This window comes from Tunturibacter gelidoferens (assembly GCF_040358255.1).
In the GTDB taxonomy this organism is placed as follows: domain Bacteria; phylum Acidobacteriota; class Terriglobia; order Terriglobales; family Acidobacteriaceae; genus Edaphobacter; species Edaphobacter gelidiferens.
This window is the reverse complement of sequence record NZ_CP132938.1, coordinates 403,701-519,043: the sequence shown is the minus strand read 5'-3', so window position 1 is coordinate 519,043 and position 115,343 is coordinate 403,701. Positions and strand designations below refer to the sequence as shown.

The following is a 115,343-nucleotide window of genomic DNA, read 5'->3' as shown; positions in this document are numbered from 1 at the left end:
TGGAACAGACGCGCGCGAAGATCTATGTTCTGGTCAGGTCCTCCGACGAGGTTCAGGGCAGGCAACGTCTGCGTGCCGCGATGGAAACGATGGGGCCCTGCCCCGCCAGGCTGATGCAGACGTTTGAGGCTCGCGTCATTCCAATCTGCGGCGATCTCGGGCTGCCAATGCTCGGCCTGACGCAGGATGTCTGGGATTTCCTCGCCAGTGAAATCGACACGGTGTTCCACAACGGGGCGACCGTGAACTACTTGTTCAACTACGACCGCATGCGTGACGCGAACGTGATGGGAACCAACGAGGTCTTGAGACTTGCGTTTGAAGGACGGTCTAAAGAATTCAACTACGTCTCGACAACCTTCGTGTTTGGATGGGCTGTCAAATCGGTCCTGTATGAGACCGACTTCAACAAAAATATGGAGCTTCTCGACTTTGGATACAGCCAGTCCAAATGGGTAGCAGAGCAAGTTGTTGCGGACGCGCGCAGCCGCGGGCTCTCCACTCGCATCTTCCGGCCCGCTCTCGTCAGTCCCTCGGTTTCGGGCGGAGGCAACAACTTCGACATCGCCGTTCGCCTGGTAGCATTCATGGTCAATCACGGCATTGGAGTCGATGCTCTCAACCAGGTGAGTTTCGTTCCTGCGGATATTGTCGCGAACAATATCGTTGCGATCTCCACGACTCCCGGCACGGCGAATAAAACCTACCACGTGGTGCGGGACGACTATGCGAACATGCTCGACATTACCGGGCTCATTACCAAGTCGACCGGGCGGCAGTTCGAAATATTCAGCATCTCGGAGTTCGTTCCCGAGCTAATCCGGAGATGCCGGAAGGAAGATCTACTCTTTCCCTTGCTGGATTTTCTCGTTGGCTCTGTGGACAACATCTCCGCGATGGAGTTCAAGCGCTATGAGAGTTCCTCCTACCAGGAGGCGCGCGATGCCTCTACGTGGGGCATTGCGGATCCGTCGCTTGAGGACACGGTCGCTGGCATTCTGAAATTCATGCACCGCAAGGGGATCATTTCGGTTGCCGCTCGCGAACTCAGCACTGCCTCATCGCTCGCTGAACCCCTCGCCTTCACGGACGCATAACTCGCTATTGCTTTTTGAACACTAGCCTCTCGGTCAGCTGCTGGCCGGTCTCCAACGTGCCCGTGGTGGACAGCGTCATCTGCTGTCCATCCGCAGAGACCGCCCACCGATCCTTTTGCGTCACTTGATTGTCTCGCCGGTAAATCGAATCCACCGTGTGAGCATCGACAAGTCCAAGCGTCACGGTATCGTTGCGCGAGTTTTTCAGGTCGTACTGCTTCCCGTCAAAACGCGCCGTGTAGCTGAACTCACCCAGAAAACGAACCCCGCCACCTCCCTCCGGCTCAATCCTAAGCGCCAGACCTTGTCGCAAGCGAGTCTTGCCGAGATCCTGCGTCCACTCGCCCGCCAGTAAGTCGCGCCCGGTCTTCGCGCCTCCGGTCCGATTCCATACTGTGATCTGGTCAGCATGGCCCGGACTCGCGGTCGTGACTGTAAGCTCGTTCCCATCCTTCGAGAGCCTCTCGCGAACGGTCGCCACGAGGGCTCCGTCCTTCTTCTCCTTCACCTCGGCCTGCCTCTTATCGATCCTGCGCAGCTCGACCTGATTGAACCCCGGATTGCCTGGGACGGGCGCGCCGTGTCCACCTGCTTTCGCCGTGAAATCGAGATGGGTCTCGCCGGACATCACCACGTGCACTGCATCACGGACATCTGTCACAGAGAGCCTGTTGGGAGGATTCAGGCTGGACTGCGCGGAGATCAGCGTCCAGGAGCCAATGCGGGGATCGGCGGCTCCCGATGGAAAGGCGGCAAGCAGTACGAGCAATACGAATTTAAGGATTGATCCTCCTAGTCAGACGGAACCAATTTAGCAGATTGAGAAACCCGGGTTCGATTCAAATCCGGGCACTTCAATGAGAGCTCCGAAGTATTTTGATGCCATCGGAGTATCCCACATCATCTACCTGCCGGCTATTTTGTATGACATCATGGGTCTCATGCATGTGCGCCGTCTCTGGGTGGCCGGGGTAGTTCTTGTCACCGCCATTGCGCTTCTTCCATTCTCTTTTCACGCCGAGCGCCATCTGGAGACGGCAACCCGCGTCGAAGGCAGCGAGGCGGAGAGTGTCCGGCAGGAGTTGGCCAGTCGTTTTCGTTCGCCATTCGTTGACCGTGTGGTCCTTGTCATCCAAGGACTTCCACCCGCCGACTCCGACGAGGGCGCGCAAGCCTTAGCAACCATTGTGGCGGCATTGAGACAGGAACCAGGCGTTTCCGGAGTCGTCTCCCACCTCGAGCTGCGTGATCCCATCTTTCTCGGTCGGGGAGGCGGAACGTTTGTTCTAGTCGGACTCGCGTCAACCGAGGGGCCCGTCGAGTCGCTCGTTCCTAAGCTCCATGTCCTTGCAACCTCTCTTGAAGATCAGTTGCGGCCCCGTTATCCAGCCGTGAAGCTCGAACTGACCGGTGAGATCCCACTCAACTTCGACATTCGCAAAGCAAGCGCCGACGATGTGCGCCGCGGCGAGAGCCTCGTCATTCCCGCAACCCTCGCCCTTCTGCTGGTTGCATTCGGCAGCCTCGTCGCCGCCCTGATTCCCTTAGCCGTCGGCCAGCTTGCCATCGCGGTCACTCTGGCGATCACCGGTTTACTGGCCCACCGCTGGCACCTGTCCATTCTGGTTCAGAATCTGGCCACTATGCTCGGGCTTGGCTTGGGAATCGACTACGCACTCCTCATGGTCAGCCGCTTCCGGGAAGCCATCTCCGCCGGGCACGATGGACCCGCAGCCTCGGTCATCGCAGCGCGCCAGGCAGGTCGTACGCTTTTGATCTCGGCTTCGACCGTAGCCATCGGATTCCTGGCCCTCCTGACGGTCCCCATCAGCGAAATCCGTTCCATCGGTATCGCGGGATTCCTCGTAGCGGGGTTGAGTGTGTTGCTTACAAATACCCTCGTTCCGGCGGTGCTGGCATTGCTCGGTTCGCGAATTGACCTTGGACGGATGCCCTTTACTCCAAAGTTGGATTCGACTCGGGCCGCACGTACGGGAATTCGCTGGCGGAGATGGGGAAGGGTGATCGTCGCCCATCCCTGGCTTGCACTTGTCCTCGCAGGGACCCCCTTGCTTCTGCTCGCGTGGCAGGCTACACACCTCGATACCAGTGTTCCCAGGGGAGACTGGCTTCCGCCCGCGGCAGAGTCGGTCCACGCGCTCCACACCCTGGAACAAATGGATCGAGCCGGCGTTGTTCAATCCTTGCGCGTCGTTCTCGAACTCCCAACTGACTCCATTGCGCAGACCGACGCAGGGTGGAATGTGCTCGATCGTCTCACGAAGCAGCTCGCAAGCGACCCGCGTTGCGCCCGCGTTATCTCAATCACGTCCATTGCGGAGAGCAACCGGTCGTCCCTCAGTAGTCTTTCGCGAGAGACGCGTCGAACGTTTCTGAGTGCTGACGGACGTGCCGCGCTGCTTGAGGTTTTACCCGCGGCCTCGGTCTCCCTGCGCGATCAGGTCAACTGGGTGCGCGAGCTCCGCAAGACCGGTGCCGCAGCCCTTACCGGAGTGCCCGGTGCCTCGCTAACCATTGGTGGCATCCCGGCACTCAACGCCGACTATCAGACGATCGTCGGGGACCGCTTTTCGTCAGTAGCAGCTCTGGTAGTGGTGGGAACTCTCCTGGCGCTTCTGGGCGGGTTCCGGTCACTCTTCGCCGCCGTCAAGGCCATCGTACTCAACCTCCTCTCCGTTGCAGCCTCCTTCGGAGCATTGGTCTTAGTCTTCCAGGACGGACGCGGAAGTAGCTTGCTGGGAGTTCCTGGCGGAACCGGTAGTATCTTCCCCCTTGTGCCTATCGTCGCCTTTGCCATCGTTTTCGGACTAAGTATGGACTACGAAGTGTTTTTAGTCGCACGGGTTCTCGAAGCCAGGAGGAGCGGGCTGAGTGAAGCGGACGCAATTCCGGAAGGGATGGCTCGAACCGCTGGCCTGATTACGAGCGCTGCCGCAATCATGATCGTGGTATTCGCGGCATTCACCTTCGGAAACTTCCTGGTAGTCAAGATGATCGGATTTACCCTGGCGGTCGCCGTATTTATCGACGCGACACTGGTTCGTATCGTGATCGGTCCCGCGCTCCTTCGCGTTGCAGGCGATTGGAATTGGTGGCCCGGCGGACTCGACACGACCAGCAGGGAGCCCACCACCACGGCAGCGAGCCGCGAATAAAGCTACCTTATTCGCGGCTCAACTCCGTCGTCTCGATCCAGAGCCAACCTACAGCCTAGATATCCAGGTTCTTCACGTCCAGGGCATTCTCTTCGATGAACTTGCGCCTGCTCTCTACGTCCTCACCCATCAGGGTCGTAAAGATCTCTTCACAGGCCGCGATGTCTTCGAGCTTCACCTGCAGCAGCGTACGTCGCTCGGGATCCATCGTCGTCTCCCATAGCTGCGGAGCCGTCATCTCACCCAGTCCCTTATACCGCTGAACCTGATACTCCTTCTTGCCTTGTTCGATCACATACTCGAACACTTCGCGCGCCGTCTTCTTCTCGACCGGATCTTGAGACGCCTTGCTCGCTCTCTTGCTTGGCTTTACCTCTGCCACCGTTCCTGGAGCCGCGGCGAGCTCCGAGACACCTTCTTCCGAAGCAATCTCCTCAGCCTCTTCTGCAGCAGTCTCCGCTTTGGTCTTTGTCGCATACTCGATAAAGAACGGAGCCACTAACTGCTCCTTGATCTGTGCATGCTTGGCCAGCATCTGCCGGCTCTCCGGGGCTGAAGCCAGCGCCCAGTCAATCGTTCTCACTGCGCCCTGCGCATCGGTATAGCTAACCGAGTAGCTCCTGTGCTCCTCGTCCATCACGACGTCGCCAACATTCTTGAACTGGTAGGTCTTCTGCATTCCCACTAGCCGCTCGCGCATGGCTTCCACCTTGGCCGGTGTTTCGAAGTCCACGCGTCGCACAGAATCCTTACCCTCATGAGCAAACAACTCAGCGAACGCCTGCGTCACGTCATCATTCCGCAACCGCTTCTGCACCTTATCGAAGAAGCTAAGATAGTCGTTCAACTGGCCCATGTACTTCGTCAGTGCAGCGCCTTCGAGCCTGCCGCCGTCTTTGCCGTAACGAATCACCATGCCATCCGACGCACGCTTCACCATCACGCTCACATACTCGCGATCGTCTTTGATGTACTGCTCGAACTTGCCCTTTTTGATGCGATACAGCGGCGGCTGAGCGATATAAACATGTCCCCGCTTGATCAGCTCCGTCATATGGCGGAAGAAGAACGTCAACAACAGCGTGCGGATGTGCGATCCGTCGACGTCAGCATCGGTCATCAGAATCAACTTGCCATACCGCAGCTTGCTCGCATCGAAGTCGTCTTTGCCGATGCCGCAGCCCAGCGCAGTAATCATGGCGCGAATCTCTTCGTGCCCCAGCATCTTGTCGTAGCGGGCCTTCTCCACGTTGAGAATCTTTCCCTTCAACGGCAGAATCGCCTGGAACTTCCGGTCGCGCCCCTGCTTGGCCGTTCCACCCGCGCTCTCTCCCTCGACCAGATAAAGCTCACACCGATCCGGCTGCCGCTCCGAGCAGTCTGCCAGCTTCCCAGGCAGTCCGCCGCCATCAAGAGCACCCTTGCGCCGAGTCAAATCCCTTGCCTTACGAGCAGCCTCACGCGCTCGCGCTGCATCGATCGCCTTATTGATAATCTTCTTCGCAACCGAAGGGTTCTGCTCGAGAAACGCACCCAGCCGCTCATTCACAAACGCCTGCACCGTTCCTGCGATATCCGAGTTCAGCTTGCCCTTCGTCTGTCCTTCAAACTGCGGCTGGCTAAGCTTCACGCTGATCACAACAACCAGTCCTTCGCGCACATCGTCCCCGCTCAGGTTCTCCTTCACGTCCTTGAACAGACCCAGAGACTGCCCCGCCGCGTTGATCGTCCTGGTCAGCGCTGTCTTGAAGCCCGAGAGGTGCGTGCCCCCATCAACCGTGTTGATGTTGTTCGCGAAGGTAAACACGGTCTCGGAGTAGGCATCGTTATACTGCAGCGCAATCTCCATGGCCACGTTGTCCCGCTCGGCCTCCATGTAGATCGGCTTGTCATGCAGCACCGCCTTGCCCTTGTTCAGGTGCTTGATAAACTCCGCGATCCCGCCGATGTACTTGAACTCCTGGTGCTTGTACTCCCCGGTCTTCGAGTCCGTCGTGCGCTGGTCCGTCAGATGGATCTCCAGCCCCTTATTCAAAAAGGCGAGCTCCCTCAACCGTTGCGCCAGCGTGTCGTAGTTGAACTCCGTCACCGTAAAGATCGACTTGTCCGGCAGAAAATGCACCTTCGTGCCCTTGCGCGTCGACGAGCCCATCTTACGCAGCTTGCTGATCGGCGCACCCTTCGAGTAGTCCTGCTCCCACGCATGACCATCGCGCCAGATCTCGACGTCAAACTCTTCGCTCAACGCATTGACGCAGCTCACGCCGACGCCATGCAAACCACCCGAAACCTTGTAGTTCGACGCATCGAACTTACCGCCCGCATGCAGCATCGTGAGAACAACCTGCACCGCCGGCATCTTCTCGCCGTTGATCACCTTGTCGTCGACCGGAATTCCACGGCCATCATCGACCACCGTAATCGAATTATCGACATGGATCGTCACATCGATCTTCGTCGCATGCCCACCCAGTGCCTCGTCAACCGAGTTATCGACCACCTCATACACCAGGTGATGGAGCCCCTGCTCGCCGGTAGAGCCGATATACATCGCCGGTCTCAGACGAACCGCCGCCAGGCCTTCCAGAACGGTGATGTTCTCGGCCGAATAGCCGCCGCCTTCTTTTCCTTTTGCAGGAGCGTCCTTGATTTTGCCAGCTTCAAGCTCTAAAAGAGCACCTTCGGTGGGGATTGCAGTCGATGCCATGTATCTCCGTTCAGCGGTTGCTGAAGTTGCAGGATTTTCAGCCCGTCCCGTGTCCGCGCAATCCGCGAAAACCCGCGCCGTTACAGCGCTTTACACACGTTCTAGCCTGACTCTCAGTGTCTTAAGTATAGCACGCGGAAGGGGCCTTGTACCCCTCCCCGCACCTGCCCTGATCCGTCCCGCACTGCAATCCCTGGCCCATCGGTAACCAGCGCCGCTGCTCCGAAAGTTGTACTCCCCTAACCCATGCGGCTTGTTATGCTTCGGCTCGTAACTCCCCGAGGTGAACCAATGAAATTGAACCGTTTGATCGCTGTCTCGATCGTTGGATTCTCACTGCTCACAACCTCCAGCTCAGCCTTCGCCTGTGATCATGATCACGATAGCGGCAGCTCGTGGTCCTGGTTCGGCTGGTGCCATCATGATCACGACCATGACCACGACGGTGGTGGTAACGGCGGCAACGGCGGTAACTGCCCCGGCCACGGCGGCAGCAGCACTGGTGGTGGCGGCAGCAGCAGTGCTGGTGGCGGCGGCAGCACTGGTGGTGGCGGCAGCACTGGTGGTGGCGGCAGCACTGGTGGTGGTGGTTCCTCCGTTGGTCCAAAGGGATAACGGAACACGTAATCCTAACTACCCGACAAACGCTCGCGAGAGCCCAACGATGACCCTCTTCGGAGGGTCATTTTTATTGTTCGGGACGAGATAGGTTTTCAACCAGAGCTTTCTTTTCCAGCCAGAAAGGGAGAAGGCATAATTATTGAAGATGATCTTTGTTCCCGCTACTTATGCTGACGTCGACGAGCTCGCCACCTTTGTTAACAATGCCTACAGAGGCAAAAGCGCTGAAGCTGGATGGGCAAGCGAAGCGAAGGTGATAGGCGGGCAGAGAATCGACTCGGCCATCCTTGCCGACACCATCGCAAACGGTAAAGCCACCATTCTCTTGATGCGTGACGCCGACAACGCCCCTCTCGCGGGCTGTGTGTCGCTTGAGTCCACTGACGAGCCGGCGGTGTGGTATCTCTCGATGCTTGCGATAGACCCTCAGCGCCAGGCCGAGCGGCTTGGACGCACGCTCCTGTCTTATGCCGAAGATCACATGAAAGCCCGTGGAGCGCAGCGAGTCAGGATTACCGTGATCTGGCTTCGTCATACGCTCGTCGAGTGGTATGAGCGTCGCGGATATCGTCGCACGGGCAAGACAGAGCCATTCCCCTACGGCGATCAACGCTTTGGAATGCCGCTTCGTGACGACCTCTACTTTGAGGTCTTCGAGAAAGCCCTCAATTAGCATCTCCCCCTATGACCACTAACATCAAGTCTCTTATTTACATGGGTTTGCGGCGATGGTTCGAGCGCTTCCCAATGCCGCCTAAATAAGATCGGTCCGCAGTCACAACCCTCGTATATACTTAGAAAGTTGTCCAGAACACAGTTTTCGTCAGGAACACCATGCCAAAGTTGAAGACACACAGCGGCGCAGCCAAGCGCTTTCATAAGACCGGCACCGGCAAGTTCAAGCGCGGCCAGTCCAAGATGCGCCACATCCTCACATCGAAGGCCACCAAGACCAAGCGCAAGCTCGGCGGGTCGGCGCTTATCTCTGATGCGGATCATCACAAGGTTGCCCGGATGCTTCCTTACGCCTGATAGAAAGACCAAAGAGGGTCTTTCGTTTTTAGGAATAAGGAGCATAAGTTTTTCAAGTCGAGCCGCTCAAAAGCAAAGGGTCAGCAAAGCGTTACGGCCCCTGGAAGCGCGTCAGCGATTCCACCGAGACTTGAAGTTGCATAGCGAGTGAAGAGGCTACATCGTCGTTCTCACGAGGCTCTTTCAGAACACCAACCAGTTCTGATTGAGACGAGAATGCGACCCTTACCTCCAGCCGCTTAAACGAAGTACGCAAAAGGAGAAGCACGATGCCCCGTGTAAAACGGAGTACAAAACGCAACGATCGCCGCAAAAAGATCCTGAAGCGCGCGAGCGGTTACTTCCTCACCAAGTCCAAGCTCTATCAGGCTGCTCAGGAAGCCGTCGAGCGCGGACTCAAGTTCGCCTACACCGGCCGTAAGCAGAAGAAGCGCCAGTTCCGCGCCCTCTGGATCGTCCGCATCAATGCAGCCTGCCGCATCAACGGCATGAGCTACTCGACCTTCATCAACGGCCTCAAGCTCGCCGGCAATCAGCTCGACCGCAAGGTTCTCGCTGACATCGCCGCCAACGACGCAGCTGGTTTTGCCGCTCTTACCGAGCAGGCAAAGTCAGCCCTGAAGATTGCAGCAGACAAGCACGCCGCAAATCGCACCTCTGCTGCCGCCTAACCGCACAGCAGTTTCAGTAGGAGGCACGGCACACGCTGTGCCTCTTCGTTTTTAATCCCGCCGCCGCTCTGAACCAGTATCCTGTCCCTATGCCAGATCCAACCGCAACACAGGAAGCGACCTCTCTAGTGCAATCTCCCTTCGAATCCTGGGGCCGCTATCCTACCTACGGAGCAAAACTCCTCCCGCTCCACTGGCAGAGCGACTTTCCCGCACTCACCGCCAACCTCCACAACGGTGTGCTCCCTGTCGGCATGGGACGCAGCTATGGCGACGTCTGCCTCCTCAAAGACGGCAACCTCCTCGTCACCACCGCAATGAATCGCCTCATCGACTTCGAGCCCGAGACCGGCCTCCTCACTGCCGAAGCCGGTGTCACCCTCGCCCAGATCCTCGACTTCGCCGTTCCCCGTGGCTTCTTCCTTCCCGTCACGCCCGGCACAAAATATGTAACCCTCGGCGGAGCAATCGCCAACGACATCCACGGCAAGAACCACCACACCGCCGGAACCTTTGGCCGACACGTCACGCAGTTCGAGCTCGTCCGCTCCGACGGCTCCCGCATGATCTGCTCCCCGACGGAAAACACCGAGTTCTACGCCGCAACCATCGGCGGTCTCGGACTCACCGGCGTCATCACCTGGGCCATGCTCCGCCTCAAGCCCATCGTCTCCCGCAAGATCGACTACGAAGGCATCCAGTTCCACGGCATCGACGAGTTCCTCGACCTCACCAACCAGGCCAGCGACGTCGAGTACACCGTCAGCTGGGTCGACGTCACCTCGACCGGCCGCAACTTTGCCCGCGGCGTCTTCATGCAGGGCGATCACTCCGGCCGCAAAGACGACCTCAAACCCTCCCCCAAGCCAAAACTCATCTTCCCCTTCGAAGCCCCCGGCTTCGCCCTCAACGCTCTCTCCGTCAGCCTCTTCAACACAGCCTTCTTTCATAAGCAGATTCACAAACGCGTCGTCGCCCTCCAGGACTACGAGCCCTTCTTCTACCCGCTCGACAAGGTCCTCCGCTGGAACCGGATGTACGGCAAGCGCGGGCTCCTCCAGTTCCAGTACGTCATTCCATGGGAGCACGCCAAAGAGGGAACCGTCGCGATCCTCCGCGAAGTCGCCAAATCAGGCCTCGCCAGCTTTCTCGCCGTGCTCAAAGCCTTTGGTGACGTCCCCTCTCCCGGCATGATGAGCTTTCCCAAACCGGGCATCACCCTCGCCCTCGACTTTCCCATCAAGCCCGACAAGAGCTTCCCACTCTTTCAGCGCCTCGCCGACATGACACTCGAGTTCGGCGGCCGCCTCTATCCGGCCAAAGATGCCGCCATGACGGCCCCTCAGTTCCAGGCCTTCTACCCTCAGTGGCAGCACTTCGCTCAATACCGTGACCCCCTGCTCACCTCGAGCTTCTGGGAGCGCGTCACTCCAAATTCATAAGACCGGACACCGCAATCTATGAGTACGACCCCGCAATCGACCTCCACGACTCCCCGCAAGATTCTCGTCCTCGGCGCAACCTCTGGCATCGCCGAAGCTACCTGCCGCATCTGGGCGGCACAAGGAGCAAGCCTCTTCCTCGTCGCGCGCAACGCCGAAAAACTCGCCGCCGTCGCCGCCGACCTCAAGACTCGCGGTGCCAGCTACATCGACACTGCCGTCGCTGACCTCGACGACACCGACCAGCATCCCTCGCTCCTGGCCCACGCTATCAACTCCCTCACGGGCATGGACATCGCCTATCTCGCCCACGGCGTCCTCGGCGACCAGACCGACGCCGAGCGCGACTTCAACACCGCCGCTCAAATCCTCCACACCAACTTCATGGCTCCCGTCTCGCTCCTCACCTGGCTCGCCAACTTCTGCGTCCAGCGTCGCTCCGGCACCCTTGCCGTACTCTCTTCAGTAGCTGGCGACCGGGGCCGCAAGTCCAACTACGTCTACGGCTCCTCAAAGGCCGGACTCTCCGCATTCCTCGGCGGCCTCAGAAATCGCATCGACCGCGAGGGTGTCACTGTCCTGACCATCAAACCCGGCCCCATCAAGACCGCAATGACTGCTGGCATGCCCAAAAGCGAGAAGTTTGCGGACGTCGACTCAGTCGCGGAATCGATCGTCAGCGCTATCGACAAGCGCAGGGACATCCTCTATGTCCCCTTCCAGTGGCAGCCCATTATGTTCATCATCCGCAACATCCCTGAGATGATCTTCAAGAAGCTCAACCTCTGAAAGCGCTGTCCTGCCGGACGGGCCCACTGCGCGGAGGGCGGTCACTTCGTGACGCGTATACCTTGGTTTAGGCGCAACAGACAGCAGTGCTCCTCCCGTTGGTAGGAAGGGAAGATCCTGCCGACCAACGGGAGGCCCCAAGGATTCCATACCACCCAGACCGGTATACCCGTCACGAAGTGACCGCCCCACGCGCAGTGGGCCCCTCCGGCAGGACATCGCGTCTCCCAAAAACCTGTCAAGCCCCAAATTCACCAAACCCCGCGCCAATCCAGCGGATTCGCGTGGCGTATTAGTTACGCCCAAATCGCTATAATGGAGACAGGAAGAAAAAGGAGCCCCGGCAAATACCGGGGCTCCCTGCTTTAATCCCATAACCCTTTTGTTTGGAGGAATCTGCACGCAACCCATTTACTATGAATAATTTGACGGCCACCACCTCGCGTAAGTCTATGATAAAAAGCAGTTTACGCGCAGGTAATATGGGGGGGGGGTGCGGTACCCTCTAGGAGTTCTCCTGCTGCTGCTGCGCCATCTGCTGCTGGCGAGTCGGCGGCGGTGGCTGCTCCGGCAGCTGCGTCGCCTTCTCAACCAGAATCGACCAATCCTCTGGGACAGGGAGCTCCTGATCCAGAGACGGAGTCCCCAGACTAGGAGTCACCCGCACCGCCACGGTCAGCTCGCTCGCCGCCCGACCCCGAAAGATCCCATGCGTCGGCGGAACATCGGAATAATCCCTCCCGATCGCCGTACGAATATGACGGTCGCCAGCCACCAGCCAGTTCGTAGGGTCGAAACCCACCCATCCCAGGTGCGGAATCAACACTTCAATCCACGCATGCGTCGCCGAACTTACCGACCGGTCCATGTCACTCTCGCCGTGAAAGAGATACCCGCTCACATACCGGCAGGGAATCCGCAGCTTCGATCGCACCAGCGTAATCATGATGTGCGCAAAATCCTGGCAAACCCCGGCCCCCGTGCCTAGCGCAAGATCGATCGGCGAATCCACGTTGGTCGACTTCGGTTTGTAGTCGAAGTACTCATAAATCTGCTGGTTCAAATGATGCAGCACCATCAGCGGATCGTCTCTACGCCGCACATCGAGCTCCACAGCAAGAGCGTCCAGCGCTGGCGTCGGCACGGTGAACTCACTCGGCAGCAGCATCTCCCAGTAGTCTCCCTGCTCCACCATCGCGTCCAGGTCCGCCCACGCGTCCGGCGCCAGAAACGCCGGAACCTGAGCCGCCGGTTGCACCTCCACCAGCGACTCGGCAACAATCACCAACTGCCCATGCATCCCCGGAATATCGAAGTGATGAACGTGATTCGACAGATGATCGCGATAGCTGAACACTCTGCATCGAGGACTCACCGAAAGATGAAACGTCAGGCAGCGCTGGTTCTGATCGCTCCGCGGATGCATCCGCGTCTCCATCATGCTCTCGCTGACCTGATTGCTATACAGGAACTTCGTCAGATGGCGAATCGAATAATACATAGCCTGTCCCTTTCGGTCTCGCGGGATATGCTGCATCTGCTAAAACGGCCAGTGAAAGAGCCAGCCAAGCCGCCATTGGTCCTGCTGATACCAAACAATAGCAGGTAGAACTGCCGCGAACGCCGTCGGCAATAACAATTGAAGCCACAGATTGTTCGTATGGAACACGTTGGACAACACAACTCGCGTCGCTCCCTGCGCAAACGCGCTCAACAGAAAGGTCGCCAGCGACGCCCGTCCCAGCCACCCCAGCGCATCGCCCACCCTGTGCTTCTCAAGCAACCGCGCCAGCAGGAAGAGCGCGGCCGTTCCCGTCAGACCCATCAAGATATAGTTCCATCGCCCTGCGTAGCCATAGAAGTAAATCGTCACCACCTGAAACCCACCCAGTAGCACCAGTCCAAGCGCGGCCTTCGTCTTCTCAAGCCGTTCCAGCATAAAAATATGATTCCCAACCCACATCCCGGCAGCGACAAAACAAAACTCACGCAACACACGGTCAATGATGTACGAACCATAGACCGGCGATATTCCCGCCACCACCGCGAGCAAAAACCGCAGCCAGTTCGGAAGGCGAGCCGTCAGCAACGCCAGCAGCAGACAAAAAAACAACGTGAACAGAAACCAGCTAACGCTCCCGTCCGCGACGTTCAGCAGAAACGCCTTCCAGTGAAACGGCGAGTACGTCACTTGAAACCTTCGTGTCAAAGGGCCGAGCGCTGCCGTGATGACCGCGAATAGCAGATACGGATACAGGATGGTCTTAAATTTTTCGAGCGTGTAGTTGCTGGCCCCTCGCCGACGAATGCTGCCCAGCACAAACAGCCCGGAAACAAAGAAAAACGCGGGCATGTGGAAGCTGTAAATAAAGTCTTCAGAGAATGCCATCCCCGGTCCGGTCCACCAGCCCCGATGTGCTACCCCCTGGGCCGTATGGCCATAGACCACCAAAAGGATTGCAAGACCTTTCACAAGGTCCACAAGGTGTGACCGCTTTCCACTGGTAATAGGCTCCGCTGTGTCGGCTGCCGTCTGTCCCCGCTCGATCATCTACCCTGCCAGCGCCGCCTGAATGGAATAGTCGACGTACAACTCGTAGATCGTCTCATGAATCGCTCGGCATTGTGCCTGAATGCTGCTCAGATACGCCAGCACATCCAGGCTCAAAATCTCATCCACGCTGCTGTAGCTCAGAGAAGACTGCAGCCGCCCACTCAACCGCCGCAAGCCCTCGGCGCGACTCTTCCCGCTGTCTCCCTGTATCTTTTCGAGCGCGCACAGCAGGCTGTCGATCGAAAACCGCACCGAGTGCGGGAACTCCTCATCGAGCAGAAGAAACTCGAAGATTTGATCCGGTGTCAGATCCGCCGTATACACCTTGCAGTAAGCCTCAAACGCTGTCGCTGAGCGTAACAGTCCCATCCAGTCCAGGTACTCATTGCCATCGGCCATTCTCTCAGGGTGCCCCCAAAGGTCGATGTGGTACGCCTGGAGCAATAACGCCGTCGCGCATGCCCTTTCGATATACCGCCCGACCTGAATGAACTGCCAGCCTTCGCCGTGGTTCATCGTCGAGTCTGTCACCCCCTGGAACTGATGCACCGCCTCCATCACTGACTGCAGGAACTCACTAGGCTGCGTCATCCCCGCCCCCAAAGCCTCTGACTGAGTCCGATGCTGCATCTCTGGCCGGGTCACCTGTAAATAAAGGCTATTGAGCCGATGCCACTGCTCCGTAGAAATCTGCTCCCGCACATGCCGTGAGTTCTCACGCGCCGCAATGATGCACGACAGGATGGAAGCCTTGTTCTCCGTGTCGAAGGTTAACGCCTGTGTCAGCGCATACGGCTCACCTGTCCACTCGATATTCTTCGGTTTGCCCAGCGCTTGTAGCACCCGCTGCCATCTCCGCTCTGCGCTGATCGGGCTCTCATCGAGCATGAGATTCAGATTCACATCCAGCAGCCGCGTTGTATGCTCAGCGCGTTCGAGATACCGACTCATCCAGTACAAACTATCCGCAACACGTGACAGCATCCGCCACTCCCTTTACTGACTCAGCACCCACGTATCTTTACTCCCGCCACCCTGCGACGAGTTCACCACTAACGATCCTTGATTCAGCGCCACACGCGTCAATCCACCTGGCACAATCGTCACCTTATCCCCATACAACACATATGGCCGTAGATCCACATGCCGCGGCTGCAACTCGTCTCCGATTAGACAAGGTGCTCGCGAAAACGAGATCGTAGGCTGAGCAATATAGTTCCTTGGGTCAGCCTCGATCTTCCGCGCAAAATCCTCCTGCTCTGCCTTGGTCGACTGCGGCCCGATTAGCATCCCATACCCGCCGCTCTCGCCGACCGCTTTTACCACCAGCTTGTCAAGATTTTGCAACACATGTTGCCGCTCTTTAGGTCTGGTCAACAGATAGGTCTCGACATTCTTCAGCACCGGCTCTTCACTCAGGTAATACTTGATAATCTCCGGAACGTACGCATAGAGCGCCTTGTCATCGGCCACACCGGTACCAAACGCATTTGCCAGTGTCACATTCCCAGCACGGTAAGCATTGAACAGACCAGCCACTCCAAGAATTGAATCTCCGCGAAACGCCAGGGGGTCAATGAAGTCATCATCCACGCGCCGATAGATCACATCCACCCGCCGCAACCCGATCGTCGTCCGCATGTACACAACGTTGTCGTGCGTTACCAGATCGCGTCCTTCAACCAGTTCGATCCCCATCTGACGCGCAAGATACGCATGCTCAAAGTAAGCCGAGTTAAACACTCCTGGCGACAGCAGCACGATATTCGGCTCCGGTCGCCCCTCGGGCGCCAATGATCGCAACGTTCCCAACAGCAATTGTGTGTACTGTTCAATCGGTCGCACGTTGTAGCTTCGAAAGAGCTGCGGAAAGATCCGCTTCATCACCCTGCGATTGGTCAGCATATAGCTGACCCCGCTAGGTACGCGCAGATTATCCTCCAGCACCACAAACTCGCCGTTCTCCAATCGGATCAGGTCGGTCCCGCAGACAGCAATGTAGACATTCCGGGGAACCTGCAAACCCATCATCTGCCGCCTGTAGTGTTTGCAGCTATAAACCACCTCACGCGGCACGATTCCGTCATCCAGAATTCGTCCCTCGTTATAGATGTCCTTGAGAAAAAGATTCAGTGCCGTAATCCGTTGCGTCAGCCCGTGCTCCACCGTCGCCCACTCGGCTGCCGTAATAATCCGTGGAATCAGGTCATACGGAAAGATCTTCTCCGTTCCTTCTTCGCGGCCGTACACCGTAAACGTGATGCCTTGATTCAGGAAGCTAAGGTCCGCCGCCTGTTTTCTCCGTTGCAGCTCTTCCGAAGGCAGCAACGAAAAGTGTTCCAGCAGCGGTTCGCAGTGCTGGTGCAGGTCGCCGAGTCCAGTGAACATCTCGTCATAGGCATGGTCCAGCAGATAGTTTTTCAGGGCCGCATGCTCGAACTGGGATGACTGGGTTGGATGCATTAGGAGCCTTGAGTATAGCGGGACATTCCCAAGCATCCAAACCCAATCTGGCCGAGTCTTCGAAAATCAAAAAAGAGAGACCGTCACCACCAGCCATACTTTCCGTGAACCTGCAAACTTACATCCGTTTGCCCCCCGCCAACATCAGCGTCTGGCCCGTGACCCAGCCCGCATCGTCGGAAGCAAAGAACACAGCCGCCGTCGCGATGTCCTCGGGCTGCGCAATACGTCCAAGCGGTGTCGTTGCCTCCGTATGCTTCTGGAAGTCGCTACCTGCGAAACCAACAGCATGCAGTCCCTCCGTCTCCACCATGCCCGGATTCAGCGAGTTCACGCGAATCTTCTTCGGCCCCAGTTCCTGCGAAAGCGAAACAGCCAATGAGTCCACCGCAGCCTTCGTCGCGCTGTAGACAGACCAGGTAGGCGCGGGCATCTGACCGACAAGCGAGCTGATATTGATGATCGAACCGCCCTCCGGACCAATCAACTTCACCGCCTCCTGAGTCGTGAGCAACAGGCCGAGAACATTCAGGTTGAACTGCTTATGAAAATGCTCCTCCGTAATCTCGCCAAGCGGTTTGAAGTCATAGATTCCGGCGTTATTCACCAAAATATCCAGCTTTCCGTAAGCCTTCTTGGTCTCTGCGAACAGTTGCGCAATGTCTTCCGGCTTCGAGACATCGCCCTGCACAGCGATCGCCTTGCCGCCCTTTGCGGTAATCTTCGCAACCACAGCATCCGCGCCGGCCTTGCTACTGCTGTAGTTCACAATAACGGACGCCCCAGCTGCGCCAAAATGTTCCGCGATCGACGCTCCAATGCCCTTCGATGCACCTGTTACCACTGCCACTTTTCCTGTGAGCTTGCTCATGCCTGATGTTCTCCTGTGGTCCATCAATTCGATAGCCATCTAATGGATGAGGGCGAATCACAGAAGGGTCCACGTCTTCTCTAAACATTTACGAATCGTCGACGAGCTTCCTCCGCATTCGAGCTTCCTCGAATCAGCGTCTTACGCTCCACCATTCACCGTATCTTCTTGCCGTCCCGCATATTTTAGAGGCCAGCATGTGCCCAACTAGGCTAAACTAGTAAGGACGCGCACTTTCCCCAAAACACCACCCCTAAGCGCACAGACAGGACATAAACGCAGTGAGCAACTCAACCGCAGTAGCCGTTAAGCCTATCTTCAATATCGCGATCATCGCCCACGTTGACCATGGCAAGACCACGCTCGTCGACGCCATGCTTCGCCAGTCCGGGACTTTTCGGTCCAACGAAGCCGTCACCGACCGCGTCATGGACTCCAACGATCTTGAAAAAGAGCGCGGCATCACTATTCTTGCGAAGAACACCGCCCTCTACTATCACGACAATAAGATCAACATCGTCGACACTCCAGGCCACGCCGACTTCGGCGGCGAAGTAGAGCGCGCCCTCAAGATGGTTGACGGCGTAGTTCTTCTTGTCGATGCCTCGGAAGGCCCCCTGCCGCAGACTCGCTACGTTCTTTCGAAGGCCCTCGAAGCTGGCCTCACGCCCATGGTTGTCATCAACAAGATTGACCGCCCTGACGCGCGTCCCCAGGAGGTCCTGAACGAAGTCTACGACCTCTTCATCGACCTCGACGCAGACGAGTCCGTCCTCGACTTCCCAGTGCTCTACACCAACGGAAAGCTCGGCACCGCGACGAACGATCTCGCGACCCCCGGCACGGATCTCCAGCCCCTTTTCGAGCAGATCGTCCAGACCATTCCTGTCTCCAAGGGCGATCCCGAAGGCACCCTCCAGATCCTGGTCACCAACCTCGACTACTCCGACTACCTTGGTCGTCTCGCCATCGGCCGCGTCTTCAACGGCACTATGCGCACCGGCCAGGAGTACAACGTCGCCAAGATCGACGGCACCTTCACCAAGCACAAAATCACCAAGCTCTTCAGCTTCTCCGGGCTCAAGCGCACCGACATTGAAGAGACACAGGTAGGCGACATTGTCGCTATCGCCGGCATCCCTGGCATCTTTATCGGAGAGAGCTTCTGCGACATCGAGAATCCGCAGCCTCTTCCCCAGATCACCATCGATGAGCCTACGATTGCTATTCAGTTCAACGTCAACAACTCCCCATTCGCTGGCCGCGAAGGCAAGTTTGTTACCTCGCGAAACCTCCGCGATCGCCTGGACAAAGAGCTCCTTACCAATGTCTCGCTCAAGATGCAGGACACCGGTTCTCCGGACTCCTTCAAGGTGCTGGGCCGCGGCGAACTTCAGCTGGGCATCCTCATCGAGATGATGCGTCGCGAGGGCTTCGAGCTCATGGCGAGCCGTCCCGAAATCGTTACCAAGAAGATCGATGATGCTGTGATGGAGCCGGTTGAGCACCTGTCGATTGACGTTCCTGAAAACTTCGTTGGCACCGTTATTGAGCGCCTTGGGCCGAGAAAAGGCGAGATGGTCAAGATGATCAATCACGGCTCAGGCCGCGTCCGTATGGAGTTTCGTATCCCCTCGCGTGGTCTGATTGGCCTGCGTTCTGAGATGCTTACCGAGACGCGTGGAACGATCATCATGAATTCGATTCTTGATGGCTATATCGCTTATCAGGGTGAGATTCCGCAGCGTTTGTCGGGTGCTTTGATCTCTGACCGTCAGGGGACTACGACTGCTTATGCGCTGGAAGGTCTGCAGGACCGCGGCGTTCTGTTTGTTTCGGATGGCGTGGAAGTGTATGAAGGCATGGTGGTTGGCGAGCATTCGCGAGACAACGATCTCGATGTCAACTGCGTTCGCGAGAAGAAGCTCTCGAATATGCGTGCTTCAGGTTCGGATGATGCTGTGCGGCTGGTTCCCTACAAGCAGCTGACGCTGGAGCAGTGTATTGAGTTCATTGCGGATGATGAGCTGGTTGAGGTTACGCCTAAGTCGTTGCGTATGCGGAAGAAGGTGCTTCAGGCGAACCGTCGTCCCCGCAAGGGCGGCAGCGAATAACTACGGACAAAATATGGTTTCTTGACGGCCGGACCTTCTTAAGGTTCGGCCGTTATTTTTTGTCGAAGGAAGAAAAAAATATTCGTGGGTGAAGTGTGGTTTTTGCACGGGTTTTTGAGAAAAGTGGGTGTTTGAATGTGGTTTTTTGATGGTGATAACGTGGTGTTTTGCGTGGTGGACGTGGAGTTTAAACATCCACTCTTCGGGAGCCTAAAAAAGTGACACGGTTTTGAACTTTATTTTCTGGCTGGGCAATGTCGACCCTCAGAGCGCGTGACGGCTGGACAGGTGGGGCTGAAAAGAAGGTGAAGATCCTCGCGTTAGGGGGAGCAGGATGTCCTTCGATTGCGGCTCCCGCGATGAAACTGTGAGGGCGACAGACAACGACGTGAAGAGGGTGGGTGGAAAGGGACGAGCGGTTTGAGCAGGACGGAGTTCCTTGGGATCCTTCGCTGCGCTCAGGATGACAGCAAAAGCCTAATACGTTCAGGATGACAGCCAAGGCTTAATGCGCTCAGGATGACAGCAAAGGCCTAGTGTGCTCAGGATGACAGCAAAGCATAATGCGTTCAGCATGACAGCAAAGGCCTCGTGCGCTCAGGATGACGGCAAAGGCTTAGTGGCGCTGAGGATGACAGCAAAGGCTTAGTACATTCAGCATGACAGCAAAGGCCTAATGCGTCAGCCTAATACAAGCTTCGCCAACTCAAGGCTTTGCTGGTTCAAGGCTTCGCCAGCTATATGCAGAGCGAGAGGCAGAGCCGACAGAGGCGTATTTTGCGGCGTTCGGTAGCCGCTCAGTTGTGACCGTCCTGTTCGGGGGGAACGTAGCTGAAGAGCCGTAGGCGCTCGCTTTCACGTTCGAGCGATCGTTCTCTGCCGCGAAGCAGATCCCTGAGTGAAAGCTCGCCGCATATCTGCCCGTTGGAACGGTCTACGACCGCCAATGTTTCTAAACCTTCCATCGCCATCAGCTCTGCGGCTCCGCGGGTGGTCGAGTCGGAGTAAGAGTAAGCGGCCGGGAGTGGAGCGGTTGGGGTGTCCTTTGTGAGGGGCGACATGACCTCGCGAACAAGGACGAGCTCAAGCGGGTCGACGCCGTACTCGCGAGTCAGATGATAGCCTCGCCGGCTGAGCTTTTCGGTCAGAATCGATCGAGGCATGATGAGGGCGGTGATGAGGTAGGATGCGATGCAGGCCGTGGCAAGCGGGAGCAGGGCGGGGAGACAGTGAGTGACCTCGAGGCTGAACAGGATGGCGGTGAGAGGGACACCAAGCGATCCTGCGAGCATCGCTCCCATGCCGATCAGGGCCCAGAGCGCTTGAGTTTCGGCGGGAGCATGAGTAAGGTGCCCGGCCAGTGCGCCTACGGCTCCGCCGATCATGAGTAGGGGAGCGAGCACGCCGCCGGAGGTTCCCGATCCCAGGGAGAAGGCCCACATGAGCGACTTTGCGAGCAGAATTCCTACGATGAGGCCAATCGTGGGAGTCCCGTGAAGCAGTTCGGCGATGTTGTCGTACCCGACTCCAAGGCCCCGGGGGAAGAAGAGGCCACCGACTCCAATGCCAATGCCGCCGATTGCGGGCCACCACATCCAGTGGAGATGCAGGTGCTCGAATAGATCCTCGAAGGCATACATCATGCGGCTCATGCCGGCAGCGATGAGGCCGAGGAGAGCACCCAGGAAGAGAGCGCCGATCACGAAGGGAGCACCATGAGTTCCGGTTATGACCGGCATAGGAAAGATCGGCCCCGCGCCAAGCCAGTAGACCCGGAAGAGTGATGCTGTGACGCTGGCAATCGCTACCGGGACCAGGCTTCGCGGGCGCCATTCGAAGAGAAGGAGTTCGACGGCAAGAAGAATGGCAGCCACGGGCGTGGCAAAGGTTGCCGACATGCCCGCTGCCGCACCGGCGACGAGGAGCGTGGTTCTCTCTGCATCGGTGACGTGCATCCACTGACCAATGAGCGATCCCACGGCTCCGCCGGTCATGATGATGGGGCCTTCGGCGCCGAATGGGCCGCCTGAGCCGATCGCAATGGCGGCGGAGATGGGTTTCAGGAGGGCAATCTTCGGAGCAACTTTAGCGCGATGCAGGAGGATGGCTTCGATAGCTTCCGGGATACCGTGCCCGCGGATCTTATCCGAGCCGAAGCGCGCCATAAGGCCAACGAGCAGGCCTCCCAGGACTGGGACGACGACCATCCAATGTCCTAGGTGGCTTCCTGCGGGAGAGACCGGGGCGAGGCTGAAGCGGTGGTAGTAGAAGATGTTGGTTGAGAATGCGATAGCACGCAGGAGTAGAACGGCGAGCAGGGTGGCGCATAGACCGATGCCGATGGAGACGCCGGAGAGCAGCCAGACCCGTCGATCAACCGTGAAATCCTTGAGAATGGATGGTTCTGACTTCAAGTTTGTCCTTCCCTCTGCTGAGTTTGTGTTTCGGTTTTGTGATTCCGAGGTTGTGTTCTGAGGTTGTGTTTCATGCGGCGCAGCGATCATTTTGTGTTGCGGATGCGGGTGAGGGCCTGGATAAGGCTGGGGGCCAGTTCGCGTAGTTGTTGGGCATGGGCCTCAGAGAGCTGACGAAGCGCCTCCTGACCCTGCGCGGTGAGTTCGAGCACCACCCACCTGCGGTCGTTCTGATCGTGGGTTCGTCGCACCAGACCTGCCAGCTCGCACCGTTTGCTGAGCTCGACGACGGTGTGGTGTCGCAGGCCCATCACCTCGGCGATGTGGGAGATGGTGACGAGGGTGTCGTCGGGAGCTCCGGCGATCTGCAACATGAGCTGGTGCTGTTGCGGCTGGAGGCCGGCTGCGGTGGCGGCTTGTTCGCTGAACTGGAGGAAGTGTCGAATTTCGGATCGAAACTTGGCCAGCAGCTGAATCTCGTTGCGATCGGTTTTTCTGGACACGAACTTCCCTCTAAGAGTATCGTAACACGATATGATCTGCGGCAGAGTCCGGCAGTCTTGCTGAGCGGCTCCGCGGGCTCCGGCTGTTGGGTCGAAGAGGTGTCAAATGATGAACATCTATGTGTTTATCTTTCTCCTGCTGCCGTTTCTTGGAATGATCGGCGCTTTGGTGGTGCTGGCACGAGATAGAAGAGTTCACCCTGGCGAACGCCGCTCTGGATTGCGGTAGAGGCTGGTTTTCGGATTGGTCGGCAACCGTGGGGATACGGACGAAATGCGGGGGTCTCTCCACTGCGTCGCGCGATGGGACCGCGCGACTTCGGTCGAGATGACGCTTGCGGGGCGCCACTTGTCGGAGACGCCAACTTGAACCAGCAGTCCGCACGATGGGGAAAAAGGTCGGGGCGGTGGGGAACAGGTCGGGCGTTGAAGAAACAGGTCGGCCGATGAGAGCGCCGGCGATGGTTCCGGGCGGGTTGAAGGACTGGGCGAAGTTGAGTCTTCGCTCGGAGGTCTCGGGTTCGCCCAGCTGGGTGACGAATGAGGCTGCGCCGGTTTCGAGAAAAGCCAGACCGGCGGCGATGACGAAGAGAGCTAAGAGAAAAAAGCTGTAGCGGTTGATCTCGGCTGCGGGCCAGAACAAAAAGCAACCGAAGGAGTAGAGCATCAGGCCGGAGACGAGTCCGATGCGATAACCGAAGCGGCGGAGGACGAAGGCTGCAGGCATGGAGACGCAGAAGTAGCCGAAGTAGAAGGCCGATTGAATGAGGCCTGCCTGCAGGCGGGAGATCTGGAACGACTTCATGAACTGCCGGATCAGGACATCGTTGAGGTTGTTCGGCATCGCCCATAGGAAGAACAGAGCGGTGACCATGACGAACGGTGCACGCTAGCGCGCATCGAAGAGCGGCACGTCTGCGCGATGCGGAGATTGTGTGCCGGTGTCCTGCTTTGGGATCGAAGGCGGGACGTGCATGGGCGAATCCTGATTCGCGGGATTGACGGTTGTTGAGTGTCCGGAAGATGCGTGCACGAATGGTACAGGAAGAGGCGATTCGGTTATTTGAGGTCGAAGCGGTTTGATTAGAGCGGCTGAGGGTGAACCGATGCGCCGTTGGTATCTGGCTTCTCTACAGGGATTTTGTCCTCGTCGGATAATTATGACGGGTGGGTAGGGGAAGCAGCCTCACTGATTAGTAATCACCATAAAGTTGTAGTGCAGTTACTACTGGGTGACTGCATAGTTGGACGTGTCTTCTGTCGCATTGAAAAGTTTAGGACTTGAGAATAAGCCACGCTGTACCTGTTAAGAGGCTCTCGAGGCCAGCCTCCCTGAAGCGAAGTTCGTGAAGCCAGTCAAGAGAGGGCGTGATTATGTTTCAGAGATTTCGAACTGCATTCGGCACGACTTTGGGTCTCATTCTTTTATGTGCGACTCCCGTATTAGCGAATCACGTAGACACCGCCAACGTAACGGTCACCTGCAACGCCTTCAGCTTTTCGGTAGCGGCTTCGGAGTTGTCACCGGGAACGAAGTATCAGATCAGCTACACGATCGAAACGTCACCCTACTCCGGCGCTCCGATTACCGGCACTATTCCGTTGACTGCGTCTTCGACTACCACCTTCGAGGCGACTGTGTGGGGTTCGTTCCCGGCTTTGATCGGAACTTACAACTTCACCGGCACTGCGAGCCTGGTGGGGCATAATACGGTCCCGATTCTGTTTTCGCCGACGAGCATCTCCTGCGGAGCTCCGCCGCCGCCGCCCAACTCGGGCAAGGGGATCGACACGGCGAGCTTTAATGGAAACCGGCTCTTGCCGGGCGATTCGGTGTGGTTCAACGCGAACTTCACAGTCAAGAACATCCCCAGCACCGGGGGCGTCATTACCTTTACCAATTCCAGAATTGTCGATGTAGAGACTGGGGCGCTGTTTACGAGTTCGGCTCCAAATGCTCAGATAACCTTCTCGCCGACCGCGACCTGCAGTTCGACGACGTTCAGTACGATGACCAATACCTGGATTACTACGGTTCCCCTCACGGGAGACGATGAGATCTTTCTTACCGGTGTGGCGATTCCAGTGCCGTCGGCTGGGATACCTGCTGGGATTAATGTCACCTGGAGCGGAACGTTCAATACAACGGGTGCTCCGGGGATGTCGATCGAGTGGAAGTGGGGTGCTGCAGTCTACTCCAGTATTGCGACTGATTCGAATCTTCTAGAGGTCAAGGCTGGACACCACACGGCATGCCGGCAGAGCAACGGGGACCATGCGGCAACGCCTGAGGGCGTCAACAACAGGAATCAGCCGTGGAAGGGGTTTGTGATCAGCGGCGCGACGGGCGGCGGAGATGCGAACTGGACGGGGTCGTGGAGCGGCACCGAGACGGTCACTCCGACGGCCGTAACCGATCCTGGTCCTGGGCCGAAGGGGTAGCACGTCGTAGTTGAAGAAGGGCTTTTAGAGCTCCGGTGCAACGCGAAAACTGCGTTGCACCGGAGCTTTTGTGTGGGAGACGTCCTGCCGGACGGGCCCACTGCGCGTGGGGCGGTCACTTCGTGACTTGTATACCCTGTCTCGGCTCGACTGGCGTTAGCGGCCCTCCCGTTGGTCGGGAGGAGACTACTTGTGGGTCTTGGCGGTCGCGAAGCGCTTGTTGATCTCTTCCCAGTTGACGGTGTTCCACCAGGCGGCGAGATAGTCGGGGCGCTTGTTCTGATATTTGAGGTAGTAGGCGTGCTCCCAGACGTCGTTGCCTAGGATGGGGTAGTGGCCCTGGGAGAGGGGGTTGTCCTGGTTCGCAGTGGTGACAATGCTGAGCTTGCCGCCGATGATGATGATCCAACCCCAACCTGAGCCGAACTGCTTGGCGGTGGTCTCGTTGAACTGCTTCTTGAAGTCTTCGAACGATCCGAAGTCTTTCTTGATCTGGTCGGCGATCTCGCCGGTGGGTTCGCCGCCGCCCTTGGGCTTCATGATCTGCCAGAACATGGTGTGGTTGACGTGGCCGCCGCCGTTGTTCTGGACGACCTTGCGAACGTCTTCGGGGATGCTGGCGAGGTCCTTAAGGAGCTCCTCGGGAGACTTCTTGCCGATCTCTGGATGTTTCTCTACCGCGCCGTTCAGATTGGTGACGTAGGTCTGGTGGTGCTTGTCGTGGTGGAGCTTCATCGTAGCTTCGTCGATGAAGGGCTCAAGCGCCGCGTAATCGTAGGGCAAAGGTGGTAGTTCGTAGGCCACAGTAGTTCTCCTGTCGTCGTTCGTTTTGTCAGTCAGGAGGATCCTGACTGCCTGAGTGAGTTCGATGCTGTCCGGGCGGTGCGCGATGCACCTGGGCGAGTCGTCCCAACCTCAGGAATCATAACTTACCTGCGGATTCATCGCTCTTTGACGGAGGGATGTAACCGAGTGCGGAGTTTTGCGCTCTAATAAGAACCAATGAACGACCTCACTGCTTCTTACCGCTGGCTTGACGATGATGGAGCTGCCTTTGGCGCTCCTGGGCTGGAACCGCGCTGGACCTCGAGCGAAAAAGACGCTGTTTCGACAGCGTATGCGGCTTCGAGCCGAGTGTGGTTTACGGTCTCGCATGGGACGTTGAACGAGATTTACTACCCGACGATCGATCGCCCGCAGACCCGCGATATGGAGTTGCTGTTCAGCGATGGCGAGACGTTTGTGCATGAGGAGAAGCGTCACTTCGAGTACGACTTTCATTACATCGATGCGGCTGCTCCCGCGGTCCGGGTGGTGGCCAGCGATCTGGATGGACGTTATACGGTGACCAAGGAGTTCATCTGTGATCCGCATCATCCTGTGGTGTTGATGAACGTGAAGATAACCGGGGATGAGGACGTTCTGTCGCGGCTGAAGTGCTATGCGCTGCTGGCGCCGCATTTGAACGGCGGTGGAGCGGGGAACTCGGCGCGGTCGATCGATGTGGCGGGACAGCGGTGTCTGCTGGCTTGGAAGGGCGAGACTTCGCTGGCGTTTGGCGCGGACTGCGGGTTTGTACGGTCTTCGTGCGGCTATGTCGGGACCAGTGATGGGTACCAGAATCTGGTTCAGGATATGCGGATGAGCTGGCAGTTTGGGCAGGCTCTGGATGGCAATCTTGCGTTGATGGGAGAGATCGATATCTCGCAGAATCGTGAGTTCACGGTAGCGATTTCGTTTGGGGATGGGCATCATGCGGCGATCGCGCAGATGATGCAGACGCTGGCTTCGCCTTATGAGTTGCACCAGAAACGGTTCGTGGATCAGTGGCAGAGGGTGAACCCGCCGATTGGTTTGGCGGCGGTCTCGACGGACGGTGGGAGGCTGATGCGGATCAGCCAGAATGTGCTGTTGACGCATGAGGACAAGACATACTCGGGCGCGTTTATTGCGTCCGCTTCGGTGCCGTGGGGAGCGTCGAAGGGTGACTCGGATTTAGGTGGGTATCACCTGGTGTGGACTCGGGATATGGTGCAGACTGCGAGCGCGCTGTTGGCGTGTGGAAGGACAGATACGGCTCTCCGGGCGCTGGTTTATCTGGCTTGCACGCAGAAGCCGGATGGGAGCTTTGCGCAGAACTTCTGGATCGACGGGACGCCCTACTGGACGGGAATTCAGCTGGATGAGGTGGCGTTTCCGATCATTCTGGCTTGGCGGTTGTGGAAGCAGGATGGGCTGGGGAGCTTCGATGTGTTTCCGTTTGTGGAGCGGGCCGCGGCGTTTCTGGTGCGGTATGCGCCGGTGACGCAACAGGAGCGGTGGGAGGAGGCGGCCGGGTATTCGCCGTCGACGCTGGCGGCGGTGATCTCGGGGTTGATCTGTGCTGCGGATATTGCTCGTTCGCGGGAGTCAGTGGAACTGGCGAACTATCTGGAGACGTATGCGGACTGGATTGAGTCGCACCTGGATGAGTGGACGACTACGACTGAAGGCGTGTTGCACCCGGATGTGAAGTATCACTACATGCGGATTCGTCCGCCAGCCAAAGGTGAGCCGTTTCATGACGACAGTCTGCCACCCGGGATGATTCGAATTAATAATCGCGAGCCGGGGGAGAGGAATGTGTTCGAGGCTCGCGAGGTGATCGATGGAGGATTTCTGGAGCTGGTGCGCTATGGGATTCGACGGGCTGATGATCCTTTGATCGTCGATTCGTTGAAGGTGGTCGATCACTGCTTGAAGATTGAGACGCCGTTTGGGGATTCGTGGCGGCGATACAACCATGACGGGTATGGGCAGAAGAAGGATGGGGGGCCGTATGACGGGTCGGGGCAGGGTCGCGCATGGCCGATTCTGACGGGCGAAAGAGGCCACTACGAGCTCTGCGCTGGGAACGACTTCAGCAAGTACGTCAAGGCGATCGAACAGTTTAGTTCCGTTGGAGGGATGCTTCCGGAGCAGGTCTGGGACTATGACGATATTCCTTCGCGTGGGATGTATCGCGGGCGGTCGGCGGGCTCGGCGCAGCCGCTGGTTTGGGCGCATGCGGAGTACCTGAAGCTGCTGCGCTCGGCGGCTGATGGCCGGGTGTTTGACCGGATTCAGGCGGTAGAAGATCGTTATGCTGTCGTGAAGGAGAAGCGCTCGTTTACGAACCATATCGAGATCTTTGAGCCGGGGCGGCCGATTCGCTCGCTCTACTCGGGACATACGCTTCGCATTGTCGATCGGGAGCATTTTCGTGTCGTCTATACCTATGACAACTGGGCTACGACGCTTACTCTTGAGTCGCGGTCTGTTGGATATTCGGGATCGTTTGTGGATATTCCGACGGGCGCGGGTCAGGTAGGCAAAATTACGTTTACCCTCGCATGGCCGGTAGAGGGACAGCAGGATCGCTGGCTGGGGCGAAATATTGATGTCTCCATCGATCCGGTTCCGGCATCTACCAAGGTGTAAGGATGCGGCTAGTCCGGTCCCGCTAGTACACTGTTAGAGTTTGACCAAATCTTCCAGATTCAGCGTCGGCAAAGCGGCGCGCGAATCTCCAAAAGAGCAAAGGAACAGCATGAGCGAACAGCAGGATTCGAAGCAGCAAGAAATTGACCAGATCTCCATCAACGCCCTCCGCTTTCTCGCCGTCGATGCCGTGGAGAAGGCGAAGTCCGGACATCCCGGAGCTCCGCTGGGATGCGCTCCGATCGCTTATTTGCTCTATCACAAGCTGATGAAGCACGATCCTTCAGATCCGAAGTGGATTGATCGGGATCGTTTCGTACTTTCGAATGGGCACGCATCGGCGCTGCTGTATGGTGCGCTGCATCTGTCAGGGTACGACTTGCCGATTTCGCAGCTGGAGCAGTTCCGGCAGTGGGGCTCGCATACGCCCGGCCACCCCGAGTATGGCGAGGCTCCAGGTGTTGAGGTGACGACGGGTCCGCTGGGGCAGGGTCTTGCGATGGCTGTGGGTATGGCGACGGCGGAGCGGCACCAGGCTGCGGTCTACAACCGCGATACGTACAACATCGTCGACCACCACACCTATGTACTCTGCGGCGATGGCGACCTGATGGAAGGCATCTCGCATGAGGCATGCTCGCTGGCGGGAACGTTGGCGCTGGGCAAGCTGATCGTGCTTTATGACGACAACCTGATCTCGCTCGATGGGCCGACGGAGCTCTCTTTCACGGAAGATGTGACGAAGCGGTTCGAGGCTTACCACTGGCATGTGCAGCATGTAGCCGATGGCAACGACCTGGTGGCGATTGAGGCGGCGATTCTTGCAGCCAAGGCGGAGACGTCGAAGCCCTCGTTGATTCGCGTGCGCACCGTGATCGGTTATGGAAGCCCGAAGGCTGGCACGAATAAGGTGCATGGCGAGGCGCTTGGACCGGAGGCGACCAAGGAGACGAAGAAGAACCTGGGCTGGCCTGAGGATAAGAGCTTCTACGTTCCCGATGAGGCTCGCAAGAACTGGGACACGATCAAGCTGCGGGGCAAGGATCTGCATGCTTCGTGGACGGCGGAGTTTGAAGAGTACGCCAAGGCTTATCCCGAGCCGGCGGCACAGTTCGACCGTACGATCAAGGCAAAGCTCGCCGATGATTGGGAGAAAAAGATCCCAACCTTCCCGACTGAGAAGCCGATGGCAACTCGAAACGCCGGGCAGGCGGTGATGCAGGCGATTGAGAACGTGGTTCCGGAGTTGTTTGGCGGCGCGGCGGACCTGACTGCTTCGACCAAGACGATCTTCAAAGATTCACCGAGCTTTCACGTGGACCCGGCTGGACGCAATGTGTTCTTCGGCGTGCGCGAGTTTGGCATGTGCGCGATGGTGAATGGCATGGCGGCGCACGGCGGGCTGATTCCGTTTGGGTCGACGTTCTTTACGTTCTCGGACTACTGCCGTAATGCGCTGCGTCTGGCTGCCCTGATGGGCCTTCACTCGCTGTTCATCTTCACGCACGATTCGATTGGACTGGGCGAAGATGGACCGACGCACCAGCCGGTTGAGCAGCTGATGAGTCTTCGTGCTATCCCGCACCTCACCGACTTCCGGCCGGCGGATGCGAATGAGACGGCGGCGTGCTGGCAGCTTGCGCTGGAGCGAAAGAGTCCGTGCTTTATGGCGCTGTCGCGTCAGGATCTGCCGACGATCGATGCGACGATCGCTCGCGCGGGTGCGCGATTTGGGGCGTATGAGGTGGTTTCGCACGGCAAGGATTTGATTCTGATTGCGACCGGCTCAGAGGTTGGACTTATCACGAAGGCTGCTGAGGAACTGAAGGGGATTGGGATCAACGCGACCGTTGTTTCGATGCCAAGCTTCCACGTCTATGACGAGCAGAGCGACGAGTACAAAGCGAAGCTGATGCCGGAGAGCACGCCGAAGCTGGCGGTTGAAGCCGGTGCGACGCTGGGTTGGTACAAGTACGTCGGCCACAACGGAGGAGTGATTGGGTTGGACCGCTTCGGTGGTTCGGCTCCGGGAGCGGTCGCTTTCGAGAAGCTGGGCTTCACCGTTGCGAACGTTGTAGACCATGCCAAGAAGCTGGTAAAGAAGTAAATGGAGAGGCGGGGTCGATCACCCCGCCTTTTCATGGTCTGGCAATAAACTCTGTGTCTACTCAAGCCTGACTACTACTCATTTGCGCCTTGTGACACCGCCCGAGCATCTTAACCTGAACGCTATGAAGGGGGCAGAGTCTTGGGGTGGGTTGGTTGCAGGCGATTCGCGCATTATGTGTCGCCTGGGCGGCGTCGGGATGATCGGGGCTGCTGCAACGCTCGAACGGGCTCTTCCATTGATTCAGCACAAGAACGTAGCCTTTTGGAGTACTGGAGATCATGACTGAATCGATTCAACGTGTCTGGTTTATCACGGGAGCATCGACCGGTTTTGGCCGTCTGCTTGCGGAAGAGGTTCTGAGGTCAGGCGGCAAGGTGATTGCGACTGCTCGCAAGCTGGACAAGGTTGCAGATCTTGAAAGACAGTATCCGCGAAGTGCAAAGGCTTTGGCCTTGGATGTCACGGATGCCGGCCAAGTGGATTCGGCTGTGACGCAGGCCTTTGCGCAGTTCGGACAAGTGGATGTGCTGGTCAACAACGCAGGTTACGGAGTTGCTGGCGCGATTGAAGAGGTCTCGGAGGCGGAGTTTATGCCGATGTTCGAGACCAATGTCTTCGGCCTGTTGAAGGTGACGCGGGCGTTTCTGCCTCATCTGCGCAAGCAACGGAGCGGACATATTCTGAATCTTTCGTCGATCGGCGGCCTGATTGGCGGGGCGGGGATCGGGATGTATAACGCGACGAAGTTTGCTGTTGAAGGGCTGTCCGAGGCTTTAGCGGCAGAGCTTGCGCCGTTGGGTATTCGCGTTACCGTGATTGAACCTGGCCCGTTTCGTACCGACTTTCTAGGTCGCTCCGGCGTGATTGCGAAGACTAAAATTGCTGATTACGACCAGACGGCCGCGAATATGCGGAAGTATTTTGTGGAGAACGACGGCAAGCAGGCAGGTGATCCGCTGAAGGCTGTGCAGGCTATGATCCGGGTCGTCGAATCTCAGGATCCACCGCTTCATCTTTTGTTGGGCCGTAGCGCCCTGCAACGATTCAAGGGCAAGCTCGACGGCTGGCAGAGAGAGATTGCCGCCTGGGAGCAGGTGACTGTCGGAGCAGATTTTGCGGAGGGTGAGTGAGTTCTTCCTCGTACATCAAGACGATCTTCTGGGACATCGGCGGAGTCCTGCTCACGAATGGGTGGGACAAAGACGAACGTACGGAGGTTCTGTCTCGGCTCGGTGTTGATCTGGTCGATTACGAGTCGCGTCATGAAGAAGCGAACCAGTACTGGGAACGGGGACTGTCGACGGCAGAGCACTTCTTCAACGTAACGGTGCTGAATCAGAATCCGAATCTGACCTTTGCTGAGCTTTGGCCGCAGGTTTGTGCGGAGAGCAAGATTCTTCATCCGGGGAGCTTCGATATTCTTGGAGAGCTTGCTACGTCGGGAAGGTATGCGCTGGCCACGCTCAACAATGAGAGCAGTGAGTTGAACGAGCATCGTCTGGATGCGTTTCGGCTGCGGCCCTTTTTCGACTACTTTATCTGCTCCGGCTACGTGCATGAGATGAAGCCGCATCCCGGCATCTATCGGGCTGCGATCGAGATCTCGGGCCATCTTGCGGAGACCGCGTTATTTATCGACGACAAGCTTGAAAACTGCAATACCGCGGAAGCTCTCGGCATGCAGGCGATTTGTTTTGAGTCACCAGCTCAGCTGAGAGATGAGCTTGCACAACTTGGCTTACGAGCCGCATAAGGAAGGAAGATAGATGGAAGTGGGACCTTCGGTGGTCACGGCTTCAAGAAGTCGTAGTTTTGCCGGATGTGCGAGGCGGTGTAATCGACGCCCCGCATATACCTTGAATTTCATTAGCCAGACAGGGTTTTATCGTCGGCACAGCATGGAAGGTTTGTGAGGAGAGGATTATGAGCACGAGCACAGTACCAGTTGGCGTTTCGGCAGCGGCGGCGGATGCCACCAAGAAGGGCGAGCGCATTCCGGAGCCCTGCATTGTTGTTATTTTTGGAGCTTCGGGCGATCTCACCAAACGGAAGCTTCTGCCGGCGCTTTATCACCTGGACCAGTCGGGTCTTTTGCCGAAAGACTTCGCCGTGGTTGGAGTGGCGCGTCGCGATCTCAGCGCAACGTTTGGCCCGGACATGAAGGACGGGATCATGAAGGGCGGTGGTGTTGAGGAGAATGATCCAAAGCTGAAGCCGTTTATGGATCGTATCTCGTACTTTGCGACAGAGTTCGATGACGATGCGGGCTTCGATAAGTTGAAGGCGCATCTGGCGGAGTTGGATGACAAGTTTCACACCAGGGGCAATCGCCTGTTCTACCTCGCGGTCGCGCCGGAGTTTTTTGCGGACATCACGCGCCGGTTGGGCAAGCACGGCATGGCGAGACCCGAAGCTGGAGATAAGCACTGGGTACGGGTGATCATCGAGAAGCCTTTCGGCACTGATTTGGAGTCCGCGCGCCAGCTGAACGATGAGATCAACGACGTGCTGGCCGAAGATCAGATCTTCCGTATCGACCACTATCTCGGTAAGGAGACGGTTCAGAACATTCTTGTCTTCCGCTTTGGCAATGGGATCTTCGAGCCGGTTTGGAATCGCAACTTCATCGACCACGTCGAGATTACGGCTGCTGAGTCGATCGGTATTGAAGGTCGTGGGCCGTTTTATGAGAAGGCCGGCGCTGTTCGCGATGTGCTGCAGAACCATGTGATGGAGGTTCTCTCGTTTGTGGCGATGGAACCACCAGACTCGTTTGAGGCTGAGGCGGTGCGTACCGAGAAGCTTAAGGTCTGGCGCGCGATTGAGGGCATTCCTGTCAACAACACAGTGCGCGGGCAGTATGGTCCGGGCAAGGTAGATGGCAAGGAGGTTGTTGGCTATCGCCAGGAAGATCGTGTGTCGCCGACTTCGAGCACCGAAACCTTTGCTGCGATCCGCTTGGAGATTGAAAACTGGCGCTGGGCTGGCGTGCCGTTTTACCTGCGTGCTGGGAAGCGGCTGGCAAAGCGTGTGACAGAGGTGACGATCGTCTTCAAGCAGCCACCGCTGCACCTGTTCAAGTCCAACAGCAGTGAAGACAATATTGCTCCGAACATCATCAAGATGCGTATTCAGCCGGATGAGGGGATCTCGCTGCAGTTTGGCGCGAAGGTTCCTGGGCCGACTACCAATCTTGCGCAGGTGAACATGGCGTTCAGCTATGCGGATGCGTTCGGCAAGTCTTCGGCGAACGGGTATGAGCGGTTGTTGCTGGATGCGATGCTGGGCGATGCGACGTTGTTTGCGCACCGCGATGGCGTGGAGGCGACCTGGGCGCTGTTTACGCCGATCCTCGAGGCGTGGGCCAAGGTTGAGGGCAAGCACTTCCCCAACTACGCGGCTGGCTCCGAGGGGCCGGACTGCGCGGATGAGCTTCTGGCGAAGGATGGCCGGAAGTGGGTGGAGCTGTAGGGAACAGCAGGTTCATCGGTCATGCATCAAATGTTCGGCTGGACTCCGGAGCGTGTGAAACTTGTTCCGGAGTTCGTCCGTTTCAGGGTTGTTGGTACTTCCACTTCATCGTTGCGAGAGTCTTATGCCCCGTCCAGTTTCGGTTACGTATCGCGTATCGCCAACACCAGCAGCCACGGCTCGGGCCGGTGCGCAGCTCTTTACCGAGGCGGCGGGGAAGGCCGCTGCGTCGCGTGGAATGGCTCGCATCGCCATCTCCGGCGGCACGACGCCCAAAACCATGTTCGGTCTGCTGGCGGACCCGGCGGAGCCGTTTCTCAAGCAGGTTCCGTGGGACAAGCTCGATCTCTACTGGGTCGATGAGCGCTGCGTGCCACCTGACAATGCGGAGTCGAACTATCGCATGACCAAGGAAGCACTGCTCTCGAAGGTTCCACTGCCGGCGGAGCGCGTTCATCGGATGGAGGGGGAGCTTCCGCCCGATGTTGCTGCGGCCCGGTACGAGTCGACGATTCGAAATACGTTCAAGCTCGAGGGCGCAGAGACACCTACGTTCGACCTGGTGCTGCTGGGTATGGGCGACGACGGGCATACGGCCTCGCTGTTTCCACATACGGACGCGCTGAACGAGATGAGCCACATCGTGGTGCCAAACCACGTTCCACAGAAGGATACGTGGCGTATCACCTTGACCTGGCCTGTCATCAATCAGGGGCGGGAGGTGGCGTTTTTGATCGAGGGCATGGGTAAGGCGCAGGTTCTGCACGATGTTTTCCTTGGGCCATACCAGCCGGAGGTTCATCCCTCACAGCTGATTCGACCGGCCAGCGGACAACTGACCCTCTTGCTCGACTCAGCTGCAGCGGCTAAGCTGCCTGCACCGGCGAATTCGGATTCGACCGGAACTTTGGAGCTCAAATAGATGATTCTCGCTGGGGACGTTGGTGGAACAAAGGTTCATCTTGCACTGTACGACTTCGCCAATGGGCGTTTGCACCCGATCCGCGACCAGAAGTTCCCGGCGCATGAGTTCGCGAGCCTGGATGACGTGGTTCACAAGTTTCTGGCCGGAGACGGGACCAATGCGACGCAGGGAGAGGATATTTTTGGGGCTTGTTTCGGTTGTCCGGGGCCGGTCCGCGATGGGCGCCTGAAGCTGACGAACCTGCCGTGGACGCTGGATACGCGCGATCTGGTGAAGTCTCTTTCGATTCCTCATATCTCTCTGATCAATGACCTTGAAGCGAACGGTTATGGTATCCCGGAGCTTGCGCCCGAGAGCATCTTTACGCTGCACGAGGGCGACCCCGAGGCTACCGGACATGCGGGCCTGATGGCTGCGGGGACAGGGCTGGGCCAGGCGCTGCTGATCTGGGATGGTCAGAAGCACCGCCCGATCGCGTCTGAGGGTGGCCACGCCGACTTTGCGGCGCGGAGTAATCGCGAGATTGCGCTGCTGGAGTACTTGCGCTCTATGCTGAAGGGACGGGTGAGCTGGGAGCGGGTGGTTTCCGGCCTTGGCATCAAGAACATCTACTCTTTTCTGCGCGATGTTGAAAAGATCGCCGAGCCGGGGTGGCTGCACGACCGGATGCAGTGTGAGGACCCGAACGCGGTGATCGGGGAGTGTGCCGAGGACGGTTCGAGCTCGCTGTGCTTTGAGACGATGAAGATCTTCACTGGAGCGTATGGCGCTGAGGCGGGCAACATCGCGCTGCAGGTGCTTGCGACCGGCGGGATGTACCTTGGCGGGGGGATCGCTCCGAAGATTTTGAAGACGTTGAAGAACGGGACCTTTACCCAGGCGTTCATCGACAAGGGGCGGTTGTCGCCACTGGTTGAGTCGGTTCCGGTTCGCGTGATCCTAGATGATACCTGCGCCCTGCTGGGGGCGGCGGCTTATGCTGAGGCTCGCGCGTCGGAAAACTCGGGTTATTCCGAACGTGCTGCTTCTGTTAAGGCCCACTGAAGGCTCTCGTGAGGAACCACCGGAGGCCGCTCGAATTTGCTTTTATTTTAAGGAGGATCTTTCGCTTTCGGGGGCTTGACAGAATGTGCGCGGGATGAAATTTCTGAAATATGCTTTCTTTGCGAAGAAGATTGAGCCAGAGGAGAGGGCCTGATCCCGAAGATATTCGGGCTCTTCGACTTCTTTTTGTGGGGCAGATTTCCCTCAAGCCGTTTTCTCTCAAGCCGTTATACTGATCGCGGACCATCTTGCCCACCACTTCTATCACCTCCTCCGAAATCTCGTCGCAACAAATCCTCGATGCCCTATCTTCCGAAGACATTGCAGTAGCTTCGCTACCAGCGTTTCCCTCGCCGGCGTTTGCGGACGGGCTCGATTTTTCGCAGCGCGCCAATCTGATCGAATGGATGGATCTGCCGTGTCCTTATGAGGAGCTTCGCGCGTGCCTGCATGATATTGCCCGCGTCAATCGGCTCACGTTCGCGCAGCGGCCTACGCTTAGGTGGCTGGAGGGGTTGGTGGCTGCGTATCCTTCGGCGGCTCCGCTGCGCGTGGTGGATGTTGGGTGCGGCTATGGCGATACGCTGCGGATGATCGATCGATGGGCGGCCAGGCGTGGAGTTCGCGTAAGGCTGACGGGTATCGATCTCAATCCGGATGCGATTCGCGCCGCGCGGGAGGCGACTCCGTCGAGCCAGCAGATTGAGTGGCTGGTTGGGGATGCGCTGGCCGATCACACTCAAGGACCTATCGATGTCGTCCTCTGTTCCTTGTTAACGCACCACCTGACCAATTCGCAGATCGTGCTGTTTTTGCGTTGGATGGAGCAGACGGCGCGGCGCGGATGGTTCATCGACGATCTTCATCGCAAGCCGGTGCCGTATCACCTCTTTCGGCTGTGGGCGCGGTTTGCGAGCTGGCACCCGTTTGTGAAGAACGATGGGCCGGTGTCGATCCGGCGCAGCTTTGTCGTGGAGGACTGGCAGAGGCTGTGCGCTGCTGCAGAGGTTGCCGCGGAGACTGTCTCAATCACGGAGCACCGTCCGGCGCGGCTTTGCGTGGGACGTGTTAAGTAAGTTGCCAGCGAAGCCGCTCTTTATAAAAACACTTCCATCGTTTCGAGGCCCTCTTTGATGCTCGTTCGTGACTCTGCTTCTATTCTTTGTGCTTTTGCTCTCTTTGTTTTCACACCCGTTGGAGTGCAAGCGCAGCGGCTACCCGTCGACGTCCACCCGGAGCACTATGGGCTGATGGTAACGCCGGATTTGAAGTCGGCGACCTTTAGCGGCGAAGAGACGATCGATGTTGTGCTGGATGTTCCCAGCAAGCGAATCACGCTGAATGCGGCGGAGCTTAAGTTTGGCGTGGTGAAGTCCTATGTTCTGCCTGTGGCTGCGTACTCGTATGGCAAGCTGGGATCGCAGCCGAAGTCGCTGAACCCGGTTGAGGCGGATCGGCATCCGCAGAGCGCAACTGTGACTCTTGACGGCGAGAAGGAGCAGGCCACGTTTAGCTTTGCCGAGGAGCTGCCCGCGGGGAGAGTCACGCTGGCGATTCGCTATTCGGGGGTGCTGAACGATAAGCTGCGGGGGTTCTATCTTTCGAAGACTAAAGCGCGCAACTATGCGGTGACGCAGTTTGAGCCTACCGATGCGCGACGCGCGTTTCCAGGCTTCGACGAACCTGCGCTGAAGGCTACGTATGACATTGCGGTGGTCGTCGATAGCGGCGATACGGCGATCTCGAACTCGAACATGATCTCGGATAAAGCGGGGCCGGTGGCGGGTAAACATACGATTCGGTTTGCGACGACGCCGAAGATGTCGACCTATCTGGTTGCGTTTCTGGTGGGTGACTTCAAATGCACGGAGGGCAAGTCGGATGGAGTGCCGATTCGTGTCTGTTCGACGCCTGACAAGGTGGAGCTGACGAGGTTTGCGCTGGAGTCGGCGAAGTACGTTCTGCACTATTACGACACTTACTTTGGAATCAAGTATCCGATGTCGAAGCTGGATATGGTCGCGCTGCCAGACTTTGAAGCGGGCGCGATGGAGAACTTCGGGTGCATCACGTATCGCGAGACCGACCTGCTGGTGAATGCGAAGACCGGCGATATTCCCGAGAAGAAGCGGGTTGCGGCGGTGGTGGCGCATGAGATGGCGCATCAGTGGTTCGGCGATATGGTGACGATGCAGTGGTGGGACAATCTGTGGCTGAACGAAGGCTTCGCGAGCTGGATGGAGACCAAGCCGGTGGCCGTGTGGCACCCGGAGTGGAACTTTGACCAGGATGACGCGCAGGGGCTGAACGAGACGCTGAATCTCGATGCGCAGAGGACTACAAGAACGATTCGCGCGACGGCGAATACTCCGGATCAGATTAACGAGATGTTCGACGGGATTGCGTATGGCAAGGCCGGGGCCGTGATCGGCATGGTAGAGAACTATCTGGGGAAGGAGGTCTTTCGGCAGGGAGTGCATAACTATCTGCAGGCGCATCTCTATGCGAATGCGACCGCGGAAGACTTCTGGAGTGCACAGACGGCGAACTCGCACCTACCGGTGGATAAAATCATGTCGAGCTTTGTGACGCAGCCTGGGGTGCCGCTGCTGACGTTCTCGGAGCGGCAGGCTGGGAGCGTCCCGGTGAGAAAGAGCAGGTTTTTTCTGTCCGATGATGAGGCGAATCGGCCGGTGGACGGGCGAGTGCAGGAGTGGACGGTGCCGGTGTGTCTCAAGACGACTGGCGAGCCGATCTGCCGGGTGCTGACGCCAGGGGACTCCAGCCTCCCCCTGCCAGTGGATGCTGGGTTGCCGTTCTTCTATAGCAATGCTGCGGCAAAGGGGTACTACCGGACGGCGTACACACCGGCGCAGTTCAGCGCGATTGATGCGAAGGCGGAGAGTTCGATGACGCCGCCGGAGCGAATCGGTCTGCTTGGGGATCGCTGGGCTCTGGTGCAGTCAGGGCAGACAGATGTGGGGGATTTTCTAAATCTGGTAATGGCCCTGAAGGGAGACTCCAGTGCGGGTGTGCTCGATACAGCGCATCAGGCGATCGAGAAGATTGATTCGGATATAACGAGTGACGCGGATCGCGCTGAGCTGGCCGCAGTGCTGCAGCGGCAGTTTGGGCCGGTGTATTCGGCGCTTGGGAGTCCGGTGAAGAAAGAGTCGTTCGATCGGCAGCAGCTTCGTGGGACCCTGTTTGAAATGCTGGGGGAGGCTCATGACACCGCCGTTCTGGCCGAGGCGCAGCGACTGACTGCACGGGTCTTCGCGGTGAACAATGAAAAGGATAAGACGCTGGATCCGACACTAGCGGACGCGGCAGTGCAGGTGAGCGCAGCCAACGGCGACGCGGGGCTTTACGATAAGGTGCTTGCGGTGAGCAGAAACTTCAGCGATCCCGGACAACAGACCGATGCGCTGCGGCTGCTGGCGCGGTTTCGCGATCGTTCGCTGGTAAGACGCACGCTCGACCTGATCGCCTCGGGAGAGGTTCGAAATCAGGATAGCTGGACCATGTTGGCGGAGCTGCTGCGCGATCGCGAGACCCGAGATCAGGCCTGGGGATATATGCGGCAGAACTGGGAGAAGGTGAGCGCTCAGTTTACGGTGTCGTCGGGGGCTGAGGTGGTGGGAGCCACGGGGGCCTTCTGCACGGTCAAACAGAGGGACGAGGTGACCGATTTCTTTGCTATCCACAAGGTTGCGGCGGTCGAACGGACCCTTGCAAAGGCTGTTGATAGTATCAATGACTGCATTAAATTGCAGTCAGTTCAGGAGTCGAGGTTGCATGCCTGGCTTCAGCTTCAGCCAAAATGACGAAAGCGCGGTCTGTACAACTTAAGTCCAGGTATAACTGGGATATAGCGATTCAGCTGCCGCCTGTGGAGAAAGAATGGGCAAGTCCTTTGGAGCGTCTGTTTTGCGGCAGGACGTCGGCGAAGCCGCCATGGTGTCTGCGAGACTTTGTAGACAGGCGGTGAAAATGATCAGGGTACCCAAAAGTGTTATGAAGTGGAAGTCATTCTGCGTTGACTTTCAACTTTCGTAACGGTACCTTCCCAATTGAGGACACCAATGAAGAAAACCTGTTTCTTACTAGCCGGCATCGCCCTCCTCTCTTCCGTCGCCCTTCCGCTGCACGCTCAAGACGGTTGCGTGAACTCTCCGGAAAATCCGACAGCGATTCTTGCTGTCGTAGGCTCCGCAGGTGCATTTTTCGTTTCGGTACGTGCTCGCATCAAGGCTCGTCGTAACTCTTCCAAGTAATGCGTCACTGGGACTTGCCACCTAATACTCCCCTGGTGCGCTGCCTGGATCAATAAGACCTGTATGTCGACGTTACCTGCTACCGCTGAAGTCAGCCCACTCCGATCGGCTGGAGCGGAGGGGCTGGGCTTATCACGGGCTGCAGGGCTCGCGGCGATTGTCGCGGTGCTCGGTCTATCCACCATTTTTTCGACCGTGAGTGCTCTTTGGAACCTCTGGACCACGGACGCCCTTAAGTCGATCGGGATGTTCATCCCGCTGGTCAGCTTTGTGCTGGTTCTGCGGGCGTGGCGCTCACTTGGATGGGAGATGAAGGGCAGCTGGTGGGGCCTGGTTGTTCTGGTCGTCACGGCCGCGGTCGTGCATATCCGGGACCAAGCGGTGTTGGTGTTTGTTTTTTCGCCTAAATGGTCGGTTTACGTGCCGCCGCACTCGCTTGTTGCCTTCGCGTATGGCGCTGGGGTGGTCCTGCTGTTTGGTGGCACACGTCTGTTCCGGGCATCACTGTTTCCGCTCGTTCTTCTGTGGTTTGTCAATCCGATTCCTCACATCTTCAACGTGTTTGTCGATCTGCCGTTACAGCGCGCCTCGGCTCACGTCGCTCGCGCGTTCGCGATTGCGTTGGGCCAGCCGCTGAGCCCGGATCAACTGCGGCTGATGTTCACTCCGGAGTTTGGCATGTTCATCGCTCCAGGGTGCAATGGCATTCGTGGCGCCGTTACGATGGGGTTCATTGCGCTTATTGCCGGCTATGTCTATCGTTTCCGATGGTATGCGCATGCTGCGGTGGTGGCCGGTGCTGTTCTGCTGGGTTACGTCTTCAACTTCGCGCGCCTCTGCATTCTGGTTCTTTATTATCTGGTCGCGTTGCGCATTCCCTCCCTGCGAAGCAAAGCCGAGATGGGGGATTACGTCATCGGCGCGTGCCTCTTTCTTCTGGGGACCTTCCTGCTGTTCTACGTGGTGCGCCGTTTGAGCGAATCGCCGGGCCAGATCAAGCCCCCTGCGCTGACTTTGCTCCACTCGGACGGCGGAGTTGCAGGACGCTCCTTCTATCTTCGTTTTTTTGGAATGCTTGCGCTGGTATTGTTCAGTTGTTATGGAGTCGCGCGCGCTTATGTAAGCACACACATGGGTAGCGCGGCTGCTCAGAGAAGAGCCGATGAGAACGCGCCCGGACAGTTTCCCGAGCGTATCGGGAGCTATACTCTGGCGCGCACCTGGAATGAGAATTTATTCACGGGTCCCCTGATCTATCACTGGGCCGAGTATGCTCCGGCGGATGGCGGGGCTCACGTGTCGATCGGGGTTTCGCCGGTGATGGGGTCTCACGATACGCTCATCTGCCACTCTGCGCGGGGGGAGGATCCGATCTGGCGGGACCAGCTCTCGATGCCCACTGCGAACGGTGCGGTTGGTTTTTCGGGCTCCTTTTTCAACGATGGTGCGACCCAATCGCTTGAGGCGACTACCATCTGCAATAGCGGGTCGTGCGGAGAATATTCGAGCGACCGCACTCACTTCGGCTTTGTCTACAGCAAGCCGACCTCTCAGTCTCTGCTATCTCGGGAGACCCAGCGTCCCATCCCCATCCTGCTGAAGGTTGAGACGATAGACACGACGCTGCCGGTGGATGTGGCGCGTCAGCAGTTGACGACGGCTCTTCGCTCCTTTCTCGGCTCGGTGGATCTGGACGGACTCACGAAGCCTTACCGACAGTAACTGCATCCACCTTTGATATTCTTGGCCCTCCAGTGAGATTACTTTTGCGCAACTTTCAGGGATTTTTCAGCGCGGCGATGGCGGGGGTTCTGGCTTGCTCGCTTGCGGGATGCGGTGGCGGTTCGACCCCGACCACTCCTCCGCCGGTCACTCCACCTCCTGTGACTCCACCTCCGGTCACTCCGCCCCCAGTAGTCACCAATCCTGGTGTGAGTTTTTCAGGAAAGGCGATGGCGGGTTCTCAGCCGATCGTAGGAGGGACCGTCCAACTGTATGCTGCCGGAACCGGAGGGAATGGCTCCGCTTCGACCGCGATGCTTACGAGCACACTCACCACCGATGCCGCGGGAGCGTTCACTGTGCCCGCGGGTTATGCCTGTCCCCTCGCCGCGTCACAGATTTATGTTCTCGTGCGCGGTGGGCAGGTGGGAGGCGCTGTCGCTAATCCAGCCATTACACTCGCCAGCGCACTGGGCGCCTGCAACCAGATAGCCGCCGCGTCTCAGTTCGTGGTCAACGAGGTGACGACTGCCGTTACTGCGTGGGGACTGGCACAATTCTTTGGCACGGAAGGTAATCTTGGAGCGAGTTCGACTAACACACAGGGACTCGCCAATGCGGTGGCTACGGTTGCGAATCTCGCGAACCTTACAACCGGAACCTCGCCGGGCGCGGCCTTTCCGATGACAGGTGTCTCTCCGGCAGCGAAGATCAACGCCGTTGCCGATCTGCTCAATAACTGTACGGCCACGGCGTCAGGGTGCGGCGCACTCTTCTCTGCGACTACACCCAATGGAGGAACGGCTCCAGACAATACGCTGGATGCGGTTCTGAATCTGGTGCGTAATCCGGGGAGCAATGTTGCCATGTTGTTTGGGCAGCTTCCCTCGAGCGGCATGCCTTTTACACCAGTGCCCACTGCGGTTCCGGCGGACTGGACGCTGCACATCAGTTTCCATGGCGGGGGTATCGGCGATGGTGTGCCGCTGGACAGTAAGGCGCCGTCCGGCCTCGGCGTAGACGCTGCCGGCAATCTTTGGGTTGCGACCTACTCGGGCATCGCGGCTGAGTTTTCGACGACGGGCACTCCTTTGTTTCCGACCGGCATTACCGGTGGCGGTCTGAGCCACTCGGATGCGCTTGCTGTGGACCCGCAAGGGAACATCTGGATACCGGATGGGGCAAGTGCTGCGGTCAATGGCGGTTTTGGCAGCGTGACTGAGCTTAGTTCAAGCGGCCAGATACTCTCAGGCGCCACCGGATATAGCGCTGGAGGGATCAGTTATCCGACGGCGATCGCAATTGATGGAAACGGCACCGTGTGGATCCCCGACTATGGAAACTCGCGAGTCACCCTGCTCTCGAGCACCGGTCAACCGCTCTCGGGTACAAACGGATATGAGTCGCTGCAGTTCAGCTTTCCGCTTGCGGTTGCACTCGATTCTAATCATTACGGGTGGGTGGCGAATTCTGGCAACGATACCGTGAGCAAGGTCTCTGCTGATGGGAGTCAGATTGCGAGCTTCCCGAGTGGCAGCGGGCCGGACGGCATTGCGGTCGATCAACGCGGTTATGTATGGGTTGCGAATCAAATTGGTAACAGCATTACTGAGCTTGCGAATGATGGAACCGTGGTTTCAAGCGGCTATAGCGATAACAAAGCAAGCATCCTCGCGCCGCAGGGTCTTGCGATTGATGGATCGGGTCATGTATGGGTTGCAAACCTGCATAGTCACACGATTACCGAGCTGGCAGGTTCGGTTGCGGCTTCGCCCGGAGCGATTTTGTCTCCGACTGCAGGCTATGCGTCGGACGCTGGATTCACAGAGGCGTATGCGATTGTGGTTGATGCCAGCGGCAATCTCTGGGTGACGGACTTCAATAACGGCACTCTTACTGAGATCGTTGGACTGGCGACGCCAGTGAAGACTCCTGTTCTGGGACCGCCTCAGATACCTTAGCGCGGCAGGTCGATTACGAAAAATTGAGGCTACCGCTTGCGACGATGCGGGGCGGTAGCCTCTTCTACGATTGATTCGAAGCTATGGTTTGATCGTCAGCATCACCACGCCATGGCTGGGTACGTCGGCGGAGTAGCCACCGCTTTGTTTGCCGAGGTCGTTAGCACTCCACAGATTCCTTACGGAGACAGAGAGAGCATCGGGATAGCCGATGTCGGTCCATGCTACGGCGATCTTCGCGGCGGCCGGGCTGCGGTTGAGAAGTACGACGGCGCGGCCGCCATCCTGCAGCTGCTTTGACCAGATCTCAAGGTCGCCGGTCTTCTTTACTCTGTGTGCCTGGCGTCCGAGCGGATCCTGATCGATTCCGATGACCTCTTTGTTCAGCAGGATCTCTTTGGTGTCAGGCGACATGCTTGAGATGTCGTTGCCCGCCAGCAGAGGTGCCGAGAACATAGCCCACATGCTGAAGTGGGCGCGATACTCCTCCTTTGTCATGCCGCCGTTGCCCACCTCGAGCATGTCGGGGTCGTTCCAGTGTCCGGGACCGGCGTAGGTCTCCAATCCATTCATCTGGTCAATGATCTGGGTCACGCCGTTGCCGCCCCAGTCTTTCTTGCAGTCCCAGCAGTCCTGAATGTCGCCCGTGGCGCGCCACAGGTTTCCGATCGATTCCGCCCACAGCCATGGCTTGGTCGACCCCCACTCACAGATGCTGAAGACGATCGGTCGTCCGGAGTCGGCGAGCGCGTTGCGCATAAGGGTGTAGGAGGACTCGCTGTTCTGTCCGGGGAGCGTGTTGCACCAGTCTTCTTTGAGGTAGTCGATGCCCCAGTTCGCATATTGCTTTGCGTCCTGGTATTCGTGGCCGATGCTACCGGGACGCTTGGCGCAGGTCATTGTGCCGACGTCGGTGTAGATGCCGAACTTCAGGCCCTTCGAGTGAACGTAGTCGGCCAGCGCCTTGATGCCTGAGGGGAAGCGCTCTGCGTCGGCGACGATATTGCCCGAGGCGTCGCGGCCAGTCTGCCAGCAGTCGTCGAGGATGACGAACTGATAGCCGGCATCCTTCATGCCGCTGCTCACCATAGTGTCCGCGGTCTCGCGTACGACTTTTTCGTTGAGATCTTTGCAGCCGAACTTGTTCCAGCTGTTCCATCCCATCGGCGGGGTCTTCGCAAGGCCGTTGTCGAGAGCCCGCCCAAGGGCTGGCATCATGACGACTGCCATCATCACCAAACACATTTTCACAACAAAACGATTTCGACCCATTGCAAAGCACTCCTCTTCGGAACATGCGCGATTGATTCTGCGAGTTCCACGAAATTCTAACCTTTGTATGGAAGCAATCACATGACTTGGAATTGCGGGAGTTCGATGTTACCGGAGGATTAGCCCACGGGTAGCTTCTTTTCGTAGCAGAGAAAACGGAGGCCTGGCCTGAACTCGAGGGTGATCTCTCCGGCGAGCAGGTAGCCCAGCTTCGGAAAGAGCCGCTGTGTCGCTTCGTTCTGGGTGTTGGTGTCGACGCGGAGGGCGGTGATGCCGCGTTCGACTGCGACCTCTTCAGCTTTTTGCATGAGCGCGCCAGCCGCCCCCAGACCACGAAATGCCGGATCGACCGCGAGTCGGTGCACTACGACTGCGGGTTCGTTGATGTCCCACCCAACCTGGGTATAGTCAGGCTCCTGGTCCATCGTGATTGCAGCGACGCCGGCGATGCTACCGTTCACCTCTGAGATCCAGAGTTGGTTCAGGTCGATGTCGCGCTGAAAGACAGCGTCGTTTGGGTAGGTCTCGTCCCACTGCAGATTTCCTGTCGCGCGCATCAGGGGAACGACGCGCCGGACGAGACTCATCAGCGCTGGTAGATCATGTTGTGTTGCCAGCCGGATCTCCATCGTCTTCCCAGCGTAACAGGAGCGGCGAAGCGGAGTTTTGTGGTGGTGAATAGCGTTGGGTTGAAGCTACATTATTCGAAAGCGTTCGCGCATGAGGCGTTGGAAGCGAGGACGCCAGATGAGGTCATAGGCCAACTCTTTGCCTGGGAACATGGCTAAGGCAGCCTTTCTGCTGTCCGCGATCATCTGGGCTGCCTCGTCCACCGTCAGCGACCCGTCCTGTGCGATGACCTGCATCACCATGTTCATCATCATCTGCATTCTGCGGATCAGCTTCTGTTCTTCTGCCCGCTCTTCCGCACTGATCACGACAGCCTCAGCATTTGGCCCATTCAACTCCATCGAAACCTCCCGATCAAGTCAGCTACTCATGGATTAGACGCATCGACAAGCTCACGGATTTTTCCATCCCTTCCGAGCAGGAATGTGGTTAAGCCAAACTCATCCGTTCGATACAGCTTAGTCCGAGCCTCCGAAATTCGTTCGATCACTTCGTAGCGGGGGTGACCAAATGTATTCCCCCTGCCGACCGACACAACCGCGTCTTTTGGAGCGGCAGCATCGAGGAATTCCTGGGTCGTCGAGGTACGGCTGCCGTGGTGGCCGACCTTCAAGAGTGTGACGGGTGCGATTCTCTTAAGTGCGAGCATCTCGCGTTCACTCGGGGCTTCGGCATCGCCCTCCAACAGCACGGACGAGTCGCCGTATTGCATCCGCATCACCAGCGAATCGTTGTTTACGGGCTCTCTAGGGTTGGCGTAATCGGCCTCGGGCGCGAGCATCGTTATTTGCGTTCCTCCCCAGGCAAGCTGGGTGCCTGCGTAAAAGTGGCGCACAGTGACTCCAAGATCTTTTGCTTCGGCGAGCAGCGAGCGGTAAGCATCCGAGTTGGGATCGATGCTGACCCATAGTTCGCGGGGGCGAAAGTTGCGAAGGATTGCGGGCATTCCGCCCATGTGGTCGCTGTGGGCATGGCTCAGAGCGACCACATCGAGCCGACGAAATCTGCGCGACCAGAGATATGGCGACACAACCTCTTCGCCAACGTCGAAACGGCTTGTTGCCTCTGCGGCCTCGGTGACTCCGCCGACGGGGCCGCCTGCATCGATCAGCATCGTCGCTCCGTCCGGGGCCACGATAAAGATAGAATCGCCCTGACCGACATCGATCGCCGTCACCTCCATCATGCCTGGTGAGACAATCGAGTGCTCCGGCCACAGTACGATTAAGGCCACGAGCGGCAGCGTGACGACCGCAGCCCACGCCCAGTTGCGGGATCGTCGCACGGCCCAGCAACAGAAGGCCCATGCAACTACTGCCAGGAGAGCGACCCACCAGGCGGGAGCGGGGACGCGCAGATCGGCTGCATGAAATGCGCTGACGCGTCCTATTACTCCCTTGACGCCGTGGAGCAGTAAAGACGTCATCGCCCCAGGCAGCAAAGCGAACCATGGGCTGACGAGGGAGGCGCAAAAGGTGACGACCGCGGTTGGAGCGAGAACAGCAACAAGTGGCACGCTCAACATGTTGGTGGGGACTGCGAACATCGTTGCGCGGTGAAAGTAGACCGCCATCGGCAAGACCATCACCAACTCAGCGACTACGCCTATCAGCGACAGCTCCAACGCCCAAAGGAACCAACGGACAGTCAACGGTAAGAGTCGCCTGGACCAGTGACCCAGCAGGTTGGCAATCGCCTCGCTACCCATTCGCAGCATCAGCCGAAACTGCGCTACCCGAGGGGGAAGGCCAGAATCGAGCCACTTATCCCACAGGTGCTCCGCAGCTCGGGCGTAGGGGAGGAAACTGCGCTCGCCTAGCGGAATCGCGATGCCGCCGATCGCGACGATCGCAAGAAACGTCATCTGAAAGCTGGCTTCGAATAAGGCGTTTGGAGACAACACCAGTACTGCCATCGCTGCCGCGCCCAAAGCATTAAGTACGTTGCGGTCTCGGCTCAGCAGACGAGCCAGAAGAAAGACGGTAGTCATAAAGAGAGCTCGCTGTACCGGAGCGGCAAAGCCGGTCAATAGCGCGTAGCCAAACGTCAAAACAATGGTGAGCAGTGTTGCGAGCAGGTCGCTCAACTTGAGCCGGCGAGCCAGCCAAAAGACAAGGCCTGCAAGCAAACCGACGTGCATTCCGGAGACGACAAAGAGATGAAACGATCCTGTGCGCTCGAAGCCTACACGCTGCGTTTTATTGAGGCCTGCCCGGTCGCCAAACAACATCGCGTTGAGCATCCCGGCATCGTCCTGGTTGAGCCGTAGGATCTCCGGAAGTCCACGGTTCGCCTTCGAATGAACATAGCCAAGCACGCGCCCAGAGGCCCAATTCTGTGCAGTGAAGATCTTGCACTGCCATTGTGCCGCGTAATCGGACTTGGCAGCCGCAAGCTCTGAACTGGCTTGGGAGAGGATGGAGACCTTCGAGACGCGCACGCTGGCATGAGCGCCAATCCCTTGCGCAAGCAGATAGTCAGAGTACTGCCATGCTGCCGGGTCGCGGTAGTACTCGGCCACCTTCATTCTCATGGGAGCCTGCACCAAATCGCCACACTTCAGTGTTGGAAGAGGTCGAACAGCGGGTGCAAGAGAACCTGTCGGGGCAGCGTTTTGCACTGCAGGCTTGTCAGGGAGGACATTCATTCGCGCACCACCTGTGACAGGCGCCATCCACGCGACGTCCGGCGTTACCTCCTCCACTGCATCGACTTGAAGATCGACCGAAAGCGCGCCGATTGCCGCTGCCTCCTCGTTCTCCTCTTTTTCTGCCCACCAACCTGTTTCCTTATCCTGATCCGAGTTTCCCTGTTGGGGGACCAGCTCGCGGACCCGTACGACGCGTCCTCTGACTTGCCGGCTCAACCCATCTGCATACGTTTTCAGAGCGTGTTGAGTAGGCGGAGCGGGCTGCACCTCTGCGCAGAAAAGACCAAGCGCCATCCAGACGGCTGCCAGAGGGACGATTGCGATCCGGAGAGACCATCGCAGGCTCGCCAGCGTCAGGGCGCACAACAAGGACATGGCAAGGAACAGCATGACCATCGGCGCGTGATTCCGTGCTATCACTTCGCCCAGCGCGAACCAGCAGACCGCCGTCAAAAGAGGAGCGCGACGGAATGCGAGCGTGGGAAGGCGTGCGACCGCCTTCGGCCAGAGATCAGGGTTCGGCTCGTTCGTTCTTCCGGTCTTCAATGCTCTGCCTGCTGACCGCACTTACCAACCATTTCATCACAATTGTGGCTAAGTTTGTCTGCGCAAAACCACGATCGTCTCCAGATGAAACGTCTGAGGAAACAGGTCAACCAAGTGCAATTCTTCGAGCTTGTAGCCCGCGTCGACCAGCATCTTCAGGTCGCGAGCCAGAGTCACAGGATCGCAGGAGACGTAGACGATCTCGGGGGACAAAATCCGCGCCAGGAGCGAGCAAACCTCAGCCCCAACGCCGGCCCGTGGAGGGTCCATGACGATCAATTGAGGGCGTTCCCGCTGCACCACTGCGTTCCGGAGAAATTCAACTGTGGTTGACTCGATGGCGCGTCTGCCTGTTCCTTTGAAGGAGTTGATCAGATCGGCACCGGCTGCCTCGACTGCTACGACTTGCTGGAATGTTTTCGTCAGTGCTCGAGAAAACAATCCCACTCCGGCATACAGATCCCACGCCAGTAACCCTTGGCGATTCGTTGCGACAATTCTAATAAGTTCATCGATGAGAAAGCGGTTGATCTGGAAGAAACTGCCGCGGCTCACCCAGTAGTCTTCGTTTTCTACCTGATAACTCAGGCCCTGTGTTCCCCAACTCTCCAGGGGACGCGGCTTCTGTATTTGTCGCTGTGGGCCAGAGGGTTTGAGAAGAGCGCTGCCAGCCCCGACCAGTTCTGGCACGAACTGTCTCATGCGCTCGCATAAGGAGGTCAGGCCGAGCTGATCCTTCCGAACCAGGATGGTCATCTGCATCTTGGCTTCGTCGGCGGTCGTAAAGAACTCTACCTCTGCGGCACTGCTAAGCCATCTTCTATCAGCAGGATTCTCGGTCGCTAATTGCAAAAGGCTCTGGGTCGCGCGCCATAGCAACGGCGCGGTGATGGGACACTCTTGAATTGCAAGAAACTCATTGGTGCCGCGCCGGTTATAGCCAGCTCTCAAGGTGGGGCCCACCTCTTCGAGCCGTAAGCGCATACGATTTCTGTACGCCCAGGGAGGCGCGGCATGGCTCTGGATCTCAGGCAGCGTCTTCAACCCGGCACGTTCCATTGCCTCCTGCATGATGGATACCTTCATCTCTACTTGTGCGGGATATTGGGCGTGCTGGTAGTGACATCCGCCGCATTCTCCGAAGTGTATGCATGTTGGTTGGACACGGTTTTCCGAATCCTTCAGGACCCGCAGTAGGGAAGCTTCCTCAAAGTTCTTTTTTTGCTGACGAATCTCAACCTCGACCAGTTCGCCCGGTAGCACGAAGGGTACAAAGATCGATTCGCCATCGGCCTGATGGGCAAGGGCGGCTCCGCCGTAGATCGCCTTTTCGATTTGTAACTTCATCCGTGACTCATATAAAAGAGACTGAGGCGAGGTAGTTTGCGTGCTTCCAGCAATCGCTTCTGGAGAAACTGTTGCTGCACCTGTTTAATTTGAACGGCCTTCATCTTGCTGCGGTAGGGTGCAAGTTCGCGAGTCGCTTGTTCGCGCAGGGAGACCAGCTCGTCCTCCGGTGCGGCCGTCAGTAGAGCTGCGAACATCTTCTCTTCGAGAACGCTAAGGGTTCGGTCGAGCTCTTCAAGCGAATGCGCCGGTTCAACCCGCAGACCCGCGGCCAAGGCTCGGAGTCTGCCTGCAACTTCTGCTGCTGTTGAATCAGCGGGGGGAGACAGCTTCGCCGACTCGATAGAAACAGCATTATCTTCAAGGTAACGTCCGACTCGTGCTGCTTCGAAGCCGGTGTCTGCGGCTTGGGCCGCAGTGGTGGGGGCAGCACCGATAGAGGCTTCCATCACCTGCTCCACGGCCTCCAGCACACTCTGTGCGCACCATGCAAGGCCATTCACCCTGCGGATCCTTCCGGAGGCGCGCAGAGCCTTCGCATCATGTCTGTCGAAGGCGTTGTCGATTCCGCGTAGCACGGCATCCAGAGGCACGCCGGCCTCCCGCCAAGTCTCGATCAGCGCCCAGTCTAGGGTCGACAGCATCAGGAGCGAGCCCCGACGCTGCTGAAACCGCTCCTCGATTTCAGTAAAGTAGTTGAAGTAGTTCTGCATTCGCTCTTCTACAGCTTAAGCCAGCGCAGACGAGTGTGCCTAAATGTACTTCCTGGTTAGGTCCCACGCTTTTTATGTCGGTCGAGATTGCGCTCGTAGATCAGGCGCAGGCCGGTAAGGGTCAGCATCTCGTCTACTGCTCCGATGTACTTCGATCCGCTGGCTATGAGCTTCGCGAGGCCGCCGGTGGCAACGGTTTTAGTCTCGGGTCCCATCTCGGCGATCATGCGTTCGAGGATGCCGTCCACAAGTCCGATGTAGCCGTAGTAGAGGCCGATCTGAATGTTGTCGACAGTGCCTGTTCCGATGACCTTCGCGGGTTTCTTGATATCGATTCGCGGTAGGCGGGCGGCACGCGAGAATAGTGCGTCAGCGGAGATACCAAGTCCGGGTGCGATTGCGCCGCCGAGGAACTCTCCTTTTTTGGAGAGCACATCGAAGGTCGTTGCCGTACCCATATCCACTACGATGCTGGGCCCTCCGAAACGCTCGAAGGCCGCGATGCAGTTGACGATCCTGTCGGCTCCGAGCTCCGCGGGGTTATCAGTCAAGACAGGGATACCAGTCTTCACGCCAGGTTCGACGAAGATGGGCCTCACATGAAAGTAGAGCTCGCAGACCTGACGCAGGGTTGAGTCCAGGGGAGGCACCACCGAAGAGATGGCGATGCCGTCGACGACTCCGATCTCGAGTCCCTTCAAGCCGAAAAGATTGCGCAGGAGAATGCCGAACTCATCGCTGGTCTGTCTCGACGAGGGTGTTGTGATTCGCCAGTTCGCCACCAACTCTGGGCCCGTTGCCGGGGTCGTTGCTTCGTTCGCTAGCTGGTAGAGCCCGAGAACCGTGTTGGTATTGCCCACATCCATTGCAAGTAGCATGGTCCGAATCTCCCACCCTGTTCCGTCTAGAACGGACGAACTCCGCCGGAGAGTACGGTATGCAGCTCTCCATCATCTCCTGCAACACGCAAAAAACCTCGCGGGTCGAGCCCTGTCGTCACGCCAGTATAGCCGCCGTCCTCGTCAACTCGAACGTGTTTGCCTCGCACCCAGGTTGAGGCTCCCTCAAATCTCTCTAGTAGCCGGGGGTGACTGGAAGCTCCGCGTAGCTCGTCTTCGAGAAGGTGGATCTCTTGATCGAGAGCGCTTAGGAGCTCGATCAGTACGGGTTCGCGTGGATACGGATCTCCGCTTTCGCGGCGTAGAGAAGTGGCGAAGGGTTCAATTTCTTCTGGGAAGGTGCGGTGATTTACGTTGATGCCAATGCCGATGACGGCGTACCGCAGCATCGTCGGGGCGTTCGACTGCGACGGGACGGCGGAGGTTTCGACGAGGATGCCGCCGCATTTTTTCTCACGGAGGAGAAGATCGTTGGGCCAGCGAATGTCGGACCGAAGACCGGTGACGGCAGCGATGGCTGCTCGCGCCGCGAGGCCGGTTGCGAGGGACAGCCAGAGTGCGTCGACGAGTGCCATCGTTGGGCGCAGGAGGACGCTGAGGTAGAGACCATCGCCGGGTATGGAGTGCCAGATGTGGCCGCCACGGCCTCGTCCGGCGGTTTGCTCATCCGCGACCCACACGCTGCCATGCGATGCACCTGCTTGCGCGGCTTCAAGCGCCAGCAGATTCGTGGAACCGACCGTTGGAAGGTGCTGCAAATGGCCTGCGAAAGAGGTGCCGGCGAGAGCAGCTTCAACAGAGGTTAGATCGAACGAATCAGCCACTCAGTCCTCAGTAGATGTCTGCGGTAATGCGCATGCTCAGATCGACAGCGGCCGCTGAGTGCGTGAGTGCGCCAACGGAGACGAAGTCCACTCCCGCTAGAGCATAGGCGCGCACCGTCTTTAGATTCATGTTGCCGGAGGCTTCGACGGGGACGTTTGGCAGGGTGGCGCGGATCTGCTTGATCGCTTTCTTTACCTGCGAGGGCGTCATGTTGTCGAGCAGGATAGAATCCGCGCCGCCCGCGATGGCTTGGTCTAGTTCTGTCTGGCTGCGGACTTCGACCTGCACGACCTGGCCTGTCTTGCGGCGTTCGAGTGCGCGTTCTAGCACTGCTGGAAGGCCGCCGCCGAGTGAGATGTGATTGTTCTTAATGAGGATTCCGTCTTGCAGGTCGAGACGATGATTGACGCCTCCGCCGCAGCAGACCGCGTACTTATCGAGAACGCGCAGGCCAGGTATGGTTTTGCGTGTGTCCAGGACTTTTGTTTTGGTGCCGGCGACTGCTTTTACGAACTCGTTGGTGAGGGTTGCGATGCCGCTCATCCGCTGCATGAGGTTGAGGATGACGCGCTCGCAGGAGAGGATCGCTGCAGCGTTATGACGAATAACGGCGAGGGTTTGGCCCTTCTTCACGCTTACGCCGTCGAAGATTTCGGGGTGGCTGATCACTTCGAAACGGCCTACGGGAGCGGGGGACATCTTGGCGAAGATATCTAGAAATACGGGGATGCAACCTAGTCCGGAGACGACGCAGGCCTGCTTGGCGATGATGGTTCCGGAGGCGCGGAGATTGGGTGGGATGGTGAGAGCGGTGGTGACGTCGTTGGCGACTTTGTCTTCAGCCAGGGCAGCTTCAAGGATGGTGCGAATCCGTTTGCTCTTCCAGTCCATTCTCTAATCCTAAACCTCTTAATTTTGCAGAAAAAAATCCGGGCGTGGTGACGGGGAGGTTTTTCCTGTTTTTGGGCTATTTTCGAGAGGGTTTTGGGAAAGTGGGTGTTTTGGCGTGGTGTTTTGATGGTGAGATCGTGGTGGTTCGCTGGTGAAACGTGGTGTTTTGGATGCGTGCTTTTGGGGGACGGAAAATACGCCAAGTTTTTTAGAGATTTTTCAATGATTATCCCTTTGACTTAGGATCACAATAAGTGCATTATGTATTGCATGGAAACACAAGGGAATATTCTGACCGACCTGATCGCTGTCATTCATTCTCTGGCTTTAGAGAATCAGGCAGCAAAGCACATTCTGGAGAACTACACGCGGGACGGGGAGAACTGGAGACGGCTCGTGGGCGAATGTACCCAGATGAGGGAAATAAAACTCCCGCTTCGTCAGCAATTTGAACCAGCATATCAAGCCGCTCTTGCGGCGTCTGCCACTGGTAATGCGGATCAGACTCTTGCGTTGCTTCAAGAAATAGTCGCAGAAATTCGTTCTCGGGAGACGCCTCGAAACGGGCCTCAGAAACGGAATACATCACTATGAATCTCTACTCTCTAGCCAAGAAGTTCGGGACTGAAGAAGCCGCTCTACTGCACCTAATCAAGATGCGTTGGCCGAATGGTGTAAGGTGCTTGGCCTGCGACCATGACAAGGTGTATCTGATCGAAACCAAGGGTAAAACTGGTAAGGTGGCGCGGTTGTTTGAGTGTGCTGACTGCGGCTTGCACTTCTCTGCCACCACAAACACGCTGTTCCATGACTCTCATTTGCCTTTGACCAAGTGGTTTGCCGCTATCTCGCTTATGGTGGATGGCAAAAAGGGTATTTCAGCGAGTCAGTTGGGCCGCCACATTGGAATGACCTATAAAACCGCTTGGCATGTCTGTCACCGTATTCGTGAGGCGATGCAGGAACCAAAGTCTTTCAAGATCGGCGGCGAGTCAGTAACGGTTGAGATAGACGAGACATTCGTGGGCGGTCGTAAGCGTGGGGTTGGCGTAAAAGCTGGACGCGATGCCAAGACAATCGTTATTGGGATGGCTGAGCGAAGCGGACGCATTCATTTGAAAACTGTGAAGAGTCGGCTTGCCAAGGACATGAAGCCAGTGATTGATGACAAACTCAGATCAACCACCAAAGAAGTCGTAACGGATGCTTTGCGGACATATCAGTACGTCATACCAAAGGAAAAGCACAACCGAACGAGTCACAAAGAAGAATTGAACGATAAGAACTGGACTTCGACACAGACGGTAGAGAATGCCTTCTCTCTATTCAAACGGGGCATCATCGGAAACTATCACCAACTCAGCCGCGAACATTTGGACCGCTATCTTGGAGAGTTTTGCTGGCGATACAACCGTCGGAAGATGCAGCCTTGGTTGTTCGAGATGACCCTAACCAACATGCTCAATAAGAAACCGCTGCCGTACAAAGATCTGACTTTCTAATCACAATTTGGTTCGGCGTGCGGTAGGACCCCGCGCCATCCCATTGCAAACCCACGGAAGCGTTGCAAAGCGCAAGTGGACGTATAGGGGTGGAATAACGCGTCTCTTAGAGCTACAGCAATGTAGTAAGCCGCACGCCTACTTCTTTCTGTCCATTTTCTGGACGGTCTTCTTGGCTTTCGCCACCTTCTCCGATTTGATCTTCGCGCTAATCTCTGCCTTAGAGATAGGCTTCATTTCGAGCATTCGGCGCAATACCGCGTCAAATTTGTCTTTGTTTACGGTTATGTCCTTCATTCGATTATTCTAGGCGTGGTGGTGCCTTCGTGGTATTCGTGTTTCATATTCCACCCTTGGTCAAATATAGAGCGGGAGGTAGGCTGCTGTATGGATGAGCAACAAGGCCAGCCCAGCGAAAATGATAGTAGACGCTCCCAAGATCCAGTAGTCTCGGGCAGTGTTACTTCTGGGGTCGATAAAATTCGCCAAACTGAATACAGAAACACAAGTGCAAATGAACCCCAACATGTACAAGATGGCCTGATAAAAAGGTATTGGAATCGATTCGCCAACGGCGGCGGCGATAGGATAGTGGAGCTTATTTTGGCCGCTGCTATTACCTTTTTTGCGGCTGGTCAATGGTTCACTAGCTGCGAAAATAATGCCGCAACCACGGCACAAACCTCCCAACTCATCTCTGCGGCACAGATCAACGCTTATGCGTCTACTCAAAACATGCAAGCTTCCCGAGACTTCGCTAAAAGCGCCCAAAGTATCAACATTGGAATTGAAAAAGCTGTCGGAAATCTGAAACGGCAAGCTATCGACGCTGAAGAAGCTAGAGAGTCCTCGGAAAATGCTTCTAATAGGGCTTTGAATGCCTCCATAGAGTCTTCTCGGATAGACCAGCGGGCTTGGATATCCGTGAAAAGCGTGAAATTGACGACGGCATATTCCGAGAATGTTCCTGGGGAAGCTACTGTTGCGATAGCGAACACAGGAAAAACTCCCGCGCTGAATGTCGGGATATCCATAGGGAACGTTTCCGTGGGCGCTACCAGCCCGGATCTCAGGATAGTCAAAGGAAATAGGACTGTTCAGCCCCCGGGAGACAATGGGAACGCTCTTTTCCTTAGTATTCCCCCAACACCCAGCGGGAGGAAAATCTACCTCCGCTTCGCTATTGATTATTGGGATGTTTTCCAAAAGCCTACTGACCGACCACACACCACTAGTTTTTGTGGTTACTACCCGTCTACTCAGCCGCCCTTCTTCTTCAATTGCCCTGATGTAACTACGGAAATGGAATAACGTGGCAACATTCAGCGCTAACCCTGTCAGGGCAACGGCAAGAACAGAGACCACGAATTTAGCTAGATAAGACACGAAAACTTAGGGTGAACCTTTCATGTCAAGCAACTATTCGTAAATGAATTTGGTCCCTCCTAAGTCAAAGGGATAATCATTGATTTTTCTGTGGAAAATCTTGGTTGGGAGAGGAGAGGATTTGTGCGTGTGCTAATGCCTCCCCGCTCAAGATCGAAATCTGCCTTGGGTTGCCCTGCGCGGGCGGCGCCCACTTCGTGGGGTGTATACCGGCTTCGCCTCGGCCTCCCGATGGCCGACTGGTATTTCATCGCGACCATCGGGAGCGCCAACCGAAGGGGTATACACGTCACGAAGTGACCGCACCGCGCGTAGCGGGCCGCCTGCAAGGCCCATCCTTTTTCAACTAGGCGGTGGCGTAGAGGCGGCAGTGCTCGAGGTAGGCGGTTTCGTGGCTGGCGATGAGTTCGACTATGCTGGTCCACATCCAGCCTGGGGCGTTGAGGGTCTTTGACTGGTTTTTGGTTAGCTCGGCGGCCCAGTGTTTGCGGGTGGCGGCGTCCATCTGGCGGGCGTGGGCTTTGCCGACGATGCAGGCGAGGTAGCTAGCGGCGTTGACGGCCTCTTCGCGGGTGAGACGGTCGATCTCGAGCTTGAGGTCCTGGGGCATGAGTTCGCGCAGGACGACGGGGTGGCCGAGGAACTTTGCGGCCAGCATGCGTTCGCCGAGGTAGGGCGAGAGGTTGGTGGCTCCGGTGACGACTCGCTGGGCGAAGTCTTTTGGCATGTTGGCGTTCTTTGCGGCGGGTGCGGCGGCTCGCACGGCCTCCTTGATATCGACGAGGCAGTACTCCTTGTCTTTCTTCGGGCCTACGCCGAGCAGGACGGCGTAGCGGAGGCGGCCGAGGGAGCTGCAGCCCTTCATCCAGTAGGCGGCGTCGAGCACGCGGACCTTTGCGTCGTTGTCGCGATGCTTGAGCGAGGTGATGAGTTTTCGCGCGTCTTCGTTTTGGAAGAGCTTTTCGATCTCTTCCTTTTCTTCGTCGGAGAGTGTCCAGAAGCGGTCGCCAAGGGGGATGGTCGGTTTGACGTCCTCGATGCGCTCCTGCGCGAGGTGTCGCCACTCGCGGTTGACGGCCTGGCGAAGCACGGTCTCGACGGGGCGCAGGTTTTCGGGGGTTTTCTTGACCTTCGAGGCGATGTGTGGGATGAGGGCGCTGCGGTATCCCTGGACCATCTGCTCCATCATGAGGGCGGTGGTGACGCCGGGGAGGTCGGAGCCGCGGGCGGCCGTGGCAAGGGAGAGGCCGAGGCGGATGAGGTCGTGTGCGGGGTTGCCGATGACGGTCTGGTCGAGGTCGCGGATCTCGATCTCGACTTTGCCTTCGGAGTTGGCGACGGGGCCGAGGTTGCCTACGTGGCAGTCGCCGCAGATCCAAACGGGAGGGCCCTGGGGGAGCTTGCGGGCGGAGTCGGCTTTGAGCCACTGGTAGAACTGGAGGGTGTTTCCGCGGACATAGGCGTGGGCAGAGCGTGCCATCTTGAGGCGACGGCGTTCTTCGAGGATGGCTTGGCGATCGGCTGGTTTGATCTCAACTACTTTTTTCCGCATCTACCAGTATTAGCAGAAAATTAACATTCGTTGTATGTCATGCGGCCGACATATGTGCTGCGTGAAGGTTTTCGATAGTGGGTCAGCTTGACGGCAGCGGCTCAACTTGCCGAAAAGCCGACTTCTCGGCAACTGCTGATTAGCGATAACGCGTTAGGCTGAATTAATAAACGAAACGGCGTTTCTCAGGACTGATCCCTTTAACTATCGTGGCTCATCTGTCGCGGCAGGGGAAAAGCCTTCACGTAGACGGCTACGCGAAACGAGGACCGTTGCTGCTACGACGACGGTGACCGCTAACCCAACCCCGAATTCTGTGGTGATGTACTTTGCCCAACCGACAGGAGCCGTCAGCGGATCAAATAAGCTCTGAATAAACGTGTTGTGGGTGGCGTGTAGAAGAACACAGGGCCAGAGGCTGCCCGAGCGCAGTCTAAGGTAGCCCATGAGGTAGGCGTTCGCGGTCACCATGATTGTGAAGCAGGCGAGGAAGAAGATGGGCTTTGTGTCCGGCCTGAAGTCGGTCCAGAGGAGTTCCGGAAAGTGCCACACGGCCCAGATCAACCCTGAGATCAGGCAGGCGCCGTGGAAGCCGAACCGCTGCTGCAGCCGGGGAAACAGGAACCCGCGCCATCCGAGTTCCTCGCCGAGCGACCACACCGCTTCGAAGACAACGCCGACGGTAAACAACAGCGGCAGCGCCACGCCAAACGTCCCGAAGGCGGGCCAGCGGGCCAATCCATAAGGCTCTACCATCGAGGCTTCGAAGCTCTTGAGGGTGAAGGAGCCGCGAACGACCAGCCAGGTGAGCAGGTACACCGGCGTGGCGTAGAGCAGCGGCAGAAAATACGCGAGCCTGAGAAAGCGTCGTGCCGGCCAACTCCAGCCCAGGGTTCCGAGAGGGATGCGGAGCAGCAGGCAGGTGCACAGTGCAGCGGCGCCAGGACACCACACAATGAACTGCGCGAGTGTCGACGTTAAGCGATGGCTGTGAACGTCGAGGGCGTAGGTGCATCCGCTAAGGACACCAAGAAAAAACAGGAAGATCGATAACGGTCGCTGTTGCGGGACTCTCATAAACGCTCTCCTCGTAGATACGCTCACAAGTCAAGGCCGTTGTCGGAATTCTAGCTTACGACCTCTACGTCGCTATTTCGTGAAGTCAGGCCTCATAAGTCGGCTTGTCGGAAGTGACGACGTTATTCCCGCAAAACGCGGTTTTCGACAGCTTCTAGTGCCGGACTCGAATCGGACTCACCGCCGGTTTCCCCACCATTTTCGTCCCCGCGATAACTAGCGCGCCAGCGGAAGATTCGGAGCGAGATGGCGAAGGGATTACGAGCCACGCTAAGAGGATGGCTAGTGGGACGATGAGTTGTGGGAGGTTGATGCCTGGAGCATGTTGCCTCGCATGGCGTCGATTGCGGCGGTTAGCGCGTATGAGGGGTTCTCCGCTGAGGGGGTGGGCGTCCCTTCTCGTACTGCCAAGGCAGCCACCGTCTGGGGTGATGGGAGGACAGTTGAACAAGACCTCAGTAATGTGAAGGGTGGATTCCATCTCAATCAACGGTAGACTGTCCTTTGGTAGCACCTCATGAAAACCACTACTCATGATTCGTATCGCTCCCACAGAAGAAAGACATTGGCGAGACCCTCGGTCACGGTCCTGAGGTAACCGGCTATGGCTGCGAATCTGTCCACCTGGACCGCGCGCATCTGGCAGGACATCCAACCCACGCCGGGCCGCTGGAACGGTGCGCTGCGGATCGTACTCGCTTCGGTCATTGCGCTGATTCTGCTGATGACGCTGCGAATGCCTTTCGCCGGGCTTGCCATGTACTACATCTTCCTCGTCGGCCGCGACTCTCCAGCCGTCTCGCTTCGCTCCGCGATGCTCTCACTGCTCACCGTATCAATGACGATCGCGGCCGTGCTCGCTGTGGTTGTTGTCACTGACAACGATCCGATGTCGCGTGTGCTGAGTGTCGCCGCCGCGAGTTTCGTGAGCGGGATGCTCCTCGTGTCGAGTACCACGCCGGGGTTTGCCGTGATCTTCGGCTTCATCTTCACAGTGCTGATGTCACTCTGGGAGACCCATGCCCCTGCTGGCCCGTTGGTGAAGCAGATGCTCTACCTGCTCGGCGCTGTCTCGTTGTCTGTAGGCTCTGTGGTCTTCGTCGAATACGTCTTTGGCCGCCGCAATGCGGCCGAGGAACTGCAGAAGGAGCGCATCTTGCGCTACCAGGCGCTCGAAACGATGTTCTCGCTTTACGCCCAGGGAGCGGATGCCGCGCAGCTCTCCCCGGCTGTCATTCACGTCTCGCGTCTCGCCGTTGCGGGCCAGTACGCCATGCAGCGGCTCTATAACATCATCGTTGAGCGCAACCTCGACCCCAGCATGCTCCCCATCGGTGTGCGCGTCCGGATCACGATGCAGGCGCAGCTTCTGGATGTTGCGGCTGCCTTCGGTTTTCAGTACCCCACTCTCTCCGACCCCGCCCTTCGCCAGCGTTGCGCTCACATCGCGAACCTCTGCCACTATCTTGCACTCGACACGGTTCCACCGGACCTGCGGAAGCAGTTGGCGGAGGAACATGCTGTGGGGCCAGAGCCTACGCTCCTCGATCGCGTCGACCTTGTGCTGCACGACATCATCTCCATGCCAATGAAGGGCGACCTGGCCACCAGCAAGAAGCTCATCGCCCTACCTTCGCGCCAGGTTCCTTTCCTGATTCCGGGAGCCCTTTGGCAGCCTCAGACTATCGCTTTCGCTCTCAAGATCAGCTTCTGCGCCACGCTCTGCTACATCATCTATCTGGCCGTCGGGTGGCCCGGCATCTCGACATCCACCGCCACCGTGTTCATCGCCGGGCTCGGCACGAGCGGTGCTCTCAAGCAGCGTCTAGTCTTCCGCGTTACCGGTTCCTTAATCGGGGGGCTGATCTTTGCACTTGGGTCGACCGTCTTTCTTTTTCCCCACATGGACTCGATCACCTCGCTGGTGCTGCTGGTGATCGCGGTTGTCTTTTTCTCGGCCTGGCTCGTCGGCGGACGCCAGTTCAACTTTATCGGGCTGCAGACCGCTTTTTCCTTTCATCTGGTGGTCTTCGCCGGGTTCTCCGCTCCTACCGAACTTGCCCCTCCCCGCGACCGCCTCGTCGGCATTCTGCTGGCGCTGGTGATCATGGCCTTTGTCTTCGACCTGATCTGGCCGGTCCGTAACGTCACGGCCATGCGGAATTCCCTTGCTACCATCTTTCGCGGCGTCGGCGTGCTCCTCCGTGAGTCGGCGGCTGCACGTACCACCGCCGAATTCCTCGGCCCGGCAGACAGCTTCCGCGATCTGGTCGGCAAGACTGTCGCCAGCATCCGCACGATGAATGACACCATCGAGTACGAGTTCGGCGTCGACCGCATCCAACACCAACACGCAGGCGACATCATTCTCCGCGCCTCGCTGACCGCCGTTGCCTTCTTCTGGAACGGGTACGCCGTCCTGCACAGGGAGCAGGATCGCGACTTCCTCACCGAACCTGGGCTGATAAAAATGCGCGCCATCCTCGCCAATGGTATGGACGCGATGGCTCAGTCGGTGGTTCGTAAGACGGACTTAGCAATGATCGAGCCCGCGGCTCTGATCGACGGCTCCCTTCTCACCCATCCGCGCTACGGCGAGTACGTCCAGAACGCGATCGCGCGTTTCGAAGAACTTCAGAAGTTCGTCACCCAACTCCGAACCGAGCCCTGACTATCGAGCACCGACGTTGTACTTCTCTGTAAGGAAAATGGGCGGCCCTGGTAGACGATTTAGAAGCTTTTCGGGGTTCGGGTATCTCCGCCGACCTTTCGCGGAATCCACGGCATCCGAACTAGCGCCAGCGGAAGATGCGCAGGGAGATGGCGAAGGGGATTATGAGCCATGCCAACAGGATGGCTACCGGGGCGAGGAGCTGCTGGAGGCTTAGTCCCTGGAGCATGTTTCCGCGCATGGCGTCGATTGCTGCGGTGAGAGGGAGGGCTCGGATCAGGGGCTGGACTGCGGCCGGAAAACGGGTGGAGGAGAAGAAGACTCCGGAGAAGATCCACATGGGAAACATGACGAAGTTCATGAGGCCGGAGACGGCTTCGATGGTTTTGGCGCGGGAGGCGGTGAGCAGGCCCAGGGCGGAGAATGCCAGTGACGTGAGGATGCAGAGGAGGGAGAGTTGCGTGATCGATCCGCGAAAGGGAACTCCGAAGACGAGGCGGGCGAAGCCTAGAAAGGCGGCGACTTCGACCACGAGCATGACGAGACGCGAGAGGAGAAACGACGCGAGGTACTGCCAGCGAGGCATGGGCGAGGCGACGAGACGCTTGAGGAGTTTCTTTTGTCGCGCGTCTACGATGGCGAATCCCATGCCCCACATGGCGGAGCCCATGAGGTTCATTCCCAATAGGCCGGGCACTACGAAGTCGATGTAGCGGGCGCCGGTCTCGTGCACCAGTTCCTCTTTGCTGGGGAGGGCGTCGTGTCGGCCGGCTGCAGTTTGAATCGCACGGTCGGCGAGCAGCTTCGCGGTGCGCGCATCCGGGTTAGTGGAGTCGTACTGGTAGACGGTTGTGTCGGGTCGCTGAACGGCGAGGAGCAGGATGCGTCCTGTGGCTAAGGCTTGCGTGCCTGTGGCCTCGTCCATGGTTATGGAGGTGAGGCCCTTGTCGGCGTTGAGGGCCTGGGTGAGTTGCAACGTGGTGGCGCCAACCTGAAGGACCTCCGGCGGGCGGTTGCGAAAGGCGATGCCGAGGCCTGCGGCGAGCAGGATGGGAAAGATGAAGATCCAGAAGATGGCTTCGGGCTCGCGCAGGAAGAGGCGGAAGCGCATCATCGTGAGTTGATAGAGGCTGCTTAGCTCCAGCTTATTCATCGCGCAGGTTCCTTCCGGTGAGACCTACGAAGACATCTTCAAGCGTCGCGGAGTGGGTGCGAAACTCGTCCAGGTGAAGGCCTTGCGAGGCGAGCACGGAGAAGATCTTCGGCACGGCGGTGTGGAGCTCGCGTACGGAGAGCTGGTGGATGCCGGCGGTGAGGCGGTGAGACTCCACTCCTTCGATTGCGGTGAGGAGGGCTGGATCGACTGTGGCGGCTCCGTTGTCGCGGCTGGTGGCGGCGAACTCTACGATGTGCTCACCGCCGACGGAGGCGATGAGCTTCGGAGGCGTGTCGAGTGCGATGATGCGGCCGTGGTCCATGATGGCGACGCGGTCGCAGAGGCGCTCGGCTTCGTCCATGTAGTGCGTCGTGAGGATGATGGTGCGGCCCTCCTGCTTGAGGCGGTCGAGGAGGTCCCAGAGGTTGCGACGGGCCTGGGGATCGAGGCCTGTGGTGGGTTCGTCGAGGAAGAGAAGTTCGGGATCGCCGACGAGGGCGCAGGCCATGGCGAGGCGCTGCTTCTGGCCGCCGGAGAGTGTGCCTACGCGGGCGCTGCGCTTCTCTTCAAGCTGGGCGCTTCTGATGGAGTCTTCGACGGTGATGCCGCGGTGGAAGAAGCTGCGGAAGAGGCGCAGGGTCTCCTCGACGGTCATCTTCTCGGAGAACTGCGTCTCCTGCAACTGGAGGCCGATGCGCTGGCGAAGCTCGTCCGCGTTGGTGCGCCAGTTGAGGCCGAGGAGTTCGACGACGCCGCTGTCGGGTGTGGTGAGGCCTTCGCAGATCTCGATGGTGGTGGTCTTGCCGGCGCCGTTTGGCCCGAGCAGACCGAAGCACTCGCCGGGTGTGACCTCGAGATCGAGGCCGTTGACGGCGACGACATCAGCGAAGGCTTTGCGGACTCCGCGCAGAAGGAGTGAGGGGCGGTCGGTCTGCGGCTTTGCGGTCAGCATGGAGAGGTCGCCTGTGGCTTCGAGGGAGGCAGCTTGTCGACGAGGATCTGGACCAGCTGGTGCACGGAGTTTTGACCGACGTCCCGGAGAGCGGCATATTCGCTGATTTCGATGTGACGAATGCGGGGGTCCTGAAGCAGTATGCCGAGCAACTCCTTGCCCTCTTCGAGGCTGAGTCCTTCTTCGTGTGGGAAGTAGATGGGGGTGAGGTCGCTTGCGCGGAAGACGTCAATGTCCAGATGCAACAGGATTGCAGCGGAGGGTGGTATCGCTGCGAGGACCTGCTGCGCCGATTGTCGAATGCCGATGCGCCGGAGATCGGCCAGCGATGTGGATCGGATGCCTGTTTCCGGCGACTGCGAGGGGGTGGTCCATCCCACGAAGGAGACCTGCGAAGGTTTGAGCGGGGGGCCATTCCAAAACGGCGAGTCATGGGTGAGAAACCAGACCGCGCAGGAGGCGGCGCTCTGACTGCGGGAAGAGATGGGCGCGGCGTCGTCGCAGTCTCCGTCGATGTAGAGGACGTGAATATCGTTTGATGTGACTTTGCTCAAGGCTTGTGCGGTTCCTACGACGACGCTGCAGTCGCAACCAATCAAGAGCGGAGTCTGTCCGGGTTGTTTTAGTATCCCGGTGAGATGCTCGCTGAGCAGATCCCAGACGATTCGTGGAGCTGGCCAGCTTCTGATGGGAGGAACGGAGTGATGGGGAAGATAGCTGGGTATCGGGAGATTCCCGGCATCGACAGCGCTGCGACCGGCGTGGTTGAGCTGCTTTACCAGGTCGGCGTCACGGTAGGCCTGAGCGTCGTTCTCGTTTCCGGGATAGAGCGATCCTGCACGAAGGGGAACGCCGAGAATCACATATGTCGAAGTTGCTGACTCAGCGTTGATAGGCGGTTGGAGCGGGGAAGCTGAGGCAGGGACTGGTTGCCCATTGGCGTACGTGCTGTCCAGGGTGAGCGCAAGGGCTGCTGCGCCCGCGGTGGTCAGGAACTCTCGTCGCTTCATTCAGCACCTCGTTGCAGCAAAAGCGTCCTGAAGACAAGTTTTACGTGATAAGGTCGGGAACCGTTAGCTGTCTTTGCGGTAGAGGAGTTCGCGCATCGCCTGGCGACGGGCGGCGTTGGCTTCGGTCTGGATTTTGCGGTCGACGGCGTCCATGTGTGGTTTGGTGACGGGGTCGGAGGGCTCTTCGGCGCTGCACTCCGGGCAGCGGTTGGCGAAGCCGGGCTTATCGGGCTTCAGCTCGAACTCTTCGGAGCAGATGGCGCAGACTTTGATCGGAAACGGCATACCCTCCATGATAAATCGGTGGGGACGTTTCGTGCGCCCTGCGCGGGCGGCGCCCACTTCGTGGGGTGTGTACCGGCTTCGCCTTGCGGCCTCCCGTTGGTCGGCGAGGATTTCTTTGCTTTGGGATGAAAAAAAGCTTGACGGATTTTTAGGTAAGTATTAGCTTACGGTAAGTGATTACTTACGGACAGCAGCAACTGGATGCACTTGGGGATGTAACGCGGCGGATGCTGCTGGAGCGGCTTCGCCGGGGGCCGCTGCCGGTTGGAGAGCTGGCGCGAGGTCTTACGGTGAGCAGGCCGGCTGTCTCGCAGCATCTGCGGGTTCTGAAGGAGGCGAAGCTGGTGCGCGATGAGGCGGCAGGAACGCGGCGGTACTACAGTTTGGATCCGAAGGGATTTGCAGCGTTGCGATCGTATCTGGACAACTTCTGGGGCGAGGCTCTGGAAGCATTTCAAGCGAAGGTAGAGGAGAAATAATATGCCGGAGAGACAGCTGAATACGCAGGACACGATGACGATGGAGGGAGAGGCTCAGGTGGTCGAGCCGGTACGCAAGAGTATTCGCGTGCGAGCGGATGCGGCCCGTGCCTTCCGCATCTTTACCGAGGAGATGGATAGCTGGTGGCCGAGGACGCACCACATTGGCAGCTCGCCGATGAAGCGGGTTGTGGTGGAGGGCAGGCCGATGGGCGCGATCTTTACCGAGCAGGAGGATGGGACGAACTGTCCGTGGGGTTCGGTGCTGACGTGGGAGCCGCCCCACCTGTTTGTGATGGCGTGGCAGATAAAGCCGGACTGGCAGTTCGAACCGGATTTGAGCAAGTGCAGCGAGGTGGAGGTGCGATTTACTCCGGCAGATGATGGCACGACGCTGGTGGAACTGGAGCATCGCGGCCTGCAACGCCATGGCATGGGATGCGCGAAGATGCGCGAACAGGTGAACGCCGAGGGCGGATGGGGCGGTCTGCTGGGTATGTTTGCGGCGAAGGCGGACGAAGAGGTATGAGGGCGGCGGTGTGGTTTCGCGCTGCGGCTGTGCTGATGCTGCTGTTTGCAGTGGGCCATACGTACGGCTTTCTGGCCTTCCGTCCGGAGTCGGCGGAAGGCCGCGCCGTGTGGGAGGCGATGAACAGCGTGAGATTTTCTGCGGGCCGCGCGACGTTCAGCTATGGCGGGTTCTATACCGGCTTTGGGCTGTCGATCTCAGCGTTTGATGTTTTTAGCGCGTGGCTGGCCTGGACGCTGGGGTCGATGGCTCGAGCGGGTGAGAGGAGAGCGCGCCCGATTGGGTGGGCCATGTTTGCGCTGCAGTGCGTGGGGTTTGTGCTTTCGCTGCAGTATTTTTCGATTGTGCCTGCGGTGTTGTCCGCGGTGGCTGCGGTTTGCTTTCTGCTGGGGGTGATTTTTTGCGGGTCGCCAGCGAAGAGGAGTGCCGGCTGATTGTGGTTGAGTTCGTGATGGATTGCGTCCTTCGGTACAGTGCGCAAGGCTTATTTCTCTTTACATGTGTTTATGTCCTAAGTTTTTAGTTGACAGAATTCAGGCACACGGCCTATTGTCCTAATTACTTAGGAGAGGGGCAGATGGGGCGAGAAAAGAAGCGCACGCTGACGAAGCTGGAGCTGCAGATCATGCAGGCGATCTGGACGCTGGGAACAAGCAACGTCAGCGCGGTGCAGGAGAGTCTGAAGCAGCGGCTGGCCTACACCACGGTGCAGACGATGCTGAACATCCTTGAGAAGAAGGGCATGCTGAAGCGCACTCTGGTGGGGCGATCGTACGAGTACAGCGCGGCGGTGACCAAAGCTGCGGCCTCGGGCCATGCGGTGCGGGACCTGGTGGACCGGATGTTCGGCGGGTCGGGTGAGGAGCTGGTCATGAGCTTGATTGATAGCAAACAGATTGATGCGAAGCAGATCGCGCGGCTTAGCAGAATGTTGGAGAAGAGAGGAGGCGAGGGATGAGCGCTCCTGAGGGATGGGTGCTGGGGTATCTGTTGAACTCGTTGTGGCAGGTGCCGGTGATCTTCGTGGCTGGGCGGCTGGCGGCGCGGATGGCGCGACGGAGTGGGCCGGAGTTGGAGCATCGCGTGTGGGTGATCGCTCTGCTGCTGCAGGTGGCGTTGCCTGCGTGCCGGTTTCGTCCAGGCGGTTTGTTCAACGAGATAGTTGGGCTGATTCTGCGAGGATCGGGCGGGACTGGCGGAGAGGTACGGGTTGCCGTTGGTGCGGGCGTGACGAGCGGCCTGAGTATGGCGTGGCTTTCAAAAGAGGTGCTGGCCGCCGCGATGGTGGCCTATGGGTGCAGCGTGCTGTACTTTGCCGCCAGGCTGGGATGGAGGATGGTTAGGACCTGGCGGATGGAGCGGCAGGCGAAGGCTGTCATGCTGGCGGGGGATGCGATGCAGCGTTGGGAGCGATGCGGGAGGTTTTTTGGTTGCGCATCGGCACGAGTAGCAGAGTCGGAGGTGATCGGCGGGCCGGTGACGGTTGGCGTTCGGAGCGATGTGATGCTGGTGCCGCCTGGATTTCTCGAGAGCATTGCAGAGGAGGATCTGGATGTTGTGATGGCGCATGAGTTCGCGCATATGCGTCGGCGAGACTTTGTGAAGAACCTGACTTATGAGGTGCTGTCGTTGCCGGTGGCTTATCATCCGGCGCTTTGGTTGACGCGGGCGCGAGTTGCGGAGAGCCGTGAGATGGTTTGCGATGCGATGGCGGCAGAGGCTGTCGCAGGGAGTGAGAGATATGCACGATCGTTACTGCGGCTAGCGTCGCTGCTGGTGAAGGGCGCGCCGGATAAGACACTACACGCCATCGGAATCTTCGATGCCAACAGCTTTGAGAGGAGAGTTATGCGACTGAGCGAAGGAGGTGTGGAGATGCGGGGAGTGCGGAGGTTGGGTACGGCTGCGGCTTGCGGGATGGTGGGGCTGGTAACGTGCGCGTCGGCGCTGGGGTTGCGGATGGAGGTGCCCGCACCCGCGACTGCGGCGGTGGCCCAGGATGCGGGTTCGGCGAGGCTGACGATACCCGCGCAAAAGATGGACGCTGTCTACAAAAGGCCTCCGGTGTACCCGGCGCAGGCAAGGGAGAAGAAGGACACGCTCAACGGGCCGGTGGTGCTGGACGTGATTGTGGACGAGGAGGGAGTGCCGAGCGACGTGCGGGTGAGGAAGGGCCTGCGCTCCGACTACGATGAGAGTGCGCTCGCAGCGGTAAAGGAGTGGCGTTGGAGTCCATACCTCGTCAACGGAAGGCATGTGACGGTGAATACTACCGTGACAGTCAACTACTTTCTTGGCAAATAGGTGGAGTTGAGGGCGGGAGATTTGCACCCGCCCTTCTTCCAAGCTAGTTGGGTGGAAGGGCGTCGAGGGCGGCTTTGGTTTTGTCGTAGAGGATTGTGGTTTCGGCGTGTTGCTTGCGGAGGCCGTCGACGATGTGGGCGGGGGCCTTCGACATGAAGGTTTGTTGTTGAGTTGGTTGTCGGCGGCGGTGAGGCTCCTTTTCGTACCTTGCCAGATCTTTCGCGTGGCGCGCGCTCGGCGAGAACGTCGATGTTCCGTAGTAGAGGACTTGCATCTGGACTCGGGTGACCGGGCGCTTGCATCTTGTTGTCAACAGTCGGTTAGTCGAGGGGCATTTTCAAGCTTCGCGCGAGGGGGTCTATAATCCCCGTTCCATAAGGAGGATTTGACTATGGCTACAGATGACAAACAGACCATGGAGAACAAACAGATCGCGGAGAGGTTCATGGAGGAGTGCTGGAACCAAGGGAAGATGGACTCGATCCGCGAACTTGTCGCAAGCGGATGCAAGCTTCACGACCCGGTTTTTCCCGCTCTTACCTCGGGAGCGGACAACCTGAAGCGGCACATTGAGATGTGCAGGATCGGATTTCCCGATTTCAGATGTTCAATCGACGATACGATCGCTGAACGAAATGAGGTTGTGCACCACTGGACGACTCGAGGGACTCACAAGGGACAGTTCCTTGGTCTGGCTCCGACCAACCGCACGGCCACGGTCTCGGGCACCTCGATCCATCGGATAGAGGGCGGAAAGATCGTGGAGCAGTGGTCGGATTGGAATCTGATGACGTTGATGGAGCAACTCGGACTCTCCGCTATGCCCCAGCAAGCAGAATCCAAGACGCGCGCTTGAATGAGCACGAGTCTGCGGGCCTCGCGGGTTTGTCGCGACGAGAAGTTTTGAGATTTTTCAGTTATACGGAGGGCAGCGAATCCAGCGCTGCCCTTGTTTTGTCGTACAAGATCTTTGTCTCGGCGGATTGTTTTCGCAGGCCGTCGACGATGTGGGCGGGAGCCTTCGACATGAAGGTTTCGTTGTTGAGTTGTTTGTCGGCGGAGGCCAGGCCTTTTTCGTATTTGGCGAGGTCTTTGGTGAGGCGCTCGCGTTCGGCGGGGATGTCGATCTGGCGCTCGTAGATTACGGCTACGTCGAACTCTGCGGTGGAGCGTGCGTTTGAGCCGGTGAGCGACTCGCTGGCGAACTCGACGGCTTGGACGCGTGCCATTCTTGAGAGGACGTCGGCGTTGGCGTCGGCGAGTGCGAGGACGCGATTGCCTGCGTGGATGGTGATGGGTGTGGCTTCTTTCTCGGGGACGCCGAGTTCTTTGCGCAGGCCACGCACGGTGACGATGAGCTCCTGCAGGGTCTTCATGGCGCTCTCGGCTACCGGGTCGGCGGGGAAGTCGGTGGCCTGTGGGTAGCGAGTGAGCGCGATGGATTTCGCGGGAGGCTTGCCTTCGTAGAGCGCGTGCCAGATCTCTTCGGTGAGGAAGGGCATGAAGGGGCTAAGGAGACGCAGTGCACTCTCGAAGACGCCTACGAGCGAGGCGAGGGTGAGGGCGGTGGTCATGTCTGGTTCCGCGTCTTCGGTAGGGGCATTCTCTGGAAAGACGAGGCGCAGCTTGGCGAGCTCTAGATACCAGTCGCAGAACTCGCCCCAGAAGAACTGATAGATGGCGTTGGCGGCTTCGTCGAAGCGATAGTCGGCGAGTGCGCGGTCGACTTCGGCGGAGACGACGCTGAGACGAGAGAAGATCCAGCGGGTCTCGAGCGGGGTGTTGTCGGGCAAGGAGGCGACGACGCCGCTGTCGCGCATGGTCATGCTGTAGCCAGCCTCTTTGGCTCGGTCTACGTTCATAAAGAGGAAGCGGGCTGCGTTCCAGATCTTGTTGGCGAAGGCGCGGTAGCCTTCGGTGCGGGCTTCGCTGAAGGCAATGTCGGTGCCGGGCGAGGCCATGCTGGCGAGGGTGAAGCGGACTGCGTCGGTGCCGAAGCGCTCGATGATGTCGATGGGGTTGATGACGTTGCCCTTGGTCTTGGACATCTTCTCGCGGTTGGCGTCGCGGACGAGGCCGTGGATGTAGACCTCGCGGAAGGGGACAGCGTCTTTCAACTCGCGTTTGCTGCCGTCGGGCATGGGAACGTCGAGCATGAAGTGGGTGCCGAGCATGACCATGCGGGCGACCCAGAAGAAGAGGATGTCGAAGCCGGTGACGAGAAGCTGTGTGGGGTAGAAGGCAGCGAGGTCGGGCGTGAGGTCCGGCATGCCGGTGTCGGGGTTGGGGTTGGGCCAGCCGAAGACGGTGAAGGGAAGCAGGCCGGAGGAGAACCAGGTGTCGAGAACGTCGGTCTCCTGCGTGATGTCGGTGGAGTTGCAGGTGGCGCAGTGAGTGGGGGTTTCGCGCGAGACGGTGATGGCGGCGCAGGCTTTGCAGTGCCATGCGGGGATGCGATGGCCCCACCAGAGTTGGCGCGAGATGCACCAGTCGTGGATGTTGCGCATCCACTCGTCGTAGGTCTTGCGGTACTGGTCGGGCGTGAACTTGATGTAACCCTTGTCGACGGCTTCGATGGCTTTGTCGGCGAGGGGCTGGATCTTTATGAACCATTGCTGCGAGAGGCGCGGCTCGATCACGACGCCGGTGCGCTGCGAGAGGCCGATGGCGTTGGTGTGGTCCTTCACTTCGATAAGAAGATTCTGTGCGGTGAGATCGGCGATGATTCGTTCGCGCGCGGCGTAGCGGTCGAGGCCGTGATAGGGCGAACCGGGGAGGAGGACGTGCGCGGTCTCGTCGAGGATGGTGAGGTTGGGAAGGTTGTGGCGCTGGCCGATGGCGAAGTCGTTGGCGTCGTGCGCTGGTGTGACTTTGACGGCGCCGGTGCCGAACTCGGGCTTGGCCCAGTCGTCGGCGAGGATGGGGATCTCGCGGTCGGGCTGGGCTGTTCTACCTGCCGCAGCGCTGATGCCGCTCAGGGGCAGACGGACCAGTTTGCCCTGGAGAGCGAGGTAGCGCTCGTCGGTGGGATTCACGGCTACGGCTACGTCGCCGAGCATGGTTTCTGGACGCGTGGTTGCGATGACAATGGAACCAGTGCCGTCCGCGAGCGGATAGCGGATGTGGTAGAGCTTGCCGAGGCGCTCTTCGTGCTCCACTTCGAGGTCGGAGACGGCGGTCTGGGCGACGGGGTCCCAGTTGACGATGTAGGCTCCGCGATAGATGAGGCCCTGCTCGTAGAGGCGGACGAAGGCTTCTTTCACGGCGGGCGAGAGCTTGTCGTCCATGGTGAAGTATTCGCGGGACCAGTCGACGCTGGCTCCGAGGCGCTTCATCTGATCGAGGATGGCTCCGCCGTAGAGCTCGCGCCAGGCCCAGACCTTTTCGACGAAGGCGTTGCGGCCAAGTTCCTGACGGGTCTTGCCTTCTTCCTTGAGTTGGCGTTCGACCATCATCTGGGTGGCGATGCCTGCGTGGTCGGTGCCGGGCACCCAGAGGGAGGTTTCGCCGCGCATGCGGTGCCAGCGGGTGAGAATGTCCATCTCCGCCTGGTTGAGCATGTGGCCCATGTGAAGGCGGCCGGTGACGTTGGGCGGCGGTAGAAGTATGGTGAACTTCTTTTGCGCGTCGTGCGTAGTTTCGGGGGTCGGAACGTCAAACAGATGTTCTTTGACCCAGTACTCGGCCCAGCGTTGTTCGATAACGGACGGATCGTATGCTTTTGGAAGTTCCTGGCTCATCGGTGCTTTAAGGGTAGCATCGAGCGGCCTTCCTCGCTGATGCGGGGCGATTGGCAAGCGCTTCAGGAAAAACGGCACACCGAAGGCATCGATCACCGTACACTAGCCCACGAGGTTTTTCATGCGTAGACTGCTGTTCGCCGTTGCTCTGTTGACAGTTGCTTGTACACCCGCCTTTGCCCGCTCTTCGGAGGATCGCGCCAGTGTTGGAAACGATATTACGATTGCAGATGGAGAGACGGCGGGAGATATCGCCTGTGCGTTTTGCACGGTGCGCGTGCACGGTGAGGTGAAGGGGGATATCGCTACCTTTCTGGGATCGGTGATGGTGGATTCCGGGAGGAATATCTCGGGCGACGTGGCTTCGCTGGGTGGCGATCTCGAGATGGGCCAGGATGCGTCGGTTGGTGGCGATGTAGCGATTGCAGCGGGAGACCTGAAATTGGGTAATGGGGCTGCGATTCATGGGGAGCGGACGGTTCTGCCTGGACGCGTGTGGCTTCTGTTGCCGCTCGCTCCGTTCCTGATCCTTGCGGGACTGATCTGGTTGATCGTGTATATCGTTCGGCGCAACCGGTACCAGTTTCCCGTTTATCCGAGAGGGCGCGGATTCTAGTCGGGCTGTTGGGCCGGAGCTGGGGTACTGTAAGAAGATTAGGGAACCTGTCTCGTGGCGTCTGCGTACCACTTTCTGCACGCTGTCGTCTTTTGGGGGAATCTTGCTGAACTTTGCGCTCCGCAGCCTCGTCCTTACGCTTCTGTTTGCCTCGGCCGCGCTGGCACAGTCGCCGGGCAATCGAGCTTATGTCGGGGAGGACATTTATGTCGCATCCGGCCAGCAGGTGCACAATGCGATGTGTATCTTCTGCTCGGTGCAGGTGGAGGGCGACCTGACGGGACGCGTCATTGTGCTGTTCGGCAGCCTGAACGTGACCGGACATGTGGAGAAGGGCGCGACCGTGATCGGTGGTAACGCGGTGGTCGATTCGCAGGCGCGGATTGGCGGCGATACGACGGTATTGGGCGGCAACGCGGTGTATGAGAGTGACGAATCGTTCGGAGGAAGTGCGTATGTGCTGGGCGGACATCTCTCGCATGTGCCTCTGGCGCACGGACAAGTCAGCTCGCACCCACGAGTCTCGTTGAGCCCGTTGTTTTCGATTCTGATGGGGGTGCTGGTGTTGTTGCTGCTTTCGGCATTGTTTGTGCCGCAGGTGCGGCGGCGCATCGCCGTCAATCAGACCTCCTGAGCGGAGTGTTTTAAAACGGAAAAAAGGATGCAGCCCGGTGGCTGCATCCTTTTTTCGCTGTGATTGCTTGAAGCGGCTAGAACGGGTTCAGCTTGTTCAAGCCCTTCTTCTTCTTGTGCTTGCTGTCGGACTCGTCGCTCTTGTCGAACTCTGGCTTCTTGTTCTTTCCGTTGGCATTACCTGCCTGTGCGGCGGGCTGGGTTCCGGGCTTGATATCGTTGACTGCGTCGGGGGCGGCCGCGGCCTTTTCAGCCGCGGGAAGAGGGGTAGAGTTCGTCGGTCCAACTGCCTTCAGGCCGCCGTTGTCGGGGACGGTGGTTCCGGATGCGCCTGAGTTGAGAATCTCAACTCCGCCGATGCGGTTGCCAGAGGAAGCAGGCGGCGTTGGCGCAGCGCCCGAGATACTGGTCGTCGACGATGCTCCGCTCGCGGCACCGGCGTCGGCAGCAGGGACATCCGACAGGGCCAGCGGCGCGGCAGGTGCAGCCGGAGCCGTCGGAGCTGCACCATCTGCTGTGGGAGTGGCTGCATCAGCCGTCGTCGTCGCGGGCTTCGCAGCTGCAGGTCCGTTGGGACTCAGCGCGTCGTTGAAGTCGGTCTTGATCTGGTTCACGACGTGGGGCGCGATCGTGGGAGCTGGGTCGGCGAGGGTCGGCTCTCCATCACGAGCTGCCATGACGACGTCTGGCTGGTGAAGGACAAGGAGACGTGCTCGATCCTGCAGACGGTACTGCCTGCGGCTGTTTTCGAGCGCGACGCTGGCAGCAATCTGCTCGGGGGTGGGCTGCGGAATCTTGACGTTCATCGCATCGAGACGATCGCGCGCATCTTCGACGTGGGGTGAGGCGGAGTGCTCGAGAACCACTTTGCTGTAGGCGGCGATGGCCTCGTCGTCATAGATCTTTTCGAGCCTCGCCTTGCCTGCCTCGGGGAGCTTCATGGTGCGAACGAACCGCGCTTCAGCCTCATACGCATCGCCGAGGCCGACAAGAACGTCGTCCATGTGGCTGTACTGCGGATAGGTATCGACGACGGTCTGGAAGCGGGCGATCGTCGCGGGATAGTTGTTGTGGGTCTGGTAGAAGGCGGCGATGTTAGCTTCGCGGGTGGCCATGACCTCCTGCACCTCGCGCAGCCTCTGCTTGGCCTGAGGCACCAGAGTGGATTCGGGGAACTGCTGCAGCATCAGGCGGTACTCTTCCTCGGCGTGAGTGGCCTTGGCGTAGTCGCGGTCGGGCTTGTCCATCTGGCGAAAGTAGATGTCGCCGACGCGCATCTGGGCCTCGGCGGCCTCGGGCGCGTTGGGGAAGAAGGTGATGAAGTCTTTGTACTCCTGCTCGGCCTGGGTGAGGGCTGCGGTGCCGCCTTCCTTGTACCAGCTGTCGCCGATGGCGAGCTTGGCCTTCATCTGATATTGCGAGTCAGGATAAGTATTGAGCAGCGTTTGCAGGTCGAGACGGGCGACGTCGAAGTGTCCGCGCTTGGTCGCGTCGACGGCTTTATCGTAGAGGACCTTGTCGGGAAGCTTGGCGTCGGGTTTTTCGGCCGGCTTCATCGTCTTCTCTTTGCGGAGCTCTTTTTTGGTGTCTTTGGACTGTACGACTTTGTCCTTTTTGTTGTCTGGCGGTGTTGCGGAGAGGGTCACGCTCTCGTGTTGCTGACCGTTGGCGTCGGTGGTCGTCTGGGACGAGCCGTTTACCTGTGCCATGGCTCCGATCGAGCCGAACATCAGGCTGGCAATTGCGACTCCGGCCAGCGTGCCGGCCCTGAGAGTTGGAAAGAAAGAACGTTTGTTCATCCGCTATAGACCCCATCCGCCTCGCGCGACTGGGCGCTCAGGCTGTGTTCTATTCTAATCGTTCCTGTCTCAACCTTACTACTCGCGCGACTTCGGCCGCGCTTATGCCACTTGTACAGAGCCGGCTGCCCGGGCGATTTTGAGAAATTCGACGGCGTTCTGCTCGGTTTTGCCGGGGCTGAAGATGGCTGAGCCGGCGACGAGCATGTCGGCTCCTGCTTCGACGACCTGAGCGACGGTATCGTGAGCGACCCCGCCGTCAACTTCGATGCGAAAGTTGAGGCCCATCTCCTCGCGCAGTTCGGCGAGGTGGGCGATCTTGTCGAGCGCCAGGGGCAGGAACTTCTGGCCGCCGAAGCCTGGATTGACGCTCATGACCAGCACATGGTGCAGCATCGGAAGGACTTCTATCAGCGTATCGACCGGAGTTGCGGGGTTGAGGACGACGGCCGGGAGCATGCCGTGGAGGATGATCTGCTGGAGGGTGCGATGGAGGTGGCGGCAGACCTCCTGGTGAACGCTCATCATGTCTGCGCCTGCCTCGGCGAAGTCGTGGATGAAGTTGTCGGGATTATCGACCATCATGTGGCAGTCAAGGGGAAGACTGGTGATGGGGCGCAGCGCCTTGACGACGGGTGGGCCGAAGGTGATGTTGGGGACGAAGTGGCCGTCCATGATGTCGACGTGGAGGAGGGTGGCTCCGCCGAGCTCCACGAGGGCGACTTCGTCGGCGAGGTGGGCGAAGTCTGCGGCGAGGATGGATGCTGCCAGTTCGATCACGGGGTTCGCTCCTGAGGAGAGTTTAGCAGCGCTAGTCATGAATTTTCTTTGACTGAAGTGCAGGAGCGGAAGTAGCCCGTTATATGCTTGCCGAATTAGTGCCGGGGGAGGTTTTATGGCGAGGATGATTCGTTGGATTTGTTCCTTCCTTGTTGTTCTGACTGTTTTACCTGGCGCAGAGGTGCGCATCCTGGCGTGTACGCGGGCTGTTTACCTTGGGCCGGGCGGCGAAGTGATTACCTCTCGCTCGATGGATTGGAAGGTGGATGTAGGCACGAATCTGTGGATACTGCCTCGCGAGATGGAGCGGAACGGGGAGGTGGGAGCGCAGTCGTTGGAATGGAGATCGAAGTACGGAAGCGTGGTGGCTACTGGATATGACGTTTCAACGACGGATGGGATGAATGAGAAGGGGATGGTGGCGAATCTGCTCTGGCTGGTGGAGTCGGAGTATCCGAAGCCGGTCGCAGGGAAGCCCGGGCTGGCGATCTCACTATGGGCACAGTGGGTGCTGGACAAACTTCGCAACAGTGGCCGAGGCAGTGGACGCTCTGGAACACGAACCCTTTACATTGGTGACCGCGAATGTTCCGGGCGAAAAAAGGCTCGCTACATTGCATCTCTCGATGTCGGATGCGACCGGCGACAGCGCGATTGTGGAGTACATCGATGGCAAACAGACGATTCACCATGACCGCAAGTATCAGGTGATGACGAATTCCCCGGCGTTCGATCAGCAGCTGGCGCTGGATACGTATTGGAAGGGCATTGGCGGAACGGTTATGCTTCCAGGAACGAACCGCGCTGCGGACAGGTTTGCACGGGCTTCTTTCTACATCAACGCAATCCCACAGGGAGAGAGTCCGGATATTACGGTTGCCAGCGTCTTCAGCGTGATCCGGAATGTCTCGGTGCCTTACGGGCTTACGACGCCGGAGGAGCCGAACATCTCATCGACGCGATGGAGAACGGTGGCCGATCAGAAGAGAATGATTTTATTTCTTCGAGTCTGCGGTGACACCGAATACGTTCTGGATGAACTTCAAGGATATCGATTTCTCCGCTGAGACCGGGAAGGTGGAGAAGCTTGACCTGGGAAAGAACCAGAGTCATGTCTATGCCGGGAATGCTGTAAACGATTTTGTGGCGAGCAAGCCGTTCAAGTTTCTTGGGCTCCCGTAGGCCGTGCGTGAGTGGGTGATAGTCCCACGATTCACCGCTGTCGACCGGTCAGCTCGGGGGGCGCGAAGTCTCCGGGAGGCTGGATGCTAGCAGTTCGATGACGCACTTAGTCTTTTGTCGCTAGTGGGGCCTGTGAGCTATTGAGTGTTACAGGCTTTCGTTCCATAGCTTGAGCTCAGCGGCTTGCGGCGCCTGTTCCACGCGGCTTTCGGCGTTGGCATTCGCTCCGAAGACCATGGTCGACCGGCTTTGTTGGTCGTATAGCGGCCACGCGGGAAGTCCGGGTGCCGCTGGAGTTTCGCCGCAGATGAAGGCGGACCAGGCAGCGTGCATCTGTTTGCCCAGGCAGGCTTCTGATGCGGCATCGGCAACCTGCTTGTGCGGGTGATTCCAGACCATGCCGACATCGAGCGAGTGATAGGCGTTGCCTTTGAGCCTGCCGCTGGTCTCCTGGAACTCCAACTCGTAGACGTACGCGCTGCCGCCGCCTTTGAGATGCGCCTCTGCGACGCGGATGGAAGGGATCCAGTACTCCTCTGCCGTGACGGCGCGAATGCGGCGCTCCTCGACGCTGAGTTGCGGATAGATGTCCTTGTAGTGTTGATAGACAGCATCGAACTTCGCAACACTCATGTTGCCGAGCTGAATCGACGTTGCATCTTTGGCCGGATGTGGCCCGATGAAGATAGCGCTCTCTTCGCGGTTGGTACCGAGGAGCAGCCTCTTGCCACGGGCCGAACCGCTGGCGATGGTCTCCACGGGAAGTCGCGGAATCAGAGGTCCATCGAGCTCGGCGCGTAGCGGGAAGTGCTGCGGCCAGGTTTCGATGAATTGCTGCTGTGCCTGGATTAATGCGGTTCCTGCTGCCGTCTTCAGGTTCGCGATGGTTTCGCCGGATTGCTTCTGCCAGAGATCTCCGAAGCCTTTTGAGATCTCTGCGCTCGCCGCACGATCCCAGATGCGTTCGGCTCCGCCGCTCTCGGAGATCATCTGGTGGAACAGTGGCTGGGCCGAGGGAATGCCCATCAAGGTACCGATCAACTTGGCGCCTGCAGATTCACCACCGATGGTTACGCGAGCAGGATCGCCGCCGAAGGCACTGATGTTCTCCTGTATCCAGGCGAGCCCGGTCATCAGGTCATGCAGCGCGTTGTTCGCGGTTCCTGTGTATTGCTGACCGAGGAGGGGTTCGTAGTCCAGGAAGCCGAAGATGCCGAGGCGATACTCGACAGAGATGCTGATGATACCTTCGCGGGCGAAGTCCGTGCCGTCATACATAGGCTCGAAGGCGTGGCCGTCGGTGAAGCCTCCACCGTGGATCCATACAAAGATGGGAAATGGCCCGCTGCCTTCGGGTGCCCAGATGTTCAGGTAGAGACAGTCCTCGCTGTGAGGTACGTCCAGCTGTTTATGCTGCATGGGGGCGGCGGAGAACTTAGTCGCATCACGTTCGCTTTTCCAAGGGGCCACCTTTTCTGTTGGGAGAAAGCGCAGCGGTCCCACAGGTGGCTCGGCAAAGGGCACGCCACGGAAGACGCGGACCCCATCGCTGCTTTCGCCACGCAAACTTCCGCTTGGCGTGCGAACAATGGCGGGCGCGACGGGAGTGAATGCGAAAAGACGTCGGGTGCTGAGAGAACATGCGGCAAGCGAGGTGTTTGCCAGGAAGCTTCGGCGAGTGATCATAGGCATCGTCGATCAGTGTAGCTGCCTGGCGTCGTGACAACCTATGATCAGCGCTTAGGCGACGGTGATTCCATGCTCCTCCGCGGAGCTGAGAGTCGACAGCAGATTGGTCATCTTCAACAGATTCCGCAACTGCTTGCCGAGGTGCAGCAGCTGGAACTCGCATCCTGCGCCTTTCGCATGAGCATAGAGCCGCACAATCGTGCCTAGCCCCATACTGTCCACATAGGTGAGGTCTTCGAGATCGAGTATGAGCACTTTGCTGCTGGAGGCAACTTCCTTCAGGTCCTGATAAAAGCCATCCGTGAGACCAGCCACCAAGCGGCCATGGCACTTCACAACGGCGGTCTCACCTTCACGTTTAATGTCATAGGTTAGCGGTTTGGCGGGGGCTACTTCTTCAGGCATGTGGCAGCTCCATGGAGTAGGAATGGATACATTGAGACAATAATCCTACCGGAGCATTCTTGCATACTGGGCATTCCTTCTCGTGACGAGCTTGCGATGCTCGAACTCGATCATTTGGGGTTGCCTACTGGGTGCAAGTTTACCGGTGAGGATCGACGCGTCGGCGTTCACAGCGTCTGTAGCGGATGCAAATACTTGCGCAGGATTCCTTTCGGTCGCATAACTGAGCCAGTGGGATCTCCCCAGCGGTAGAAGCCGGCATCCAATGCGTTGGCGGCGATCAACGCTGCTGTCGTAGAAAAGGAGATCGAATGAACGGATTTCACACGAATCTATTAAGGACAATGGCGGTGGCAGCGGCATTCAGTATGGCTGCGGTTGCGGTACCTTGTGTGGCGGCAACGAGCGTGATGGCAGTTCAGGACCAGGATCACCGGGATCACGTTGATCAGGACCAGGCACAACAGTACCGCAACAACAGCTTCTACACTTTGGGTAATCGCGAAGGATACGAGGACTACCAGGCGAAGTCGCAGCGCAAGGAGCACAATCACAAGTACCGGAACGATGAGGACCGCAAGGCCCACGACTATGGCTATAAGCAGGGATGGCAGGGGCAGCGGGCTACCAACGGAGATAACGATCGCCCCCACTAGAGCCTGGGGTTGAAGCTGCTCGCAGAAAACGACTCGTCCCCTGGGTGGGGGACGGTTGCTGTACGGTGGGAAGCGAGAGCGGCCGAGCGGAGTGAGATACTCCGTATTCCCCGACTGACTCCTTAGTCTGGCTGAAGAGACGAAATCTCTCCGTTGTCTGCTGGACTGGGATTAATACCTATCTTTGTTCGGCTACTTAAAGGTCGAATTGAATACTCGCGGCAATCGTGCTGTTTGAGGGCGCGGCTAGCGATGCTTGGGCAAAACAGGTACGACTCTTTCGACGTCGGGGCGGCCTTCGTGGAGGATCTTGGTTTTGATTCCTTTTGCGGCTTCCTTGGCGGCGTCGCGCTGGGTTTCGGCCATGGGTTTGGGGTCGCCGAGGACCATGCGGGCGGCGCCGCGCAGGATCTTGCGGATGGGCCACGCGCCCTTGTCGCCCCCGTCTTCGTTGGGGAAGAAGATCTCGCCGTTGCGCTGCTTTTCGGGGCGATAGTACCAGCGGCGCAGGAGCGAGAGATGGTCGCTGAGGAGAGCGAGGTCGTTGGATGGTTCGGCGCGCTTTTCGAGGAGAGAGAGGACGTAAGCGGCGCGATTCTCCGGCGAGTCGGAGGCCGTGGACTCGCCTTCGAGTGGCACGGCCTGCAGCATGAGTGGTTGCGCGAAGAGGGAGCTGCCGACGCTGGTTTGTTCGCGGACAGCGCGGACGCCGAGTGTGGAGAGGCGTTCGGGGCCGACGATGCAGCCGCCGTTGAGGAGGAACGCGGCCGCTTGTTCCGTGTGCTCCGTCTCCTGGGCGGCTGTCTGTACGATGATGGCCTTCAGTCGCGGGATGGGGCGTACGATCCAGTCGGCGAGCGCCTGTGCGGCTTTCACCTTCTGCCATTGAGCGTGGAGGGCGGCGGCCTTTTCGAACTTCATTGCGGAGGAGGCCTCTTCGCGTTCGAGCCCGATGGCGATGATCATGCTATCGCCTCGGGTGTCGAAGAATTTCTTTACGGCTTCGGATTCGGCTGCGTACTCTTCGGCCGTGCAGGCTTGCTTGCAGGGTTCGATGCACTTGTTCATCTCGCCGTAGACGCAGCCGGGGTGGTCGGGGTAGGGCGCGAGATCTTCGTAGCAGCGGCGGAGCTTGAAGAGATCGAGGACCGCGTCGCAGTAGCGCTCGGCGGCGAGGCGCGAGGGGAAGGGGCCGTACATCTGGGCGAGGCCGCGCTTCGATAGCTTGTTAGTGGAGTAGACGCGAGGGAAGGCGTTCTCCATGGTCATGCGCAGAAAGTAAGGCGTGTGGAGCTTGAGGCGGCGGCGCGCTTCGGTGTATCCGAACTGCGCGGCGGTGGCCTGGTAGAGGACGAGGGAGGACTCGAAGGCGGAGCCAGTGACGCAGTACTCGATACGCGCTACTTTTTCGCGAAGGTTGAGGCGCTTGGATTGCGACTCGGGTGGATCGAGCAGACGACGCATGCGGCGGCGCAGGTCTGTGGTTTGGGTGAGGTAGGGTGCGTCTTCCTTGCGTGCGCCGCAGAGGGCGAAGACGCCGGGAAGCGAGGGGATGGTGCGGAGGATCTCGTCTGCGTGGCCCGGAGTGAAGTCTAGAACGTGTTCGAAATGGAAGCTGGTTGTCACAGATGGATTGTAGTCGCAAAATTTTGCAGCGGCTAAGATGGATTGTTTGATTCTGCGTGAGGGCTAAAGTGTTCAACGTCGAGCCGCAAGAGCAATGGGATGCGCAGGAGCCGCTGAATTTGAAAAGCACGCTGCCAGAGAGCTAAGAAGGGTGATTAAAGATACTTCATGGGCTGGCGGCGCGTTGCTCTTGTGCATCCTTTGCATCGTCCCGTTTGCAGCAGGCCACCCACTCCATCGTTATTGGGAGCGAACGAGATTTTTGATCTATGTCGCAGAGGTATTGCTGATCTGGTTCGTCATCAAAGTAGGGTTCGTATGGTCTGCTTGGCAGAGCGCACGTGAAACAAGACGCGAGTTTGGCGATCCTTTGTAGCGTCTAAAGCTAAGCGCCTGCGATCATCATGCCTTCGATGCGCATGGTGGGGGCGGCGCTGGCTCCGCGGAAGACGAGATCGTTGCCGATGGCGACGATGTTTTTGTACATGTCTTTCAGGTTGCCGGCGATGGTGATCTCTTCGACAGGGTAGGCGAGTTCGCCGTTTTCGATCCAGAGGCCGCTGGCCCCCTGCGAATAATCGCCGGTGACGAGGTTGACGCCGAAGCCCATGGTCTCGGTGACGTAGAGGCCGGATTTGATGTCGCCGATGATCTGCTCGGGGGTGAGCGTACCGGCTTCGAGGAAGAAGTTGCCTGCGCCGATGCCGGGGTTACCGGCGAGTCCGCGTGAGGCGTTGCCGCTGGACTTCATGTTGAGCTTGCGCGCGGTGTAGGTGTTGCTGACGTAGTTCTTCAGGATGCCGCGTTCGACCAGCACGGTGCGGCGCGTGGGCAGACCTTCACCGTCGAAGGGACGGGTGCCGAAGCCGCCGATGCCTGCTCCATCTTCGAAACGGTGAATGATCGTGCCGTCGTCGATGACGGTGATGTTTTCGCCAGCGACCTGCTCGCCCAGCATGCCGCTGAAGAAGGAGGCATTGCGATAGATGGCGTCGCCGTTGGCCGCGTCGAAGATGTTGCCGATGATCGAGCGTGCGATCTCGGGCGAGAAGACGACGGGGGCCTTCTGGGTTTTGACCTGGCGCGCGCCGAGTCGCTTGAGGGTGCGGCGTGCGGCTTCGTGGCCGATCTCCTCGGGGTTCTCGAGTTTGGTGACGGTGCGTGAGTTCGAGAACCAGTAGTTGCGCTGCATGTTGCCCTTCTCGTCGTGGGCGATGGGTGCGGCGGAGAATCCGCAGTAGCTGCGGCGGTATTCTCCGGTGAAGCCGCGGGAGTTCATCAGGATCTTGTGCGAGGTGGAGGTGTCGAAGTCGCCGCCGCCGGAGTTTTGGATGCGGACGTCGTAGGCCATCGCGGCGGCCTCGGTGCGGCGTGCAATCTCGATGCGCTCGGCGGGCGGCATCTCATTCACGTCATCGAAATAGAGGTGCTGATCTTCTTCGATCTGGCCGAATTCATGTGCTTCGGGCAGACCGGCGAACGGGTCTTCGCTGGTGATCTTCGCAAGGGTAATTGCTCCCTCTACCAAACGCGCAATGCTTTCGCTTGAAAAATCGGAAGACGAGGTGCTGGCGGTGCGCTGGCCGATGAAGACGCGCAAACCAACTGCACGCGAACCCGATTCTTTCAGGGTTTCGACCTGTCCCAGTCGAACCAGCGCTGAAAATTCGTCGCCTTCGTAGACGACGGCCTCGGCATCGGTGGCTCCAGCCTTGAGTGCGTGGCTGAGGACATCGGAGGCAAGCTGGTGGAGGTTCGTGGTCGTCTGGGTTGGCATGGTCTCTTCAGGATAATTGGTTTGAGCTGACTTTTCTGACAGCTGCAATAAGGATACCTCTGGTTGGAGAAGAGAGACGATGAGTGAGTTGGGAGGTGGCTGATATGATCCACGGTGTTATTTCACACGCTAAACCAGGAGATACGAGTGTCAGAGTCTGGGAGTGTATCTGGGAACGTCGCAGTCATCGCCAGGTTTTTGGAAGAGGTCATCAATCAGGGGCGGTTGGAGCAAGCTGACGAACTTGTCGCGGTCGACTTTGTCGAGCTTGATCCTCTTTCGGGTCAGCGGCAAGGACGAGAGGGTTTGAAAGAGGTCATTGGGATGATGCGCACCGCATTCCCCGATATTCACTGGGTTGCGGACGAGACGGTAGCTAGTGGAGACAAGGTTGTCACTCGCTTCACATGGACCGGTACGCATCGAGGGACGTTTCTCGGTGTTCCCGCTACGGGCAGGAGAGTCAACGTCAAAGGTGTCGTCATCGACCGCCTGGTCGGGGGCAAGATGATGGACAGTCGAATCCTGATGGATAACTTGACGATGATGCAGGAGCTTGGCGTCATACCAAGGGCATAGCGACGGATCGCGCAGCTATTGATGCGATCGTGCGTGGGTTTGCCCTTGTAGATGATCGTCAGGAACGATGGCCCCGGCTGGAGCTAAAACTAAGCGAACACCGTTAGCGAACAGGGGAAGCGGAGGGGCGCGCCTGGCGGCCGTCTGTGGCTTTGAGGAAGTACATGCCGGCGGCACAGTACTCGGAGTCGCTCTTCAGCTTGTGCTCGATGTGTGTAGCAGGACCATCTTCAGAGCGCCGCTTGAAGAGCTTAACCGCGCCACCGCAGCTCATGCAGCGGAACTCGGTGTCGTTGTCTTCAAGCGCGACCGTGATGGGCTTCACCTTCCAGAACGACTCGTAACCACCGGCTGCTCGGACACGGCGACGCTTCACTTCACATTCGTAAAACTTTTCACGTTCGACTGCCATGGGATACCTCGAGAGATTCGGTGCGGTTGGTCGTACGTTAGCCGTACTTTCAGATGTCGTGCGCAGAGAGCCTGGGAAAAGTTGGTGCAGAGATGCAGGTCGTTACTCTACGGGATGCTGGGAAGGTCTGGGCTCGCGGCCGTCGGTTGCCTTCTTGAAGAGGATTCCGTTAGGGCAATACTCGGAGTCGGCCGGAGACTTGTGTTCCACGTAAGGGACGGTGCCGGTCTTGCCGTTGCGGCCGAGCAGCTTGACCTCGCCGAAGCAATCTTTGCAGCGAAACTCGGTGTCGTTGTCGACGAGCGCGACGGCTACGGGCTTGACCTTCCAGAAGGGCTCATAGCCTCCGCCGGCCTTTACGCGGCGGCGTTTTACTTCGCACTCATAGATCTTTTCGCGTTCGACAGCCATTATTGTCCCGTTCCCCCGACCGTCATGCGGTCGAGCTTTACTGTGGGCATGCCTACGCCGACCGGCACACTTTGCCCCGCCTTGCCGCAGGTGCCGATGCCTTCGTCGAGTGCCAGATCGTTGCCGACCATCGACACATACTTCAATGCTTCAGGGCCGTTGCCGATCAGCGTTGCACCCTTCACGGGGCGTGTTACCTTGCCGTCTTCGATCAAATAGGCTTCGCTGGCCGAGAAGACGAACTTGCCGTTGGTGATGTCGACCTGTCCTCCGCCGAAGTTCACGGCGTAGAGGCCGCGCTTGACGCTCCGGATGATGTCCTCGGGCATGTCTTCCCCATTCAACATATAGGTGTTGGTCATGCGCGGCATGGGGATGTGGTGATAGCTCTCGCGGCGTCCGCTGCCGGTGTTTGGCATGCCCATCAGGCGGGAGTTGAGCTTGTCGGAGAGGAAGCCTTTGAGGATGCCGTTTTCGATGAGAACGGTCTCCTGCGTGGGGTTTCCCTCATCATCCATATTGATAGACCCGCGGCGGCCAGGCATCAGGCCGTTGTCGACGACGGTGACCTTGGGGCTTGCAACCTGCTGGCCAATGAGTCCGGCGAAGGCTGAGGTCTTCTTGCGGTTGAAGTCGGCTTCGAGCCCGTGGCCTACGGCTTCATGCAGCAGAACGCCGGGCCAGCCGGGGCCGAGGACGACGGGCATCTCGCCTGCAGGTGCTTCGATCGCGCTGAGTTGCAGGATTGCGGTTCGTGCGGCCTCGCGAGCGTGATGCTCGGGCGATTTGTCGCCTTCGAAAAAATCCATCGTGACGCGTCCGCCTCCGCCGCTAGTGCCGCGTGCGGTGTTTACGCCGTCTTTGGCGATGACGAAGACGTTGAGACGCGCGAGGGGTTGAGTGTCGGAGGCGAAGGTGCCGTCCGAGGCTGCGACGAGGATGCGGCGGAGTTCGTCGTTGAAGCCGGCGCGAACCTGGGTGATGCGGGAGTCGTAGGCTCGGGCGGCTTTGTCGGCGCGCTGGATCAGGGCCAGCTTAGCGGCGATCTCGGCGTCGCTGGTGGCTCCGGCGACTGGGTAGAGGGAGGGTGTGTCGGTCTGGCGAAATCCGCTCATCAGCTCCTTGGCCGGGCCGCTGGCGATCAGGGCTGCGGTTCGGGCTGCGCGGAGCAGGCGCTCGCTTGAAAGATCGTCGGTGTAGGCGTAGCCGGTGCGCTCGCCCGAGACGACGCGGATGCCGCATCCAACGCTGATACCTTGACTCGCCGACTTGACCAGGGACTCGTCGATTCCCAGCGAGGTTGACGTAACCGACTCAAAGTAAAGGTCCGCATACTCGCCACCGGCTGAAAGGGCCTCTCCCAGGCAGCGTTCCATCAGGCGTTCCGACAGACCAAGTTTTTCGATGAAGTAGCGTTTGTGGTCGGGTGCGGGTATGGTCATCTAGATTGATTCTAGGCTTCCAATGGAGCCGCGGCAAATAACACTCTTGCGGAGGTGCGGCGGGAGTATGCCTATCGACCTCTCTTTTTCGGGAAAATCCGCGAGCTTTTGGGTCGGTTTCAGCGTCCCTGCGAGGGGTCGGCGGAGCCTGAAACGCTGAGATCGAGTGGCAGATTCGGCAGGCCGGAAGCGTAGCAGTTGCCGTCGGCGGCGTAGGTTGCGCTGCAGGCGGCAGTTATCTCCTTGCGTCTTGGAGATTGAGCGTATTGCCACACTGCGATGTCCGGGGTACCGCTGGAGTCGAACCGAGGAGGCTGCAGGCTGCATCCATTGGCGGGTGGGCAGGCGTCCTGATAGACCCACATCGCAACCTGGTGAAGGTGTTGAGCGGCGACTTGCTCGCGAATATCCTGAACCGTGGTGATGGTCTTGCCCGGGCCGTCGCCGACTGGCTGGCCGCTGCCATAGACCCCGGGGAGATAGCCTGATTTAGCTACTGCCTCTGTCCACGCAAGAAGATACGCCGACTGATCCGCGGTGAGGCGACCGCCTTCCTCCTGATCCAAAAAGATGATCGTCTGAGCAGGAAAGTGTTCGCGCTCGGCTGCGGCGACTGCGGCTGTGGCGTCCCTGGCTCCGAGCGTGACCGGTGGCGTTCCGGATCGCCTGGCTTTCTTGATCTCCGACTCAAGCCGGCCGTTGAACAGTACGAGGAAGCCGAAGCCGTTGCGCCTCAAAGTCTCGCGCTTGCCAACCCAGCCGTTCTGCCTTTCGCCGGGCGGGTTGTTGAGCCAATATCCGACGAAGGCGAAGTGTCTTTGCAGGGCAGGCAGTGCTTGGTCCCCTGGATAGTCGTTGCTGTCGAAGCCGACATACTCGCGGACCGCGCCGTTGGATCGGCTCGCGTCTGTAACCGCATGATTCGAGGCCGAAGCAGGGTACTGCTGCGCGTACACAGGAGTGGTGGCAAAGAGTAGTGCAAGGCGTAGTGCTGAAAATCGCATAGGAAAGCTTCGAGGCACACAACGGAATCTTCATAGAAGGTTACACAATTTCGTGTGCTAAGTTGCTGGTAGAGGTATGGAGGCGAGGCCATGGCGCAGATTGATGTAGACCCGAGGTTCCCCATAGGTGTTTTCGAAGCGCCAACATCCATCTCTGCAGACGAGCGAACCGGGGCCGTTGCTTCGCTCGCTGAGCTGCCCGAACAACTGCGCAATGCCGTGGACGGATTGAGTTCGGCTCAGTTGGGTACGCCGTATCGCGAAGGCGGATGGACGCTGCGACAGGTGGTTCATCATGTCGCGGATAGCCACATGAACGCCTTCGTCCGGGTGAAGCTTGCGCTGACTGAGGACTGGCCGGCGGTCAAATCGTACGACGAAGGCGCCTGGGCAAAGCTCCATGACATGGCGGCTCCGGTGGAGTGGTCGCTGGAGCTGGTGGAAGCCCTTCATGCCCGCTGGGTGATGCTGTTGCAGTCTCTCGACGAACAGCAGTGGCAGCGCGGGTACCTCCATCCGGAGGATGGCCGCGTGACGGTGGAGATGTCAGCGCTGACCTACGCCTGGCACTCGCGCCATCACGTAGCTCACATCACGCATCTGCGTGCGAAAGAAGGATGGTAGCGGGCCGCCCGTCTATGTCCACCATTCAGATTGCTACGATGCCGAGCGAGATCGACCGCTGCTTTCCTGTGATGCGCCAGCTTCGACCCATGTTGGTTGCCGAGGAGTTCGTCGGACGCATTCAAACGCAGCAGGCCGAGGGGTATCAACTCGCTTTTCTGGAGTCGGACGGTGAGATCGTCTCAGTCGCTGGCTTCCGCATGCAGACTCTGCTGTGGAGCGGCAAGACGCTCTACGTGGATGATCTGGTAACGGACGAAGCGGCGCGCTCGAAGGGACATGGCGAGTCGATGATAACGTGGCTGATTGCGCTGGCGAAGGAGGCAGGATGCACCACCTTCATGCTCGACTCGGGAACGCACCGGCATGAGGCGCACGCATTCTACTTCCGGCACGGCCTGCGCATCTCCGACTATCACTTCAAGCTTTCGTTGTAGATCGCGAGAGCTTTTCAGGCTCGCAGATGTGCTAACGTTCGGCTATGCCGCCAAGAGTCTCCTCCGCGGAGCCCGTGCAGACGGTAGAACAGATCACCGCTGCACTTGAATCCTTTTTAGCTGAATCTCCCCGTGCCGTGGTGCTGGAAGATGGCAAAGTCCTCTTCGACATGCGCGAGGCAAAGTACAAGCTTGCGACCGAGCACGGCCGGTGCACGCTGCATCTGTGGGGAGAGGACCGCAATCTCGTTCGACGAGTGAGTGGTACGACGCTTCGCAACGGAGTGCTGCGGCTGAGCACGCATCGGTTCGGACAGACCAAACCGCAGACGCTTGAACTTGTAACCGATCGCGATCGCCGTACACCTTCTACGCGGGAGGCGACGCGAGTGCGGTATCTGAAGGTGTTGGAGCGCGTTCTGCTGCGCAGTTTTCCTGAGTTCAAGGTGGATGGGCTTCGTACGGCGATGGATCTTGAGAAGAGCTTCGGGCCTGCATATGCGCGCGGATCGCTGATCCAGGGGCAAAAGGCCTGGGCTGTGATCGCCGTGAATGCAGAGGAGACCCAGGCGACCGTCGATGGAATTTTGACTCTGGGGATTCTATGGCTGCAGCACTGCCGCGACTCCGGGGATGGGCGAAGGCTGTATCAAGGATTGAAGCTGATCGTGCCGCGTGGAATGGCGATACTGACTCTTTCGCGAATGGCGTGGCTCAACCCGTCGGTTGCCCGGTGGGAGTTGTGGGAGTTGGACCAGAAGTCGGAAGAGTTGGAGCAGCGTGACGCGGCCGACCATGGCAACCTGACCACCCGTCTGATGCATGCTCCTAATGAGCAATCCGCACACGAGCGATTTGCCGAGTCCACGCTCCGTGTGATGACGCTCGTGCCGGAGACGATGCGCGCGGTGGTGGAGCAGCGTCTTCGCAGCGGCACGGAGCTAGCGTTTTTGCTGCACGGCCTGGAGTTTGCGCGGGTGCGAATGGGCTACGCGGGAAACTCGTTCAACAGTGCGCAGGAGATCACCTTCGGCGCCGGCGCGAACGAGACTCCCATGACCGAAGAGAATGTGAACGAGCTGCGCGAGCTGGTGGCGCGATTGTTTGCACGGCGCATCGCTGGCGGCGACAAGCGCAATCCACTCTACCGAATGCAGCCGGAGCGTTGGCTGGAGAGCGTGCTGAGGCGTGATTTGGAGCCGCTCGATGCGCGCCTCGATCCGAAGCATGTTTACACGCAGGTGCCTGCGTTCGCCGCCGCGGATCGTGGAATGCTCGACCTGCTCGGCATCACCGAAGACGGACGGTTGGCGGTCATTGAATTGAAGGCCGACGAAGACCTTCACCTCGCTCTGCAGGGGCTGGATTACTGGGTCCGGGTGCGATGGCACCATCTGCAGAATCCCGATAACACCACTGGGTTGGGAGAGTTTCAGCGGCACGGATACTTCGGCGGGCTGCGCTTGTCGGCCGAGCCTCCGCGACTTTATCTGGTGGCACCAGCGCTGAGAGTTCATCCTGCGACGGAAGTCGTGCTGCGGTACCTTTCACCGCGAGTCGAATGGAGTCTTATTGCGCTTGATGAGCGTTGGCGTGCGAAGGTGAAAGCTGTGTGGCGCAAACGGAACACAGACGCCGGGTCACACTCCACGCACGTGTTGCAGGGCAGAGTCTAGCCGCAATCAATCACAGTAGGCTGCGGAGGTGAGAAGCTGGCCGTCCTGCGTGACCATCTCGGGATGGGAAACGAGCTCGTCCGCGCGGTTCGAGAAGAAGCTTTCAATCGCGCCGAGAACTGCGTCGCCGTTCTTCGATTCGAAGATCTGCTTGCGTAGTGCGCCTCCGCCGGGAACGCCATGGGTAAACCAGCTGGCGAACTGCTTCATCTTGCCGACGCAGTCGCGGTGGCGCTGCTCGCGTGCGACCTGGCCTGCCGCGGTGATGGCCTCCGCGCGTGCTGCTTCGGCTCGCTCTTCGAGCGCGATCTCATCGACCAGCATCTGGAAGTAGGTGCGGATCATGCGATAGCGATCCTGGTCGGTGGGGTGATCGTAGGTACCGACGCCAGTGGCCTCTTTTGACGCCGTGTACTGCGCGATCTGCCGGAAGATCCAAGGATTCGAAGGAGCGGTGCGACCGATCATTACAGCGTCGCATCCGGTGACGTCGACCATGGCGGCGGCGTCCTCGGGAGTGCGGATGTCACCGTTGCCGATCACCGGAATCTTTACAGCGTCTTTCACCGCAGCGATGTACTCCCAGCGCGCCTGGCCGGTGTAGCCGTCTTCGCGGGTGCGGGCGTGCAGTGCAACGGCGTTCAGGCCGCAGTCCTCGGCCATCTTCGCAAGGTCGACGCAGACGATGTGCTTGTCGCTCCAACCCATGCGGAACTTTACGGTGAAGGGAATTGAAACGGCGGCACGTACGGTCTTGAAGATCGTCTCGATCAGGGGCAGATCGCGCAGCAGGCCGGAGCCTCCATTGCAGGCGACGACGCGCTTGGCCGGGCAGCCGAGATTCAGATCGACGATGTCGAAGCCAGCGTCCTGCACGATGCGCGCTGAGTCAGCGAGCGTTGCGGGGTTCGAGCCGAAGAGCTGCGCGGAGATGGGGTGCTCGTCGTCGTAGTAGGTCAGATAGCGTTTACGCTTGGTCTCGCGCATGCGGGAGAGGCCGTCGGCGGAGGTGAACTCCGTCATGATGAGGCCGCAGCCGGACTGCTGATTCGAAGTGACGCTGTCAATATTTGACGCCCGATCGACTGCGTCATCGGTCGCGCTCGTAAACTGGCTCGCGTTCTTGATGAAGCGGCGAAAGACTGTGTCGGTTACACCTGCCATGGGAGCAAGAACCGTCGCAGGAGCGATCTTCACGTTGCCGATGGTGAAGCTCGCAGGTACGCGGGAGTGCTCCGGCATCGCGTGTTCGGCCGGATCGTCCCAACGCTTCTGCTCGAGGGTGTAACGCTTCTTCATGGCGACAGCTGCTTGTGGTCCTTCTTGTGACTAGTTTAGACAAAACAAAGGCCTCCGCGTAGTGCGGAGGCCCCTGGGGTGATTTAGGCGTCCGCTTACTTCGCGGCGGTCTCTGCCTTGCCGGCATCCGACTTGGCGAACTTGCGGCGGAAGCGCTCGACGCGACCTGCGGTGTCGATCAGCTTCTGCTTGCCGGTGAAGAAAGGGTGGCAGGCGGAGCAGATTTCGACGACGATGTCGCCCTTATGCGTGGAGCGGGTCTCAAACGTGTTCCCGCAGGCGCATTTGACGTGGATGTTGTCGTACTTCGGGTGAATACCTTCTTTTGGCATGTTAACTATCCTTTTCTCAATCTTGGGGTATGCCTGCCGGCTCGCGGATCGCTTGCAACGGAAGAGTTCACGTCACATCGAAGGGCCTGTCGCGCCGCCGCTTGCGCCTTTTCGGAGCGCTCAAGCAGTTTCCTCAGTTTAACTCAGATTCGCACAGGGGGCAATTGGATTCAGATGCTGCCATACTGAGAGGACGGCCATGAGTGAAGTCTGCACGATATGCGGTGGGGCGGGGATGCTGATCCTGCAGGAGGATGGCAGGCAGTTCGTCAAAGACTGCGTCTGCCGGGTTCAGAGGCGCGCTGAGCGGATGCTGGGCCGGGCCCACATCCCGAAGCGGTACGAACACTGTTCGCTAGAGAGCTACGAGACGGACTTTCCCTCCTCAAATCGGTCGCTCACTCTGGCCCATCTGCGCGCAAGGAAGTTCGTCGACGGCTACCCGGTCGAGACGGCTGGAACCGGGCTGCTGATCACTGGTTCGATCGGCGTCGGAAAGACGCATCTGGCAGTGGGGATTCTGCAGGCGCTGGTGGCGGAACGCGGCGCAACCGGTCTCTTCTTCGACTACCGCGACCTGTTGAAGCAGGTGCAGAACAGCTACAACAATAAGGTCTCCGCCACCGAGCTCGAGGTACTGGCACCTGTCTTCGACGCCGAGGTTCTAGTGCTGGACGAACTCGGCGCGTCGAAGCCCACAGACTGGGTTTGGGACACGGTCGCACACATTCTAAACACCCGCTACAACGACCGCCGCACCACGATCATCACAACCAATTACGCGAACGCGGGCCCTCTTGGCACCGAGAGCGGCGTGCGTGGGGCGATGCGCGAGGAGACGCTCGGCGACAGGATCGGCGAACGGATGCGGTCCCGACTGCAGGAGATGTGTGTTGTCGTAGAGATGCAGGGCGAAGACTTCCGCCAGAAGGTCAAACGCGCCAGCTTTGCCTAAGCGATGTTATTTCAGGCATCGGTCGCTGTCGTTTGAAGCATGAGCTAACGCAACAGCGAGCCTAACGAATTTAGACCAGCGTGACCAGCAGAAACAGGCCGGCAGTAAGCGCGGCGAGCTGATACATGCGGTCTGCCGCGATGGGAACCGCGACCCCTTCGGCAACCCGCAGGCCGTTCTTAGGATCCAGGGGCGAGAACGGCAGCTCAGGCGAAAGATCGATTTGCTCGTTCATGCTTACCTCTCCTCGCGGTTCCGATCCGCTGCAGTCGGTCAAAGATCCGTCCAGGTGCAATTAGCCGACACCCTATAGATGTTCCTTAACGCGAGAATGCACCATGAAGTTCTGGTGTTGGCATGAAAATTCGTCGAAGTTTTTGTCGCGGACCCTCTATTGATTCCTTTTGGGGAGGTCAAGGGCGGCTGAACGAAAGAGCAGGTTCAGTTGGCAGTGGCATCCAGCGGTATAAAATCTCCGCTTATGAGCGAAGACCGTCGTCCACTCGATACCCCCGTTAATCCATCTGATTCCTCACGGAGCACTCCGATTCCCCCAGGGAGCAGCGAGAACAGTAGCCCACAGCCTGCGATGTTCGAAAGCAAGCCGCCGGAAGGAGGTGGAGTTCCGGCCGCAGCATGGGGTGTGGCGGGGTTGGTGGTCGTGGTGGTGCTCATCGGCCTGGTCTTCGCGACGCGCCACAAGCCGCAGGCTTCCCCCAATACGATCCAGCCACTGGCCGCCTACGCTGCAGAGCTTCCTCTTTCGCAGCTTGCGATGAGCGAGTCGACGAGCCTCTCAGGAGGAAAGTCGACCTTCATCGACGGTCACATCCAGAACGCCGGTGGGCAGACGGTAACTAGCGTCACGGTACAGGTAATCTTCCGCAACGACGAGGCGATGCCGCCGCAGGTGGAGACGCTGCCATTGTCGGTAGTCCGGATGCGTGAGCCTTACATCGACACTCAGCCGATCAGCGCCTCCCCCTTAAAGCCGGGTGACGAGCGCGACTTTCGCCTTATCTTCGAGACAATTCCAGCCAACTGGAACACGCAAATGCCCGAGATTCACATCATTAGCGTGAACATAAAGTAGCGGCCCTTAGGGGAGATCGGGTAATAGTTACCCGGCCCCCGGGAAGATTTTGCGTGAGTCGGTTGTAATCTCCCGCCTGTCTGGAACTCACGATCTTGTCTAAGCTACATATTATCAATGGGTTGATACGTTTAAGTACTTTGGCACGCTACCTGCTCTAGCAAGTGCATGTTGACGTCTGGAACACAGGCGCAGAGTCAGAAAAGGAGAGCAGACCAAATGATGAAATCCGGAACTACTTTCGGCCTCCCAGCTTTACTGTTAGGTAGTGCATTGGGCATCTCGGCATTCGCTCAGACGAGCACTCCCGCGACGCAGACAACAGACCCAGCAGCAGCCAGCTCGACTTCGGGCGCAACGAGTCCAGACGACAAGTCCACCTACGCCACCGGCAAGCCCCTCGCTGATCAATCGAAGGAAGGCTTCTGGGGCCACATGAACCCGTTTGCCCGCAAGAAGTGGGTAAACAGGCAGACAGCTCCGATCAAGGGTCAGGTCAACGAACTCGATCAGCTTCAGTCTAAGAACGCTAACGATATCAAGGATGTAGACTCCCGTTCGCAGGCTCGCATCAAGAATGCAATGAATTCGGCAAACACCGCCGATCAGCATGCACAGGATGCGGCGAATCGTGCGAACTCCGCCCAGACCCTTGCCGGTAATGCAAGTAGCCGCACAGATTCCCTCGGCAACACGGTCGGCAATCTCGATCAATACCAGACAGTCTCTTCGACATCAGTGAAGTTTGCCTCGGGTCGTACCGCTCTCGGGCCCACCGGTAAATCCGATCTCGACAATCTCGCCACTACACTTTCTGGCGAGAAGGGCTACATCATCGAAGTGCAGGGTTATAGCAAATCCGGTGTTCAGACCTCGCAGGCAATGGCTGACTCTGTCGTCCGTTACCTCGTCACCGAACATCAGGTTCCGGTCTACCGCATCTACAAGACTGGCCTCGGCAAGAACACCGCCAAGCCGGCAGATGGCGAGCAGGCAGTCGTAAACGGTGTTCGCGTCACGCTGCTCCATAACAGCCTGGCATCGATGAGCTCCGACTCGGCGTCCAGCGCAACAGCAACGCCAAAGACCTCCCACGCGGGAGTAAGTTCACCACAAGAGGTGAATCAGTAGCCCTCCCCCAGGACGGTGTAGTTAGTCCCGCACCGTCCGCAAGTTTGCCGAGATAGCGACCTAGAGCGCACTCGCAAAAACCTCTCCTAACCAGAGAGAACCAAGGCAGATTGGCCCCTCACTGAGGGGCCGCTTTTTTTAAGCGGTAATGTCCTGCCGGACGTGCCCGGTGCGCGCGGGCGGTCACTTCGTGACGCGTCTACCGGTCTAGGCAGAATTGGCTGTATAGAGCCTCCCGCTGGTCGGCACGAAGATTACGCCCGAGCATCGCGAGGACCCAGCCTATTCCCAAACCAAGACAAGGTATACAAGTCACGAAGTGACCGCCCTCCGCGCAGGAGGCCCCGTCCGGCAGGACGTTCTTCTAGCGAACGGCATGTTGCACCGCCAGCAGCTGCTCCAGCACAGCCTTAAGATGGTTTAGATGAAGCGCATTGGCTCCATCGGACTTCGCCTCAGCAGGATTGTTATGAACTTCAAGAAAGACACCATCCACCCCAGCGGCGACTGCCGCGCGAGCCAGCACGGGGATGAACTCCGGCTGCCCGCCGCTAACGCCGTTGCCCGCTGAAGGCGTCTGGACAGAGTGGGTGCCATCGAAGACCACCGGCGCAAACCCACGCATCACCGGCAGCGAACGCATATCCACCACCAAGTTGTTGTATCCGAAGCTCGCGCCGCGTTCGGTCAGCGAGACACGCTCGTTTCCGCTCTCGCGAATCTTTTCGACGGCGTGCCGCATGTCCCAGGGCGCGACAAACTGGCCCTTCTTCACGTTGATCGCGCCACCGGTCTTCTTCGTTGCCTCGGCTGCCGCGATCAGCAGATCCGTCTGGCGACAGAGAAACGCCGGAATCTGCAGCACATCCACTGCTTCGGCAACAGCGTCGCAATCTGCGGCGGTGTGCACATCGGTCAACACAGGCAGGCCCGTATTCTCCCCGATCATGCGAAGAATGCGGCAACCCTCCACCAGCCCCGGCCCGCGAAAGCTCTTGATAGAGGTTCGATTGGCCTTATCGTAGCTGGCCTTGAAGACGTAAGGAACGCCGAGGTCTGAGGTGATGCGTTGAATTGCATCTGCCATCATGCGTGCATGGCTCTCGGACTCGATCACACACGGTCCTGCAATGAGAAAAAGCTTGCCCCGGCCTACCGGGACCTGATGTGGTGCACTGCCTATATCGAAAGAATGAGTCACATCGTTTATTTGACCATAGCCCGCGACACCGCGCGTTCCCCTGGGATCGTGTTGCTTAGTTCTTCAGCGACCTGCCCAGCCCGGAGAGAACCAGCGTCATGAACGAGAGTCCGCGGCGGCTGTCTTCGCTCGTCGCGCGTCTGGCCAGCTGCCACAGGCTCGGTGCCTCTCGCTCCGCCTGATGCTCTTTGGTCGCATGCGCCATCACCTTCGAGAGCTGATCGAGCACCTCAGGATCGAGCTCCGTCAGGATCTTCGCGGCGGTCAGCAGATTTCGGATTGCTGCGATGCCCTCGGGCTGCGCCGCGTACTTCGACAACGTATTGAAGATCGTATCCTTCGCGCCGATTGCGCCGTGCAGCAGGCTGAGCAGACCCTTCCGGTGCGCCTCTTCAAGCACATCGTAGGCCAGCAGCAGCGCCTCGGCATGTTCTTCCGGAGCCTTCTCAAGCTTGCGCACTAGATCGGCTTTAAAGTCGACGGTAATCGGTTTGAAAGCAATTGGCTTTGCCATAACAGCTCCTGAAAGACAGCTCTGAGGTCGAAAAAATTAGACGGTATTGGAGGTAATCTGAACGAGTTTGTCAGAGGCAGCGGTGCCGGGCAGATGGTAATCCTTGCGTGCCCATTTGCGCTCGATCTCGAGACCCGGCTGTGGAGTGCGCGTGCCGTAACGGAAGTTTCTCCGCGGCAGAGGATTCTCGCCCTGCTCCGGCAACACCGTCATGCTCACGGCCGTCTCTTTGAATGCAGGAGTATGCGTCGCGCGATCGGTAAAACTGCTGGTCAGCCGGTTCACCGGTTCGTCCACTGAGTTCAGCGTCATGTAGAGCTGCTTGCCCTTCACGCGCTCGGACACCAACACCTGCACACGAACCTTGCCATGCGGCGAGGTCACCTGCACGAAGCGTCCAGTAGTCACTCCGCGTTCAGCCGCCAGCTCCGGCGAAACCTCGATCCAGCTATTCGGCGTAATCTCCCGAATACCCGGTGTACGGAAGGTCATGCTGCCCTGCTCAAAATGCTCTAGCAAACGGCCGTTGTTGAGGTGCAGATCGTAAACCGAACTAGTCTCCTCCGATGGCGGAACGTACTCGATCGGATAGAACTTCGCCCTACCATCGGGAAAAGGAAAGCCCTCGGTAAACAACAGCGGCGAGTCGGTTCCGTCCGCATGTACCGGCCACTGCAGGCTATCGAAGCCCTCCAGCCGCGTATAGCTCACCCCGGCAAACAGCGGAGTTAGCCGCGCCACCTCGTCCATGATCTCGGAAGGATGTTTGTAGTTCCAGTTACCGCCCATCCGATTGGCAATCAGCTGAATGATCTCCCAATCGGCCTTCGACTCACCCAACGGCTCCATCGCCTTGTTGATGCGTTGAATGCGGCGCTCTGTGCTGGTGTAGGTCCCGTCTTTTTCAAGCGATGCCGCTGCCGGCAGGATCAGGTCGGCAAAACGGCAAGTCTCTGAAAAGTTGATGTCCTGCACAATCAGGAACTCGAGCTTCTCCAGCGCGCTCCCGACAAAGTTCGCGTTCGAGTCAGAGGTGATCGTGTCCTCACCTTTGATGTAAAGCGACTTCAGCGTTCCATCCAGAATTGCCTCAACCATCTCGTGATTGTCTTTGCCCGTCGTGGTCGGCAGCGTGACGCCCCAGTCTGCCTCGAACTTCGCACGAACCTCCGGATCGTCCACCTTCTGATAGCCGCTGAAGACATTCGGCATCGACCCGTAATCGCTCGCTCCCTGCACATTATTGTGGCCGCGCAGCGGATAAGCGCCCGCCCCTGGCCGCATGTAGTTTCCAGTGACCAGCAGCAGATTCGAGAGCGCGGTCGCCGTATCCGATCCGCCACAATGCTGCGTCACGCCCATCGCAAACAGGATGCACGTCCCATCCGCCCCTGCAATCTCATGCGCCACCGTCGTCAGTGTCGCCGCGGGAACACCAGTAATCTTCTCGGCATACTCCAGGGTGAACGGTTCAAGCGACTTCTTGAACTCATCGAAATGATTCACCCATTTGTTGACGAAGTCCATCTTCGCCAGGCCGCTGTCAATGATGTACTTCGACACCGCACACATCCACACCGCGTCGGTTGAAGGGTTCGGACGGAAGAAGATATCCGCGCGTTCGGCCATCTCATGCTTGCGCAGATCAGCGACGATCAGCCGCTGCCCGCGATGCTTATGCGAGCGCTTCACCCGCGTGCAAAGCACAGGGTGATTCTCCGCAGGATTCGCCCCAACGATCAACACCAGCCCGGCTTTTTCGATATCTGCAATCGAACCCGAGTCGCCGCCGTAGCCAACGGTGCGCTGCAGTCCCATCGTTGCAGGGTTCTGGCAGTAGCGAGCGCAGTTGTCGACGTTGTTGGTGCCGATCACCGCGCGAGCCAGCTTCTGCATCACGAAGCTCTCTTCATTGGTGCACTTCGATGAGGCGATAAACGCCAGCGCATCCGGTCCATGCTCGTTCTTGATGCGTTTGAAGGTGTGCTCGATGATGTCGAGCGCCTCCTCCCATTCGATCTCGCGGAAGCTCTCTCCATCGCGCAGCAGAGGCTTCACCAGCCGATCATCGGAGTTGATATGCCCCCACGCGAACTTGCCCTTCACGCAGGTCGAGATCCCATTCGCAGGTCCATGTGTCGGCTCTATCTTCAGAATGTGACGTTCCTTGGTCCACACCTCGAAGCTGCATCCCACCGCGCAGTAGGTGCACACTGTCTTGGTGCGTTTGGTGCGTTCGTTGCGCATCTCCGACTCCATCTCAGAGAGCGACAGGATCGGCCCATATCCGATCGGCGGTTCGACACCCTTCACCACGTCGATCATGTTGTTCAACGTTGCCGCTGGCAGATCGGTCATGTAGCCGGCCTCGCCCAGCATCGACTTCTCCATCAGCGCATTGCACGGACAGACCGTGACACAGTGCCCACATGAGACGCAGCTCGAGCCTTCAATCTGCGTCCCACCATCCCACAGCACCCGCGGATGATCGCTCTCCCAGTCGATCGACAGCGTCTCATTCACCTGCACGTTCTGGCACGACTCCACACACCGCCCGCACAGAATGCACTGGTCCGGATCGTAGCGGTAGAACGGGTTCGACATGTCCTTTTCATACGGCTTCCGCTTGTACTCGCGGTGCTGGTGCTTCACATCCAGAACCGCCGTCGTATTGTGGATCGTGCAGTTCTGATTGTTGTTGTCGCATACCGTGCAGTACAACATGTGATTCTCGAGGATGCGGTCGAAGGCCTCGCGCTGTGCGATGTCGACAGTCTCCCCGGCGGTCTCCACCTTCATTCCCGCGACGACTCTGGTCGAACACGCCCGAGCCAGCTCTCCATTCACCTTCACCAGACAGGTGTCGCAGCTTTCGATAGGCCCCATCTGCTTCATGTAGCAGACCTGCGGCACAGGCTTCTGTGCACTCACCGCGGTGCGCCGATTCAGCAGGTCGATCAACAGTTCACCGGATCGCCCAGGCACCTGCAGTCCATCAATGGTCAACTGTGTATTCGGAGTGTGCTCGGCAGGAGTGTTCAGCAGCGATTTCGTAGTAGCCATAGGCCCTCTAAGATGCAAAGCAGAATAGCAGGCGATGCTCTGTCTGACCACTCCATCTCTCTCAACATTACACCCGAATTAGCGATGACAAATCCGTTACAAAAATGCATCCGGCAGACGCCTCTGTCGCATCCAAACTGGCTCGGCTGAGACCCCCTTACGCGCTGCCAGACAACTTTTTTCATGGGGAGTCTACGCGTCGCGCGGTTCACCCCAGCGCGCCCTCACGACGGCCAGACCCTCTTCGGTTGTAGTCGCTAAACCCTCAAGCTGAGCGTCCTCCGCAGCCTCCAGCATCTCTTTAAACTGCGGGCTCGGGCGATATCCCGCAGCAATCAGATCCCGTCCCGTTACCAGCAGCTTCGGTCGCATCTCTTCGACAGGTGCCGCTTCATACCGCTCCTTCGCAAACTCGTACAGCCGAAGGTCCCCATGCGCCGACATGCAATCCATCCAGTGCAGCCCAAGATGTTCGTCGAACTTCGGCAGCCGAAGAAACCGTTTCAGCGTCGACTCGCGCATCTGCAGAATGTCTCCAAAGCGCATGTGGTTCTTCACCAGTGCGACGATCTGCTCGGTGTCTTCATTAGAAAATCGCAGCCGCGCAAGAATTGTCTTGGCGATGCGGACTCCCACTTCAACGTGTCCATCGAACCGGATGCGGTCCCCCGGCTTCTTGGGATCAGGTGGACGAAATGTAGCAGGCTTGCCGATGTCGTGTACCAGCGCTCCCCACGCGAGCGTCGGCGATACACCCGGCTTCAGCTTCTCAAGCAACAACATTGTGTGCACCCACACATCACCCTCCGGATGAAACTGTGGCGGCTGCTCTACCCCGCGCATCTTCACGGCCTCAGGCAGAATGTGCTGCAACAAGCCGTACTCATACAGCATCTCGAACGCCCGCCGCGCATGTCCCTCCGTCAACATCAGCGTCAACTCATCACGAATCCTCTCCAGGCTGACCTGCGTAATCTCTGCTGCCAACTCCTTGACCGCCGCAGCAGTCGCGGAATCTATTTCGAACTCCAGCCGAGCCGCAAACCGCACCGCCCGCAGCATCCGCAGTTTGTCTTCGGTAAATCGCTCCTTCGCGACGCCAATCGTCCGTACCCGATGCTTCGTCAGGTCCTCACGCCCACCAACGAAGTCAAGAATCGCCTCCTCGCCCGGCCCTGCCAGCGGATCGAACAGCATTCCGTTGATCGTAAAGTCGCGCCGCTGCACATCCTCACGCGGATCGGTCGAAAACCGCACCGCATCCGGCCTCCTCCCGTCGCTGTAAGCCCCATCATGCCGAAACGTAGCAACCTCGGTAGCAATCTCATCGCTGTCTCCATCCGGCGAGCAGACCAGAACCACCCCAAAGTGCGCACCAACCGAATAAGTCTTCGCAAACATGCTCATTACCACATCCGGCGTCGCGCTCGTCGCTACATCAAAGTCCTTCGCCTCAACTCCATGCAGCAGATCCCGCACGCAACCACCCGCGAAGTAGGCTTTATACCCCGCCGCTCGCAGAGACACCACGATCTCTCGCGCTGCCCTGTACCTCGAGTTCTCGCCCCAAAGCTCGCTCATGCTTCCCCTATGATAGAGAGATGCGCGAAAGTCCCCAGTGTGGCGAAACGAGTGGCCAAGCAATCGGCACCGGCCTCATCCTCGGCATCGAAAGTTCCTGCGACGAGACCGCAGCCGCTGTCGTCCGCGCAGGCAGCGAAGCCCTGTCAAATGTCGTCGCCTCGCAGATGTCGCTCCACTCAAACTACGGCGGTGTCGTTCCCGAACTCGCCTCCCGAGAGCACTTGCGCAACATCGTACCGGTCGTCCGCGAGGCCATGTCCCGCGCCAGCGCTGCGGCTGGTCATCCAGTCACCTTCTCCGACCTCGACGCCGTAGCCGTCACCGCAGGTCCTGGACTCGCCGGAGCACTCCTGGTCGGCATCACCTACGCGAAGGCGCTCACCTTCGGCCTCGACAAGCCCCTCATCTCCGTCAACCATCTCGAAGGCCACATCCACGCCGTCCTCATGGAGACGCGTCAGTTAAACGAACTTCCCATGGAGCTCCCCTTACTCGCGCTCGTCGTCTCCGGCGGCCACACTCACCTCTACCTCGCCACCCACGAGCAGGGTGGCGAGACCAACTGGACCTATCGCAACGTAGGCCGCACCGTCGACGACGCCGCCGGCGAAGCCTACGACAAGGTCGCCAAGCTCCTCGGCCTCGGCTATCCGGGCGGCCCCTGGATCGACGCCCTCGCCCCTCACGGCAACCCCCGCGCCGTCCCCTTCACCTTCGGCGAGATCAAACATCGCGTCCCTCGTGAGGGAGTCACCAACAAAAAAGCCCCCACAAACACCGAAGGCCCGCACTTCGACTTCTCCTTCAGCGGCATTAAGACCGCAGTCCTCCGCTATGTCGAAACCCACAACATGCGCGACAGCATTGAAGCCCGACGCGCTGTCCTCGCTGCCGACCCAACCCTGACCCCAAAGTCCGAAGCTGTCATCAAGCTCTGTGACCAGCAGACGCTCGACCTGATCGCCTCCTTTCAGTACGCCGTCGTCGGCAACCTCCAGCGCCAGACCTTCGCCGCCGCCGAAGCCCTCGGCGCGCGCAGCATCGTCGTCTCCGGCGGAGTAGCCGCCAACAGCGAACTGCGCCGCCGCCTTCAGGCCGAAGCCGACCGTCGCAACCTCCCCATCGCCTTCCCGTCGTTAGCCCTCTCCACCGACAACGCCGCCATGATCGCCGCCGCCGCGTGGCCAAAGCTCCTGGCCCGGGACTTCGCCTCCGAAGACCTGGGCGCAACCCCCCAGCTCCTCCTCGGCCAGCAGTAACCCTCGCTCGCCAACAATTCGTCCGGCTAAATCAGCTAAAATCATCAGGGAATCTCAAGCGAGAGCAGTCTGCACCGCGCCACGAGCCGGCTGCGGCAGGATACTAGAGCAACGTGGCAACCATAGAACTCTTCAACACCCTCGGCGGAAAGATCGAAACCCTCGCCCCCGTCGACCAAAAAGCTCTGCGAATGTACTGCTGCGGTCCCACCGTCTACGACTACGGCCACATCGGCAACTTCCGCACCTTCCTCCACGTCGACGTGCTCCGCCGTGTCATTCGCCAGCAGGGCATTCCTGTCGAGCACGTCATGAACATCACCGACGTCGATGACAAGATCATCCGCAACGCCGCCGCCGCCGGCGTCCCCATCGCTCAGTACACCGAAAAGTTCGAGCGCGCCTTCTTTGAGGACCTCGATGCCCTTGGCATCCAGCGCCCTGAGTACATCTCCCACGCCACCGCCTGCATCCCCGACATGGTCTCGCTCATCGAGCAGCTCGCGGCCAAAGACATCGCCTACCAGGCCGAAGACGGCTCCTGGTACTTCCGCATCGCGCGCTTCCCCGACTACGGCAAGCTCTCTAAAAAAGACTTTGACGGCATCGAAGACGGAGCCCGCGTCGACCTCGACGAGTACGAGAAGGATGCTGCCCGCGACTTCGCCCTCTGGAAGGCCGTCAAACCCGGCGAACAATCTTGGGAGACAGCACTCGGCACCGGCCGCCCCGGCTGGCACATCGAGTGCTCCGCCATGGCCACCAAATTTCTCGGCGAGAATATCGACCTCCACGCCGGCGGCGAAGACCTCATGTTCCCGCACCACGAGAACGAGATCGCCCAATCCGAGTCTGCCTCCGGAAAGCCCTTCGTCCGCCACTGGATGCACGTCCGATTCCTGCTCGTCGAAGGCAAGAAGATGTCGAAGTCCGAGGGCAACTTCTACACTCTCCGCGACCTGCTCCTCAAAGGCCACCGCGCCTCAGCCATCCGCTTCCTGCTCATCTCCGTGCCCTACCGCCACCAGATGAACTTCACCTTCGACAGCCTCATCGAATCGACCAACGCCATCGACCGCCTGCGCACCTTCCACCAGCGCATGTTGAAGGGTGGCTTCTCTCAAGGATGCGACCAGGCCCTCTCGCTGCTCACCGGTGAGGCAAGGATGGCGTACACCATCGCCCTCGCGAACGACCTCAACACCGCGGAAGCCCGCGCCGCCATCTTCGATCTCGTTCGCGCAGCCAACACCGCTGCAGACACAGGCACACTTCGCAGCGAAAACGCCGCCGAGATCCTCGACGTCCTCAATCTCTTCGACGCAGTCTTCGCCGTCCTTGAAGACAAGGACGCTGCCATCACCCGGGCCGCGCTCGCGTGGGCCGAAGCCGAGGGTCGCATCGACGAAGCCGCCCCCGAACTCGTCGCCACGCTCGCCTTCTCCGACGCCGATATCGACGCCCTCGTCGCCGAACGTACCCAGGCCAAAAAGTCCCGCAACTTTGCCCGCGCCGACGCCATCCGCAACGATCTGCTCGCAAAAGGCATCCTAATCGAAGACTCCAAAGATGGCGTCCGCTGGAAGCGGAAATAGCGCTGCCAAAGGCAAGTGGTTTAGGGGTTTCCCCACTCATACGACACTTTGGGAGAGCAATTCTTCTCTGTGATCTCGAAGACCGCTCGGCCATTTTTTTTATCGCTGGAGTGGGCAAGCATAGCGATGCGAATCACGCCGTTCGCATCGGAGCGGATCACATCCTCCTTCGTTGCGTCAGAGATGAATCGATAGTGAATATCTGTGTCAGGCGTATATCCGTCACCCGATAGGAATGCCAATTGAAAACTGGTGCTTAAGCGAGTCGCCGTTAGGCTGCATCCTTTATTATGTGCCTCAACAGGATCAGGTACGATCATCAGGCCGATTCTCGTCTGGCCTGCTGTGAAGACAAGTCGTGACGGTTCACCCTTAAGTGGTTGAAATGTAAATTCGATCGGATCATCTGGATTCTTAGCGTCCCCACATTGTTCTGGTGTTCTACCAGCGCAGATCAGCACTCCGTCTTTTCCCACTGAAATTCCATTGAAGGTTTCAGACAATTTATCTGCTTCAACGGGTAACTGCCATGACGTTAGCAACGTGTTCTCGGGAATACCTTTGAGGAAAATTTGGTACTGAACCACCAGGTCTTTACCCGAACTACCGTGCCTCGCCACCTCCTTAGCAGCGACGCTTATGCCGGTAGGAGGAGGAGACGTAAAAGCAACCTGTAGATCCATGAGGTGCTGAACATACCTGGACCTATCGAATTGTGCGAGAGGCACCTGTTGTGCATCAGCGCTCTGAGAACTTCCCGCGCCACCACTCGCAAGGAGCAGCAGTGTTGATAGCAAGCGGCGAATGATCATGAAAGAGAGTCTATCTCAGCCGTTTTGGCTAACTACCTAGCCGCTGTCGGGCATCGCGATAAGACCGATCTACTACAGCCGCTCTACCCGCATACGCCATTCGCAACGACCTCGCTCCACACGGCATCCTAGTAGAAGACTACAAAGATGGCGTACGCTGGAAGTACAAACAAAATGACCCTCTTGCCTCCACCTCGTACCTTGATTGCGTCCCTTTTCGCCGCAATATTAACTCTTACCGCAGCCGCGCAAACTCCTGACACCCCCACCACCGAGTGGGAGAACGAATCTCTGAAGCTTCGTCTCTTCTATCCCTCCGACCTGGTCAAGGCCGACCCCGAAAAGGTGTTCCGCGACGGTCACCTCACTCTCTTCAACGTCGATAATCCGAAGCTCGCCGCCGAGACCCACTGCCTGCGCCCCGCACTTCTTCTCGAACTCCCACAATCAGGTCCCGCACAAACCACCACCACTCAACCCATAGCGGACGGCGGCATGCAGGTCACCATCACGCCCGCCATCACCGCGACCATCCTGCTAGCCGAACTCGACGTCGACTGCCTCAACGCCGAGCACGAGAGCAGCAGCACTAGCCTCCTCGCAGACCTCGCCGAGATCGTCACCAAAGTCCCCGGCATGAAGCCCATCGCGCAGCCCTCCTGGTATAACGTCGGCTGGCAAAAGGTCCACATGGCCGCTGCCCAGGGCCCAGTGCAGCCCCAAGCACAGATCCGGCCACAAATAAGCGATTCCACAAATCCGCCCGCACTACGCCAGCCGCTTTACACCATGGGTCTCTCCACCAACTGGAACAGCCACCTCCTCGTCTGGTACTTCTCTTCGAACAACATCGACACGCTCAATCGCATCACCAAAACCACCGTCCGCTTCGGCCGCGCCGATGCCGCGCCGCTCTATCCAGTCCCCATGGGCACCGCCGCCCCATAACTTCTTCAAACCTTCGCCATCTTCTGAGGCCCATGACCAAAGATCTTCTCCCCATCGAAGCCATCGTCGAAAAGCTCAACCTACCCGAAAAGTACGTCGAACGCATCGGCCGCTACGGCGCAAAGCTCACCCTCGATCTTCTCGACGACCCCGCCTTTCCCGTGCGTGGCAAGTTCATCCTCGTCACCGCGACCACACCCACCCTCTCAGGCGAAGGTAAGACCGTCACCTCCATCGGCCTCGTGCAGGGCCTGGAAAAGATCGGCAAAAAAGCCATCATCACCTCGCGTGAGCCCTCCCTCGGCCCTGTCTTCGGCATGAAAGGCGGAGCTGCAGGCGGCGGCCGCTCGCAGGTCGAGCCAGCCGAAAAGATCAACCTCCACTTCCACGGCGACTTTCACGCCATCACCTCCGCGCACAACCTCCTCGCTGCCCTCATCGACTCCTACCTCTTCCACGGCAATCCACTCGACCTCGACCCCGAGGCCATCACCTGGCCGCGCACGCTCGACATGAACGACCGCGCTCTCCGCCACATCATCGTGCAGGCTGGCGGCAAACGCGACGGAGCCAATCGTCACACTGGGTTCCTCATCACCGCCGCCAGCGAGATCATGGCCATCATGACCCTCGCCGCAAGTCGTGAAGATCTCCGCACCCGCCTCGGTCGCATCGTCATCGGCGCCACTCGCTCCGGGAAACCCGTCCTCGCCGAAGATCTCAAGGCCACCGGCCCCATGATGGCGCTCCTCAACGAAGCCATCCTGCCAAACCTCGTCCAGACCACCGAAGGCACGCCCGCGCTGGTCCACTGCGGCCCCTTTGCCAACATTGCCCACGGCACCAGCTCCGTCCTCTCGCAGCAGATGGGCCTTCGCCTCGCCGACTACGTCGTCAACGAAACCGGCTTCGCCTCCGACCTCGGCTTCGAAAAGTACATGGATATCGTCATGCCGTCGTCCGGCATCAAGCCCTCCGCCGCGGTTCTCGTCACCACCGTGCAGTCGGTTCGCAATCAGGGTGCGGGCGACCTCGAAGCCGGCTTCGAAAACCTGAAGAAACACATCGCCATCGTGCGCGGCTTCAACCTACCCGCCATCGTAGCCATCAACCGCTTCCCCAACGACACCGAAGAAGAGCTGAAGTTCCTCGAAAAGTATTGCGAGGCCCAGGGCGCAGCCTTTGCACTCTCCGAAGCCTTCGCGAAAGGCGGAGCCGGAGCCACCGCACTCGCCGAAAAAGTCGTCAGCGTCATCGCCGCCAACCCCAACGTCGCGCCCACCAGCACCTACGCCCCAGGCGCCTCTGCGCTCGAAAAAATTATCGCTGTAGCGCAAAAAGTCTACGGTGCAGCGAATGTTAAACTCACACCCCAAGCCGAAGAAAAACTAGCGCGCTTCACAAGGTGGGGCTACGGCGCGCTTCCCGTCTGCATCGCGAAGACACAGTATTCCCTAACCGACGACCCCAAACTCATGGGCGCACCCACGGGCTGGACCCTCCACATCTCGGACGTCGTTCTCTCCGCTGGCGCAGGCTTCCTCGTCGTCATCTCGGGCAGCATGATGCTGATGCCCGGCCTGCCCAAGTCCTCCCGCGCCATGGACATCAACGTCAACGCAGCAGGCGAGATCACCGGCATGTCCTAGCCCCGCTTCTAGGCTCCTGGAGCAGCCATCCTGAGCGAAGTCGAAGGATCTGCTGTTGCTTCTGTTTTTTGCTTGTTCTTTTGTTTGTCATTTCGCAGCGCAGCGGAGAAATCTGCTGATACTGGGCCCGCTCTTTATGGAATCCAGTTCGGCCCGATAAACTCCCGCAGCGTCTCTGGCGTGGCCCAGGGCGCTGCCCCCGCAAACCGCTTCACCCACTCCGTACCCTCGCCAATCCTCACGCGATCCGGCGTAAACTCCGGCGAGAGCGTATTCACCATCAGCGCGAAGCTCGCTCCCTCGTGCAGCCGCAGTGCCTTCCAGCAACCACCCGGCACCGCAACGACCGGCCTCTGCCCCGCCGCATAGTCGAACCCCAGCGTCACCTTCTCCACACGTCCCTTCGGATGAAAGATGAAGTAGTCCACCGGCCCGCCCTCCACCAGAATGTGCGTGTCGTCCGGCTCCAGCCAGTGCAAGTAGTTGATCGGCCTCTCCCGCGTAAGCATGTAGTAGTTCTGGCTCTGCACCGCGAGCGTGCGTCCGCCCACGCTCACCTTCCGCGTAGAGACTCCGATGATCCCCAGATATCCCGACTCCTTCGGCAGTACCGACAGCTTCAGCGTACGGATCAACTCCCTCGCGCGTGCGTCCGTAGCCGCCGGAGTCGCAGCCTGCATCCCGCTCATCGCTGCTACACACAACACCGCAAGCAAAAATCTCCTCATGGCCGCCAGACTAGCAGACCCAAGCCAGCGAAACTAAGCCTCTTGCCCAGCGGCAATATCCTCATTCACCACCGACGCAGCGCCGCTCTTCATCTTCGAGCTGGTCACCAGAAACACCGCCACCAGAATCGCCGCCATCCCCACGTACTCCACCGCGACAAAGCGCTCGTGCAGAAGGATCACCCCAAGAACGACGGCAATCACCGGATTCACATACGCATACGTCGCCACCTTCGACACTGCCACATGATCCAGCAGATAGACGTACGCGCTGTAAGTAAGAATCGATCCAAACGCCACCAGATAGAGCGTTGAAGCCCAGGCCTGCAATCCCCACTGCGCCCCGTGGTATCCCTTCGTCGCCACCAACATCAGCACGTTGAACACTCCGCCAAAAAGCATCTCCCACCCCGCCGCCGCAAATCCGCTAATCCGAAAAGTAGACCGCCGCGAGATCACCGACGCGCTCGTCCAGCACATCGCGCCGCCCAGCGTCACTCCAGCCGCTACGATCTGCCGCGAGTCGCCACGCAGTCCCTCCCGCAACCCAGGCCACAGCAGAAATACGAGTCCGACAAACCCGATGCAAACGCCGACCCATCCCTTCACACGCAGCCCTTCCCCTCTGGGCAGCACAATCTCAATCAGCGCCGCATACAAGGGCACCACCGCCACCAGCAGCGCCGCCAGTCCCGTCGGAAGATACTGCTCCGCCCAGATCACTGACGTATTCCCGCACCCCAGCATCAGTACCCCAATCACCACAAGCCGCACCAACTCTTGCCGGTTCGGCCACATCTTCCCCTTCAGCGCAGCCGACGTCGCCAGCATCAGCACACCAGCCATCAGAAACCGCACGCTCCCCAGCACAAACGGCGGCAGCACCTCCACCCCATACCGCATCGCCAGGTACGTCGATCCCCAGAAGAGATAGACGCACGCGAAACACAGCAGAATCTTCGTTCGGTTGGGCGCTGAAGTTGCCGAGTTGACGGGCATTCTTCAATGGTATCGCGCCTTTGCCTCGGGTCCCCGAGCCTGTATTCAGAGCCCGCCCGGTGCTACGATAAGGAGATGGTGCTTCGTCGTGCGGCCTCATTGCTCATCTTTCTTGTCTGTGTCTCGGCACTCTCCCAAGCTCCCGACCAGTCCTCCGCTCAGTCCAATCCCAACTTGCCGCGAAGCTTCCACGACCAGGATCTGAACATCACCTACTTCTATCCCGGCCGTTTCGTCCCCGACCCCGCAAGCGTCGCCGAAAGGACCCCGGCTCAAGCATCTTCTAGCTCTACCACCACCGCGACGCCCAAGTGCGCCCGCTCCACCTTCTTTGCCAACTCGGTCACCTCAGCCGACACCGCATCCTTCGTCCTCTCCACCATCGACAACACCTGCCCCAACGTCCTCCGCGGTGCCACCACGCTCGGCCCCTTTATCCGCGAACAGATCATCCGCCAGCTCAAGCAGTACGGCGAACCCACCGTCACTCAGGAAGCCACCCGCTACACCATCGACGGCCATCCCGCAGCCATCGTCCTGGCCTCGGTCCCCATGCCAGCCGCCGCCGGCAAGATCCCCCAGACCACCTACGCCGCCAAGGCCTGCTTCCTCGGCAATATTCCCGTCAAGGCGAAGAAGAAGTCCGACCCAGCCGACCCCACGCGCCACGTCCTCTGCTTCGACTACACCACCCTGCACAGTGATCTCTACCATCTCCTGTTCGCCTTCAGCCTGCAGTTCGACAACGACACCCCTCAGCCCATGGTCCCCGGCAGCGTCATCCGCTAGTCTTCAACAAGACGAAGCCCAGACTTTATTCCTCCCGCAACAGGATCAAAGGATCGGTCCCCAGCGCACGCCTGGCCGGAACGCATCCAGCCAGCAGACCAAGGAAGAGCATCGTCAACAAGACTCCGCCCAACACGATCGGATCCCACGGCGTAGCCTGAGACACGATAAAAGCAATCACCTTACCCGCCGCCAGTCCGAACAACAGTCCCACAGCCGAGCCGAACGCCAGCAGCCTGAACGTACGCCCCAGTGCCGCATGCAACAGCTCTTTCTTTTGCGCCCCTAAGGCAATGCGAATCCCGAACTCCCGCAGCCGCTTGCTCACCGAATACGAAGCCATGCCGAAGATCCCAACTACTGACAGCATCGCGCCCATCACCCCCAGCACACCGAGCGAAATCGTCGCCATCCGTGGTCCGAACAGAAACGCGTCCAGGGCCTTATAGCGCGTCTGGATATAAACCGGCAGTCCGGCATCCATATTCCGCAACGTGTCTCTGATAGCCTGTGCCAGCTGCTCCGGATCGCGGCTCGACCTCACCACGAGATACGCCGAGTTGGATGGCGATTGCAGAATGGGAAGAAACATCACCGGCTGCGGATCTTCCGTGAGGCTTCCATATTTGCCATCCTCTGCAATGCCCACAACCTGAAGACGCGCTCCATCGGGCAGCTTGAAGTACGCGCCCATAGTCTTTGCCTCGGAGCCGAAGATCTTCCGCGCGAACTGTCGATTCACTACGGCGACGCGCGGTTTGTCTCTGTTCTCCTGCCAGGTGAAGGCTCTTCCCGACACCAGCGCTGTACCTGCCGCCTGAAAGTATTCAGGCGAGACCTTGAACATCAGCGCATCTGACGCAGCATTCGCAGGCCGAAGATCCGTCGTACTGTCGGCGAAGACATTCGAGTCCGGTTGCGCATCCCCCAACGGCACCTGATCGGCCAGGCCCACGGACTCAACGCCAGGAATCGCCGCCAACGCATCAATCATGCGTTTTTGCATGGGCGGCACTTTGTCGCCTCGATAGCCCGCCATATTTAAGTCTGTCTCAACCAGCATCGTGTTCTGCAGCTCGAAGCCGAAGTTGTTGTGCAGCGAATGCGCCAATCCGCGCACGGCGACGATCGAAGAAGTGACAAGAACGGCACAGATTGCAATCTGCACCACAAGCAGCAGATCGCGGAAACTCATCCGCAAGCCAAACCTGCCGCGCTTCGTCTCGACGCTGCCACCCTTCACCGCCTCATACGGATCGGTGCGAAGAACCTGCCCCACCGGCACTGCGCCGAACAGTAATCCACTGGCCAACGCCAGAAACAAAGCAACCGCATACACCTTTACATCCGGATTTACGGACATATGAAGCGGCCACCGGGAGATTGGCTGCCACACGCTCAACGCCCTCAACAACACCACGCTGCCTGCAAGTCCAACTGCCCCGCCCACCAGCGAAATCAGTACAGCCTCTGCAAAGAGCCCACGCAGAATCCGTTTGCGGCTCGACCCAAGCGCAAGCCGCAGAGCGATCTCACGCGATCGATCAGCAGCGCGCGCGGCAAACAGGCTGCCGAGGTTGGCACACGCAGCCAGCAGGATCAATCCCGCCAACAACATCAGTGCCGTCATAAACGTCCGCACAGGCCGGCCAATGTAATCCCCATAAAGACCCGGACGCGCTAGTTTAAAACTCATCTTGTGATCGTCTTTGGGATAAGCCTTCTCAAGAGAAGCTCCCACCGAGTTCAGATCCGCAATCGCCTGTGCCGGAGTTACTCCCGCCTTCAGGTGTCCCAACGTCATAAAGACCCAGCGATCGCCCCGGTTGTTTAGGTCGTTCTCATCGAACTGCGCGTGATTCACAATCGGCACAAAAAAATCCGGATTGAAGAACATCAGGGTGCCATGAAACTCAGGCGGCCCCACCCCGATGATGGTGTAGGGAAATTTGTTCAGCCGGACGACGCGACCGATGACGCCGGGATCGCCCTGAAAGTGGCTGTGCCAGAAGTCATAAGTCAGCACAATGTAGGGTGCGCTGTTCGGTCCGTGCTCATCGGAGCCATGAAAGAACCGGCCCAGGTACGGTTTAAGTCCAAGAGCATCGAAGTAATTTCCGGTGGCCTCATCGACCCAGGCGCGTGAGGGATCGTTGCCCGTATCCAGCGCCGCCTGCTCGACGTTGTAAGCCACCAGACTCTCAAAGCTGTGGTTGCGGTCCCGCAGATCGAGATAGTCCGGATAAGACTCGGCCATGTCGTTGCTGGACAGACGCCACAACCCATAAAGACTCTCCGACTGGGGAACGTTCAACGGCCGCAGGATGAACGCGTTCAAAACAGCAAACACCACCGCATTCGCCCCGATCGCAAACGCCAGCGTCAAGATCGCAACAACCGCAAAACCAGGTTTCTTGGCCATCCTGCGCATCGCGAAACGAATATCCTGAAGCAGTCCCGCGCCGAATTGGCCGCCAAGCGCCTCGCGGCTCTCTTCTTTCAGTCGTTGATAGCCACCAAATTCAATGCGCGCACGCCTCTCTGCCTCTGCGCGCGGAAGACCACCACGCTCAAGATCATCGGCACGATGCTGAATGTGCGAGCGAAGCTCCTCGTCGATCTCACGATCAATCTCAGCACGATGAAACAGCGTCGAAACAAAGGAGCGTAGAGAGGCGAAGGGTCTCATATTTCCTCCGGTTGCGTAGCAAGTGCGCTGGCGATCGCGGTAGCCAGACGGTTCCAGCTGTCCGTCTCTTCCTGCAGGCGCTTACGGCCCACTGCAGTCAACTCGTAAAACTTGGCCCTGCGATTGTTCTCGGAAGTTCCCCAGTCCGCCTTCAGCAGACCCTGCCGCAGCAGACGAAACAACCCCGGATACAAAGCGCCTTGCTCAATCAGTAGCGCGCCGCCCGAGATCTGCTCAATGCGCAGAAGCACGCCATAGCCATGCAACGGCCCAAGCGAGACCGCGCGAAGAATCAGCAAATCAAGTGTGCCGGGAAGAAGTTGGGCCTGGGTGGTCAAGTGTCCCCCTAAGATGATTAGGAGGCTAGACCCACTTCCCTAAGCTGTCAAGGAGAGTTTTTGTCCTGCCGGACGAGCCTCCTGCGCGGAGCGCGGTTACTTCGTGACGGGTATACCGGTCTTGGCAGCGCCAGCAGCATAGGGTATCCCGCTGGTCGGCATCATCATCTTCCCTCCGACGAACGGGAGGACCACGCGAAGCTCTAAAAAGGCGTGCGAACGCCCGCCTCCCGCGTAGGGAGCCCGTCCAGCAGGACACCGGTGTTCGAGTGTCACCACGATAAGGTATACTCACCGCCAAAGGCAGACTTCCCAATGAAATCGCTGTTCAACACAGCCCGGATCAATCGCAGCGCAGCTTTCCAGTGCCGCTCCAAGCGCCACCAGATGCCGCGTCGCCATCTCCGCGTCCTGCCCAGCCTCACACGACCTAGTCTCTTCGCCGGCGACTAAGTTCGAACACCCCAACAGCCGGCGAAGTCCTCGCCACCAGCGCAAACCGTTCTCTCTGCAACCACAGAGCGCCGCCGTCCCTCATCTGGAACGGATACGAGCACGAACGGAAAGACCAAACGCACCGCTGCCCCAAGGAGAGATTCGCATGACAACCCTCACTGAAAAGACCCTCGAAGACCTGAAGCAAAACTCCGCCCAGAGCGTCACCCCCGCCGCCGGCGAAGCCATCCGTTCCAAGCACTACGCCGAGTTCGGCCCCAAGCTCAAGACAGCTCTCCCTGGCCCCAATGCCAAAAAAATCGTCGCCGCCGACGACCGTCTCATCTCCCCCAGCTACACCCGCAGCTACCCCATGGTGGCCAAATCCGGTCGTGGCATCCGCGTCACCGACGTTGACGGTAACGAGTTCATCGACTTCGCCGCCGGCATCGCCGTCAACTCCACCGGCCACTGCCACCCCGAAGTAGTAAAGGCGATTCAGGATCAGGCCGCCGAGCTCATCCACATGTCCGGCACCGACTTCTACTACGAAAACATGACCACCTTCGCCGAGCGCCTCTCCGCCATCGCGCCCATGCCCGGTCCGCACAAGTTCTACTACGGCAACTCCGGTGCCGAAGCCGTCGAGTGCGCCATGAAGCTCGCACGCTACCACACCGGCCGCCAGAACATCATCAGCTTCTTCGGCGGCTTCCACGGCCGCACCATGGGCGCACTCTCGCTCACTGGCTCCAAGCCGCAGCAGAAGCGGCGCTTCGCACCCTTCGTCCCCGGCGTCCATCACGTCCGCTACCCCTACGCCTATCGCGGTTGTAGCGGCGGTCCGCAGGAAGAAGAAGCCTTCGCCCTCGGCTGTGCCCGCTACATCGAAGAGAAGCTCTTCAAAACCATCCTCCCGCCCGAAGAGGTCGCAGCCATCATCCTCGAGCCCATCCAGGGCGAAGGCGGTTACGTCGTAGCGCCCGACAACTTCCTCCAGGAGATCCGCCGCATCTGCGACCGCCACGGCATCCTCCTCATCGCCGACGAGGTCCAGTCCGGCGCCGCAAGAACAGGGAAGTGGTGGGCCATCGAGCACTCCGGTGTTCAACCCGACATCGTCTGCATCGCCAAAGGTATCGCCAGCGGAATGCCGCTAGGCATCTGCATGGCAAAGGCCGACGTCATGGACTGGGTCTCCGGGTCTCACGCCAGCACCTTCGGCGGCAATCCCATCTGCATCGCCGCCGCTCTCGCCACCATGGACATCCTGGAGCGCGAAGGCCTCCAGAACGCCGTCACCGTCGGCGAAAAGATGCTCGACCGCCTCCGTCCATGGGTTGCCAAACACCCCACGGTCGGCGACGTTCGTGGCCGCGGCCTCATGATCGGCGTAGAACTCGTCAAAGACAAGCAGTCTCGCACCCCCGTAGGCCCCATGCGCGACAAGGTCGTAGACCTGGCCTTCGAGCGCGGCCTCTTGATCCTGGGCTGCGGTGAAACCACGATCCGCCTCTGCCCCCCGCTCATCGTCAACAAGCAGGAGGCTGAGGTCGCTCTCGACATCCTGGAAGAGTGCATCGCTCTCGCTGCCAAAGCCTGAGTCCTGCCGGACGGGCTCGCTACGCGGGAGGCGGTCACTTCGTGACGCGTCTACCGGTCTTGACAACGCGAGAGCATAGATCCTCCCGTTGGTCGGAATCAAAATGCCGACCAACGGGAGGCCCCGCGCCCCTAACCCACCCGGACAAGGGTATACAAGTCACGAAGTGACCGCGCCGCGCGCAGCGGGCCCGTCCGGCAGGACAGTGCTCTTACGAGCGCACTCCATACCGCTTCGCCGCATGCTTATGCGAGAGGTTCGGTCCCAACGCCACACGAGCAGCATTGAACTTCTCCCA

General features: G+C 58.8%; 102 protein-coding genes (2 of these 102 cut by a window edge). 50 read left to right on the top strand and 52 right to left on the bottom strand.

The features are described from left to right. A protein-coding gene (locus RBB81_RS02740; RefSeq protein WP_353072638.1) for a thioester reductase domain-containing protein crosses the window boundary here: on the top strand, positions 1-1,097 show its end. Its footprint begins 2,200 nt before the window's first position; 1,097 of the gene's 3,297 nt are visible here — the last part of the coding sequence; its start codon lies off the left edge, out of view; its stop codon occupies positions 1,095-1,097. Between the two features lie 4 nt (positions 1,098-1,101). Here RBB81_RS02740 and RBB81_RS02735 read toward each other — a convergent pair whose 3' ends face one another. Then, positions 1,102-1,866: a hypothetical protein gene (locus tag RBB81_RS02735; protein ID WP_179586443.1), complete on the bottom strand. Its 765-nt coding sequence runs from the start codon at positions 1,864-1,866 to the stop codon at positions 1,102-1,104. A gap of 88 nt (positions 1,867-1,954) precedes the next feature. Here RBB81_RS02735 and RBB81_RS02730 point away from each other — a divergent pair, with 88 nt between their 5' ends. Continuing rightward, on the top strand, positions 1,955-4,273 hold the full coding sequence (locus RBB81_RS02730; RefSeq protein WP_353072637.1) for an MMPL family transporter: 2,319 nt from the start codon (positions 1,955-1,957) through the stop codon (positions 4,271-4,273). Positions 4,274-4,328: 55 nt separating this feature from the next. Here RBB81_RS02730 and gyrB read toward each other — a convergent pair whose 3' ends face one another. Continuing rightward, a complete protein-coding gene (gene gyrB / locus RBB81_RS02725) occupies positions 4,329-6,980 on the bottom strand; it encodes a DNA topoisomerase (ATP-hydrolyzing) subunit B (protein WP_179586439.1) in 2,652 nt (883 codons plus the stop codon). 421 nt (positions 6,981-7,401) lie between these two features. Between gyrB and RBB81_RS02720 the strand changes: the two genes are divergently transcribed. The 6 genes from RBB81_RS02720 to RBB81_RS02695 all read left to right on the top strand — a co-directional run bounded on the left by RBB81_RS02720 (position 7,402) and on the right by RBB81_RS02695 (position 11,535). Continuing rightward, positions 7,402-7,689 carry a hypothetical protein gene (locus RBB81_RS02720; protein WP_353072636.1) on the top strand — a complete coding sequence of 96 codons (288 nt, stop codon included), beginning with the start codon at positions 7,402-7,404 and terminating at the stop codon, positions 7,687-7,689. Between the two features lie 57 nt (positions 7,690-7,746). Then, entirely contained in the window at positions 7,747-8,274 is a 528-nt protein-coding gene (locus RBB81_RS02715) for a GNAT family N-acetyltransferase (RefSeq protein ID WP_353072635.1), read from the top strand. A gap of 161 nt (positions 8,275-8,435) precedes the next feature. Further along, positions 8,436-8,633, top strand: coding sequence for a 50S ribosomal protein L35 (gene rpmI / locus RBB81_RS02710; RefSeq protein WP_158790949.1), 198 nt, complete (start codon positions 8,436-8,438; stop codon positions 8,631-8,633). 269 nt (positions 8,634-8,902) lie between these two features. Further along, entirely contained in the window at positions 8,903-9,304 is a 402-nt protein-coding gene (gene rplT, locus RBB81_RS02705; RefSeq protein ID WP_179586433.1) for a 50S ribosomal protein L20, read from the top strand. An 89-nt stretch (positions 9,305-9,393) separates the two neighbouring features. Beyond that, on the top strand, positions 9,394-10,746 hold the full coding sequence (locus tag RBB81_RS02700) for an FAD-binding oxidoreductase (protein WP_353072634.1): 1,353 nt from the start codon (positions 9,394-9,396) through the stop codon (positions 10,744-10,746). 18 nt (positions 10,747-10,764) lie between these two features. Next, entirely contained in the window at positions 10,765-11,535 is a 771-nt protein-coding gene (locus RBB81_RS02695) for an SDR family oxidoreductase (RefSeq protein ID WP_353072633.1), read from the top strand. 505 nt (positions 11,536-12,040) lie between these two features. Here the strand turns inward: RBB81_RS02695 and RBB81_RS02690 are convergent. The 5 genes from RBB81_RS02690 to RBB81_RS02670 all read right to left on the bottom strand — a co-directional run bounded on the left by RBB81_RS02690 (position 12,041) and on the right by RBB81_RS02670 (position 17,423). Next, positions 12,041-13,036: a transglutaminase family protein gene (locus tag RBB81_RS02690; RefSeq protein ID WP_183791275.1), complete on the bottom strand. Its 996-nt coding sequence runs from the start codon at positions 13,034-13,036 to the stop codon at positions 12,041-12,043. A 39-nt stretch (positions 13,037-13,075) separates the two neighbouring features. Beyond that, positions 13,076-14,086, bottom strand: a complete 1,011-nt coding sequence (locus tag RBB81_RS02685) for an acyltransferase family protein (protein ID WP_353072632.1) — start codon at positions 14,084-14,086, stop codon at positions 13,076-13,078. Further along, positions 14,087-15,073 carry an alpha-E domain-containing protein gene (locus RBB81_RS02680; protein ID WP_353072631.1) on the bottom strand — a complete coding sequence of 329 codons (987 nt, stop codon included), beginning with the start codon at positions 15,071-15,073 and terminating at the stop codon, positions 14,087-14,089. It lies immediately after the preceding gene. A gap of 12 nt (positions 15,074-15,085) precedes the next feature. After that, complete coding sequence (locus RBB81_RS02675) at positions 15,086-16,501, bottom strand: circularly permuted type 2 ATP-grasp protein (RefSeq protein WP_423248062.1); 1,416 nt, start codon at positions 16,499-16,501, stop codon at positions 15,086-15,088. A 169-nt stretch (positions 16,502-16,670) separates the two neighbouring features. Beyond that, positions 16,671-17,423, bottom strand: a complete 753-nt coding sequence (locus tag RBB81_RS02670) for an SDR family NAD(P)-dependent oxidoreductase (RefSeq protein WP_353072629.1) — start codon at positions 17,421-17,423, stop codon at positions 16,671-16,673. Positions 17,424-17,704: 281 nt separating this feature from the next. Between RBB81_RS02670 and typA the strand changes: the two genes are divergently transcribed. Then, the gene (typA, locus tag RBB81_RS02665) at positions 17,705-19,537 is read left to right on the top strand and encodes a translational GTPase TypA (RefSeq protein WP_183791282.1); all 1,833 of its coding nucleotides are present in this window, start codon (positions 17,705-17,707) and stop codon (positions 19,535-19,537) included. A gap of 797 nt (positions 19,538-20,334) precedes the next feature. On the opposite strand, the gene RBB81_RS02660 is transcribed toward typA, so the two are convergent. The 3 genes from RBB81_RS02660 to RBB81_RS02650 all read right to left on the bottom strand — a co-directional run bounded on the left by RBB81_RS02660 (position 20,335) and on the right by RBB81_RS02650 (position 23,328). Continuing rightward, positions 20,335-21,951 (bottom strand): chloride channel protein, encoded by a 1,617-nt coding sequence (locus RBB81_RS02660; protein WP_353072628.1) that lies wholly within the window; start codon positions 21,949-21,951, stop codon positions 20,335-20,337. 86 nt (positions 21,952-22,037) lie between these two features. Then, positions 22,038-22,454 (bottom strand): MarR family winged helix-turn-helix transcriptional regulator, encoded by a 417-nt coding sequence (locus RBB81_RS02655; protein ID WP_353072627.1) that lies wholly within the window; start codon positions 22,452-22,454, stop codon positions 22,038-22,040. Between the two features lie 10 nt (positions 22,455-22,464). Continuing rightward, positions 22,465-23,328, bottom strand: coding sequence for an MFS transporter (locus RBB81_RS02650; protein WP_353072626.1), 864 nt, complete (start codon positions 23,326-23,328; stop codon positions 22,465-22,467). Positions 23,329-23,828: 500 nt separating this feature from the next. Here RBB81_RS02650 and RBB81_RS02645 point away from each other — a divergent pair, with 500 nt between their 5' ends. Beyond that, complete coding sequence (locus RBB81_RS02645) at positions 23,829-24,896, top strand: hypothetical protein (RefSeq protein ID WP_353072625.1); 1,068 nt, start codon at positions 23,829-23,831, stop codon at positions 24,894-24,896. A gap of 186 nt (positions 24,897-25,082) precedes the next feature. On the opposite strand, the gene RBB81_RS02640 is transcribed toward RBB81_RS02645, so the two are convergent. Next, complete coding sequence (locus tag RBB81_RS02640; protein WP_353072624.1) at positions 25,083-25,700, bottom strand: superoxide dismutase; 618 nt, start codon at positions 25,698-25,700, stop codon at positions 25,083-25,085. A gap of 198 nt (positions 25,701-25,898) precedes the next feature. On the opposite strand from RBB81_RS02640, the gene RBB81_RS02635 reads away from it, so the two are divergent. The 12 genes from RBB81_RS02635 (at position 25,899) to RBB81_RS02580 (ending at position 43,865) form a co-directional block, all read left to right on the top strand. Then, positions 25,899-28,355 (top strand): glycoside hydrolase family 15 protein, encoded by a 2,457-nt coding sequence (locus RBB81_RS02635; protein ID WP_353072623.1) that lies wholly within the window; start codon positions 25,899-25,901, stop codon positions 28,353-28,355. Positions 28,356-28,464: 109 nt separating this feature from the next. Beyond that, positions 28,465-30,462: a transketolase gene (tkt, locus tag RBB81_RS02630; protein WP_353072622.1), complete on the top strand. Its 1,998-nt coding sequence runs from the start codon at positions 28,465-28,467 to the stop codon at positions 30,460-30,462. Positions 30,463-30,743: 281 nt separating this feature from the next. Beyond that, positions 30,744-31,595 (top strand): oxidoreductase, encoded by an 852-nt coding sequence (locus RBB81_RS02625; protein WP_353072621.1) that lies wholly within the window; start codon positions 30,744-30,746, stop codon positions 31,593-31,595. After that, on the top strand, positions 31,592-32,218 hold the full coding sequence (locus tag RBB81_RS02620) for an HAD family hydrolase (RefSeq protein WP_353072620.1): 627 nt from the start codon (positions 31,592-31,594) through the stop codon (positions 32,216-32,218). Before RBB81_RS02625 ends, RBB81_RS02620 begins: the two co-directional genes overlap by 4 nt. Before the next feature lie 170 nt (positions 32,219-32,388). Continuing rightward, a complete protein-coding gene (gene zwf / locus RBB81_RS02615) occupies positions 32,389-33,936 on the top strand; it encodes a glucose-6-phosphate dehydrogenase (RefSeq protein ID WP_353072619.1) in 1,548 nt (515 codons plus the stop codon). 124 nt (positions 33,937-34,060) lie between these two features. Then, entirely contained in the window at positions 34,061-34,858 is a 798-nt protein-coding gene (gene pgl / locus RBB81_RS02610; protein ID WP_353072618.1) for a 6-phosphogluconolactonase, read from the top strand. Next, a complete protein-coding gene (gene glk, locus RBB81_RS02605; RefSeq protein ID WP_353072617.1) occupies positions 34,859-35,905 on the top strand; it encodes a glucokinase in 1,047 nt (348 codons plus the stop codon). A 248-nt stretch (positions 35,906-36,153) separates the two neighbouring features. After that, entirely contained in the window at positions 36,154-36,981 is an 828-nt protein-coding gene (locus RBB81_RS02600; protein WP_353072616.1) for a methyltransferase domain-containing protein, read from the top strand. A gap of 57 nt (positions 36,982-37,038) precedes the next feature. Continuing rightward, positions 37,039-39,732, top strand: a complete 2,694-nt coding sequence (locus RBB81_RS02595) for a M1 family metallopeptidase (RefSeq protein WP_353073886.1) — start codon at positions 37,039-37,041, stop codon at positions 39,730-39,732. A 258-nt stretch (positions 39,733-39,990) separates the two neighbouring features. Further along, positions 39,991-40,182 carry a PExPT-CTERM protein gene (locus tag RBB81_RS02590; protein WP_179586392.1) on the top strand — a complete coding sequence of 64 codons (192 nt, stop codon included), beginning with the start codon at positions 39,991-39,993 and terminating at the stop codon, positions 40,180-40,182. Positions 40,183-40,245: 63 nt separating this feature from the next. After that, positions 40,246-41,904 carry an exosortase J gene (xrtJ, locus tag RBB81_RS02585; RefSeq protein WP_179586390.1) on the top strand — a complete coding sequence of 553 codons (1,659 nt, stop codon included), beginning with the start codon at positions 40,246-40,248 and terminating at the stop codon, positions 41,902-41,904. A 32-nt stretch (positions 41,905-41,936) separates the two neighbouring features. Continuing rightward, positions 41,937-43,865, top strand: a complete 1,929-nt coding sequence (locus RBB81_RS02580; RefSeq protein ID WP_353072615.1) for an NHL repeat-containing protein — start codon at positions 41,937-41,939, stop codon at positions 43,863-43,865. A gap of 81 nt (positions 43,866-43,946) precedes the next feature. On the opposite strand, the gene RBB81_RS02575 is transcribed toward RBB81_RS02580, so the two are convergent. From RBB81_RS02575 to nadC, 9 genes are all read right to left on the bottom strand, one after another. Continuing rightward, complete coding sequence (locus RBB81_RS02575) at positions 43,947-45,137, bottom strand: alpha-galactosidase (RefSeq protein WP_353072614.1); 1,191 nt, start codon at positions 45,135-45,137, stop codon at positions 43,947-43,949. A 119-nt stretch (positions 45,138-45,256) separates the two neighbouring features. Then, positions 45,257-45,766, bottom strand: a complete 510-nt coding sequence (locus tag RBB81_RS02570) for a GNAT family N-acetyltransferase (protein WP_353072613.1) — start codon at positions 45,764-45,766, stop codon at positions 45,257-45,259. A gap of 66 nt (positions 45,767-45,832) precedes the next feature. Next, a complete protein-coding gene (locus tag RBB81_RS02565) occupies positions 45,833-46,108 on the bottom strand; it encodes a hypothetical protein (protein WP_183791313.1) in 276 nt (91 codons plus the stop codon). 26 nt (positions 46,109-46,134) lie between these two features. Beyond that, positions 46,135-48,963: a ComEC/Rec2 family competence protein gene (locus RBB81_RS02560; protein ID WP_353072612.1), complete on the bottom strand. Its 2,829-nt coding sequence runs from the start codon at positions 48,961-48,963 to the stop codon at positions 46,135-46,137. 48 nt (positions 48,964-49,011) lie between these two features. After that, positions 49,012-50,310: a 23S rRNA (uracil(1939)-C(5))-methyltransferase RlmD gene (rlmD, locus tag RBB81_RS02555; protein WP_353072611.1), complete on the bottom strand. Its 1,299-nt coding sequence runs from the start codon at positions 50,308-50,310 to the stop codon at positions 49,012-49,014. Next, a complete protein-coding gene (locus RBB81_RS02550; protein WP_353072610.1) occupies positions 50,307-51,023 on the bottom strand; it encodes a hypothetical protein in 717 nt (238 codons plus the stop codon). Before RBB81_RS02550 ends, rlmD begins: the two co-directional genes overlap by 4 nt. A gap of 56 nt (positions 51,024-51,079) precedes the next feature. Continuing rightward, positions 51,080-51,901 (bottom strand): type III pantothenate kinase, encoded by an 822-nt coding sequence (locus tag RBB81_RS02545; RefSeq protein ID WP_353072609.1) that lies wholly within the window; start codon positions 51,899-51,901, stop codon positions 51,080-51,082. A gap of 26 nt (positions 51,902-51,927) precedes the next feature. Beyond that, positions 51,928-52,746: a biotin--[acetyl-CoA-carboxylase] ligase gene (locus RBB81_RS02540; RefSeq protein WP_179586372.1), complete on the bottom strand. Its 819-nt coding sequence runs from the start codon at positions 52,744-52,746 to the stop codon at positions 51,928-51,930. Positions 52,747-52,753: 7 nt separating this feature from the next. After that, the gene (gene nadC, locus RBB81_RS02535) at positions 52,754-53,638 is read right to left on the bottom strand and encodes a carboxylating nicotinate-nucleotide diphosphorylase (RefSeq protein WP_353072608.1); all 885 of its coding nucleotides are present in this window, start codon (positions 53,636-53,638) and stop codon (positions 52,754-52,756) included. A 590-nt stretch (positions 53,639-54,228) separates the two neighbouring features. Between nadC and RBB81_RS02530 the strand changes: the two genes are divergently transcribed. After that, positions 54,229-55,140, top strand: coding sequence for an IS1595 family transposase (locus tag RBB81_RS02530; protein ID WP_353072607.1), 912 nt, complete (start codon positions 54,229-54,231; stop codon positions 55,138-55,140). 138 nt (positions 55,141-55,278) lie between these two features. On the opposite strand, the gene RBB81_RS02525 is transcribed toward RBB81_RS02530, so the two are convergent. Further along, positions 55,279-55,437 carry a hypothetical protein gene (locus tag RBB81_RS02525; protein ID WP_353072606.1) on the bottom strand — a complete coding sequence of 53 codons (159 nt, stop codon included), beginning with the start codon at positions 55,435-55,437 and terminating at the stop codon, positions 55,279-55,281. A 90-nt stretch (positions 55,438-55,527) separates the two neighbouring features. On the opposite strand from RBB81_RS02525, the gene RBB81_RS02520 reads away from it, so the two are divergent. After that, positions 55,528-56,451, top strand: a complete 924-nt coding sequence (locus tag RBB81_RS02520; RefSeq protein ID WP_353072605.1) for a hypothetical protein — start codon at positions 55,528-55,530, stop codon at positions 56,449-56,451. A 421-nt stretch (positions 56,452-56,872) separates the two neighbouring features. On the opposite strand, the gene RBB81_RS02515 is transcribed toward RBB81_RS02520, so the two are convergent. Together RBB81_RS02515 and RBB81_RS02510 are read right to left on the bottom strand one after the other, a co-directional pair. Continuing rightward, on the bottom strand, positions 56,873-58,078 hold the full coding sequence (locus RBB81_RS02515) for a DUF2252 family protein (RefSeq protein ID WP_353072604.1): 1,206 nt from the start codon (positions 58,076-58,078) through the stop codon (positions 56,873-56,875). Positions 58,079-58,282: 204 nt separating this feature from the next. Continuing rightward, on the bottom strand, positions 58,283-59,155 hold the full coding sequence (locus RBB81_RS02510; RefSeq protein WP_183791329.1) for a CPBP family intramembrane glutamic endopeptidase: 873 nt from the start codon (positions 59,153-59,155) through the stop codon (positions 58,283-58,285). 322 nt (positions 59,156-59,477) lie between these two features. Here RBB81_RS02510 and RBB81_RS02505 point away from each other — a divergent pair, with 322 nt between their 5' ends. Then, positions 59,478-59,651 (top strand): hypothetical protein, encoded by a 174-nt coding sequence (locus RBB81_RS02505; protein ID WP_179586364.1) that lies wholly within the window; start codon positions 59,478-59,480, stop codon positions 59,649-59,651. 108 nt (positions 59,652-59,759) lie between these two features. Next, a complete protein-coding gene (locus RBB81_RS02500; RefSeq protein WP_353072603.1) occupies positions 59,760-61,826 on the top strand; it encodes a fusaric acid resistance protein in 2,067 nt (688 codons plus the stop codon). Between the two features lie 121 nt (positions 61,827-61,947). Here the strand turns inward: RBB81_RS02500 and RBB81_RS02495 are convergent, their stop codons facing one another. The 4 genes from RBB81_RS02495 to RBB81_RS02480 form a co-directional block, all read right to left on the bottom strand. Beyond that, entirely contained in the window at positions 61,948-62,979 is a 1,032-nt protein-coding gene (locus RBB81_RS02495) for an ABC transporter permease (protein WP_353072602.1), read from the bottom strand. Further along, the gene (locus RBB81_RS02490; RefSeq protein WP_353072601.1) at positions 62,972-63,934 is read right to left on the bottom strand and encodes an ABC transporter ATP-binding protein; all 963 of its coding nucleotides are present in this window, start codon (positions 63,932-63,934) and stop codon (positions 62,972-62,974) included. Before RBB81_RS02490 ends, RBB81_RS02495 begins: the two co-directional genes overlap by 8 nt. Continuing rightward, positions 63,928-64,944, bottom strand: coding sequence for an arginase family protein (locus RBB81_RS02485; RefSeq protein ID WP_353072600.1), 1,017 nt, complete (start codon positions 64,942-64,944; stop codon positions 63,928-63,930). Before RBB81_RS02485 ends, RBB81_RS02490 begins: the two co-directional genes overlap by 7 nt. 63 nt (positions 64,945-65,007) lie before the next feature. After that, positions 65,008-65,229, bottom strand: coding sequence for a hypothetical protein (locus tag RBB81_RS02480; protein WP_353072599.1), 222 nt, complete (start codon positions 65,227-65,229; stop codon positions 65,008-65,010). A gap of 173 nt (positions 65,230-65,402) precedes the next feature. On the opposite strand from RBB81_RS02480, the gene RBB81_RS02475 reads away from it, so the two are divergent. The 5 genes from RBB81_RS02475 to RBB81_RS02455 all read left to right on the top strand — a co-directional run bounded on the left by RBB81_RS02475 (position 65,403) and on the right by RBB81_RS02455 (position 68,541). Further along, complete coding sequence (locus RBB81_RS02475) at positions 65,403-65,708, top strand: metalloregulator ArsR/SmtB family transcription factor (protein WP_179586352.1); 306 nt, start codon at positions 65,403-65,405, stop codon at positions 65,706-65,708. Position 65,709: 1 nt separating this feature from the next. After that, positions 65,710-66,237 carry an SRPBCC family protein gene (locus RBB81_RS02470; protein WP_353072598.1) on the top strand — a complete coding sequence of 176 codons (528 nt, stop codon included), beginning with the start codon at positions 65,710-65,712 and terminating at the stop codon, positions 66,235-66,237. After that, positions 66,234-66,671, top strand: a complete 438-nt coding sequence (locus RBB81_RS02465; RefSeq protein ID WP_353072597.1) for an LIC_13387 family protein — start codon at positions 66,234-66,236, stop codon at positions 66,669-66,671. The genes RBB81_RS02470 and RBB81_RS02465 overlap by 4 nt, the downstream gene beginning before the upstream one ends. A 143-nt stretch (positions 66,672-66,814) precedes the next feature. Then, positions 66,815-67,195 (top strand): BlaI/MecI/CopY family transcriptional regulator, encoded by a 381-nt coding sequence (locus RBB81_RS02460; RefSeq protein ID WP_353072596.1) that lies wholly within the window; start codon positions 66,815-66,817, stop codon positions 67,193-67,195. Next, positions 67,192-68,541: a M56 family metallopeptidase gene (locus tag RBB81_RS02455; RefSeq protein ID WP_353072595.1), complete on the top strand. Its 1,350-nt coding sequence runs from the start codon at positions 67,192-67,194 to the stop codon at positions 68,539-68,541. The genes RBB81_RS02460 and RBB81_RS02455 overlap by 4 nt, the downstream gene beginning before the upstream one ends. A gap of 43 nt (positions 68,542-68,584) precedes the next feature. On the opposite strand, the gene RBB81_RS02450 is transcribed toward RBB81_RS02455, so the two are convergent. Further along, positions 68,585-68,815, bottom strand: coding sequence for a hypothetical protein (locus RBB81_RS02450; protein WP_353072594.1), 231 nt, complete (start codon positions 68,813-68,815; stop codon positions 68,585-68,587). Between the two features lie 117 nt (positions 68,816-68,932). Between RBB81_RS02450 and RBB81_RS02445 the strand changes: the two genes are divergently transcribed. Continuing rightward, a complete protein-coding gene (locus RBB81_RS02445; RefSeq protein WP_353072593.1) occupies positions 68,933-69,397 on the top strand; it encodes an ester cyclase in 465 nt (154 codons plus the stop codon). A 61-nt stretch (positions 69,398-69,458) separates the two neighbouring features. Here the strand turns inward: RBB81_RS02445 and RBB81_RS02440 are convergent, their stop codons facing one another. Beyond that, a complete protein-coding gene (locus RBB81_RS02440; protein ID WP_353072592.1) occupies positions 69,459-72,281 on the bottom strand; it encodes a valine--tRNA ligase in 2,823 nt (940 codons plus the stop codon). 121 nt (positions 72,282-72,402) lie between these two features. Between RBB81_RS02440 and RBB81_RS02435 the strand changes: the two genes are divergently transcribed. Both RBB81_RS02435 and RBB81_RS02430 read left to right on the top strand, forming a co-directional pair. Next, a complete protein-coding gene (locus RBB81_RS02435; RefSeq protein ID WP_353072591.1) occupies positions 72,403-72,897 on the top strand; it encodes a hypothetical protein in 495 nt (164 codons plus the stop codon). Positions 72,898-73,000: 103 nt separating this feature from the next. Next, positions 73,001-73,531, top strand: coding sequence for a hypothetical protein (locus RBB81_RS02430; RefSeq protein ID WP_353072590.1), 531 nt, complete (start codon positions 73,001-73,003; stop codon positions 73,529-73,531). 76 nt (positions 73,532-73,607) lie between these two features. Here RBB81_RS02430 and RBB81_RS02425 read toward each other — a convergent pair whose 3' ends face one another. Both RBB81_RS02425 and rpe read right to left on the bottom strand, forming a co-directional pair. Next, a complete protein-coding gene (locus tag RBB81_RS02425; protein WP_183791345.1) occupies positions 73,608-75,329 on the bottom strand; it encodes an outer membrane protein assembly factor BamD in 1,722 nt (573 codons plus the stop codon). Positions 75,330-75,431: 102 nt separating this feature from the next. After that, positions 75,432-76,109 (bottom strand): ribulose-phosphate 3-epimerase, encoded by a 678-nt coding sequence (gene rpe / locus RBB81_RS02420; RefSeq protein WP_353073885.1) that lies wholly within the window; start codon positions 76,107-76,109, stop codon positions 75,432-75,434. A gap of 124 nt (positions 76,110-76,233) precedes the next feature. Here rpe and RBB81_RS02415 point away from each other — a divergent pair, with 124 nt between their 5' ends. Both RBB81_RS02415 and RBB81_RS02410 read left to right on the top strand, forming a co-directional pair. Then, positions 76,234-76,803 carry a linear amide C-N hydrolase gene (locus tag RBB81_RS02415; RefSeq protein ID WP_353072589.1) on the top strand — a complete coding sequence of 190 codons (570 nt, stop codon included), beginning with the start codon at positions 76,234-76,236 and terminating at the stop codon, positions 76,801-76,803. Continuing rightward, positions 76,685-77,176 (top strand): linear amide C-N hydrolase, encoded by a 492-nt coding sequence (locus tag RBB81_RS02410; protein WP_353072588.1) that lies wholly within the window; start codon positions 76,685-76,687, stop codon positions 77,174-77,176. The genes RBB81_RS02415 and RBB81_RS02410 overlap by 119 nt, the downstream gene beginning before the upstream one ends. 262 nt (positions 77,177-77,438) lie before the next feature. Here the strand turns inward: RBB81_RS02410 and RBB81_RS02405 are convergent, their stop codons facing one another. Together RBB81_RS02405 and RBB81_RS02400 are read right to left on the bottom strand one after the other, a co-directional pair. After that, positions 77,439-78,977: a carboxylesterase/lipase family protein gene (locus RBB81_RS02405; RefSeq protein WP_353072587.1), complete on the bottom strand. Its 1,539-nt coding sequence runs from the start codon at positions 78,975-78,977 to the stop codon at positions 77,439-77,441. 54 nt (positions 78,978-79,031) lie between these two features. Then, on the bottom strand, positions 79,032-79,385 hold the full coding sequence (locus tag RBB81_RS02400) for an STAS domain-containing protein (RefSeq protein WP_183791347.1): 354 nt from the start codon (positions 79,383-79,385) through the stop codon (positions 79,032-79,034). A gap of 311 nt (positions 79,386-79,696) precedes the next feature. On the opposite strand from RBB81_RS02400, the gene RBB81_RS02395 reads away from it, so the two are divergent. Further along, positions 79,697-80,041, top strand: coding sequence for a hypothetical protein (locus tag RBB81_RS02395; RefSeq protein ID WP_183791348.1), 345 nt, complete (start codon positions 79,697-79,699; stop codon positions 80,039-80,041). A gap of 246 nt (positions 80,042-80,287) precedes the next feature. Here the strand turns inward: RBB81_RS02395 and RBB81_RS02390 are convergent, their stop codons facing one another. Then, on the bottom strand, positions 80,288-81,667 hold the full coding sequence (locus RBB81_RS02390; RefSeq protein WP_353072586.1) for an excinuclease ABC subunit C: 1,380 nt from the start codon (positions 81,665-81,667) through the stop codon (positions 80,288-80,290). 385 nt (positions 81,668-82,052) lie between these two features. Beyond that, positions 82,053-83,444 (bottom strand): TldD/PmbA family protein, encoded by a 1,392-nt coding sequence (locus RBB81_RS02385; protein WP_353072585.1) that lies wholly within the window; start codon positions 83,442-83,444, stop codon positions 82,053-82,055. 147 nt (positions 83,445-83,591) lie between these two features. Here RBB81_RS02385 and RBB81_RS02380 point away from each other — a divergent pair, with 147 nt between their 5' ends. Beyond that, positions 83,592-84,023 (top strand): ester cyclase, encoded by a 432-nt coding sequence (locus RBB81_RS02380; protein ID WP_353072584.1) that lies wholly within the window; start codon positions 83,592-83,594, stop codon positions 84,021-84,023. 103 nt (positions 84,024-84,126) lie between these two features. Here the strand turns inward: RBB81_RS02380 and RBB81_RS02375 are convergent, their stop codons facing one another. The 4 genes from RBB81_RS02375 to RBB81_RS02360 all read right to left on the bottom strand — a co-directional run bounded on the left by RBB81_RS02375 (position 84,127) and on the right by RBB81_RS02360 (position 87,292). Continuing rightward, the gene (locus RBB81_RS02375) at positions 84,127-84,435 is read right to left on the bottom strand and encodes a hypothetical protein (RefSeq protein ID WP_179586318.1); all 309 of its coding nucleotides are present in this window, start codon (positions 84,433-84,435) and stop codon (positions 84,127-84,129) included. Positions 84,436-84,537: 102 nt separating this feature from the next. After that, positions 84,538-84,846 carry a hypothetical protein gene (locus RBB81_RS02370; protein WP_179586315.1) on the bottom strand — a complete coding sequence of 103 codons (309 nt, stop codon included), beginning with the start codon at positions 84,844-84,846 and terminating at the stop codon, positions 84,538-84,540. Then, the gene (gene tldD / locus RBB81_RS02365; RefSeq protein WP_353072583.1) at positions 84,846-86,288 is read right to left on the bottom strand and encodes a metalloprotease TldD; all 1,443 of its coding nucleotides are present in this window, start codon (positions 86,286-86,288) and stop codon (positions 84,846-84,848) included. The genes RBB81_RS02370 and tldD overlap by 1 nt, the downstream gene beginning before the upstream one ends. A 119-nt stretch (positions 86,289-86,407) precedes the next feature. Continuing rightward, entirely contained in the window at positions 86,408-87,292 is an 885-nt protein-coding gene (locus tag RBB81_RS02360) for a glycoside hydrolase domain-containing protein (protein ID WP_353072582.1), read from the bottom strand. A gap of 90 nt (positions 87,293-87,382) precedes the next feature. Here RBB81_RS02360 and RBB81_RS02355 point away from each other — a divergent pair, with 90 nt between their 5' ends. The 3 genes from RBB81_RS02355 (at position 87,383) to RBB81_RS02345 (ending at position 90,029) form a co-directional block, all read left to right on the top strand. Beyond that, positions 87,383-87,916: a YfiT family bacillithiol transferase gene (locus RBB81_RS02355; protein WP_179586309.1), complete on the top strand. Its 534-nt coding sequence runs from the start codon at positions 87,383-87,385 to the stop codon at positions 87,914-87,916. 14 nt (positions 87,917-87,930) lie between these two features. After that, positions 87,931-88,353: a GNAT family N-acetyltransferase gene (locus RBB81_RS02350; protein WP_353072581.1), complete on the top strand. Its 423-nt coding sequence runs from the start codon at positions 87,931-87,933 to the stop codon at positions 88,351-88,353. 74 nt (positions 88,354-88,427) lie between these two features. Beyond that, positions 88,428-90,029 carry a hypothetical protein gene (locus RBB81_RS02345; protein WP_353072580.1) on the top strand — a complete coding sequence of 534 codons (1,602 nt, stop codon included), beginning with the start codon at positions 88,428-88,430 and terminating at the stop codon, positions 90,027-90,029. A gap of 6 nt (positions 90,030-90,035) precedes the next feature. Here RBB81_RS02345 and RBB81_RS02340 read toward each other — a convergent pair whose 3' ends face one another. Both RBB81_RS02340 and rpmE read right to left on the bottom strand, forming a co-directional pair. After that, on the bottom strand, positions 90,036-91,328 hold the full coding sequence (locus tag RBB81_RS02340) for a tRNA dihydrouridine synthase (RefSeq protein WP_353072579.1): 1,293 nt from the start codon (positions 91,326-91,328) through the stop codon (positions 90,036-90,038). A gap of 95 nt (positions 91,329-91,423) precedes the next feature. After that, entirely contained in the window at positions 91,424-91,660 is a 237-nt protein-coding gene (gene rpmE, locus RBB81_RS02335) for a 50S ribosomal protein L31 (RefSeq protein ID WP_179586303.1), read from the bottom strand. Positions 91,661-91,859: 199 nt separating this feature from the next. On the opposite strand from rpmE, the gene RBB81_RS02330 reads away from it, so the two are divergent. Beyond that, complete coding sequence (locus tag RBB81_RS02330; RefSeq protein ID WP_183791359.1) at positions 91,860-92,615, top strand: ATP-binding protein; 756 nt, start codon at positions 91,860-91,862, stop codon at positions 92,613-92,615. A 70-nt stretch (positions 92,616-92,685) separates the two neighbouring features. On the opposite strand, the gene RBB81_RS02325 is transcribed toward RBB81_RS02330, so the two are convergent. Then, entirely contained in the window at positions 92,686-92,850 is a 165-nt protein-coding gene (locus RBB81_RS02325; protein WP_183791361.1) for a hypothetical protein, read from the bottom strand. Positions 92,851-93,204: 354 nt separating this feature from the next. Between RBB81_RS02325 and RBB81_RS02320 the strand changes: the two genes are divergently transcribed. Next, a complete protein-coding gene (locus RBB81_RS02320; protein ID WP_353072578.1) occupies positions 93,205-93,708 on the top strand; it encodes a DUF2393 family protein in 504 nt (167 codons plus the stop codon). 219 nt (positions 93,709-93,927) lie between these two features. Continuing rightward, positions 93,928-94,839, top strand: coding sequence for an OmpA family protein (locus RBB81_RS02315; protein ID WP_353072577.1), 912 nt, complete (start codon positions 93,928-93,930; stop codon positions 94,837-94,839). 364 nt (positions 94,840-95,203) lie between these two features. On the opposite strand, the gene kdsA is transcribed toward RBB81_RS02315, so the two are convergent. From kdsA to RBB81_RS02295, 4 genes are all read right to left on the bottom strand, one after another. Continuing rightward, positions 95,204-96,040 (bottom strand): 3-deoxy-8-phosphooctulonate synthase, encoded by an 837-nt coding sequence (gene kdsA / locus RBB81_RS02310; RefSeq protein WP_353072576.1) that lies wholly within the window; start codon positions 96,038-96,040, stop codon positions 95,204-95,206. 55 nt (positions 96,041-96,095) lie between these two features. Then, on the bottom strand, positions 96,096-96,554 hold the full coding sequence (locus RBB81_RS02305; RefSeq protein ID WP_179586291.1) for a DUF1641 domain-containing protein: 459 nt from the start codon (positions 96,552-96,554) through the stop codon (positions 96,096-96,098). Positions 96,555-96,590: 36 nt separating this feature from the next. Continuing rightward, positions 96,591-99,617 (bottom strand): formate dehydrogenase subunit alpha, encoded by a 3,027-nt coding sequence (gene fdhF, locus RBB81_RS02300; RefSeq protein WP_353072575.1) that lies wholly within the window; start codon positions 99,615-99,617, stop codon positions 96,591-96,593. Positions 99,618-99,809: 192 nt separating this feature from the next. Continuing rightward, the gene (locus RBB81_RS02295; protein WP_353072574.1) at positions 99,810-101,198 is read right to left on the bottom strand and encodes a CCA tRNA nucleotidyltransferase; all 1,389 of its coding nucleotides are present in this window, start codon (positions 101,196-101,198) and stop codon (positions 99,810-99,812) included. A 20-nt stretch (positions 101,199-101,218) separates the two neighbouring features. Here RBB81_RS02295 and tsaD point away from each other — a divergent pair, with 20 nt between their 5' ends. Further along, positions 101,219-102,460, top strand: coding sequence for a tRNA (adenosine(37)-N6)-threonylcarbamoyltransferase complex transferase subunit TsaD (tsaD, locus tag RBB81_RS02290; RefSeq protein ID WP_353072573.1), 1,242 nt, complete (start codon positions 101,219-101,221; stop codon positions 102,458-102,460). A 113-nt stretch (positions 102,461-102,573) separates the two neighbouring features. Further along, complete coding sequence (cysS, locus tag RBB81_RS02285; RefSeq protein ID WP_353072572.1) at positions 102,574-104,055, top strand: cysteine--tRNA ligase; 1,482 nt, start codon at positions 102,574-102,576, stop codon at positions 104,053-104,055. Positions 104,056-104,075: 20 nt separating this feature from the next. Here the strand turns inward: cysS and RBB81_RS02280 are convergent, their stop codons facing one another. Then, complete coding sequence (locus RBB81_RS02280; RefSeq protein ID WP_353072571.1) at positions 104,076-104,867, bottom strand: hypothetical protein; 792 nt, start codon at positions 104,865-104,867, stop codon at positions 104,076-104,078. A gap of 174 nt (positions 104,868-105,041) precedes the next feature. Here RBB81_RS02280 and RBB81_RS02275 point away from each other — a divergent pair, with 174 nt between their 5' ends. Together RBB81_RS02275 and RBB81_RS02270 are read left to right on the top strand one after the other, a co-directional pair. Beyond that, positions 105,042-105,815, top strand: a complete 774-nt coding sequence (locus tag RBB81_RS02275) for a hypothetical protein (RefSeq protein WP_353072570.1) — start codon at positions 105,042-105,044, stop codon at positions 105,813-105,815. A 32-nt stretch (positions 105,816-105,847) separates the two neighbouring features. Then, positions 105,848-107,464 carry a formate--tetrahydrofolate ligase gene (locus RBB81_RS02270; RefSeq protein WP_353072569.1) on the top strand — a complete coding sequence of 539 codons (1,617 nt, stop codon included), beginning with the start codon at positions 105,848-105,850 and terminating at the stop codon, positions 107,462-107,464. 134 nt (positions 107,465-107,598) lie between these two features. On the opposite strand, the gene RBB81_RS02265 is transcribed toward RBB81_RS02270, so the two are convergent. Next, the gene (locus RBB81_RS02265) at positions 107,599-108,192 is read right to left on the bottom strand and encodes a cupin domain-containing protein (RefSeq protein WP_353072568.1); all 594 of its coding nucleotides are present in this window, start codon (positions 108,190-108,192) and stop codon (positions 107,599-107,601) included. A 33-nt stretch (positions 108,193-108,225) separates the two neighbouring features. After that, complete coding sequence (locus tag RBB81_RS02260) at positions 108,226-109,191, bottom strand: EamA family transporter (protein WP_353072567.1); 966 nt, start codon at positions 109,189-109,191, stop codon at positions 108,226-108,228. A 75-nt stretch (positions 109,192-109,266) separates the two neighbouring features. On the opposite strand from RBB81_RS02260, the gene RBB81_RS02255 reads away from it, so the two are divergent. Next, positions 109,267-109,980 (top strand): hypothetical protein, encoded by a 714-nt coding sequence (locus tag RBB81_RS02255; RefSeq protein ID WP_353072566.1) that lies wholly within the window; start codon positions 109,267-109,269, stop codon positions 109,978-109,980. A 25-nt stretch (positions 109,981-110,005) separates the two neighbouring features. On the opposite strand, the gene RBB81_RS02250 is transcribed toward RBB81_RS02255, so the two are convergent. Both RBB81_RS02250 and RBB81_RS02245 read right to left on the bottom strand, forming a co-directional pair. Next, on the bottom strand, positions 110,006-112,669 hold the full coding sequence (locus RBB81_RS02250) for an ABC transporter permease (protein WP_353072565.1): 2,664 nt from the start codon (positions 112,667-112,669) through the stop codon (positions 110,006-110,008). Beyond that, the gene (locus RBB81_RS02245) at positions 112,666-113,007 is read right to left on the bottom strand and encodes a PadR family transcriptional regulator (RefSeq protein ID WP_179586269.1); all 342 of its coding nucleotides are present in this window, start codon (positions 113,005-113,007) and stop codon (positions 112,666-112,668) included. Before RBB81_RS02245 ends, RBB81_RS02250 begins: the two co-directional genes overlap by 4 nt. Before the next feature lie 601 nt (positions 113,008-113,608). Between RBB81_RS02245 and RBB81_RS02240 the strand changes: the two genes are divergently transcribed. Next, on the top strand, positions 113,609-115,045 hold the full coding sequence (locus RBB81_RS02240; RefSeq protein WP_353072564.1) for an acetyl ornithine aminotransferase family protein: 1,437 nt from the start codon (positions 113,609-113,611) through the stop codon (positions 115,043-115,045). Positions 115,046-115,256: 211 nt separating this feature from the next. Here the strand turns inward: RBB81_RS02240 and RBB81_RS02235 are convergent, their stop codons facing one another. Beyond that, positions 115,257-115,343, bottom strand: the 3' portion of a protein-coding gene (locus RBB81_RS02235; RefSeq protein WP_353072563.1) for an SDR family NAD(P)-dependent oxidoreductase. The gene runs 738 nt beyond the window's last position; 87 of the gene's 825 nt are visible here — the last part of the coding sequence; its start codon lies off the right edge, out of view; it ends in the stop codon at positions 115,257-115,259.

Bases quoted from the DNA above. Each gene is read 5' to 3' on its own strand.
- RBB81_RS02275 (WP_353072570.1), top strand. From the start codon at position 105,042: ATGACCCTCTTGCCTCCACCTCGTACCTTGATTGCGTCCCTTTTCGCC.
- RBB81_RS02330 (WP_183791359.1), top strand. From the start codon at position 91,860: ATGAGTGAAGTCTGCACGATATGCGGTGGGGCGGGGATGCTGATCCTG.
- RBB81_RS02670 (WP_353072629.1), bottom strand. From the start codon at position 17,423: ATGAGCAAGCTCACAGGAAAAGTGGCAGTGGTAACAGGTGCATCGAAG.
- RBB81_RS02690 (WP_183791275.1), bottom strand. From the start codon at position 13,036: ATGTATTATTCGATTCGCCATCTGACGAAGTTCCTGTATAGCAATCAG.
- RBB81_RS02295 (WP_353072574.1), bottom strand. From the start codon at position 101,198: ATGAGCGAGCTTTGGGGCGAGAACTCGAGGTACAGGGCAGCGCGAGAG.
- rpmI (WP_158790949.1), top strand. From the start codon at position 8,436: ATGCCAAAGTTGAAGACACACAGCGGCGCAGCCAAGCGCTTTCATAAG.
- RBB81_RS02490 (WP_353072601.1), bottom strand. From the start codon at position 63,934: ATGCTGACCGCAAAGCCGCAGACCGACCGCCCCTCACTCCTTCTGCGC.
- RBB81_RS02435 (WP_353072591.1), top strand. From the start codon at position 72,403: ATGCGTAGACTGCTGTTCGCCGTTGCTCTGTTGACAGTTGCTTGTACA.
- RBB81_RS02265 (WP_353072568.1), bottom strand. From the start codon at position 108,192: ATGAGGAGATTTTTGCTTGCGGTGTTGTGTGTAGCAGCGATGAGCGGG.
- RBB81_RS02395 (WP_183791348.1), top strand. From the start codon at position 79,697: ATGAACGGATTTCACACGAATCTATTAAGGACAATGGCGGTGGCAGCG.
- glk (WP_353072617.1), top strand. From the start codon at position 34,859: ATGATTCTCGCTGGGGACGTTGGTGGAACAAAGGTTCATCTTGCACTG.
- fdhF (WP_353072575.1), bottom strand. From the start codon at position 99,617: ATGGCTACTACGAAATCGCTGCTGAACACTCCTGCCGAGCACACTCCG.
- RBB81_RS02500 (WP_353072603.1), top strand. From the start codon at position 59,760: ATGGCTGCGAATCTGTCCACCTGGACCGCGCGCATCTGGCAGGACATC.
- RBB81_RS02545 (WP_353072609.1), bottom strand. From the start codon at position 51,901: ATGCTACTTGCAATGGATGTGGGCAATACCAACACGGTTCTCGGGCTC.
- RBB81_RS02305 (WP_179586291.1), bottom strand. From the start codon at position 96,554: ATGGCAAAGCCAATTGCTTTCAAACCGATTACCGTCGACTTTAAAGCC.
- RBB81_RS02450 (WP_353072594.1), bottom strand. From the start codon at position 68,815: ATGCAAGTCCTCTACTACGGAACATCGACGTTCTCGCCGAGCGCGCGC.
- gyrB (WP_179586439.1), bottom strand. From the start codon at position 6,980: ATGGCATCGACTGCAATCCCCACCGAAGGTGCTCTTTTAGAGCTTGAA.
- RBB81_RS02525 (WP_353072606.1), bottom strand. From the start codon at position 55,437: ATGAAGGACATAACCGTAAACAAAGACAAATTTGACGCGGTATTGCGC.
- xrtJ (WP_179586390.1), top strand. From the start codon at position 40,246: ATGTCGACGTTACCTGCTACCGCTGAAGTCAGCCCACTCCGATCGGCT.
- RBB81_RS02470 (WP_353072598.1), top strand. From the start codon at position 65,710: ATGCCGGAGAGACAGCTGAATACGCAGGACACGATGACGATGGAGGGA.
- RBB81_RS02495 (WP_353072602.1), bottom strand. From the start codon at position 62,979: ATGAATAAGCTGGAGCTAAGCAGCCTCTATCAACTCACGATGATGCGC.
- RBB81_RS02465 (WP_353072597.1), top strand. From the start codon at position 66,234: ATGAGGGCGGCGGTGTGGTTTCGCGCTGCGGCTGTGCTGATGCTGCTG.
- RBB81_RS02315 (WP_353072577.1), top strand. From the start codon at position 93,928: ATGATGAAATCCGGAACTACTTTCGGCCTCCCAGCTTTACTGTTAGGT.
- RBB81_RS02730 (WP_353072637.1), top strand. From the start codon at position 1,955: ATGAGAGCTCCGAAGTATTTTGATGCCATCGGAGTATCCCACATCATC.
- RBB81_RS02570 (WP_353072613.1), bottom strand. From the start codon at position 45,766: ATGGAGATCCGGCTGGCAACACAACATGATCTACCAGCGCTGATGAGT.
- RBB81_RS02375 (WP_179586318.1), bottom strand. From the start codon at position 84,435: ATGGCAGTCGAACGTGAAAAGTTTTACGAATGTGAAGTGAAGCGTCGC.
- nadC (WP_353072608.1), bottom strand. From the start codon at position 53,638: ATGGACTGGAAGAGCAAACGGATTCGCACCATCCTTGAAGCTGCCCTG.
- RBB81_RS02250 (WP_353072565.1), bottom strand. From the start codon at position 112,669: ATGAGACCCTTCGCCTCTCTACGCTCCTTTGTTTCGACGCTGTTTCAT.
- RBB81_RS02680 (WP_353072631.1), bottom strand. From the start codon at position 15,073: ATGCTGTCACGTGTTGCGGATAGTTTGTACTGGATGAGTCGGTATCTC.
- tkt (WP_353072622.1), top strand. From the start codon at position 28,465: ATGAGCGAACAGCAGGATTCGAAGCAGCAAGAAATTGACCAGATCTCC.
- RBB81_RS02255 (WP_353072566.1), top strand. From the start codon at position 109,267: ATGGTGCTTCGTCGTGCGGCCTCATTGCTCATCTTTCTTGTCTGTGTC.
- zwf (WP_353072619.1), top strand. From the start codon at position 32,389: ATGAGCACGAGCACAGTACCAGTTGGCGTTTCGGCAGCGGCGGCGGAT.
- RBB81_RS02635 (WP_353072623.1), top strand. From the start codon at position 25,899: ATGAACGACCTCACTGCTTCTTACCGCTGGCTTGACGATGATGGAGCT.
- RBB81_RS02280 (WP_353072571.1), bottom strand. From the start codon at position 104,867: ATGATCATTCGCCGCTTGCTATCAACACTGCTGCTCCTTGCGAGTGGT.
- RBB81_RS02405 (WP_353072587.1), bottom strand. From the start codon at position 78,977: ATGATCACTCGCCGAAGCTTCCTGGCAAACACCTCGCTTGCCGCATGT.
- RBB81_RS02720 (WP_353072636.1), top strand. From the start codon at position 7,402: ATGATCACGACCATGACCACGACGGTGGTGGTAACGGCGGCAACGGCG.
- RBB81_RS02350 (WP_353072581.1), top strand. From the start codon at position 87,931: ATGTCCACCATTCAGATTGCTACGATGCCGAGCGAGATCGACCGCTGC.
- RBB81_RS02480 (WP_353072599.1), bottom strand. From the start codon at position 65,229: ATGCCGTTTCCGATCAAAGTCTGCGCCATCTGCTCCGAAGAGTTCGAG.
- RBB81_RS02700 (WP_353072634.1), top strand. From the start codon at position 9,394: ATGCCAGATCCAACCGCAACACAGGAAGCGACCTCTCTAGTGCAATCT.
- rlmD (WP_353072611.1), bottom strand. From the start codon at position 50,310: ATGAAGTTACAAATCGAAAAGGCGATCTACGGCGGAGCCGCCCTTGCC.
- RBB81_RS02455 (WP_353072595.1), top strand. From the start codon at position 67,192: ATGAGCGCTCCTGAGGGATGGGTGCTGGGGTATCTGTTGAACTCGTTG.
- RBB81_RS02360 (WP_353072582.1), bottom strand. From the start codon at position 87,292: ATGCGATTTTCAGCACTACGCCTTGCACTACTCTTTGCCACCACTCCT.
- RBB81_RS02240 (WP_353072564.1), top strand. From the start codon at position 113,609: ATGACAACCCTCACTGAAAAGACCCTCGAAGACCTGAAGCAAAACTCC.
- RBB81_RS02515 (WP_353072604.1), bottom strand. From the start codon at position 58,078: ATGCGGAAAAAAGTAGTTGAGATCAAACCAGCCGATCGCCAAGCCATC.
- RBB81_RS02530 (WP_353072607.1), top strand. From the start codon at position 54,229: ATGAATCTCTACTCTCTAGCCAAGAAGTTCGGGACTGAAGAAGCCGCT.
- RBB81_RS02325 (WP_183791361.1), bottom strand. From the start codon at position 92,850: ATGAACGAGCAAATCGATCTTTCGCCTGAGCTGCCGTTCTCGCCCCTG.
- RBB81_RS02385 (WP_353072585.1), bottom strand. From the start codon at position 83,444: ATGCCAACCCAGACGACCACGAACCTCCACCAGCTTGCCTCCGATGTC.
- RBB81_RS02370 (WP_179586315.1), bottom strand. From the start codon at position 84,846: ATGGCTGTCGAACGCGAAAAGATCTATGAGTGCGAAGTAAAACGCCGC.
- RBB81_RS02715 (WP_353072635.1), top strand. From the start codon at position 7,747: ATGATCTTTGTTCCCGCTACTTATGCTGACGTCGACGAGCTCGCCACC.
- RBB81_RS02260 (WP_353072567.1), bottom strand. From the start codon at position 109,191: ATGCCCGTCAACTCGGCAACTTCAGCGCCCAACCGAACGAAGATTCTG.
- RBB81_RS02425 (WP_183791345.1), bottom strand. From the start codon at position 75,329: ATGAACAAACGTTCTTTCTTTCCAACTCTCAGGGCCGGCACGCTGGCC.
- RBB81_RS02595 (WP_353073886.1), top strand. From the start codon at position 37,039: ATGCTCGTTCGTGACTCTGCTTCTATTCTTTGTGCTTTTGCTCTCTTT.
- RBB81_RS02565 (WP_183791313.1), bottom strand. From the start codon at position 46,108: ATGGAGTTGAATGGGCCAAATGCTGAGGCTGTCGTGATCAGTGCGGAA.
- RBB81_RS02590 (WP_179586392.1), top strand. From the start codon at position 39,991: ATGAAGAAAACCTGTTTCTTACTAGCCGGCATCGCCCTCCTCTCTTCC.
- RBB81_RS02320 (WP_353072578.1), top strand. From the start codon at position 93,205: ATGTTCGAAAGCAAGCCGCCGGAAGGAGGTGGAGTTCCGGCCGCAGCA.
- RBB81_RS02400 (WP_183791347.1), bottom strand. From the start codon at position 79,385: ATGCCTGAAGAAGTAGCCCCCGCCAAACCGCTAACCTATGACATTAAA.
- tldD (WP_353072583.1), bottom strand. From the start codon at position 86,288: ATGACCATACCCGCACCCGACCACAAACGCTACTTCATCGAAAAACTT.
- RBB81_RS02645 (WP_353072625.1), top strand. From the start codon at position 23,829: ATGTTTCAGAGATTTCGAACTGCATTCGGCACGACTTTGGGTCTCATT.
- rpmE (WP_179586303.1), bottom strand. From the start codon at position 91,660: ATGCCAAAAGAAGGTATTCACCCGAAGTACGACAACATCCACGTCAAA.
- RBB81_RS02695 (WP_353072633.1), top strand. From the start codon at position 10,765: ATGAGTACGACCCCGCAATCGACCTCCACGACTCCCCGCAAGATTCTC.
- RBB81_RS02445 (WP_353072593.1), top strand. From the start codon at position 68,933: ATGGCTACAGATGACAAACAGACCATGGAGAACAAACAGATCGCGGAG.
- tsaD (WP_353072573.1), top strand. From the start codon at position 101,219: ATGCGCGAAAGTCCCCAGTGTGGCGAAACGAGTGGCCAAGCAATCGGC.
- RBB81_RS02270 (WP_353072569.1), top strand. From the start codon at position 105,848: ATGACCAAAGATCTTCTCCCCATCGAAGCCATCGTCGAAAAGCTCAAC.
- RBB81_RS02340 (WP_353072579.1), bottom strand. From the start codon at position 91,328: ATGAAGAAGCGTTACACCCTCGAGCAGAAGCGTTGGGACGATCCGGCC.
- RBB81_RS02520 (WP_353072605.1), top strand. From the start codon at position 55,528: ATGGATGAGCAACAAGGCCAGCCCAGCGAAAATGATAGTAGACGCTCC.
- RBB81_RS02575 (WP_353072614.1), bottom strand. From the start codon at position 45,137: ATGGGTCGAAATCGTTTTGTTGTGAAAATGTGTTTGGTGATGATGGCA.
- RBB81_RS02460 (WP_353072596.1), top strand. From the start codon at position 66,815: ATGGGGCGAGAAAAGAAGCGCACGCTGACGAAGCTGGAGCTGCAGATC.
- RBB81_RS02485 (WP_353072600.1), bottom strand. From the start codon at position 64,944: ATGAAGCGACGAGAGTTCCTGACCACCGCGGGCGCAGCAGCCCTTGCG.
- RBB81_RS02650 (WP_353072626.1), bottom strand. From the start codon at position 23,328: ATGGTCACCGCTCTGTTCTTCCTATGGGCGATGCCGAACAACCTCAAC.
- RBB81_RS02415 (WP_353072589.1), top strand. From the start codon at position 76,234: ATGATTCGTTGGATTTGTTCCTTCCTTGTTGTTCTGACTGTTTTACCT.
- RBB81_RS02355 (WP_179586309.1), top strand. From the start codon at position 87,383: ATGGCGCAGATTGATGTAGACCCGAGGTTCCCCATAGGTGTTTTCGAA.
- RBB81_RS02685 (WP_353072632.1), bottom strand. From the start codon at position 14,086: ATGATCGAGCGGGGACAGACGGCAGCCGACACAGCGGAGCCTATTACC.
- RBB81_RS02625 (WP_353072621.1), top strand. From the start codon at position 30,744: ATGACTGAATCGATTCAACGTGTCTGGTTTATCACGGGAGCATCGACC.
- RBB81_RS02505 (WP_179586364.1), top strand. From the start codon at position 59,478: ATGTTGCCTCGCATGGCGTCGATTGCGGCGGTTAGCGCGTATGAGGGG.
- pgl (WP_353072618.1), top strand. From the start codon at position 34,061: ATGCCCCGTCCAGTTTCGGTTACGTATCGCGTATCGCCAACACCAGCA.
- RBB81_RS02550 (WP_353072610.1), bottom strand. From the start codon at position 51,023: ATGCAGAACTACTTCAACTACTTTACTGAAATCGAGGAGCGGTTTCAG.
- RBB81_RS02510 (WP_183791329.1), bottom strand. From the start codon at position 59,155: ATGAGAGTCCCGCAACAGCGACCGTTATCGATCTTCCTGTTTTTTCTT.
- rplT (WP_179586433.1), top strand. From the start codon at position 8,903: ATGCCCCGTGTAAAACGGAGTACAAAACGCAACGATCGCCGCAAAAAG.
- RBB81_RS02440 (WP_353072592.1), bottom strand. From the start codon at position 72,281: ATGAGCCAGGAACTTCCAAAAGCATACGATCCGTCCGTTATCGAACAA.